Genomic DNA, 101,639 nt, shown 5'->3' with positions numbered 1-101,639 from the left:
CCGGTGGCGGCGGCATCCCGACGATGTACGACGCCCACGGCAAGCTGCAGGGCGTCGAAGCGGTGATCGACAAGGACCTGTGTTCGGCGCTGCTGGCCGAACAGCTGGAGAGCGACCTGCTGGTGATCGCCACCGACGTCAACGCCGCGTTCATCGACTACGGCAAGCCAACCCAGAAAGCCATCGCCCAGGCCCACCCGGACGAAATGGACAGGCTCGGCTTCGCCGCCGGCTCCATGGGACCCAAGGTCCAGGCAGCCTGCGAATTTGCCCGCAACACCGGCAAGGTCGCGGTGATCGGCGCACTGGCGGACATCGATGCCATCGTCCAGGGCACTGCGGGCACGCGTATCAGCACGGCCACTCCCGGCATTACCTATCGATAATCAGAACTGCAGGGGCAGGGTCAGGCCTGCCCCTCCTCCCGAACCCTGAAAGGAGAGCACCATGGCCCACTTTGAACCCGGTCGTCTGCATATCGAACGACACGCACTGAACAAGGACGATGTCAGCTACGACCTGTGCCTGGATTATGAGGTCACCACCGATCCCAAGGAAGGCAAAGGGATGCAATTCACGATGCACGGCAGCATTCAGGGCAAGGATATGAAGGAAACGTTTTTCCTGAGCAAGGAGCAGGCATACAACTTCGCCAGCAACGTGACCAAGATTGCGGAGAAACATGGAATTCCCAAGGCTTACAGCAGCATCGGTTCGCAACACAAACATTACGATCTGATGTTCGAGGATGTGCGGGTGCAGTTGAACATGAAGTCCGGAGACCCCGTCAACCCTGAACATTTTGAATGACTCACCGAGCGTAAATGGCACGCACCTGCACGCTCACACGATTGTGCCGGTTGGCAGGAGCGCTGTTGTTACGTGACCTTGATTCACATCCCAGGTACTCAAGGAAAGCAGCCATGACACCGATTCGCACCCTGGCTTTAATTGCTGCACTGCTGTCAACGACCAGTCTGGCGGTCCGTGCCGCTGATATACCGCTGGGCAGCAATGCCATGGAAGGCCATATCGTTTCGCGCGTACTCGCCGTTGATCCGGCGCTCTATCAAGTCACCATCGAAGGCCGCAACAAAGAACCGGTGCCCATCCAGCTCTCCGACCAAGCCAAGAACCTGCACAATCTGAGAGTCGGTGACAACGTCGAGATTCACGTGATTCGCTCAGTCGCTTATGTATTGGATACGAACGTTGGCGGGGAGCCAGGAGTATCCAATGAAGCCATGGCCATCCGCACCACCAAGGACAATCCCAATCCCGGCGGTGAAGCTTTCCGTCAAGTCAGAGTCACGTCCAAGATCACTCGCATTGATTTGAAAGAACATGAAGTGACTTTGCTACCTCCGGAGGGACAAGTCATCGTATTGAAAGTGGAGGATCCAAAGCTTCAGGAACGGATGAAGAAACTGCAGGAGGGTCAGACGATCGATGCCATTTATACCGAGGTATTGAAAGTCAAAACCTCACGCTAGGCTCTGTACGAAAAGTCTCGAGATGAAGATCAGGCAAGGCGAAAACAGCCGAGCAAGCGCGGTGTACCGGAGTACATGAGCATTGCGAGGCAGTTTTCAACGCGGCATGAACGAGTATCAAGTCTTTTCGTACAGAGCCTAGGGAACCCCCGACTTAACCACTGGCTGGCCTGGGCGGACATGGCGTCGCGCTTGCAAGCCGGCCAACAGACCAACAGACCAACAGACCAACAGACACCATCGCAATGCTCGCGAGATTCAGGCATCAGAGATGTGGATGGCGATGAGTGCCTGTCAGCTTTTGCAGGCCACCTGGGCAGGCGCGGCAGACGTCAACTTGGAGGGGATTACAATTGACGTGCCAGGCACAGGGGTGAGCTCGAAAACTCCCAGCAGGCAAATAAGTGCTTGCCGACCATCCTTGTCTGGCCTCATGTCCACTCCTGCAAAAACTTCGTAGTCTTTCCCGGGTTCCAGTTTGTACACGAGTGCCTGGTCAGCGCAGGCCCAATAAGTGCTGCCAGAACCAGCAACGGTCGCGCCCTGGGTTGCAATCTGAAATGGCAAGTCTGTCCTGACGCGATATTCGGTGACAACCTCCTTGTATGCGCCTTGGGCTCTGCGGATCGAGGGGATGTATTGGACAAGAGGGGGCATCACCCTTTTCGGCATGCCAATGCTCACCGACTTCAGGGGGTACTGCGGATAGTTGATGCTCGCCGTACCGTCCTCCCCGAAACGTCCGGCTTCAGCCATCTTATGCCGGGTGGCAGGCGCACAACTGCCCATGATGCTATCGCCATACACACTGGAGTTCGTGATGACGCGAACATGCGCCACCCCCTCTGATTGGACAGGCTCTTCGTACGGAACCGAAGGTATCCCAGAGCAACCGGCAAGCGCTGCAGAAAAAATAGTTACGAAAGTGATAACCCGCATGACCATGTCCTTATGTACTCGATAGCTCAAAAAAAAACCGACACTATGATCGGTTTTCTGTGCACGCCCACACACGCAGGAGTGACAGGGCGGCGAATACTGGGACATGACGAAATGATATTCAAGCCCTTCTGAAGGCTTCTTTATGCCGCATCGTTTTCCATTACTCAGCCAACTGCGAGCAGATTACAAAAGGGGGACCGGATCTGTTGATAAAGCGGATCATGGCACACAGAACAGCCCGATCAGCATAGGGTGCCGTCTACATGATTGCGGATAAAAATTGCGAGGGAGGAAACAAACAAGGGTTTGCATCAGCTTTCGCTCGCAAACCCTTGATTTTAGATGGTGCCCGAAGCCGGAATCGAACCGGCACGCCCTTACGAGCGGGGGATTTTAAGTCCCATGCGTCTACCAGTTTCGCCATTCGGGCGGTAGCGCGGTCAAGCTTCCTGAAGCGGTCAAGATCATGGATCTGACAGGTCGAAGCCGGTACAGCAGAGGGGACGAAATATATACATCCCTCCCCTATGAAGCAAGGTAGCCCATGTTCTTTCGAAACAAAAAACTGCATTGCCACATAAAGAAAAAAGCTCTGTAAATCATAGATCTACAGAGCTTTTTAATAGTGGAGGCCGAAGTCGGAATCGAACCGGCGTAGGTGGATTTGCAATCCACTGCATAACCATTTTGCTATTCGGCCTCAGGACGCTTGATGCCAGTGAAACCATCAACCGCTTTTAAACCTGATGAGGAGCGGATCAATCTAATTGAGCGCTATCTCCTTGAAAACATTGAGTTTTTTTAGCCCTCAATGCGTTCGATGGGCGCAATTATGTACTCATTTGCCGAAGCTGACAACCCCTTGATTTCAAAAAAAAATCAGCCGGCACGCGGGTCCCTGCTCCGTTTCATCGGTTCGACAATCTTACTCGGGCCGCCTGTCCCGCCGCCTCATCGGAAACCCCTGACGTCGATGGAACGACCGACCGCCCCGCCGGTTCATTCCTTATGTTGCCCTCGGACTTTGTAAGGAAAACCATCATGACTGAACGTCCACCACTGGTTGCGAGCCGGGCTGCGGTGCCGAGTCCGTCGCACCCCAATCTCGGAACACCGGAGCGTGCATTATCACTCCTGGCCGGCACGCTGCTGATTGCCAACGGGCTGCGTGAAGGCGGGCTCAAAGGTTGGCCACAGGTACTGCTGGGGGCCTGCGCGACCTGGCGTGCCTATTCGGGTACCTGCCGGGTCAAGCAGGCGCTTACCCATACCCCGTTCGAACAGGCCTTCGAGCAGGATCGGGGCTGGGACGGGAGCAAAGTGATCTCCCGCAGCATCACGGTCGGCAAGCCGCGGGAAGAGGTCTTTGAGTTCTGTCGCAACCCCGCCAACCTGGGCGCCTTGGTGCCCTGGATCGATGAGATCGAACAGACCGGCGAACACACCTACCGCTGGGTGGCGCGCGGGCCGATGGACAAGACCCTGCACTGCGACCTCGAGCAGCACGAACCCAAGGAAGGCCGCAAGCTGCACTGGATCGCCGGGCCGGACACGCGCTTCAAGCACGACATCCAGATGCACTTCAGCGATGCGCCGACGGGCCGGGGCACGCAGATCAAGGTGATCGTCGCCTGCAAGACTTCCCTCGGCAGTGCGGGTTATGCATTGGCCAGTGCCATTTCGAAATTCTCCGACAAGGCCCTGCTCCATCTGCTTCGCAGCATCAAGCAGCAACTGGAAACGGGCGAAGTGACCACCAACCGGATGCGGGCCGAGGGCACGAAGGACTTCCTGTTCATTCACCCGGCCACGACCGCGACTTCAACACCGGGCCATGCCCCGTCCAACGGAGGAACAGTCTGATGCGCGCACTCACCTGGCAAGGACCCAACAAGCTACAAGTCGACACCGTCGATGATCCGTCCATCCTCAACCCTCGCGATGCTATCGTGCGGGTGAAGCTGTCCTCAGTCTGCGGTTCGGACCTGCACCTATTGGGCGGCTACGTACCCACCATGCAAGCTGGCGACATCATCGGTCACGAATTCATGGGCGAGGTGGTGGAAACCGGTTCGGCCGTCACGCAGTTCAAGAAAGGTGACCGTGTTGTCACCGTGTCGATCCTCGGCTGCGGCCAGTGCGAGCATTGCCAGCGCGCGGACTTTTCCTGCTGCGACAACTCCAATCCCAACCCCACCGCGACGGACATTGCCTACGGCCAACCGGCCTGCGGCATCATCGGCTACAGCCACGCCTTCGGCGGCTTCGCGGGCAGTCACGCCACTTATATCCGCGTGCCATTCGCCGACGTGAACCTGTTCACCATTCCCGAAGGCGTGACAGACGAACAAGCGGTTTTTGTCTCCGATGCAGTGCCCACCGGTTTCTTCGCCGCTGATAACGCCAACATCCAGCGCGGCGACACGGTTGCGGTCTGGGGTTGTGGTGGGGTCGGGTTGATGGCGATTGCCAGCGCGTACCTGTTGGGCGCCGAACGGGTGATCGCCATCGACCGCTTTACCGACCGCTTGCGTCTGGCCGAGGAAAAGGCCGGTGCCATCGCGCTCAATTACGAAACCACCGACGTGCATGCCGCCCTGCTGGAGCTGACCGGGGGCCGCGGCCCGGATCGCTGCATCGACTGCGTGGGCATGGAGGCCCACGGCACCGAGGTCGATTACTACTACGACAAGACCAAACAGATGATGCGCCTGCACACCGAGCGCGGAACGGTGTTGCGCCAGTCCATCCGCGCTTGTCGCAAAGGGGGCACCGTCTCGGTGGTCGGGGTGTATGGCGGTCTCCTGGACAAGTTCCCCATGGGAGCGATCGTCAACAAGTCCCTGACCCTGCGCTCGGGCCAGCAACCGGGGCAACGTTATGTGCCGAGGCTGTTCGAATATATTCAGAAAGGCGAACTGGACCCTTCCTATCTGCTGACCCACCCCATGGGGCTGGAGCAGTCGGTGCAGGGTTATGAGATGTTCAAGGACAAGCGCGAGCAGTGCCTGCGGGCGGTATTCCGACCGGAATAACCAGCGCGGTCAAGGGGGCCTGCCTGCCAGGCTCCCGACGCCCGTCTGCGTGAGTCCGTCGTATTTTTTTCTTGCCAGGATCGACGCACTGTCGGATAAGACACAGCCTCAGCCGTCTCAGAGTCCGTCCATGCCCCGCGTCGGTGTCCTCCAGGGTTCGAACATCCGCCTGCTGGTTTACCTGCTGTTCGCCATCCAGTTGGTGTCCATGGGTGCCATAGAGATGAGTGGCCCCTTCTGGCCGGTTCATCTGCGCCAGTTGACCGACAACGACGCGCTCTTCAGCTTCGCCAGTACCGCGGTGTACGTCGGCCCGATGCTGGGCATCATCCTGACCAGCGCCTTTTGGGGGCGGATCGGTGATCGCCATGGGCACAAGCTTATGATGATCCGCGCCTTGGCCGGTTTGTCCCTGACGCAGCTGGGGCTGGCACTGAGCAGCGATATCTGGGTCATCCTGGTGCTGCGCTTCCTGCAGGGCGCATTCGCCGGCTACATCGCCCCGGCCCAGGCCTGCGGGGTCAGTATCGAAGCCTCCTCAGAGGTGATTACCGAGCAGATGCTGCGCAGCGTCTACCGGGTCGAGGCAAGGATCGAACAGTGTTCCAGGGGGGAGCGGCACGTGATTGTCGACAGCGTGGCCTGAACCGCCAGGCCTGGGCGCTCAGGCAGTCGCGGCCCAAGGCCATTGCAGGTAACATACCGGCCTTTCCCGCCGCCTCTGCGACCTGCCGAATAAGCCCACTCCATGCCTTTTGAACTCAGCGTTGACCTCACCACCCTCGCTATCCTTGCCCTTGTCGCGTTCATCGCAGGCTTCATTGATGCCATCGCCGGTGGCGGTGGCCTGTTGACCACCCCCGCCCTGCTGACCGCCGGCCTGCCCCCTCACCTGGTGCTGGGGACCAACAAACTCAGTTCGACGTTCGGCTCCGCCACGGCCAGCTTCACCTTCTACAAGCGCAAGCTGTTCCACCCCAGGCAATGGACCCATGCCCTGGTCGGTACGTTGGTCGGCGCCCTGACCGGCGCCATCGTCGCCCACTACCTGCCCGCCGAGTGGCTGAACAAGATGCTGCCGGTGATCGTGTTCGCCTGTGGCCTGTATCTGTTGTTCGGGGGCACGCCCAAGGCGCCGCTGGACAGCGACGCGCCGATCAGGAAGACCTGGCAATCGCCCCAGGGTTTCACCCTGGGCTTCTACGACGGCGTGGCGGGCCCTGGCACGGGGGCGTTCTGGACCGTCAGCAGCCTGCTGCTCTACCCCATCGACCTGGTCAAGGCCAGCGGCGTGGCACGCAGCATGAACTTCGTCAGCAACATCGCGGCGCTGGCGGTGTTCATCTTCTCCGGGCAAGTGGACTGGGTCATCGGCCTGAGCATGGGCCTGTCGGTGATGATCGGCGCATTCTTCGGTGCCCGCACCGCCATCAGCGGCGGCGCGAAGTTCATCCGGCCGGTGTTCATCACCGTGGTCCTGGGCCTTACCGTGCGCCTAGCCTGGCAGCACTGGTTCAGCGTGGCCTAGACGGCGCGCCACATAGAGGTCGATCAGGTAGCGGGCGATCGAACGCGAAGCCGGCAACGGCGGCAGGTCGTGGACGCTGAACCACTGGGCGTCCTCGATTTCTTCTTCCTGGCGCACGATGTCGCCGCTGGCATATTCGGCATGGAAACCCAGCATCATCGAATGAGGGAACGGCCAGCACTGGCTGCCCACATACTGGATGTTCTTCACTTCGATGCCGACTTCCTCGCGCACTTCGCGGACCAGGCAATCCTCGGCCGATTCGCCCGGCTCGGCAAACCCCGCCAGGGTGCTGTAGATACCGGTGACGAAACGTGGCGAACGGGCCAGCAAGACCTCGTCGCCACGGGTAATCAGCACGATCATGCTGGGTGAAAGCCGCGGATAGTGGCGCAGGTCGCATACATCGCAATACATCGCCCGCTCCAGCGCAATCTGCCCCATGCGCTTGCCGCAACTGCCACAGAAACGATGCTCCCTGGCCCAGGTGCCGATCTGCGCCGCATACCCGAGCACCTTGTACAGCGTGTGATCGTCCTCGAGCATGAAGGCCCGCAGGCCTTTCCAGTTGCAGCCAGGGACGTCCAGGGAACTGTGGAGCTCCAGCAGATAGACCGGCTCGCCGTCCAGGTGGCCGATGCCGTGCTCGGCAAGGATCGACAGGTCCTGGCGCTTGAGCCACTGGCGGGGAAACAGCGGGCCGTTATCGTCGAACAGGAAGCCTTCCGGGCTGCGGGCCACGGCCCAGCCGCCCGCCAGATCGGTATCGAGTACTGCGGTGGTCCAGCGTGGAATCATGATGATCAATCCAGAAATTCGGGTTTCTGTTTGCTCATATGGGCGGCCATGGCCACGCGCAGGTCGGTCGATTGCAACATGGCGGCGTTCCAGGTGGCGACGTACTCCAACCCGTCGTCGATGCGGTGGTCGCGCATGTAGCCAATCATTTCCTTGGTGCCGGTCACGGCAATCGGCGACTTGGCGGCGATGTCCCGGGCAATGCCCATGACCCCGTCGAGCAGGCTGGCGGTATCGGTATAGACACGATTGACCAGGCCGATACTGCGCGCTTCATCGGCACCGAACGTACGCCCCGTATAAGCGAGTTCACGCAGCATGCCGTCCCCGATGATCCGGGGCAAGCGTTGCAATGTGCCAACATCGGCTGCCATGCCGATATCGATCTCCTTGATGGAGAACTGGGCATCCTCGGCGGCATAGCGCATGTCGCAGGCGGAGATCAGGTCGATGGCCCCACCCAGGCAGTAACCCTGGACAGCGGCGAGCACCGGCTTGCGGCAGTTGTCCACCGCATTGAACGAGGCTTGCAGTTGCAGGATCTTGCGCCGCAGCAGGCGCGCGTTGCGGCCCACGTCCTTGCCCAGTTCATTGGCCACGCCGGCCAGCATCATCAGGTCGATGCCCGAGGAAAAATGCTTGCCGGCCCCGCTCAATACCACCACTCGCACCTCGTCGGTGTCGTCGATCCACTGGAAGATCTCGATAATCTCGCTCCAGAACGCCGCGTTCATCGCATTGATCTTGTCCGGGCGATTGATCTGCACATGGGCGATGTTGTCTGCAAGTTCGACGTTGAACGCTTGGTATTGCGACATGGCAGTGATCCTTTACCGGCTGGGAAGAGGCCTGAACTATAACAAGCCCTCACGACAGGTCGTAGACAGTGCATCGGCCAAAAGCCGGACCTGGCTGGCACCCGGGACAGGCGCTACCCTGTCCCCAGTCGAAACACCCCCTGTGGCGAGGGGATTGATCCCCGCTGGGGCGCGAAGCCTCCCTTTTGCATCCTGCCTGGCGTACCGCAGTGTCGATAGTCAGGGCTGCTACGCAGCCCAACGGGGATAGATCCCCTCGTCACAGGGACCGGCTTCGTTCTGGCTTATTCATCCGGCCCTGGCTGCCCGTCCCAGCCACCGCCCAGCGCCGCGATCAGTTGCACGCTGGCGATCAGCCGGCTCTGTTGCAGGCTCAACACGCTGCGTTCATTGCTCAGGGCGGTGGCCTGGACCGTGACCACGTCGAGATAGGCGATCAACCCGGCCTTGTACTGGTTCTGGGTCAGGCGCAAGGATTCGCGCGCGGCGTCCAGGGCTTCCTGGCGCACACGGGCCTCGTCTTCAAGCACCTTGAGCTGGATCATGTAGTTTTCCACCTCACGAAACCCGTCCAGCACGGTCTGGCGGTAGGTGGCGACGGTCTGGTCATAGGCGGCGACGGTGCGGTCGACTTCCGCCGAGCGCTGGCCGCCATCGAACAGCGTCATCGCCAGTTGCGGCCCCACCGACCAGAAGCGATTCGGTACGCTGATCCAGTTGTCGTAGGTACTGCTGCTATAGCCGCCGCTCAGGCTCAGGGTCAGGTCCGGGTAGTAGGCCGCCTTGGCTACGCCGATGTCGGCGTTGGCGGCCATCACCGAGCGCTCCGCCGAAGCGATGTCCGGCCGTCGCTCGAGCAGTTGCGACGGCAGCGCCACGGGGATCTGCGGCAATGTGGGGATGTCCCGGGTTTCGGCCAGGTTGAACTCGGCGGGCGGCAGGCCGATCAGCACGGCAATGGCATTTTCGAACTGGGCGCGCTGCCAGATCAGGTCGATCAGGTCTGCCTGGGTGGTCTTGAGCTGGTTCTGGGCCTGGGCCACCGCGTCCCTGCCTGACACGCCGGCACGGTACTGGTTCTCGGTCATTTTCAGCGAACGCTGGTAGTTTTCCAGCGTGGCCTGCAACAGGCGTTTCTGCTCATCGATCACCCGCAGTTGCAGGTAGTTCTGCACCAGCTCCGACTGCTGGCTCAGGCGCATGGCGGCCAGGTCGGCATAACTGGCCTGGGCACTGGCTTCGTTGGCCTCCAGGGTGCGTCGCAGCTTGCCCCAGACATCTGCCTCCCAGCTGACGCCGGCCTGGGCGCTGTAGGTATCGCGGATACCGCTGGCCGAACTGCTCAGGCTCGAATTGCTGCTGCCGGTCCCCTGGCTGGAGCGGTTCTTGCCAACGGTCAGGTCCACTGTCGGGAAGAAGGCGCCACGGGCACTGCGCGCCAGGGCCTGGGCCTGGCGGTACTGGGCTTCGGCCTGGGCGACGGTCTGGTTGGAGGTGTTGAGCTTTTCCACCAGGCCATTGAGTTGCGTGTCACCGTACAGCTGCCACCAGGCGCCACGGGCCAACGCATCGCTGGGGTTGGCCTGGCGCCAGCCCTGGGCTTGCTTGTACTGCGCCGGCTGCGCCGTCGATGGGCGCTGGTAGTCCGGGCCGATGGCGCAGGCGCTGAGCATCGCCACGCACAGCGCCAGGCTCAGGACCCGCGAACCCCGGGCGGTCGCCAAGGGCGCGACAAGATTGAAAAACGAGCGATCGGTCATAGCGCAGTTTCCAGAGCAGCATCGGTACGCACGCCGCGCCAGCGATTGAAACGATGGCGCAACTTGTCGAGATAAAGGTAAACCACCGGTGTGGTGTAGAGGGTCAGGACCTGGCTGAAGACCAGCCCGCCGATGATCGTCAGGCCCAGGGGCTGGCGCATTTCCGAGCCTTCCGCGCCGCCCAGCAGCAACGGCAAGGCGCCTAGGATCGCCGCAAGCGTGGTCATCAGGATCGGCCGCAAACGCAGCAGGCAGGCACTGCGGATCGACTCCTCGGGTGTCTGACCGCCCCGTTCGAGCTGCAACGCCAGGTCGATCATCAGGATCGCGTTCTTCTTCACCACGCCGATCAGCAGGAACAGCCCCAGCAGCGATATCAGGCTGAATTCCTGGCCCAGCACGTAGATCGACAGCAATGCGCCGACCCCGGCCGAAGGCAGGGTGGACAGGATCGTCAACGGATGGATATAGCTTTCGTACAACACTCCCAGCACCAGGTACACCGCCAGCAGCGCCCCGAGGATCATGAGAGGCTGGCCCTTCTGGGTGGCCGCGAAGGCATCGGCGGTACCGGCCATCTTGGCGATCACATCCTCCGGCATGCCGAGCCTGGCGATGGCCCGTTCGATGGCCGCCGTGCCCTGCTCCACCGTCACGCCTTCGGCCATGTCGAAGGAAATGCCCTCGGACGCGAACTGGCCTTCGTGGCTGACCCGGTCGTCCTCCAGGCTGTTTTCATAATGGGCAATGGTCGACAGGGGGACCCGCGCGCCGTCGGCGGTGATCACCTGGACCTGTTCGAGGGTGTTCGGATCCTGGGCGTACTTGGGATTGACCTCCATCACCACCTGGTACTGGTTCAGGCTGTCGTAGATGGTGGAAATCTGCCGCTGGCTGTAGGCATTGTTCAACACCGTGGTGACCATGGCCATGTCGATACCCAGGCGCTTGGCCTGGTCACGGTCCACCACCAGCGTCACCTGCTGGGCACCGCCGCCGTCCCGGGCGTCGATGGCGGTCAGCTCGGGCAAGGCCCGGAATGCCGCCACGACCTTGGGATACCACTCCCGCAGGGAGGCCAGGTCGGCGCTTTGCAGGATATAGGAGTATTGCGACGTGGTCTGCTCGCGGCCGCCTCCGAACTGCAGGTCCTGGTCGGCCATCAGCATCAGCTGGGCACCGGGGACCTTGGGCATTTCCTTGCGCAGGCGCTCGATGACTTTCTGCGCGGAGATCTCGCGCTCCTTGATCGGCTTGAGGCGCACCAGCATGAAGGCGTTATTGGTGCCGTTGTTGCCACCGATGAAACCGGCCACGCTCTGCACCGCGTCGTCCTTGAGCACGGCGCGGCGGAAGATTTCCATCTTCGGCTGCATCACGCTGAACGACAGCCCGTCGTCGCCGCGCACGAAACCGATCAACTGGCCGGTGTCCTGCTGCGGCATGAAGGTCTTGGGCACCACCACGTACAGGGCGATGTTCACACCAATGGTCACCAACAGGCTCAGCAGCGTCAGGCGGCGGTGGCGCAGCACCCAGTCGAGGCTGGAGGCGTAGCCGCGAACCATCCGCTCGTTGAGACGCCGGCTCGCGCGTTGCAGGCGATTTTCCTGCCCTGGTACGTGGGGCTTGAGCCAACGGGAACAGAGCATCGGCGTGAGGGTCAGGGACACCAGCAACGAGACCAGGATGGACGCCGCCAGAGTGATGGAAAACTCCCGGAACAGGCTCTCGACGATGCCGCCCATGAACAGGATCGACAGGAACACCGCCACCAGGGAGGCGTTCATCGACAACAGGGTGAAGCCCACTTCCCGGGCGCCCAGGTAGGCCGCCTTCATCGGCGGCACGCCTTCGTCGATGTGCCGGGAAATGTTCTCCAGCACGACGATGGCGTCGTCCACCACCAGTCCGGTGGCGAGGATCAGCGCCATCAGCGACAGGTTGTTCAGCGAAAAGCCGTAGAGGTACATCACCGCGAACGTCCCCACCAGTGACACCGGCACCGCCAGGGTCGGGATCAGCGAAGCGCGCAGGTTGCCGAGGAACAGGAACACCACCAGCACCACCAGGGCCACGGCGATCAGCAGGGTCATTTCCGCTTCATGCAGGGTAGCCTTGATCACCGGCGAGCGATCCATGGCCAGGTCCAGCTTGACGCTGGCCGGCAGCACGGCCTGCAAGGCCGGCAGCTGCGCCTTGATCTCGTTGACCGTCTCGATGATGTTGGCCCCCGCCTGGCGATTGATCACCAGCAGCACGGCGGCATCGTCATTGAAGAAACCGCTGTTGTAGCGGTCCTCGACACCGTCGGTGACTTTCGCCACATCCTTGAGCCGAAGCACCGAGCCGTCCTGGTAGCGGATGATCAGGGTTTCGTAGTCCTTGGCCTTTTCCAGCTGGTCATTGGCCTGGACCTGCCACATGCGCTGGTCATCCTCAACCGAACCCTTGGGCCGGCGCACGTTGCTGTCGGCGATGGCGCTGCGCACGTCGTCCAACGCAACGCCGTACTGGTTGAGCAACTGCGGCTCCAGTTCGATCCGCACCGCCGGCAGGGAACTGCCGCCGATCTGCACCTCGCCGACCCCCGACACCTGGGACAGGCTCTGGGACAGGATGGTGGAAGCCAGGTCGTAGAGCTGGCCTTTCTCCAGGACATCGGAGGTCAGCGACAGCACCATGATCGGCGCCTGGGACGGGTTGACCTTCTTGTAGGTGGGCATGCTGCGCATGCCGCTGGGCAACAGGTTGCGCGAAGCATTGATCGCCGCTTGCACCTCCCGGGCCGCGCCGTTGATATCGCGGTCCAGGTCGAACTGCAGGATCACGCGGGTGGAGCCCTGGCTCGAGCGGCTGCTCATGGTATTGACCCCGGCGATGGCGCCGAAGGACCGTTCGAGAGGCGTTGCCACCGTCGACGCCATGACCTCCGGGCTGGCCCCCGGCAAGTTGGCCTGGACCACGATCACCGGAAAGTCCATCTGCGGCAAGGGCGAAACCGGCAACAGGCCAAAGCACACGCCACCGAGCAGGGTGATCGCCAGGCTCAGGAGCATGGTCGCGACGGGGCGGCGGATGAAGGGGCCGGAGAGGTTCATCGACCGCCGCTCCGGGCTGCAGATGAAGGAATGCAGGAAATGACCGGGCTTTCATGGCGAGGGGACTCATCCCCGCTTGAGTGCCAAGCGCTCACAAAAGGGGCCGCTACGCAGTCCAGCGGGGATGAATCGCCTTGCCGCAGAAAACGCGCTTGCCCCAGGTTCTCCGGCGCAGGCTCCAACCGCAAGCTCCCGAGCGTCATACCCGCACCTCTTTCCCTTCCGGCCTGGCAAACCGGCGGCCCAGGCGATCGAAATACAGGTAGATCACTGGCGTGGTGAACAACGTCAAGACCTGGCTCACCAGCAGCCCACCGACCATCACCAGGCCCAGGGGCTGGCGCAATTCCGCGCCGGAGCCGGTGGCGAGCATCAGCGGCACTGCGCCGAACAGGGCCGCCAGGGTGGTCATCAGGATCGGCCGGAAGCGCAGCAACGCGGCCTGGTAGATGGCCGTCTGCGGGTCCATGCCCTGGTTGCGCTCCGCGTCGAGGGCGAAGTCGATCATCATGATCGCGTTCTTCTTGACGATACCGATCAGCAGGATGATGCCGATGATCGCGATCATGCCCAGGTCGTTGCCGCTTAGGATCAACGCCAGCAAGGCGCCAATGGCCGCCGAGGGCAAGGTGGAGAGGATCGTGATCGGGTGGATGTAGCTCTCGTACAGCACGCCCAGCACGATGTACATGGTCACCACCGCCGCCAGGATCAGCAGCAAGGTGCTCGACAGCGATGCCTGGAATGCCTGGGCGGCACCCTGGAACTGGGTCTGCACGCCCACCGGCATGCCGATCTCCCGCTGGACCTTTTCGATCACCTCCACCGCATGGCCCAGGGCCACGTCCGGAGCCAGGTTGAACGACATCATCACCGCCGGGAACTGGCCGATATGGGCAATCGCCAGCTGCGCCTGACGCTCTTCGACCCGGGCCAGGCTCGACAACCGCACCTGCCCGCCTTCGGTGGTCTTGACGTAGATCTGGTCCAGGGCCTTGGGCCCGATCCGCTCCCCGGCCTGGGCCTGCAGCACCACGCGATACTGGCTGGCCTGGGTGTAGATGGTGGAAATCTGCCGCTGGCCGAAAGCGTCGTACAGCGCATCGGTGATGTTCGCCACCGACACGCCCAGGCGCGAGGCGGCGTCACGGTCGATCACCAGATAGACCTGCAGGCCCTTGTCCTGCAGGTCGCTGGCGACGTCGGTCAGTTCCGGCTGGCGGGCCAGCGCCTCGGTGAGGCGGGCGCTCCAGAGGGTGAGCAACTCGGCATCCGGCGACGACAGGCTGAACTGGTACTGGGTCCGACTGACCCGGTCCTCGATGGTCAGGTCCTGTACCGGCTGCATGAACAGGCGGATCCCCACCAGGCGGTCCAGTTGCGGCTGCAAGCGGGCAATGACCTGCGTAGCGCTGTCATCACGCTCCTTGTGGGGCTTGAGGTTGATCAGCAGACGCCCGCTGTTGAGCGTGGCGTTGTCACCGTCCACGCCGATATAGGAAGACAGGCTCTGCACCGCCGGGTCGGCCAGGATCACCTTGGCCAGTTGCTGCTGGCGCTCGCTCATGGCGGCGAAGGAAATCGACTGGGGCGCTTCGGAAATGCCCTGGATCACACCCGTGTCCTGCACCGGGAAAAAGCCCTTGGGCACCGCCAGGTACAACACCACCGTGAGCACGAGGCTGCCCACCGCCACCAGCAGGGTCAGCGGCTGGTGCTTGAGCACCCATTGCAGCTTGCGGCCATAGGCGGCGATCAGCCAGTCGATCCAGGCGCCACTGGCGCGGTAGAACCGGCCCTGTTCCTCTTCCTTCGGCTCACGCTTGAGCAAGCGCGCGCACATCATCGGCGTCAGCGTCAGGGACACCACCAGGGAAATCAGGATCGCCACCGCCAGGGTGATGGCGAATTCGCGAAACAACCGTCCGACCACGTCCGCCATGAACAGCAGGGGGATCAGCACGGCGATCAGCGACAGCGTCAGGGACACCAGGGTGAAGCCAATCTGCCTCGCCCCCTTGAGCGCCGCCTGCAATGGGCTGTCGCCCTCCTCGATGTAACGGGCGACGTTCTCCAGCATGACGATGGCGTCGTCCACCACGAAACCGGTGGCGATGGTCAGGGCCATCAGGGTCAGGTTGTTGATGGAAAAGCCGGCCAGGTACATCACCCCGAAGGTCCCGATCAGCGACAGCGGCACGGCCACCGAGGGAATGATAGTGGCGCTGAAACGACGCAGGAACAGGAACGTCACCATGACCACCAGGGCGATGGCGATCAGCAGTTCATGTTGCACATCCTTGACCGAGGCACGGATGGTCTGGGTACGATCGGTCAGCACCGTGACGTCCAGGCCGGCCGGCAGGTTGTCGGTGATACTTGGCAACAGGGCCTTGATCCGGTCCACCACCTCGATCACGTTGGCCCCCGGCTGGCGCTGGATGTTCAGCAGCACGGCCTGGTTCTCGTTGGCCCAGGCGGCAAGGCGTTCGTTCTCGGCGCCGTCGACGATCTGTGCCACGTCCTTGAGCCGCAATGGCGCACCATTGGCATAGGCCAGGATCAGTTCGGCATAGTCCTTGGGCGAGGTCAGCTGGTCGTTGGCGTCAAGCATCGAGACCCGGGTCGGGCCGTCGAAGTTGCCCTTGGGCTGGTTGACGTTGGAGGCCCCGATCAGTGTGCGCACATCCGCCAGGTTCAGGCCGTTGGCCGCCAGGGCCTGGGGGTTGACCTTGATCCGCACGGCCTGGCGCTGGCCGCCGGCGATGGTCACCATACCGACCCCGCTGATCTGGGCGATCTTCTGCGCCATGCGCGTATCCACCAGGTCATTGAGCTTGGGCAGCAGCATGGTCCTGGAGGTGATCGCCAGGGTCAGCACCGGGGTATCGGCGGGGTTGACCTTGTTGTACACCGGGGGCGCCGGCAGATCGTCGGGCAGCAGGTTGGTCGCCGCGTTGATCGCCGCCTGCACCTGCTGTTCGGCGACATCCATGTTGGTCTCGAGATTGAACCGCAGGGTAATCACCGAAGCCCCACCGGAGCTGGTGGAGGCCATCTGGGTCAGGCCCGGCATCTGGCCGAACTGCCGCTCCAGGGGAGCGGTCACCGCACTGGTCATCACATCGGGGCTCGCGCCCGGGTACAAGGTCATCACCCGGATGGTGGGATAGTCGACCTGGGGCAATGCCGACACCGGCAGCAGCCGATAGGCGATCAGGCCGGCCAGGACAATGGCCAGCATGCTCAGGGTGGTCGCCACCGGGCGAAGGATGAACAGCCGCGAGAGATTCATGCGCCGCCCTTTTTCGCCTTGTCGACCACGGCCGGTTCACTCGGACCCGCCGCGGTCTTGCCCTGCAGGTGCTCGGTCGGCGTGGTGGGCACGTCCTGGCTGTCATTGACCACCTCCACTTCGCTGCCCTCCTTCAAGCGGTCGGTGCCTTCGAGCACGACACGCTCGCCGGCCGCCAGGCCTTCGGTGACCACGGTGTTGCTGCCGTCGCTGGGGCCGATCTTCAACGTTTTGATGGTGACCTTCCTGTCGCCATCCAGGGCATAGACGAAGGTGCCATTGGTGCCGAACTGGATCGCGGCGGTGGGTGCCAGGACGACGCCCTTGAGGGTGTCGGCCAGCAGGCGGACGTTGACGAACTGGTTGGGGAACAGCGACTGGTCGCGGTTATCGTAGCGGGCCTTGAATTTCAGGGTTCCGGTGGTGGTGTCGATCTGGTTGTCCAGGCTTTGCAGCACACCGCTGGCCTGGAGTTTCACATCGCCGCGGTCCCAGGCCTCGACAGGCAGTTTCGCGCCGCTGCGGTAACGGGCGAGCACGGTGTCCAGATTGCTTTCCGGCAGGGTGAAGACAACGCTGATGGGTTGGGTCTGGGTAATGACCGCCAGGGCCGTGGTGTCGTTGGCCGCCACCAGGTTGCCGATATCCAGCTGCCGCAGGCCGACCCGTCCGGAAATCGGTGCACGGATCCTGGTGAATTCGAGGTTGAGCTTGGCATCATTGACCGCCGCCTGGTTGGTCTTGACGGTGCCCTGGTACTGGCCCACCAGCGCGGCGGCGGTATCCAGGGTCTGCTTGGCGATGCTGTCCTCGGCATACAGCCCGCGATAGCGCTCAAGATCGACCTGGGCGTTCTTCAGTTGTGCCTGGTTCTGCAACAGCGTGCCTTCAGCCTGGAGCAAGGCGTTCTGGTAGGGACGCGGATCGATTTCGGCCAGCAGGTCCCCGGCCTTGACCATCTGCCCTTCTTCGAAGGCGATCTTGACCAGCTCACCGCTCACCCGGCTGCGCACGTTGATGGTATTGAGGGCCGTGACAGTGCCCAGCGCCTTGTAGTACAGCGCAAAGTCCCCGGTGACTGCCGGCGCCACCCGGACCGGCACCGGCCCCGTGGCCCCACCGAAGCCAGGTCGCATGCTGCCCGAACGCCCTGTGTGCCCCTGTGCGGCTTTCTGCCCTGCCCCTTGCTTGGGATCCGTGCCGGCGGGCCAGAATTTCCAGGCCACCACCGCGACGACCAAGACGATGAACAGGCTCAACAGCCAGCGGCGGGAGTTACGAGAAACGGAGGATTGCATGGAGTGATCAACCATTGGGCGCGTGGGCATCTTTTACGAGAGGCTGAACGATAAGCACTGGCGGGAATTTAGCAAAGCGCCTTTACCGGCAATTTACCTTGGGCTTACGTAGCGTGATGACAGGCTAAGCGCTTGAAGTACAAATGAAAACGGCCTGGACTTGGCCAGGCCGTCAACAAATGTAATAAATCCCTTATTTCAGGACAGCCAGCGCAGCGTCGTAGTTTGGCTCTTCAGCGATTTCCTTGACCAGTTCGCTGTGCAGCACGTTGTCCTCTTCGTCCAGCACCACCACGGCGCGAGCGGTCAGGCCTTTCAGCGGACCATCGGCAATGGCCACGCCGTAGTTCTGGATGAACTCGGCGCCGCGCAGGGTGGACAGGTTCTGCACATTCTCCAGGCCTTCGGCACCGCAGAAGCGCGCCTGTGCGAACGGCAGGTCGGCGGAAATACAAAGCACGACGGTGTTATCCAGTGCGTTGGCCTGGGCATTGAACTTGCGCACGGAGGTGGCGCAGGTCGGGGTGTCGACGCTTGGGAAAATGTTCAGTACTTTGCGCTTGCCCGCGAAGTCCTTCAGGGACACGTCGGACAGATTGCCGGCCACCAGGGAAAAGGCTGGCGCCTTGCTACCGGCTTGTGGCAATTGGCCGTTGACCTGGACCGGGTTGCCTTTGAGGGTGACTTGAGCCATGGGCGAATTCCTTCTGACAGGTTTGAAAAATGGTGAGGCAGGAGTTAACCACGAAATGCTCGCCCGACCTATGGCTGGACATGAAAAGTCATGGTGTTCATGACCGCGCAATCCTGTGGGGGCGAGCCTGCCCGCCCCCACGAAAGGACGCTACCGGGCCTTGAGCTTGAGGAACGACTGATGCAGGTCCGAAGCCCAGCCATCCATGACACCTTTGACATCATCGGGTTTCATCACCTGGGACTCGTTGGACAACGGCTTGCCTGTCCCCTTGCGCACCACCTGGGCCACCACGGCATTGCTGGCGCCATCGAGGAAGACCGCTTCGGTGCCCAGGGTGGTTTCCTGGTCGCGGATGCCACTGGCGGTGCTGACAGCCGCCGCCACCAGCGCAATCGGCACCACCTCATACGGTTTCAGCCCTTCGGTCTTGCTGCTGACGGCGGTGATCGCCGCGCGCATCACCAGCACACCCGGCCCCGGCGCCTTGGCCAGCGGCAACGTTTTTCCCGCTTCACGCTGGAGGGCCTGATCGTAATAACCGGTGATGCCGGACAAGGTGGCCTGGGGAATCTTCACCGTCGGTTGCGGCTTGGGGTACAGCTGGGTCGGCTCGATGTAGATGCTGGTGTACTTGTCCAGGTCGACCTTCGGATCGACCCAGCGCATCACCTCGGCACCGGACGGTGACTTGTCTTCCTTGAGCCGGCTGTAGTCGCCCAGGAACCCGGAATACTCGTCCGGCTGAGTGATCTTGCTCGAACACCCAGCCAGGGCGAGCGAGGCGATGCAGATGGTGCCAATCACTGATGCGAGCTTCATGCTGTCACTCCTGTCAGCCACACGAGACGGGGCCGGGAACTACAGGTATAGCCAATGGGCACATTTTTGCCGCAAATATCCAGAAGCCCTGTGGCAAGTCAGGCGCGATCTCGAGGAATCAGGCTCTGTAATTGCTGCGCAAGAAAATCAGCTTCGAACACGAAGGTATCCGGGTCTTTCAACCCATTGGTCTTGCGCCACTGCCATTCCCCGGAGGCCAGCGAATGCACCAGCGAAATGCTTCCGTACCGCGCCGCCGTCAGTCCCATGACCGCCAGCGAGATTTGTCCACCGCTACCCATTGCATCCGGGACGAACTCCACCGCCTTGCCCGTGATGGACACCGTGAGCTTTTCGGTCCTGAAGGTGGATGTTTCCACCGGGACGCCCGGCCCGTGGGCCACGTGGGCTTCCCGGCTCAGCGCCAGGAGACCGGGCGCCATCACCGGTGCCAGCCATTGCTCGATTTGCCCATACAACGCTTCGATCTGCTCGGCCCACACCGCCGCCTGAGCCTGGTGCTGCTGTTTCTTGTGCGCCTCACTGTCTGCGTAGCGACGAAGCGTCTCGCCCAGTTGCTGTACACCGTCCATGCGCTGTTCCTCGATCAAGGGCTTGCTGCGAACCGGGATGATGACAGGTTCGGGAGGCTGGCGTATGCAAAACCCACCGGCATGGCAGGAGAGCTACGTCTCGCCTGCTGGAAATGGCCCGAGGCACGGCGCCGGGCCCACGGCCGATCCCGGAACCATGACACCTGGCACAAAGATGAGCGCAACAGTTGATGTTGCGCTGGCATCCGTCCATCAACGAATAGAGACTCCAGGCAGGCCTGCCCTGTCGGTACAGGCCACAGCCTGAGGATTGACGAATGCGCACCATCGGCCTGATTGGCGGCATGAGCTGGGAGTCCAGCGCCGAATACTATCGCCTCATCAACCAGCAGGTACGAGACCGGCTCGGGCCGCTGCGCTCGGCCCAACTGTTGATGCACAGCGTCGACTTCGGCCCGGTGGAACAGGCCCAGCATGCGGGGCGCTGGGAGGATGCCGCCGCGATTCTCGTGGATGCGGCGCGACGCCTCGAGGCCGGGGGCGCCGAATGCGTGGTGCTGTGTACCAACACCATGCACAAGGTGGCGGCGCAGATCCAGTCGGCGGTTTCGATTCCGTTCCTGCACATTGCCGACCCCACCGGCCAGGCCGCCCTCGAAGCGGGGGCCGTCACGGTCGGCCTGCTGGGCACGGCATTCACCATGGAACAGGAGTTCCTCAAGGAGCGCCTGAGCGCCCAAGGCTTGAACGTAGTGATACCCGCCCCCGAGGAACGCCAGGCAGTGCATCGCATCATCTATGACGAACTGTGCGTCGGCGTGATCGATCCGGCATCGCGCCAGGTCTACCAGCGGGTCATCGAGTCCCTGGCCGAGTGCGGCGCCCAGGCGATCATCCTGGGCTGCACGGAAATCGGCCTGCTGATCAAACCCGAACACAGCCCCCTGCCGCTGCTCGACACCACCCACCTGCACGCCCGTGCGGCGGTGGCGTTCGCATTGGAGGACTGATCGCCAGCGGATTGCCCATCATCTCCTGGGCGCGGGCGGGCCCGCGAAGAGGCGGCACCGCTGGCATCGTCAGCAACACCATCACCGCCAGGAGTGGCGATCACGCCTGGAACCAATCCCTGCGCTCGTACAGCGCGTGTTGAATCATCTCCACCAGCATGCGCACTTCCGGGGTCTGCCGGGCCTGGGTGCCGACGGCCATCCACAGGTGGCGCTGCATCGGCACGTCGAACAACCCCGGCAAGGCCACCAGGCCACGGTCGAAGTGGCTCATATACTGCGGCAACAGGCCGATGCAGGCACTGCAGCGAATCATTTCCAGCATCAGCTCATAGGACTGCACCTGCACCACGCCGGCCCGACGCTGTTCCAGGAGAGTGTTCCACGGGGCGAAGCTGTCCGGCTGCCGGTCCGCCTGCCACTGCACCAGCATGTAGTCGTTCAGGTCGCCCAGGCAGCCCGGCCGGGTTGCCGGCCGCGAATATCGCTTGGCGATGTGAGGCAGGTAGTCCAGCCGCGCCAGATGCTCGGGCGGCAGCGTGGGAAAGCTCGGCCCGGACACTGAACCGAGTGGGTCGCTCAGCCACAACACCAGGTCGGCACTGACGGCTTGCAGCGCCAGTTCACTGTCCAGGGTGATGATTTGCAACCGCGCACTGGCATTGCGGCGCAACAACGCAATCAGGTCACGCCCCAGGATGTCATGCAGGATCGACTCGGCCACCGCCAGGCGCACCAATGGCTGGTCCAGCAAGGGTGGCGAGCTTTCATCGGCCAGGGCCTTCAGCCGGGACTGCAACTGGCGCCCCTCCCGGCTGAGGGTCAGGGCGCTGCCCTGGAAGTTGAACAGGGAGCGCTGCAGGCGTGCCTCGAGCTGCATCAGTTGCTTGCGCAGCCAGGTCGCCTTGACATTGAGGCTGCGAGCCGCCTGCATGAAACAGCCACAACGGGCGCTCACCAGGAAGCACTGGGCCACCTGGGGGTCGATGTCGCCGGCCAGGGCCAGCCAGGGTTCGGGCGCGCGCAGCGGTGCGCGATAAGCGGTGATGGCCTGCGGTCCTGCGGGCTCGATGAAGGTCATGGGTGACTCCCTGTCGGTCTACGAATACGTTGAACTGCGCTGGCGTTCCCGATACAGCGCAGCGCCCTGTGGCGAGCGGATCGATCCCTCGCCACAAAAGTGTTCACATCACAAAGATGCTCAGACCCATGGTGGGCCGAGGTTAACGCACCTCCTCCAGCACCTTGCTCAATTGCGCGCCGTCGATGCTCAGGGTCGCGGTATCGAGCATGCCATCCAGGTAGGCCTTGGCGATCTGTTCCTGGCGTTGCGCGCGCAGCGCCTGGGTCAGTTGCCCGCGAACTTCGTCCAGGGTGGCTTCCCTGGCCGGCTGCTGTTCGGTCAGTTTGATGACGTGATACCCCGCCGCGCTCTGCACCGGATCCGAAACCGCCCCCACCTTCAACCGCGCCACCGCCTCGCGCACTTGCGGCAGCAGTTGCTGCAAGGGCTGCATACCGCTGTCCCCGCCTCGCTCGGCAGTGGCACGATCCTGGGAAAAGCGGTTCGCCAGCGCGGCAAACTCCGCCGGCGACGCCTGGGCCTTTCTGCTCAGTTCGATGGCTTGCCGACGCACCGCTTCGAAGGTCTGCGGCTCGGTCGCCGCCAGGAAGATCTGGCTCACCCGATACAGCGCCGGCATCGTCCAGTTGGCTTTGCCCGCATCGTAGGCCTGTTTCAACTCTTCTTCACTGGGATAGCCGGCCGGCACCTGGCTGACCGATTGCAGGTAATCGCGAAACACGATCTGCTCGGTGGCCGCCCGGGTCTGGCGCTCCACGTCCGGACGATGTCGCCAACCCTGGGCATCGGCCTGCTCCAGCACGGCCTTTTCCGCCAGCCGCGCCCGAATCCAACTCTCCAGCGCGGCCCGGTTACCGCGCATCTGCTCGCGGACCTGCGGTGTCAGGGCGGCCAGCAGCGCCTTGAGCTCGTCGGGGCTGACCTGCTGATTGCCCAAGCGCGCCAGGCTCGGCCCGTCGGCGGGCATGACGCTGGCGTCCTGCACCGCCGCCACCGGATCGTTGCCCGGTCGAAGGCCTTGCACCACGGCCACCGCAACCAGGGCCACCGCTGCAAAAAGAACCGCGAAGATCGTTTTTCTCACGATGCGCTGGCCTCCTCCACCGATGCCTCGGCCGAAGCCTGCAGGCGCGCCGCGTTCTGGCTGTACTCGCGCAGGTAGACGATGAACTCCTGCAACAGACGGTCCCACAGTTCCAGGTGGCTGCGCAGGTGATCGCCGCTGACGCCGGCGGCGACCACCACGTCCATCTCCATCACCAGGAACTCGCCCTGCACCGACAGCCGGGCAAAGCGCCGCGAGGCATTCCACAGCTCGGCCAGCCCGGCCGGCAGCTCGCCCTGGACCCGCAAGGCGCAGCTGAACGTGAAGTCCAGGTACTGCCCCGCAGTGGGCGTCGGATTGCCGAAGCGTACCGCGAAGCCGATACCCTGGCTGGCGCTGAGCAGCTGCACGATGCCGTTCTGCTCCGTTTCGTTGACCCGGTAACCGGCGCTTTGCAACAGCTCGGTCAGCGATGTCGGGGAAACGTGTTCAATCAATGAAGTCATGCTCGGTCCATCCTTGCTTTCAATGAGTAATCGAGGCCTGGGGGGCGTCGAAACGGTTCTTGTAGAGATCGTCGCCAAACCCTTGGGCCAGCTCTTCGAAGCGTACCCGGGCCTTGGCCGCGAACGGCTGGCGAATCTTCATGACATCGGTGACGTCGATGGTTTCATAGGCGTGCAGCAACGACTGGGCGACTTCGTACATCTGCTGATTCTTGACCGAACATTGCTGCACTTGTGTGTCACGTTCGGCCAGACGGGCCTCCAGGCGGGCGCGCTCGGCCTCCTTGCCACGGGCCAGGGTCAGCAGCTCGTCGTAGGCTTTCTTGAATTTGCCGATCTGCTCATTGCTGGCGGCCACCTGGGCCTGGGCCTGGCTCTGCAGGCTTTCCTGGCGCCCGGCCAGTTGTTCGTTCAAGGCCTGGGCCTTGTTCAGTTGCGCGGTCAATTGCTTGACCTGCGCCTGGGCCTCCCTGGCCTGGCCTTCGGCCGCCTGTCGGGCCGCACTGGCCTGGGCCTGCTCGCTTTGCAGGGCTTGCAACTGGGCCGTGGTGCTGCGCAATTGCGCCCGCAGGCGTTCCTCCAGGCCCTCGCCGTGGGCACCGCTGTTCAATAGCAGGCCCAGCACCAGCAACGCGGCTGGGCATGAACCCATGGCTCGCCTTTTCATGAAGCCTCCCTGCGCTTAGAAGCGCGTGTTGATTTCAAGCTGCAGAACGTCGATATCGTAGGGCGCGCCATACACCGCCTCGGCACTCAACCAACGGCCGGTGGCGAAGACGTTGCTGGCCAGGCCGTAGTTGCCACCGAGGAAGTAGCCTTTGGCGTTGGTGCCGCCCAAATGGAACGACGAGTCGTTGAAACCGTCCGGCAAGGCATCCGGCTGGATGTACTTGTAACCGGCGAACAGGTTCCAGTCGCCCTCGCGCTTGAGCTCCAGGGCGCTGCCCAGGGTGAACTGGAGCATCCAGGCGTTGGCGCCGCTTTCCAGTTCGCCACTCTCGTCCAGGTTGTTGGCGAACTGGCCTTCGGAACGCTTGCGCATCTCGCCTTCGTCGTAGCCCAGGTTGTGCACGTAGTTGGCCTGGCTGCGCAGTTTCAAGTCCTCGGGCAGGTCGGCATCCCAGACCAGGTTCAGGTCCAGCAGGTTGAACTCCGACGCCAGGCCGACGTATTGCGGCTGGGGCGTGGTGGACGGGTTGAGCGGGTTGGGCGTGATGTCGCGCAGCAGGAACACCGTGTTGCCCTTCTGCATGAAAGCCACGCGAGAACCGTCGCTGTCGCACCCGGGGTCACCGGCCCACGGCTGGCACGGCGAGGAGCGCTTGCCCTCGATGTCGTCGAAGCGGTAATAGGCCAGCGCACCCTTGACCCGGTTGCTGTCGTTGATCGCCCAGTTCGCCCCCAGTTGCGCACCGTAGAGCCACTTGTTGTCGCTCTCCTCCTTGTCCGTGCCATTGCTGGTGCTGGTGTCATTGGTGTATTCCACCGGGAACGCGCCGACGGTGCCGAACAGGCCCCAGTCCCGATTGAGCTTGCGATTGAAGATCGCCGCCACCCCATCGAAATTCAGATCGCCGGAATACAGCATGTCGGTGGAGAAGAACGGATTCGCAATCCGCCCCCCGGTCAGGGTCAGTTCATCCGATGCCTTCCAGGTCAGGTAGCCCTGGTCGAGCCAGATGTCTTTCTTGCCGAAGCCACCACCCAGGGTCTGGGTGGTGGACACCGGGTTATTGTCCGAACCGGTACCGATGCGGATGCCGGCGGTCCATTGCGGCGCAATCACCGCCTTCATCCCCAGGCGCGCCCGCAGGCGGAACAGGTTTTCCCGATCCTCGCGGGTGTTGAGCAAGGGCGGCAGGCTGGAGCTGCTGTTGGGGTTGACGTCGTACGGTCCCTTGTCATTGAGCCGGGCGAAGTCGACGATCTCGTTGCTGTTGTTGCCCGAGTAGTAGCGCGACTCGTCACGCAGGCGAATGTCGCCATCGAAGCTGATGCGTGACACCCAGTCCGGGAACGTGTTGGGCTGGGCCCAGTTCTCCTGCTTGGCGGTGGCCATGACTTCAGCCTTCACCTGATCGCGGATCTGCTCGCGAACGATGTTCGGCACGTATTGCACCCGTACGTCCCCGGGCGCCCCCACCGGTGCCGCAGCCACCGCCGTGGCGGCCTGGCGGGCCTGCACGGCTTCGCGCTCGGCCTGGGCGATCAGCCCATCGGCCTGGTCCTGCTTGAGTACCCCCTGCTGCACCAGCAGGCGGATCAGATTGATCGTGGCGTTTTCCGAGGGCGCCGCAGCGGCGACCGCCTGCCCGGCCAGACCCAGGACTACCAGGCCGACCCTCCACGACAATCGATTCACATTGGAAATCATCTGCACACAACTCCTGTTGGCAAACTTTCAAGCATTCGGTTAACCCGGACGCCGCCCTTGCAAGGACAGGCGCACGGGCAATGTCAGGGAAGCCGGTGGCCGCTCGCTCAGATGAGGTGAGGCGCGCAGGGCCGAAATCACTTGTTCATCCACTTGCCGATTGCCGCTGGACTTGACCAGCTCGACCCGTGTGATCTCGCCGACGGCACTCAGCCAGACGTCAGCCTGTAGGGAAAACGCCAGGCTGCGCAGCTGCGGGTTCTCCCGCAGCAGGCGCTGGAAGGTGAAGGCCAGGAACTGGCTGTAGGTACCGTTGCCCAGGCGCCCGCCTCCAGCACCGGCCATGCCACCTCCCTTGCCGGCGCCGATATTGAAAGCGTCGTTGCCGGACTGGGCCTCGCCGTCCATCTGCATCGGGTTCGCCAGGTCGTCCACCGGCGAAGGCGGGGCCTGCTCTTCAGGCTTGACCTCCTCCGGCTCCGGGGTGGGCTCGGGCTCCACCACCTTTTCCTCCACCTGTGGCTCCGGTTCCTTGGGCTTCTCCGGCGGTGGGGGTGGAGGTGGGGGCGGCAGCGCAATGATGGTCGGGACCTTCGGCGCCTCGCGCCGCACGCCGCTCATGTCGTTGGCCCACTGCCACAGCAGCCAGGCCGCCAGGGCGCCCAGCGCCAGGCCCGCCGCCCACTTGAGCAGGCGCCAGGGCGAGGTCTTCACCGGGGGCGGATCGATGGGGAGTCTGGCGGTCATGGTCAGCCCTGGCTCGGTTTGCCGGTCACCAGACCGACCTGGGACAGTTCCAGGCGCCGCAACAGATCCAGCACCTCGATGACCTTCTGGTACTGCACTGTGGCGTCACCACGCACGATGATCGGAAAATCGGGGCTCTGGGCCTTCTCGATGCGCAGGCGTTCCTCCAGTTCCGCCAGGGTCACCGGGTAGGCATCGAGGAACACCTGGCCGCCATCGTTCACCGAGATCGCCTTGGTCTTGGCTTCCGACAGAGACACCGAGGCACTGGCCTTGGGCAGGTTGATCTGGATGCCCGACACCTGGGCCGTGGCCGTGAGGATGAACATCACCAGCACCACCATGAGCACGTCCACCAGGGGCGTGATGTTGATGCTGTCCACCGCGGCGTCATCGTCGTCATCGTGCGAAGCATTTACGCTAGCCATCGCGATTCCCTCAGGCCGGTACGGACGTTTGGTTTGGGTGGTGGTGATCCCGGCGATGGGCCGCTTCGCCGGACTGCCCTTCCCCGTGCATCTCCGCCAGGCGCGTGATGAATTCATCGACGAACACCCGCATGTCGGCACTGACTTCTTTATTGCGGGTGATCAGGCGGTTGTAGCCAAACAGCGCGGGGATCGCGACGAACAGGCCCATGGCGGTGGCAAGCAGTGCCGCGGCCATGCCCGGGGCGATGGCATTGATATTCACATCACCGGCCATGGCCGTGCCGAGGAACACCACCATGATCCCCAGCACGGTGCCGAGCAGGCCGATGTAGGGGCCGCCGGCGATGGCGTTGGACAGGGTCGAGAGTTTCGAACCCAGCGCCTGGTTCTCGCGGGTACGCACGCCATCCATGGAACAGCGGATCGCTTCGATGGTGGCCGCCGACACCGACGAGGTATCGGCGCCCTGTTCGCGGCGGGTGCGGATTTCCTTCACCGCCACCAGGTACAGGCGCCACAGGGAGGAATGTTGCAGGCGCTGGGCGAGCTCCTGGTCATCGGCGAACATCTCCAGGCGCGTGCCAACCCGGGCGAACTGCTCGCGAAAGGCCGTGTTGGCCGCGCTGAGGCGACTGACCATGCGGTTCTTGCGGATCATGATGATCCACGACTGGAACATCATCAGCACCAGCACCCCGATGATCACCCAGGCGTCCAGGGGCACGGCGTTGAGCAAAAAGCCCAGGCTGCCGAAACCGAAGCCGGATTGCTCCTCATCCACGCCATAGGCCACCAGCTTAGACTCGGCGCCCTGGGCATTGGCATCGGCCAGCAGCAAGGGTGCGGCACGGGCGACCTTGGACAGGCGGACCTCATCCATGGCGCCGCTCAAAGGCGCCAGGGCACCGGCGGCAACATCGGCCCCCAGGGCGATGGGCGAATTGAACACCGGCATCGGCGCCGCCAGGCTCGCGGTCTCACGGCCGTTGACGTACAGCACGATCCGATCCCCGGACGCGGTCACTGCCAGGTGCTGCCACTGCCCTGGGTTCAGTGGCTGGGTGGAGACAGCGCGCAGGCCATCGACCGCCACGAACGGTACCCCTTGGTTCACCCCGATCAGGAGGTTGGCAGCCGCTTCGCGCCGGGCCAGGACCACCTGTTCGCCGCTGGCCTGGTCCTGGCGCAACCAGGTGCTGAAGGTGAACGCCGCGCCAGCGTTGTGTTGCAGTGACGGGCTGGCCGGCAACAGCAGCGGCTGGCCGTTGAATTGCAGCGCCCGGCCGATCACGCCATCGATGCTGGTACCCACCGCGCCCTGGGCATTGTTGCCATAGGCCGTGGTGTCCCGGGGCGGCACGCCGGTGGCGCCGTCGAAGTGATACAGCGCGGTGTAGTCCGGGTCGAAGGTCAACTGGCCGCTGCCGGTGGCCGCTGCCTTCTGGTTGCCGTAGTACATCCACAGGTCCTGGCGCTGGCCGCCCTCCACGCTCGGCACATCGACCCAGATCAGCGCCATGCCCATCAACGGGTCGAAGCTCTCGATCTGGTGGTTGAGCACGGTCTTGTCGTCGGCACTGACGAAGCGCAGGTCCGAACCGTCTTCCTTGACGCCGTCGAAGGTGAAATTGCCGGTGTGCAGCCGCACCAGCAGCGCGGTGCGCCCCAAGGCCTGGGCGATGGCCGCGCCCTGGGGCGTGGTGTCCACCGAAATCTGTTTGCGGTAGTGCCAATCGTCCTGCCACCAGGCGTTGGCCGTCGCCGGAAGCACCAGCCCCAGGCAGATCAGCAGGGATAACAGTATGCGTTGCATGGACATGACTCCTGGGTTCAAAACGTCGCTTGCAGGTTGAAGTGCAGGCGTGATTCCTGTTTCGTGGTGTTCGGTCCGTCGAGCAGCGCAAAGCCCCAGTCGAGGCTGCCGGACAGCCATTTGCTCAAGCTCGCCCGGGTGCCCAGGCCGACGCTGGCCAGGCTGTAGTCGGCCTCCTGGTCGGGCAGTTCGTCGCGCAGGTACAACTGCGCCCCCTCGGCGAAGGCGTAGAAGCGCCATTCCTGGACATAGCTGCCAAGGAACTTCGCCATGGACGGGGTACGCAACTCCTGGGACAGCAGGTAGCCGTCATCCCCGGTGCGCTCGGCGGCCAGGTAACCGCGTACCGACGTGGCGCCTCCGGCGGAGAACTGCTCGTTGGAAACCAGCGGCCCGGAGGCCAGCTGGAAAGCGGCCTTGGAGGCGCTCTGCCAATCGCCGGCGAAGGTGAAGGTGTAGTTGCCGTCGCCCTTGAGCACCGCGAAGCTGGGACTGGCTCGATAGCGCTTGTAATCGAAGTCTTCGTCGGAACTGCCGTAGCCCAGCAGGCTGCGTGTGCCCGCCACCAGGCTCAGGCCAAGACCCAACTGGCTGCTTTCGGTGTAGCGAAGCCCGTTGTAGGCGAAGGTGAATGGCGCGTATTTGAGCGGTGCCTTGTCGCTGGCGCCCCCCAGGCTCAACTCCTCGTCGAAATCCTTGAAATCCACTGCGATGGAAAAGGTATTGGCCCAGGCCGCGCTGGACGGCAGGCTGTAGATCGCCGAGACCCCGTAGGAATGCCCCTTGCCCAGCACGTTGCTGCCGCCGACGGTGGCCACGTTGCTGTCGGATTGGTAGCCGGAGAACTGCACGCTCCAGCGCTCGTCCAACGGCGCGGTGTAGGACCCCGACCAGACCTTGGCGTTGTCGGTGTCCTGGGGCGCGGTGAAGAAAGTCAGCGAAACGCTGTGGCCCAGCTGCCAGAGGTTGTTGTAGCCCAGGCTGGCGACTGTCCGCAGTTTTTCGGTGTCGGCGCTGTAGTCGTTGTTCAGGCCAAGGCTGGCCTGCCAGGGATCCTGGTCCTCCACCTGCAGATCCACATCCATGGTGCCGGGCCGCTGGCCTTCGCGGACCAGGGGCATCACCTGGCGCCCCGGGGTCTTGTTCAACTGCGCCAGCTGTGCCTGGACCCTGGCGAAATCCGGCACTTCACCTTCCTTGAGAGCCGGGACGTCTTCGCGGATTTCCACCGGGGAGTAGTGCCTGGCCCCCACCACCCGCACCCGGCCGACCTTGGTCTCGCTGACTTGCAGGTAGACGATGCCGTCTTCCACTTTCTGCTCCGGCAGTTCGACGAACACCGACTGATAGCCGCGGGCCTGATACACCTTCTGCAGGGCCTCCCGGGCGCCTTCGATATCGCTCAAGGTCTTTTGCGGACCGAGAAACGGGTACACCGCTTCCTCGATGGACCGGGCATCGAGCACCGTGTTGCCGCGCACGAAATACTCGTTCACGTCCACCAGGCGGGCCGGCGCCGCCTCAGCCTGGGATCCTTCCTGCGCGGCGAAGGCCGATGGCCCGCCGACGGCCAGCAACAGCCAGCCCCACAGCGCCGGCCGTGACTTGAAGAAATGCTCCACACCACCCCCTGAATTCAAAGTACCGCTCAATTGCTGGCTGTCGATGTCGTGGCGTGCCGGGCCAGCCAGGTGTGCAGCAACGCGAAGTTCAAGGAGAACTCCGGCATTTGCAGCAAGGCGCCACAGAACACTTCACCGATGATTTTCTGGATGAGCCGCACCGCTCGCGCATCGTCCAGCAGCGTGGCGAGGTCCTTGCTCAAGACGTTGAAGTTCCAGACCTTCTGGTTCAGGTCCAGGCCGACGAACCAGCGGAACAGCAGGTTGTAATTGAGTTGCTCGTAGAGTTGCCGCTCGCTGGGCACCGAATAGAGCAGTTGCAGCAAGAGAATGTGCATGGCGGTCTGGGGTGCGATCCGCATCCCGGCATCGGCGTTGAGGCCTTGCAGTACGTCACGATGCTCGTCCAGCAGATCGTCGATCTGTGGTCGCAGCAGGACCAGCGAATGGCCCTGCGGGATGTAGCTGGACACTTCCTTGAGTGCGCCCTGCCAGTCATCCTGGGAAACGATCCAGACCCACGGCGCGCCATAGCGATACACCGAGACCGGTTGCTTGCGCGCCGCCTCGACGATCTTCGACAGCCGCTGGTCGAGCTCCTGCATGCCCACTTTCGAATAACGTTCCATAGTTCCCATCGCCTCGCTCCCGGCTTCGCGCCCCGGCTCCGAAAGGCCTCGAAGGCCCTCTCGAACACGTCACACAGGCATGACGGGAATGGCGATGTGCTACCGAACTTTTGTCATGAAAGCTTCATGTCGTTTTTTCGATCCCGGAAAATCCCGGGCGGGACGGATCGGGGCAAGCAAGCGGGCCTGTCGGCGATGACGGCAACACACCCGATATGGATACCGGGAGGATGTCTCCCTCTTCGGAGGTAGGCCTGCCGAGGCATAGGCCGAAGAGGCTACCGGCCCTACCATGGCGGTACGCGGAGGTACGCCATGTTGACCCACCCTTCCATCGTCCTACTGTTGCGCCGTCATCACCTGTTCAGCCAGCTGCCGGAGCGTGTCTTCGAGGAGGTGTGCGGCCTGGCGGTGCTCAAGCGCCTGGCCTGCAACAGCACGCTCATGCACCAGGGCGACCCGGCCAAGCGGTTTTTCCTGCTGGTCAGCGGCCAGGTCAAGCTGTTCCGGGTCACCGGCGAAGGCCAGGAAAACCTGGTGGAGATCATCCAGCCAGGCCAGACCTTCGCCGAAGCCCTGCTGTTCAGCCAGGCCCGCTGCTACCCGGTGAGCGCGTCGGCGCTCAAGGACAGTGTGCTGGTGAGTATCGAGGGCACCCATTACCGCAAGGCCCTGGAAGACCAGCCCAAGGTCTGCCTGGCGATCCTGGCGAGCATGAGCGTGCACCTGCATCAGCGCCTCAGGGACATCGACAACCTGACCCTGGCCAGCGCCAGCCGGCGGGTCATCAATTTCCTCTTGCAGGAACGCGACCCACGCGATGGTCGTCTGGTGCTCCAGGTATCCAAGCGTCTGGTGGCCTCCAAGCTGGGGATCCAGCCGGAGACCTTTTCGCGCATTCTTCATCGCCTGGTGGACGCCGGGCTGATCGCCATGGAGCGACGCAACATTCGAATCCTGGCCGAGGAAGCGCTGGCGGATTACCAGCAATAGCTGCGAATCCTCTACGCAAGGCATCCCCTCCCCCTGTGGCGAGAGGATTTATCCCCACTGGGGGCGCAGCGCCCCCCTCAACCGCCTGATACACCGCAGGCTCAGGCTTTGGGGCTGCTTCGCAGCCCAGCGGGGATAAATCCTCTCGCCGCAGGGGGTGTATGGGCCTTTTACTCGCCGCTCGGCCCATCGATATCATCAACACCAATCATCGGTATCAACCGTTCGAACAGCGCATCGCCCTCTTCTTGCGAGCACTCGACCCCGAAACGCTTGCGCCAGCCCAACTGACTCAGGATCACGTGCACATCCGCTTCCAGGTCGTGCTGCTGCAAGCACGCCTGGACGCATTGCAACGGGCAGCCATCCAAGGCAATGATCCGCCGCCCCGAGCGAGCCTTGTTGACTAGCGGCACCACATGCCCGCCGACCCCGACGATGCAGGACATCTCGGCCAGACCAGCGCGGTCCAGGCGCAGGGCCACGTTGTTTGCCAGTTGCGCAACGTTGGAGCAACCGGAGCAGGAATACACCAGGGGCAACGCGCTCGAAGGCTTCATTAAACGGTCGCCAAGCCCTTGCCCGCCCGCTCCAGATTGCGCCACAACCACGGCGGCAATACCTCCGGATCGAGGCTGTCGATCAGGTTCTTCACTGCCAGCCCCAGTTCGGTGTCACCCTCGATCACCAGTCGCCGGCGGAAGAACAGGGTGTCGGGGTCTTCCTGGCGGCTGGCCAGCAACAGGAACTCGCGCCAGTTGCCGCTGATGGTGACCTGGGCTTGCGCCCGCTCGGCGATGCACAACCCATCGCGACCCAAGGTCAGGTACCAGCACAACTTCAGGTCGGGAATCCGCAGGCACAACCAGCGCCCCCGCAGCACATCGAACCCGCCGTCGCGCAGCGGCTCGGCCAGGCAGCGATTGAGGGCCTGCTGCAATGCCAGGCGCTGCACCACGAAGGGAACCCTGCCCATCAGCGGCAGCAGTCGGTCGGCACCCTTGAGCAACCACTTCTTCGGATTCAGCACAGTCCCGCCTCCTCTACTTTCAACATGCCGGCCTGGCCGTGCCAGTAACCGTTGCAGCCTTCCACGAACAGCGGCGGCGCCTCGCCCTGGCGAACCCTGTCGAAGGCCCGGACCACGTCGGCCATGCCCTGGGCCCGTGGACTCAGGCGCAGCACATCCGCGCCACAGGCCATCAGTGCGTTGTAATCGGCCAACAGGTTGGTGGGCTCCCCAGACATCGTCTGGATGCCATTGAGGGTGAACAGCGACTGCCCCTCCTGGCTGCTCAGGGCCAGGCCGTCGGGATAGTTGATGCAGCAGAACTGGCAGTCGTCCTTGGGCCGGTTTTCCGCTCTCGCGGTGAAGCAGCGGGCCGAATAGGCCAAGGGCAGATGCCCATAGGAAAAGATCTCGACCTCAGGCAGCTCACGGTCCAGTTCCCGCACTTGCTCCAGCACATCGGCGATCAGCGCGGCAGAGCACTCCACCGGGGGTACCCAACGGAGCATGCCGCTGTCGAGCAGTTGCGCCAGGGCGTGACCGTTGTACAGGTTCAGCGCCGGGCCGCCCACGAACGGCAGCTTGCGCTCGGCCAGAAACTGCACCGCCCCCATGTCGTTGGCTTCCACCAGCAGTTGGCCGTTGTCGCACAGCCGACGCAAGGTGGAAAGCTCCGACGCCGCCTCGATCAGTGTCAGGCTCGACAACACGATCTGCGCCTGGCTGCATCCCTGCAGCTCACGGCCCAGGCCCAGCCATTGATCCAGGGAGAAGGCCCGGCGTTTCGAACAGACGGTTTCCCCCAGGTAGATCACATCCAGCGGCAACGCCGACATCTCGGCATAGAAGTTTCCAAGTTGCGTTTTGTCCCAGTAGAACAGGACCGGTCCCAGGCTGAGTTTCATCGGGCCTCCCTCATTGCCATGATCGGTGGTAGGCGCCCAGGGTGGTCTGGCTGCCTTCCGACAAGCCTGCCAGCACCTGGCGCCATTCTTCACGAACCCTGAACCGTTGCGGCGCGCTTTGGTGTGCATCCAGCGCGGCGCGCCAGACCCGAGTCACCTGTTCGACGTAGGCCGGGCTGCGCTGGCGACCTTCGATCTTCACGGCTTCGACGCCGACCGCCGCCAGTTCCGGCAGCAAGTCCAGGGTATCCAGGCTGGTGGGCTCTTCCAGGGCGTGGAAGCGCTTGCCCCCCACCAGGAAACGGCCCTTGCACAGGGTCGGATAGCCGGCCGGTTCCTCAGGGGTGTAGCGGTCGATCAGGACTTCACTCAGGCGAGCGCTCAAGCCTTGGGCATCTTCGCTCCAGCGCACCGCCTTGGCGGGCGAGCAGACGCCGCACAGGTTCGGCGATTCGCCGGTGATGTAGGAGGACAGATGGCAGCGACCCTCGGCCATGATGCACAGGCTGCCGAAACCGAAGACCTCGATGGGCACCGGGCTGCTCGCCGCCACCTGCCGCACCTGGGCCAGGGACAGCACCCGCGGCAGCACGGCACGGCGAATGTCATAGCGCTGGGCGTAGAAAGCCAGGGCCGCGGCGTGAGTCGCCGAACCCTGTACGGACAGGTGCAGCGCCAACTGTGGATGGCGCGCGCTGGCGTAGCCCAGCACGCCGGGGTCGGCCGCGATCAGGGCGTCCACACCGAAATCGGCGGCCCGATCCACCGCCCGCTGCCAGCGCTCCCACCCCTTGGGCTGAGGGTAGGTATTGACCGCCACGTACAGCTTGCGCTGGTGCTGGCGGATATGCGCGACAGCGGCATCGAATTGCTTGTCGTCCATGTTCAGCCCGGCGAAATGCCGGGCGTTGGTGTCATCGCGAAAGCCGACATAGACGGAATCGGCGCCTTGGCGCACCGCCGCTTTGAGGGCAGGCAGGTTACCTGCCGGGCAAACCAGTTGCATGGGGCATCCTCATGGAAGAACTGACAGCGTCGCCCAGTCTAGCCAGCCCCCGGACGAGCACCTTGACGGCAATCAATTGCCGTCAATGCATCAGCGCGGCGAACGGCAGGTACATCACCCGGTCGTGCTGATGCACCAGGGCATCGCGTTCCACCACCGCCAGTCCGTCGGCCCAGCAGGCGGCGGCGAGCATGGCCGAGCCCTGCTGCGGATGCAGCACCACGCTCAGGTGGCCGTTGGCGTCAGGGACCAGCCTGGCGCGCAGGTATTGCCGGCGCCTGTTGCGATGCTGCCAGTCAAAACCGGCTGGCAACTGCAACGGGACGGGCAGCACCTCGGCCAGGCCCTGGGCCCGGAACAGGAATGGACGCACCACGATCAACGCCGTCACCAGTGCCGCCGACGGATTGCCCGGCAACCCGATCCAGGGCTTGCCCATCACGTCGCCGAACGCCAGGGGCTTGCCCGGCTGGATCGCCAGGCGCCAGAGGTCGATGTTGCCCAGGGCTTCGATAGCTTGCTTGAGGTGGTCCTCCTCGCCCACCGACACCCCTCCCGAAGTCAGCAGCAGGTCACATTCGCCAGCGGCCAGGCCCAGGGCCTGCCGGCTGGCCTGCAACCGATCAGGCATCACGCCAAAATCATGCACCTCGACACCCCAGCCTCTCAGCAGCGCCGCGAGGCTGTGGCGGTTGCTGTTGTAGATCTGGCCGGGCGCCAATGCCTCCCCCGGCTCTCGCAACTCGTCGCCGCTGCTGAGCAGGCCCACCCGCAAGGGGCGATAGGCCTGCACATGAGCGATCCCGGCGCCGGCCAGCAGCCCCAGTTCCTGGGCACGCAGGCGCGTGCCGGCGGTGAACAGGCGTTCGCCCTGGCGCAGCTCTTCGCCCTCCTTGCGAACGTGATCGCCGCGCCTGACCGAGGGCAACCAGACGCGCGCCTCCTCGACCCGACAGCTTTCCTGGGGCACCACCGTGTCAGCGCCGGGCGGCAGCGGCGCACCGGTGAAAATCCGCACCGCCTGCCCTTCCCTCAATGGCATTCCCGGCTCATCGCCGGCGGCGATTCGCCCGGCCAGCGCCAGATAGCCACCGCCATCGGGCAAGTCAGCGGCCCTCAGGGCGTAGCCGTCCATGGCGCTGTTGTCCCAGGCCGGCAGGTTCATGGGGCAGATGACGTCGCGGGCCAGCACCCGGCCCAACGCCTGGCCCAGGGCAACCTGTTGCATGGCCGGTGGCGGCGGGGCCTGGTCGAGCAGATGACGGATCGCCTCGTCCACTGGCACCAGCACGCCGCTGTCACAGGCGTGGGCGCATCCCCCGCCGCTCACGAGCGTGTCTCGCAAGCCGTCGGGGCACTCCCTTCCTGGGGCTTGAGGTGAGGCGTGAAATTGCAGGGGCCGGTGCGGCTGTCCAACTGCCCCACCAGGATCTGTTCCCAGCCGGTCCGACAGGCGCCCGGCGAGCCAGGCAGGCAGCACACCAGCACACCGTTGCTCATGCCGGCCAACGCCCGGGACTGCAGGCTGGACATGCCGATCTGCGCCAGCGACACCTGGCGAAACAGCTCACCGAAGCCGTCCACCAACCTGTCCAGCAAGGGCAGTACCGCTTGGGGCGTGTTGTCCCTTGGCGTGAAACCGGTGCCGCCTGTCATCAGCACCACTTGCACATCAGGCGCGGCGATCCATTGCGAGACACGGGCACGGATCTGGTAGATGTCGTCCTTCACCAGCCCTCGGTCGACCAGCACGTGCCCTGCCGCGTGCAGCAGATCGACGAGGGTCTGGCCGGACGTATCGGTGTCGAGGCTGCGGGTATCGCTGATGGTCAGCACCGCGATGTTCAAGGGTTGAAAGTGGCGTTGCGTCAGATGGGCCATTGGGATCAGCCGTCCTTTGAGAAAAGATGGCCCAGCCTGAACTGCAATCCTCGCCGGGCCTATTCCTCGTTGGAGGTACCTCCCCCGGCACTCAGGGTGCGAGGCGGCTGCGTTGCCAGATGCCCGCTCGCAGACGGTAATCGAGACGATCATGCAAACGGTCTGCGCGGCCCTGCCAGAACTCCAGTCGCTCGGGGCACAGGCAGTAGCCACCCCAGTGCTCGGGACGCGGCACCGGTTGGTCCGAAAAACGCTCTCGGACTTGTGCCAGCGAGGCCTCCAGCGCAAAGCGCCCCTCCAATGGAGCGCTTTGCGGCGACGCCCAGGCGCCGATGCGACTGGCCATGGGGCGGGAGTGGAAATATTCGTCCGACAGCACCGGGTCGAGCCTGTGGACCTGCCCTTCGACGCGTACCTGCCGCTCCAGGCCCGGCCAGAAGAAGGTCATGGCGGCCCAGGGGTTGACCGCCAGGTCCCGCCCCTTGGCGCTGTCATAGTTGCCGAAGAACACAAAGCCATCCTTGTCGAAGCCCTTGAGCAACAGCACCCGGGCATGGGGCCGCCCCTGCGGGTCGACCGTTGCCAGGATCATGCTGTTGGCTTCCACCGGCGGGCTTTCGGTGTCGCGGGCCTGTTGTATCCAGCGTTCGAACAGGGCCAGCGGCTCGTCCGGTGCCTGGGCTTCGTCGAGGCCATCGCGGGTGTATTGGCGGCGCATATCGGCCAGGGATAGGGGCATGGCAATGAGTTCCACTCTGGATTTGGCCCAGTGTGGATTTTGTGGCCTGGGGAAGCCTTGATCGTTGTCAATGCCGGCGCGCGGTCTACCTGCTCGCGTTGAATGCAACGATCCCGGTGAACGCTATTTGAGTCCCAACCGCCGCGCCAGTTTGTGCAGGTTGCTGGGATCGACCTCCAGCAACCGCGCCGCGCCGGCCCAGTTCTGCCCGCAGCGCTCCAGGGCCTTGAGAATCGCCTGCCGCTGGCAAGCGTCGACGGTTTCATTCAAGGGCAGCAACGGTGCGTCGTCCGTCTGCGCGGGCGAATCCGGCCGGGCTTGCGCGGGGCCGACGCTGGCGCTGACATCCAGGTCCAGCACCTGGGGTTCCAGGGTCATGATCAGGCTGCGGTTGGCGCCCCGGCTCAGTTCCTTCAATGCCGCGCGGCTGATCACGTGTTCCAGCTCACGCACGTTGCCAGGCCAGGTATACGCCAGCAGCGCCTGCTCGGCGGCCGGTGACAGGCGCAGGCCGCGCAGGCCCAGCCGTGTGCGGTTCAGTTCGAGGAAGTGCCCGGCCAGCATCAACACGTCGTGGCCGCGCTCGCGCAGGGGCGGGATCGGTACCGGGTAGACCGAAAGCCGGTGGTACAGATCGGCGCGAAACAGCCCGTCGCGGATGCTGTCGGGCAGATGCCGGTTGGTGGCGGCGATGATGCGCACATCGACGTGCAGCGGCTTGTCGGCGCCCAGGCGCTGGATCTCGCCGTTCTGCAAGGTGCGCAGCAATTTGGCCTGTACGCTCAACGGCAGCTCACCCACCTCATCGAGGAACAGCGTGCCGCCATTGGCCGCGTCGAAGCGGCCGGCACGATCGGTCGTGGCGCCGGAGAACGCGCCCTTGACGTGGCCGAACAGCTCGCTCTCCGCCAGGGACTCCGGCAGCGCCGCGCAGTTGACCTGCACCAGCGGCTTGCGGCCGCGCCGGGACAGTCGGTGCAGACGTCGGGCGAACAGCTCCTTGCCCACCCCAGTCTCTCCCAGCAACAGCACCGGCAGTTCGGAATCGGCCAGCACGTCCAGCTCGTTGAGCAACTGCAGCAGCCCTTCGCTGCGGCCGATGATTTCGCCCTCTTCGGCCGGCAGGCGCAGGTCCGAGGGGTCGCTGCGCGAAGCCCGCAGGCTGCGGTTCTCCTGTTCGAGCCGGGTGACCCGTACCGCCGCTTCGATTTGCAGGGTGCACCGCTTGAGCTCCTCCCGGGCCCGGCTGTCGAAGGTGCCGGCGTGCAGTGCATCCAGGGTGATCGCACCCCAGAGGCGCCCTTCCACGTACAGGCTCACACCCATGCAATCGTGCACCGGCAACGGCTCGCCCACATGATGATCGAGCAGGCCGTCATAAGGATCCGGCAAGCGACTGTCGGGTTCGAACCAGGTGGGCTCGCGCGACGCCATGATGGCCGCCAACCGAGGATGCTGGGCAATCACGAATCGGCGGCCCAGCGCCTCATGGACCAGGCCCACGGTCGCTACGGGCCGGAGGCTGTCGTCGTCCAGGCGCAACAGCGCCACGGCACCGCTGTTGAAATATTCGCGCAGGGTCTGCACCAGACGCTGCAACCGCACGGCATTGGGCAGCTCGACGATCAGGTCGGCGGCCAGGCTTTCACGCAGCATGGTAATGAGTACCCTCCAGGGTTCGTTTGACCCCTTGCAAACAGGGTGATAATCACCCCCTGTAAAAATTTTCCTTTGCCTTTCAGTAACTTGAATCTGGCACACGGACTGCAACGTCCGGTCATCTGTCCCTCCCGGGATTCAACCCAAGGAAACATGATGAACCTCGACCTGCTGGAACGAAGCCTTGGCCAACTGGCCTGTGACATTCCCGGTGCCACCCGCACCTTTCACCATTACAACCTCGACTTCTGCTGCGGCGGACAGAAGACCTTGCGCGAAGCGGCCCTGGTCAAGGGCCTGAACCCGCTCCTGATCGCCGACGCCCTCAGCACGCTGCAGGCCGCCGGGGAGCCGGGCCATGATTGGCGCGACGAACCCCAGGAGCGCCTGATCGCCCACATCCTGGAACGCTATCATGCCCGCCACCGCGAACAGTTGCCGGAACTGATCCGCCTGGCTCGCCGTGTGGAACAGGTGCATGGCGCCCGCGCCACGTGCCCCAACGGCCTGGCCGACCACCTGCAGGACCTGTATCAGGAACTCGAAGGCCACATGCTCAAGGAGGAACAGGTGCTGTTCCCGATGCTGCAAGGCGGACTCGGTGATCGGGCCTCGGCGCCGATCCAGGTGCTGCGCTACGAACACGACCAGCACGGCGAAGCCCTGGAAATCATGCTGGACCTCACCGACCAGATCACCCCGCCAGCCGATGCCTGCAATACCTGGCGCGCCCTGTACCGCGGGCTCGTGGAGCTGCGGGACGACCTGATGCAGCACATTCACCTGGAGAACAACGTGCTGTTCGTCAATGCGATGCAGCCGACTCGCTGACCCTCAAACAGCGCATTGCCCCCTGTGCAAGCGAGCTCCAGCAGGGGGTTGATGTCGTTCAACCTGTTCGGCCCCTCCTGGATCCAGTGTTGGCCTTCACCTCCCTGCTCAAAACTGCCAATAGAACATCGCCTTGGCCAACACCACGATCAACACCATGTGTGCCAGGATACTGCGCCGCAGCCAGCAGCCTCGCGACGGGCTCAGCCGACCACGGGTCAACCAGTAGGCCAGCAACAGATAGTGTCCGATGATGCTCGAAGCCAACAGGATCTTCAGGCTCAGCAGCAGGCCGAAGCTGTTGCTCAAGGGCTGGCTCAATGCGCCACGATGCTGCCAGGCCAGGCCGATACCGGCGCCATACAGCAACAGCACCACACCATGCAGCACATGGCGCGAGCGTCGGGCGATGGCCTGCTCGGCAGCCTCCCGTGCACCTTCGGCCAGAGGCCGGCGGGCCGCGTGCCAGATGCACACCTCGAAAAACAAGGTGCCGATGAAGGCGATGGCCGCCAACAGATGCGTGACCAGCAAGACCCCATACATCATCGTTCGCCTCCGTCCGCAGGACTCATCCCGGATGCCCGTCCACCCGGGCCTGCAACAGCATCGGACCGTAGCGCCAGGCATAGAGCCCGAACGCCAGCGTCCAGCAGAGTCCCGCCAGCCAAAGGGCGGCCAACGGAAACACCATCACCAGCAACACGCGGCTCAGGCCGGCGAGGTTGAGCAGGATGAACGCCAGGGTCATGCCCGACGGCGGCTCGAGCGGTCGCCCGGTATGGCCCAGGCTGACCCGTGCGATCATCGCCAGGATCAACCCGGCCATGGCGCCGATGCTCAGGCTGTGCACCGCCAGGCTCGGATTCAGCGGCACGCCGAAATGCCAGAGCGCCATGCCCAGGCAAGCCAGCACCAGCCAGGCATAGGCCAGGTGCAGCGACCACAGCAGCGGGACCCGCCACAGGTCCCGATCATGCCAACGCACCAGACGAATTCCGTGCCCGACCGCCAGCCCGGCGAACAGCAGGCCACACACGGGGTTGACGGTCAGCGCCGTGCCGAACGCGTACAGCAGCGCCACCCATGCCGACCCCGCCAGCAGCAGCCAGTCGAGCCACGGCCAGGGGGCAACGCCCTCTACCCGGCCGAGGCCTCGCTGGGTGAAGAACGGAATGACTCGCCCGCCGATCAGCCCCATCATCGCCGCCACCAGCCACAGGCCAGTGAGCACGCTCTGGCGCTGCAGAGCGTCGTCATGCCGGGCCAGGCCATAGATGGATAACCCATCGGCCGCGGCCAGCAACAGCAACACCAGCACGACCGGGTAATTGCGCTTCTGCCGCACGCGCCACAGCATGATGCCCATCAAGGCCGCCACCGCCACGGCGAATCCCAGCTCCAACACCAGCAGCAACGGCCAGGGTGCCGCGCCCAGCCAGGCCAGACGCGCCCCCAGCCAAACCATCGCCAGGGCCGCCAGGCGCCTGCCGCTGAGCCCCGGCGTCCCCGTCCAGGTCTGTACCGCCGTCAGCAGGAACCCGGCGATGATCGCCAGGCCGAAGCCGAACAGCAGCTCATGACGGTGCCAGGCCAACCAGCCGCCCGCCGGCTGCCAGGCCGACAGGTGCCCTGTGAACACCGACAGCCACAACGGTATCGCCACAAGGGCGAGCACGCAGCCGGCCAGGAAAAACGGCCGGAACGCCAGGCGCCACAACGGCAGGATGGCCATGGCCTTGCGACGGTCGAGCACTTGCATACACCACTCCTTTGCCTCATCTGGCTCGCCAGGGAGGTACGACAAATCAGGGTTCGAATGATCGGCTATCGCCGCAGACCGGCCTTGTCTCAGATCAAGCCAGCCCGTCGGCGACGCTGCGCCTTCGACCCTCACTTGCAAGGGGCTTGCCGGACACGACCACGCTCCCCAGGCCCTGCCCAGGCGGACCCGGCGCAACCCTGCGGGAGCGGGGCTGGCCGGGGCTGCGAGGCGTGTCGGACACGGAACCGACAGCCACGCGGCGATGGAAAGCCTGTCCATCGTCCGAAAAAACTGTAGCAGGAAAGGTAGTTATTACCCGTTCAGGGTTGTTTTTACCCTGATGCATCAGGGTAATTTTTACCCTCATCGACGACAAAGCCCCAGGGAACCACGCTCGGCCCCCTGGCCCGCCTCTTGCTCAGGGACGGCATAGTCTTCTGCCCTGGGGTGCCCCATGAAACATGTCGCTTTGCCGCTTGCCTGGTTCGTCGTGCTGTCCTGCATCGTGGCCCTGGCCAGCGGTCTGTCCCTGAGCCTGCTCTGACCCGAACCTTCATTTTCCATCACAAGGATCCACGCCATGGTGCTCCACCGTGTCCATCACCAGATCTTGCGCAGCCATCATCTGTTCGAGCCCCTGAACGAAGAACAGCTCGACGAATTGATGAGTACCAGTCAACTGCTGAACATCGACAAGGGTGATCCGCTGTTCCGCCAGGGCGAACCGGCGCAGGCGTTCTACTTCGTGATTGCCGGGGCGGTGAAGATCTACCGGCTCACCCCCGACGGCCAGGAGAAAGTCTTCGAGGTCATCGGCGAACGCCAGACCTTCGCCGAGGCCATGATGCTGATGGACACCCCCAACTATGTCGCCTCCGCCGATGCGGTCGGCCCGACCCAGCTGTATCGCCTGTCCAATGCCACCTATATGCGCCTGCTGCAAAGCAACAGCCGGCTGACCTTCGCCCTGCTCGGCAAGCTGTGCGTGCGCCTGCATCAACGGGTCAACGAAATCGAGACCCTGTCGCTGAAGAACGCCACCCACCGCGTGGTTCGCTACCTGCTGACGCAGCTGGTACGCCTGCAAACCGTGGACAGCCAGTTCGAGTTGCCGATGGCCAAGCAGTTGATCGCCGGCCACCTGTCCATCCAGCCGGAAACGTTTTCGCGAATCATCCGGCGCTTGATCGATGAAAAGATCATCACCCAGGACGGTCGCCAGATCGCAATCCTCGATCGCCTGCGCCTGGAGCAATTCGAATGAGCCCACGCCCCATCTGCCTGTATTGCCAACAGGCCAACCCTGCCAGTGAAACCCAATGCCGCCAGTGCGGCATGCCCCTGCCGGCCGAGGCGGCACTGGCTGGGGCACGGCGGGTGCGCCGTTTCACCTGGTTCTGCGTAGGGCTGGCGGTATTGTGCGTGGCGATGTTCTTCTGGTTGCCTCGCGACATCGCCTGACACCTCAATCCTGGGTCAATTGCCGGTACAGCTGCGGAAGGCGTAGCGGCAGTTGCTCGGGCTGGCGAATCAAGGTGTAGCCGTTGGCCCCGAACATGTACGGCAGATAATCCCCCGCCTCGCGATCGATGGTGATGCAGAACGGCGTCACCCCCTGGCGGCGGGCTTCCAGCACGGCCTGGCGAGTATCCTCCACACCGTAGCGGCCCTCATACAGGTCCAGGTCATTGGGCTTGCCGTCACTGAGCAGCAGCAACAGCCTGCGACGCCGCTTGCAGCCTGCCAGGCGTTGCGTGGCCTGCCGGATAGCGGCGCCCATGCGCGTGTAATAACCGGGCTTGAGGCCCTGGATACGGCCGCGGGCCTGGTCATCGTAGTGCTGGTGGAATGTCTTGAGCTCATACATCCGCACCTGCTGGCGACGCAGGGATGAAAAGCCGTACAAGGCAAAGTCGTCCCCCAGCACCGACAGCGTTTCGGCGAACAGCAGCAGGCTGTCGCGGATCACATCGATCACCCGGTGCTCATCGTTGAGATGGGCATCGGTGGACATCGACAGGTCGGCCAGCAGCAGGCAGGCCAGGTCGCGGCGGGTCTGGCGTTGCTCCATGAACAGGCCACGCTCGCTGCACGGTCCTTGCCGGCGCTCGACGTGAAAATCCAGCCAGGCCTGCAGATCCAGTTCCGAACCCTGGGTTTGCTGGCGCAACCACTGCCGGTCGTTGCGCAGATGCTCGAACTGGCGGCGCAACCGCTGGGCCGGGGAACGCAGACGTGCTGGCAACGGTTGGGGTTCGCAGTCGCGAGGAGCAAACGTCTGCAAGCTGACGAAATCATCCTGGAGGCGCTGTTTGCGGTAGTCCCATTCCGGCAACAGGATGCCTTCGCCCAGCGGCATGTCATCCGCGTCGGCTGGCGGCAGGTCCAGATGCAGTTTCAAGCCACCGCCCTTGCGCAACCGCGTGCGCGACAGGGTCAGTTGATCGAGGTCTTCGGCCACCCGGGCGGCGTGCGGATCCTCGCTGTCGTCCGACCAGCGATCCAGGTCCACGTGCTCGGTCCAACTGAACAGGTTTTCCAGGCGCACGATGAGCAGGCCGCCGTCACGACTGGTTTCGTCGATGCGTTCGGCGCGCTTGCGTCCACCCTGCTGTTCACCCGGCGGTGTCGCCAGGTACTGATCGGACTCTTCGAGATCGGCGCCTTGGGGATTGGCCAGATGCCGGGGCGGATATAACCAGAGCGGAAGCGGCCAGGCTGCCCGTTCGCTGCGCGGGAAATGCTCGACACTGCCGGGCTCGCGCAGGGCCTGGCACAACGCGCGCTCCAGGGCCGCTTCAGCCGGGTCGAGTGTGGCCGGATCGGGGCGCAGCGCCAAGTGCGTTTCCACCAACCGCCGGTAGCGAGGACGCAGCACCGGGTAGCGCTGCAATACCGCCTGGGTCCAGCGCTGGTTGTCCCGCCCCCAGTGCCTCATCGGCCCCGACTGCGCGGCCAGCAACGCGAGCCAGCGATACAGCTCTTCGTTCAGGCCGACATCGGGAAACGCCGCCAGGCTCGCCGGCAGACGCAGGTTATTGCCGTCGCAGCAAGCCAGGGGTACTCGCTTGCAGGTGCCGGCGATCTGCTGCAACAGGTTGCGACGTAGCAGCAGATCACGGTCGCTGACCGCCTCCACACCCAACTGGCGAGAACCGCCCGTGGCGTGAAACAGCACTTGAAGGGCGCGTAGTCGCGCATTCAATTCCACCCGTGCTTCGGGAAAATCCACACTGGCGCGACGGGTGATGAAACGGTGCCAGACACTGCCGACCCATTCTTCCAGCTCCAGGGTGAATGCCATGGTTATTCTCCTCTTAAGCCGAACCCATTGTGGCGAGGGGATTCATCCCGCTGGGGCGTGAATCGGCCCCTGCATACGGTCTGATACACCGCAGTAGCAGACCTTTTGGAGCTGCTTCGCAGCCCAGCGGGGATGAATCCCCTTGCCACAAATGGGTCCGGACTAACCACTGTGGTGACTCACGAAGGCACCACCGCCGCCGGTGCACGCAGCGCCGCACGCCCCCGTTGACGGAAGCTGAACAGGTAGCAGAGCAACCCGAGCAGGAACCCGACCCCACTGACCAGGCGCGCCCAGAACAGCGGCTTGAGCTGATCCATGGTGGCCATGAACGGCAAGGCACTGCCATCCACCGCCCAGCGCTGCAGCCATACCTGGACGACACCGGCAGCGGTGAGGAACAAGGTGATCATTACCATCGACAGGGTCATCAGCCAGAAGCCCCAGACCTCCAGTCGCTGGGAACGCTCGTCCGCCGCTTCGCCCAGTCCGCGCAGGCGCGGCATGGCATAGCTGATCAGTGTCATGACGATCATCGCGTAGGCACCGTAGAACGCCAGGTGACCATGGGCCGCGGTCAGTTGCGAGCCGTGGGTGTAGTAGTTCACCGGTGCCAGGGTGTGCAGGAAACCCCAGACGCCCGCCCCGAAGAAGGCAGTGACCGTGGTGCCCTTGGCCCACAGCGTCGCCGCACGGTTCGGGTGTTGCCGCCGACGGTTCTTCACCATGCTGAAGGCGAAGACCACCATTGCCAGGAACGGCAGCGGCTCCATGGCCGAGAAGATCGAGCCGACCCACAGCCAGACCTCGGGCGCGCCGATCCAGAAGAAGTGGTGGCCGGTGCCGATGATCCCGGTGATCAGCGCCATGGCGATGATCACATAGAGCCATTTCTCCACCACCTCCCGGTCCACGCCGGTGACCTTGATCAGCACGAAGGCCAGCATCGAGCCCATGATCAGCTCCCACACGCCTTCCACCCAAAGATGCACCACCCACCACCAGTAATACTTGTCGCGGGCCAGGTTTTCCGGGTTGTAGAAGGAGAACAGGAAGAACACCGCCAGGCCGATCAGGCCTGTCATCATCACCATGCTGACCGTGGTCTTGCGGCCCTTGAGCAGTGTCATGCCGATGTTGTAGAGAAAGCCCAGGCACACCACCACGATACCCATCTTGGTGATGGTCGGCTGCTCCAGGAACTCCCGCCCCATGGTGGGCAGCAGGTCGTTGCCGGTGACTTTCGCCAGTGTCGCGTAGGGTACCGAGAGGTAACCCAGGATGGTCATCACGCCCGCGGCGGCGAACACCCAGAACAACAGCAGCGCCAGTTTCGGGCTGTGCAACTCGCGATCGGCCTCCTCCGGCACCAGGTAGTAAGCCGCGCCCATGAAGCCGAACAGCAGCCACACGATCAGCAGGTTGGTGTGGACCATGCGGGCCACGTTGAAGGGGATCAGCGGGAACAGGAAGTCGCCGACCACGTATTGCAGGCCCATGATCAAACCGAACAGCACCTGTCCCAGGAACAGCATCAGGGCAAACACGAAGTAGGGTTTGGCGACGGCTTGCGAGGCGAATTTCAGATGCGGATTAGCCATGCTCATCTCTCAGCCCTCCTTGTTTGGCGGCCAGCCATTGGTGTTGATTTTCGAGCTCCACTTGAGGAATTCGCCGAGGTCGTCGACTTCCTGCTCGCTCAGGTTGAACTGCGGCATGGCCCGGCGCCCAGGGGCTCCCAAGGGCTGCATTTTCATCCAGGCCTGGAGGAACGGCTTGAAGGCTTCCTCGCCACCGCGCCGGTTGATCACATTGCCCAGCTCCGGCGCGAAATAAGCGCCCTCGCCCAGCAGCGTGTGGCAACCGATGCAGTTGTTGCGCTCCCAGACGCCCTTGCCGCGAATCACCGACTCGCTCAGTTGGGCCTGGTTGCTACGGTCTGGAAAGGTCTGTTCGGTGTGGTAGGTCAGGGCCAGGAATATCAGGAAGAAGAAGATGCTCCCCCCGAAATAAATATTCCTGGCCATGCCTTTGGTGAAGGTATCTGACATGGTCACTTCCTCATTGCTTGGCGTGTTCATTCTAGGAAGCGAGGGCTCTGAAACCGCTTGATGGCAATCAAGAATCTCCGATGGTTTTGGTGGGTTGTTCCGCCACCGCCCAAAAGGCAGGTGAGCTTTTATGGCAGGGGTTGTTTTGTGGCGAGGGATTCTGTGTTCACAGGTTCAGGCGGGTGTGATGACGATCCCTATTACACTCGCCAACAGCACCGCCCAGCTCAGCACCAACCAACGCCACAACCGCGGCGCATGGCGCAGTTCCATGAAGCCGTCGGCGATCAACCAGGCCTTGCCCACCGCGACCGCCAGGATGGCGATGGACACCAGCCCGGTGGCGGCGACCTGGCCCAGGGCGACAGTACCGATGCTCAGCACGACCAGCATCGACCAGCAGGCGATCAGGACACGGGAAGCCGGCACGAGCACCTCCGCTCAATCGAGCACGTAGACAACCGGAAACAGCACCACCCAAACCAGGTCCACCATGTGCCAATACAGCACACCGGACTCCAACCCGCTGCAACGCTGCGAATCATGGCGACGCCGCCGGCAGCGCTCGGCCAGCCAGCCGAGGATCACCATGCCCAGCAGCACATGCAGGAAATGGAACGCCGTGAGGATCCAGTACAACGTGAAAAACGTGTTGCGCTCCAGGCCCAGGCCGCTAGCCGAAAGATGGGCATATTCGGTGAGTTTGATCCCCACGTAGCCCGACGCGAACAGCAACGCCAGCCACAGCGACACCGCGCCCCGCCGTGGCCGATCCTGCCGAACCTGTTCCTGGGCCAGTGCGGCGAACAGTCCGGCGGTGAGCAGGCTGAGGGTCATGGCCAGGCCGGTGGAGCGATCCAGCAGTTGCCGGCCTTCGCTGAACATTTGCGGATGCAACGCCTGGGCGACGGTGAAGGCCAGGATCAGCAGTGCGAACACCGACAATTCGGCGAGGATGAAAAACCACATCGCCAGGTCACCCGGCAAACGCCGGGCCACCGCCACGGGCTCAACCGAAGTGGACATCGACCACTTCCATCAACGCCGCGACGGTCTGCGGATCGTCGCTCAACGGCTCGGCCAGGCACGCCAGGCAGGCCTGGCGCGGCTCCATCCCGGCGCCGATCATCCGCGCCGCGAATATCAACAGGCGGGTCGATGCCACTTCTTCCAGGTCATGCTGGTCGAGCCGGCGCAACGCCTGTCCCAACCGCACCACCTGGGCCGCCAGGGCCGGGTCCACCGCGGCCTCGCGAGCCACGATGCGCTCCTCGTCCGGCACCGCAGGATAACCGAAGCGCATCGCCACGAAACGCTGGCGCGTGCTGGGTTTCATGCCCTTGAGCAGGTTCTGGTAACCCGGGTTGTAAGACACCACCAGCATGAACGACGGCGGCGCCTGGAGCACCTCGCCGGTGCGCTCCAGATACAGCTGGCGGCGATCGTCGGCCAGCGGATGCAAAACGACCGCCGTGTCCTGGCGCGCCTCCACCACTTCGTCCAGGTAGCAGATGCCGCCCTCGCGCACCGCGCGGGTCAATGGTCCGTCCTGCCACCAGGTGCCCTGGGCGCCGATCAGGTGGCGGCCCACCAGGTCGGCGGCACTCAGGTCGTCGTGGCACGCCACCGTGTACAGCGGCAGTTTGAGGCGGTGGGCCATGTGCTGGACAAAACGGGTCTTGCCGCAACCCGTGGGCCCCTTGATCAGCACCGGCATGCCATGGCGCCAGGCCTGCTCGAACAGCGCAGGTTCGTTGTCCTGGGGTTGATAGAAAGGCTCGTCCGGTTGGTGGAGCGTGTGGCTCGGGTTCATGGCAAGGCCTGCTGGAACAATACGATTACCGGCCACGCTACGGGCCCCTGCGACAACCTGGCAAGGAGCTCGGCGGGCAAACTTGATCGACGTCAAGCGAGTAATCACAGGCCAGGGAATAGCCTTGCATCGCACCCGGAACCTGCGCGCCGAACATCCATTACAGCGCAGCGCGGGTCATGCCTGAGGAGAAATGGAATGCTGATCAGCCACAAAAAATCGTGGGTCCTGAGGGTCACGGCGCTGTGTACCGCGCTGGTGGCGTCCCACGCCTTCGCCGACCAATCCGCCGCCCCCGACCAGCCTCGCCTGGTCAAGACCGAAGGCGCACCGGACCTGAGCCAGGCCGACTTCGACGCGGCCAAGGAAATCTATTTCCAGCGCTGCGCCGGCTGCCACGGTGTCCTGCGCAAAGGCGCCACCGGCAAGCCGCTGACACCGGACATCACCCAGTCGCGCGGCCAGGCCTATCTGGAAGCGCTGATCACCTACGGCTCGGCCGCCGGCATGCCGAACTGGGGCACCTCCAACGCCCTGACCAAGGACCAGATCACGGTCATGGCCAAGTTTATCCAGCACACCCCGCCGACACCCCCTGAATGGGGCATGGCCGAGACGCTCAAGACCTGGAAAGTGCTGGTCAAGCCTGAGGATCGGCCCACCCGGCAACTCAACTCCCTGAACCTGCAGAACCTGTTCTCGGTGACCCTGCGCGACGATGGCAAGATCGCCCTGATCGACGGGGACAGCAAGCAGATCGTCAAGCTGATCGACACCGGCTATGCGGTGCACATTTCTCGCATCTCCGCTTCGGGACGCTACCTGCTGGTGATCGGCCGGGACGCCAAGATCGACATGATCGACCTGTGGCCGAAGGAGCCGACCAAGGTCGCCGAAATCAAGGTGGGCATCGAGGCCCGCTCGGTGGAAACCTCCAAGTTCAAGGGCTATGAAGACAAGTACGCCATAGCCGGTTCGTACTGGCCGCCGCAGTTCACCATCATGGACGGCGAGACCCTGGAGCCCAGGCAGATCGTCTCGACCCGGGGCATGACGGTCGATACCCAGCAATACCATCCCGAGCCCCGGGTCGCGGCCATCATCGCGTCTCACGAATGGCCGGAGTTCATCGTCAATGTCAAGGAAACCGGCAAGGTGATGCTGGTCAACTACCAGGACATCAAGAACCTCACCATCACCAGCATCGACGCCGCGCCATTCCTCCATGACGGCGGTTGGGACAGCAGCCACCGCTACTTCATGACGGCCGCCAACAACTCCAACAAGGTCGCGGTGATCGATTCCAAGGAGCGCAAGCTCACCGCCCTGGTGGACGTGGGCAAGACCCCGCACCCGGGTCGTGGCGCCAACTTCGACCACCCGCTCTACGGCCCCGTCTGGGCCACCAGCCACCTGGGCGACGCCGGGGTCTCGCTGATCGGCACCGACCCGCTCAAGCATCCGCAATATGCCTGGAAGCAGGTCGGCTCGCTCCAGGGCCAGGGCGGCGGTTCGTTGTTCATCAAGACCCATCCCCAGTCCCGTCACCTGTACGTCGACACCACCCTGAGCCCCGACGCCAAGCTCAGCCAGTCGGTGGCGGTGTTCGACATCGACAAGCTCGACGCCGGCTACAAGGTGCTGCCGATCGCCGAATACGCCGGAATCAGGAAAGGCGCGCTGCGAGTGGTGCAACCGGAATACAACAAGGCCGGCGATGAGGTCTGGTTCTCGGTCTGGAGTGGTCAGGAAGACGAGTCGGCGCTGGTGGTGATCGACGACAAGACCCTCAAGGTCAAGAACGTGATCAAGGACAAGCGCCTGATCACCCCGACCGGAAAATTCAACGTCTACAACACCCAACACGACATCTATTGAGCCCCATCAATAAGAGGAAAAACCATGAAGCCTATTCTGATTGCGTTGGCCTTGACTGCCGCCTACAGCCTGCCGGCGTCGGCGCAAGACGGCCCGACGCTGTTCAAGAGCAAGCCCTGCGCCGCCTGCCACTCCATCGACACCAAGGTGGTGGGCCCGGCGCTCAAGGAGGTGGCGGCGAAGAATGCCGGCGTCGCCGGGGCACAGGAGGTACTGGCCAAGCACATCAAGGAAGGGACCCAGGGAAACTGGGGCCCGATGCCAATGCCGGCCAACCCCGTGACCGAAGAGGAAGCCAAGATCCTCGCGGCGTGGGTCTTGACTCTTAAATAACGCTCAAGGAGTCCATCCCTGTGGCGAGGGATTTATCCCCTCGTCACAGGAGCGCGCACGATTTCAATTCAGGAGGCGTCATGGAACGACACAGCACTGCAATCTCGATGACCACCCTCCTCTTCGCTTTCTCTTCCTGCGTGCTGGCCGCTCCCGACCACCAGCGCCAGGCTCAATTGCAACGCCTGCTGGACCAGGACTGTGGCGCCTGCCACGGCCTGTACCTGACCGGCGGCCTCGGCCCTCCCCTGACCCATGAAGCCCTGGCCGGTAAATCCCGCGACAGCCTCATCGCCACCGTCACCTTCGGCCGCCCCGGCAGCGCCATGCCCGGTTGGGCGGCACTGCTCGCTCCCGACGATATCCGCTGGCTGGTGGACCGGCTCCTTCAAGGAAAACCCGCCTCATGATCCGTTCTCTCCTGTCCTTCACGGCCATCGCCATGCTGCTGTCGGCTTGCGCCCAGACGCCGCTGCGCGGCACAGGTGACCTGGGGGTGGTGGTGGAGCGCGCCACCGGCAGCCTGCAGATCATCGAGAGCGACACCCATACCGCCCTCGCTCGTGTCGAAGGGCTGGGCGATCTGTCACATGCCTCGGTGGTGTTTTCCCGGGACCAGCGTTATGCCTACGTGTTCGGCCGCGATGGCGGCTTGAGCAAGGTCGACCTGCTCAGCGCACGTATCGATCGCCGCATCATCCAGGGCGGTAACAGCATCGGCGGGGCGATCAGCCAGGACGGCAAGCTGATCGCCGTCTCCAACTACGAGCCCGGGGGCGTCAAGGTGTTCGATGCCCGGACCCTGGAGCAGGTCGCCGACATTCCCGCCACACCGCTGCCTGACAGGCAGAAGCGCTCCCGGGTGGTGGGCCTGGTGGATGCACCGGGGCAACGCTTCGTCTTCAGCCTGTTCGACACCGGGGAAATCTGGAGCGCCGATTTCAGCCAGGGCCCAACGCCACGAATCGAACGTTTCACAGGCATCGGCCAGCAACCCTATGACGCGCTGATCACCCCGGACGGTCGCTATTACATGGCCGGACTGTTCGGCGAGGACGGCATGGCCCAACTCGACCTGTGGCACCCCGAACGCGGCGTGAAACGTGTACTCGGACACTACGGGCGCGGCCAGGCCAGGCTCCCGGTGTACAAGATGCCTCATCTGGAAGGTTGGGCCATGGCCGACCGACACGCCTTCGTGCCCGCCGTCGGTCATCACCAGGTGCTGGTGATGGACGCTCGGCGCTGGCAGCCGGTCGATGCCATCGCCGTGGCCGGCCAGCCGGTGTTTGTCACGGCACGCCCGGATGGCCGGCAGCTGTGGGTCAACTTCGCCTACCCGGATAACGACCGCGTCCAGGTCATCGACACCCAGACCCACGCCATCGTCGCCGACCTGAAGCCGGGACCTGCGGTGCTGCACATGGAATTCACCGCGAGGGGCGACCAGATGTGGTTGTCTGTCCGGGACGGCGGCGAGGTGCAGGTGTGGGATCCGTACCGGCTCGAGCGACTGGCCACCCTGCCCGCCCAGAGCCCCAGCGGGATTTTCTTCAGCAGCCGCGCCCACAAGCCGGGGTACTGAGCATGAACACCGCCTCGCTCTCCCGTCGCCTGATCGACCGTTTTCAGCATGGCATGCCGTTGTGCCCGCAGCCTTACCAGGCCATGGCCGAGGCCTTGGGTTGTACGCAAGCCCAGGTGCTCGACTGCCTGCAACACCTGCAACTGGCCGGCACCCTGTCGAGGATCGGCCCGGTGTTCGAGCACACCCGGGCCGGCGCCAGCACCCTGGCAGCCCTGGCGGTGCCCGTGGACCGCCTGCATCAGGTGGCGGCCCGCGTCAGCCATTACCCGGAGGTCAATCACAACTACGCCCGGGAACACCGCTACAACCTGTGGTTCGTGCTCACCGGCCCCGACCGCGCCCACCTGGACAACATTCTCCTGGAGCTGGAAAGGGACACCGGCCTCACGCCGTTGGACCTGCCCATGCTGACCGCCTACCGCATCGACCTGGGCTTCGCCCTGGAGGCTGCTGATGAATAACGCGTTGAGCGAACGACAATCCCTGGCCCTGCGCCGTCTCCTGGAAACGGGACTGCCCCTGACCCCGCGCCCTTTCCAGGCGCTGGCCGGGCAGATCGAAGCCCGCGAAGAACAGGTCCTCGAACAGATGCGGCAATGGCATCAAGAGGGGTTGTTCCGGCGGGTCGGCCTGGTGGTCAACCATCGTGCCCTGGGCTTCGCCGCCAACGCCATGCTGGTACTGGACGTACCGGATGCCCTGGTGGACGAAGTGGGTCGCCGCCTTGGCCAGGCCCCGGGAATCAGCCTCTGCTACCAGCGTCCGCGACGCCTGCCCCAGTGGCAATACAACCTGTTCTGCATGATCCATGGACGCCAGCGTGACCGCGTACAGGCACAGGTCAAGGCCCTGCTCGAACAGCACCTGCTGGACGACCTGCCCCATGAATTGCTGTTCAGCTCCCATCTGTTCAAGCAGTGCGGCGGGCGATACGCCCCTCCTGCCGGAGCGCGTCTCGATGGATGACCTGGATCGACGCCTGATCAACCGCCTGCAACTGGGCCTGCCGCTGGTACGTCAGCCCTGGCAGGCATTGGCCCATGAACTGGGTAGCAGCAGTACCGAACTGCTCGACCGATTGCATGAGCTGCTCAATGACGGCGTGCTCACCCGTTTCGGCCCGATGTTCGACATCGATCGACTGGGCGGGGCGTTCACCCTGGCCGCCCTGGCGGTGCCCGAGCCGCGCTTCGACACCATCGCCGAGCTGCTCAACGGCATGCCCGAGGTGGCCCACAACTACCGTCGCGAGCACGCCTGGAACATGTGGTTCGTACTCGCCTGCTCCAGCGAACAGGCGATCACCGACACCCTGCTGCGCATCGAGCGCCTGACAGGCCTGGTACCGCTGAACCTGCCCAAGGAGGAGACATACCATGTCGGCCTGTATTTCCCCGTGTGATTCGTTGCTGTCCACGCCGCCTGCGGCGCAAGCGACTTCGGTACGGCGGTTGGTGGAACTGACCCAGGCCGGCCTGCCGCTGGTGGACGACCCCTGGGGGTGGCTGGCCGAACAGCTGGGGCTGAGCGTGGAAGCGACCCTCGACCTGCTCAAGTGCCTGCAGGCCGAAGGCGCCATCCGTCGCATCGCCGCCGTTCCCAATCACTACCGCCTGGGCTACCGCCACAACGGCATGACGGTCTGGGACGTGGCCGATGCCGACGTCCCGCGCCTCGGTGCCCTGTTGGGCGCGCAGCCCTTCGTCAGCCACTGCTACCGCCGTCCGCGCCAGCCCGGCTGGCGCTACAACCTGTTCGCCATGGTGCATGGCCGCAGCCGCGAAGAGATCGACCGCTACCGCGAACATTTGCGGTATCTGCTGGGCGAGGCCTGCGCCGCCGACGACATGCTGGTGAGCAGCCGCATCCTGAAAAAAACCGGCCTGCGCCTGCCTTCCCCCTAGGCGTTGTATGAAAGAGTGCCTGCGCGACGAAGGAGCGCTTTATGTTGAGGATCAGCCATTATCTGCGGGCCCTGGCCGGGCAATGCCCTGCCCCGCGCACCTCGCCACCGGGCAGCGTCCGGCCACCGGTGGTGATCTGGAACCTGCTGCGGCGTTGCAACCTGACCTGCAAGCATTGCTACGCCACCTCCGCCGACAGCGTGTTTCGCGACGAGCTGGATACCGCCGCGGCCCTCAAGGTCATCGATGACCTGCATGACGCCGGGGTCCGCGTGCTGATTCTTTCCGGTGGCGAACCCCTGCTGCGCGAAGACCTGTTCCAGCTCAGCCGGCATGCCCGGGATCGGGGATTGTTTCTCGCGCTGTCCACCAACGGCACCCTGATCACTGCGGACAACATCGAGCGAATTGGCGCGGCGCAGTTCGATTACGTCGGCATCAGCATCGATGGCCTGGAAGCGACCCACGATGAATTCCGCCAGCTCAAGGGCAGCTTCGCCCGCTCCATGGCGGCCATCCGGCTCTGCCGCGAGCAAGGTATCCGAGTGGGACTGCGGACCACCCTCACCCGGCAGAACCACCCACAGCTTCCCCAACTGCTGGGCTTGATGAGGGAATACGACGTACAGAAGTTCTACCTGTCACACCTCAACTACAGCGGCCGGGGCAAGCGCAGCCGCACGCTCGATGCCCACCAACAGATGAGCCGCGAGGCCATGGCATTGATCTTCGAACAGGCCTGGGACGACATCGAACAGGGCCGCGACAGCGATTTCGTCAGCGGCAACAACGACGCCGATGCGATCCTGCTGCTGCAATGGGTCGCCCGACGCCTGCCCCGGCATGCCGACGCACTGGAGCAGATGCTGCGAGCCTGGGGCGGCAATGCCTCGGGCTGCGGCATCGCCAATATCGACAATACCGGCGAGGTTCATCCCGATACCTACTGGTGGCAGCACTCGGTGGGCAACGTGCGCCGTACGCCGTTTCGCACCCTCTGGTACGAGCGCCCCGACCCCCTTCTGCTGAAACTGCGCGAGCACCCACGGACCGTGGGCGGCCGCTGCGGCCACTGCCGCTGGCTGGCCATCTGCAACGGCAATACGCGCACCCGGGCCTGGGCCGAGGGTGACCTGTGGGGCCAGGACCCCGGGTGTCATCTGCTGGACGAAGAAATCGGCCTGCAGGCGATTGCCAATGTCTCCCTGTCCCCCGCGCGCTGAGCCAATGGCGAATCTGCTACCGAACCAAGGAAATCCCATGCCTGCCCCCATCGTTTTGCCCGCTGCCCTGCAATCGCCCTTCAGACCGGGGGAAGTCGCCCTGGTCGGCGCCGGCCCCGGTGACCCCGGCCTGCTGACGCTGCGTGCCTGGAGCCTGTTGCAGCAGGCCGACGCAGTGGTCTACGACCGCTTGATCAGCCCGCAGCTGCTGGGCCTGGTTCCGCTGACATGCGCCCGGCACTACGTTGGCAAAGCCGCCGGTTGCCACAGCCTGCCCCAGGCACAGATCAACACGCTGCTGGCCGACCTGGCCGGACAGGGACAGCGGGTGGTCCGGCTCAAGGGCGGCGATCCATTCATCTTCGGGCGCGGCGCCGAAGAACTGGAATACCTGCTGGCCCGCGGCATCGATTGCCAGGTGGTACCGGGGATCACCGCCGCTGCCGGTTGCAGCGCCTACGCCGGCATTCCCCTGACCCACCGCGACCTGGTGAATTCCTGCCGCTTCATCACTGGCCACCTGCAACGCGAAGGTGATCTTGAGCTGCCCTGGCAGAGCCTGGCGGACGACAGCCAGACCCTGGTGTTCTACATGGGCTTGTCGAACCTGGGCACCATCGCCACGCGGCTGATGGCGGCAGGCCTGGCGGCCGACACCCCGGCGGCCTTGATCAGCAACGGCACACGCCCCGACCAGCGAGTGCATCGCGGCACCCTCGCGCATTTGCCGGACATGGCCGCGCAGTGTTGCGAGGGCCTGCCGACCCTGACGGTGATCGGTCGGGTGGTCGGCTTGTTCGCCCACCAGCCGCTGCAGCATCCGGCGTGCCTGCATCCTGTGCAATCCCTGTTCCCGGTCTCGAAGGTGGCGCCATGATCCGCTGGTGGCTGGCCCCCCTGCTGTGGGTGGGCACGGCCCATGGCAGCGATGCCAACGTCCCGGACCTGGAACTGGCCGAGCGCACCTACCAGCAGTACTGCCAGCAGTGCCATGGGGTCAATCGCATCGGCGGTGCCGGGCCTGCGCTGTTACCCCAGAGCCTGGGCCGGATCAAACCCGCCGAGATTCGCCAGGTCATCGAAAAGGGCCGGCCGGCCAGCCAGATGGCAGGGTTCGGTACAGTACTGGACGCCGCCCGGATCGATGGCCTGACCCATTACCTGCAGCGGCCGCCCGCCGTCGAGCCAAGCTGGAGCGAGGACGACATCCGCCACAGCCACCGCCTGCTGGCGGATGTCGCCAGCCTGCCCGACAAGCCCCAGCACCAGGCCGACCCGCTGAACCTGTTCGTGGTGGTGGAAGCCGGTGACCACCATGTCGATATCGTCGATGGGGACCGCTTCGAAGTGCTGGCCCGCTTCGCCTCGCATTTCGCGGTGCATGGCGGGCCGAAGTTCTCGCCCGATGGGCGCTTCGTCTACCTGGCGTCCCGGGACGGCTGGGTCAGCCTGTACGACCTGCACAATCTCAAGCTGATCGCCGAGGTGCGGGTCGGTCTCAATACCCGCAACCTGGCGGTCAGCAAGGACGGGCGCTGGGTGCTGGTGGGCAACTACCTGCCCGGCAGCCTTGCCGTGCTGGATGCCCGGGACCTGTCATTGGTCAAGACCATCGAGACCGTCGACAGCCGTGGCCAGGCTTCCCGGGTCAGCGCGGTCTATACCGCTCCGCCGCGAGACAGCTTCATCGTTGCCCTGAAGGATGCGAAGGAAGTCTGGGAATTGCCCACCGGCCCGAATCCGGACTTCGTGCCGCGGCGCATCGAGGTCCAGGACCACCTCGACGACTTCTCTTTCTCCCCCGACTATCGCCAGTTGCTCGCCACTTCACGCAAGGCCCAGGGGGGACAGGTGGTCGACCTCGACAATGGCCGGGTCGTGACCGACATTGCCTTGCCGGGCATGCCGCACCTGGGTTCGGGAACCTATTGGCAACGCGATGGGCACTGGGTGTTCGCCACGCCCAACATCAGCAAGGGGCTGGTCTCGGTCATCGATTTGAGCACCTGGAAAGTCATCAAGCAGATCCCCACCCTGGGGCCGGGATTCTTCCTGCGCAGCCACGCCAGTTCCCGCTACGCCTGGACCGACGTGTTCTTCGCCCCGGGCAACGATGCCATCCACCTGATCGACAAGCAGACCCTGGAAATCGCCCATACCCTGCGCCCCATGCCCGGCAAGACCGCCGCCCATGTCGAATTCACCCGCGACGGCCGCTACCTGCTGCTGAGCATCTGGGACACCGATGGCGCGCTGATCGTCTATGACAGCCAGACACTGCAGGAAATCAAGCGCCTGCCCATGAACAAGCCTTCGGGCAAGTACAACGTCGGCAACAAGATCGAATTCGCCGAGGGCACGTCCCACTGAAACACACCACCCCGCAGCGCGAGCCTTCCCCGGGGTGGTCATTTGCATCATTGCCGATACGGATCCCTCGTGCGCTTACCTGCCCACGATGGCGACAGCTCAGCCGACACGAAGGGCTCGGTCAATGGCTCATGGAAGACATGGCCGAGGCCTGCCCGAGCAGCTCCTGGTCGATGTCTTCCAGGCGCAGGACACGGCCGCCAGTCTCACTGGCGAGTTTCCGGGCTGCCTGGGCATCTGAGAAGGAGGCCAGCACCACGCCCATGGCGCCCTTGAGGCCGGTGCCGACGACGAACCAGGCGGTACGCGCATCGATCAGGTGGGCATCGTCCGGGGCATCCCAATGGCCGCGGCCCATGTCGTGGACGTACAGCTTGACGTCGGCCCGTTGGTTCTCCGGCTGCAGCCACCAGCCGAGCATCTCCGCCGGCGAGCAGAATTTCTTCACGCCGCCCGCCCCCACCGCCGCCCCCTTGGGCCCGGGGAAGTCAGTGATGACCATGCCGCACACATGGCACTCGTCACCGGGGTGAAACGCCAGGGTCGCCTCGCTGGACGATGGCGCCGCAGCCTTTTCACACCCCGCCAGCGCCAGGCACACCACTATCCCGGCCAGGAGGCGGCTCGCCTTGTAGGACACCTTGTTCATCGTTGCATGCTCCATTCATCAATCACAATTCAAGGGCACCGGCGCTCGAACAGCCGATAGGCCAACCCTAACGGCACCGCCATCCACACCCCGAGGCAAAGCCAGAGCACCGGCCCCGACACCGGCAAGTCGCTGCCCAGGGTCATGACCGACGCACCGCTGGAGACGCCGTCGAACCCCGACAGGTTGATCAGCCGGTACACATCGGTAGGGTTGAACAGCAACAGCCAGGGCAGCAGGTCCGGGCTGAAGCGGCCCTCACTCAGTACCAGCAGCGCCAGCAGTACCAGGTCGAACACCAGCACGAAGAAAAACCACACCCCCAGCGCGAGGCCGGCGGCGGTGGACTTTTGCGTCGAAAGACTGCTCAGCACATAGGCCAATCCCAAGAAGACCCAGCCCAGCAGCGAACTCGACAGCATGAAACGGCCAAAGGCCCAGAGCAGCAGGCCCAGCTCGACGTCGTCGACCAGCAAGGCGATGGCGAGCGTTGCGCAACCGAAGCCGATCAGCGTCGCCAGGCTCAGGATCAGGCCATGGCCGACAAACTTGCCCAGCAGCAACTGTCCACGGCTCAGCGGGTAGGTCAGCAACAGCAGCAAGGTCCCGCTCTCGTCCTCGCCGACGATGGCGTCATAGGCCAGCAGCAAGGCGATCAAGGGCATCAGGAAGGTCGCCAGGCTGGCCAGGCTGGCCACGGTGGCCGGTACCGAGGTGAAGCCCAACTGGCCGGACGCCGCGGCGCCCAACCAGGCGATGCCGATCGCCAGCACGGCGAACAACAGACTGATCGCCAGCAGCCAGCGGTTACGCAGGCCATCGCTGAACTCCTTGCGGGCCATGTTCCAGATCGGGTTCATGGACGCACCTCCCCGGCTGCCGCGCCGCTCATGTAATGGCGGTACAAGTCCTCGAGGGACGGCGGCTTGATCTCGACATCCGTCGGGTTGTGTTGCGCCAGCAACTGACGCAGCAACGCCAGCTTGCTGCCGTCGGGCGCGGCCACCTGCAAGCCTTCGGCTCCCCAGCCCTGGGTGACATGCCCCTCGCTGCGCCAATGCTGTTGCAACTGGCTGGCACGGGCCAGGCCCGAAGCCCGGATCAGGGTCGGCAGCCGTGCCTCCTCCCGCAGCCGCGCCAGGCTGCCCAGGGCCAGCAGGCGCCCTCGGGTCAGGATCGCCGCGCGATTGATATGCGTCTCGACGCCGGGCAGGACGTGGGAACAGAGGATGATGCTGGTGCCCTGCCAGCGCAGGCGATCGAGCAACTGGTAGAGGTCCTGGGTCGCGATGGGGTCCAGGCCCACGGTCGGCTCGTCCAGCAGCAACAGCCGCGGTCGGCCGAGCAAGGCCTGGGCCAGGCCGAGGCGTTGCCGCATGCCTTTGGAGTAGGTCCGCACCTTGCGCCGCGAGGCCTGGCTCAGCCCCACCTCCTCCAGCAGGCGCTCGACCTGCCCTGGCGCGGCGCCCTTGAGCCGGGCGAAATGGCGCAAGGTTTCCAGGCCGCTCAACTGCGGGTAGAACATCACGTTCTCCGGCAGATAACCGAGCATCTGTCGCACGCTGGGATCGCTCGGTGCCCGGCCGAATACCCGCACCTGTCCTTCACTGGCCCGCAGCAGGCCCAGGACCAGTTTCATGGTGGTGGTCTTGCCCGCGCCGTTATGGCCGAACAGACCAAGCACCTCGCCCTGGGCCAGGTCCAGGTCCAATCCATGCAATACGGTGGCGTCGCCATAACGCTGGCTGACGCCCTCGATCTCGACGACGTTCAAGGCGCGTCCTCCGAAGCAGTGTTGCGTTGCGGGGCGAAGACCGGTGCCGCCATCAACGGATGGCTGTCCGTCACCCCAGGGGATTTCATTACCGGGAAGGCTCGCTGCACCCAGCGCAACAGCTCGACGCCCGGACTGTTCATCAACAGCCGTACCTGGGGGTAGCGCCACAACAGGCGATCGACGTTGTCGTTGGGCTCATAGGCCACGTCGCCCAGGCCGTCGCCATTGCGATCCCAGCCAAGGTAGTCGCTCCAGTAATTGCCGCGTCCGTCCGCCGACCACTCCTGCAAGCGCGTGGCGACGTACTTGACCTGACGGCGATTGCCGGCAAAGACATTGCCGGCGATGCGGTTGTCTTCCGAGCCGGCGGTAAGGTGTATGCCCAGGGCGCTGCGCTCGAAGTGATTGCCTTCGATACGGTTGAACAATGAGTTGTAGATGAACAGCCCCTTGCCCTCGGCGCCGGTGATCATGGTGTCGCCGGTGGAGCCGTCGCGTACGTCGGTGACGAAGTTGTCCCGCAGGGTCGAATAGGTGATGTAGTTCATCAGGATCCCGTAGTTCTGGTCCTGCTCGGAACGGTTGCCGATGACCGTCAGCTTGCGACTTTGCATCAGGGCATACCCGGTGCGGGTACGCCGGGTGGTATTGCCCAGCAGGCGGTTATCGTTGGCGAACATGTAATGCACACCGTAGCGCAGGTCCTCCAGGGTATTGCCCTGGAGCAGGTTGTCGCTGGAGGTATCGATGTAGATGCCGTCGCGGGCCTGCCGCACCTGGTTGCCAATGACCCGGGCGCCCTGCACGGCATACAGATGGATGCCATTGCCTCGGTCCTGGGAACGCAGGCTCGGATCGCCCTGGATGACGTTGTCGATCAGGCTGACGTCCCGCGCGCCATCGACCCAGATGCCGAAACCCTGGCCCTGCATGCGGCTCAAGCGCACCACGGCCCCCCTGGCGACCGGCTGGACGAACACGGCGGCGTTCATGGCGGTCAGGTCATGGCCCCAATCCAGGAACGTACAGCCCTGGACCTGGACGTCCGGGGCCCGGATGATCAGCCCGTTGCCCTCCCCCTGCCCCTGGAATACCGCCCCCGGCGCACAAGTGAGGGTCATCGGCTGATCAATGCTGAACGAGCCGGTGTATTGCCCGGCAGGCAGGCGCCATTGGCGCTCGCCCTCGGCCTGCAAGGGCAGATTCGTGATGGGTTGCGGCGCGGCGAGCGCGCCGCCAGACAGCAGGCAGAGCACCAGCGCAATGACCGGTTGGCGAGCATGGCCCGCGGGTGGCCGCGTGTTCCAGGTCATTGCACCTGTCTCCTTTCGATGGGCCGACTCAGGCCTTTTCCACCAGCATGCGTCCGACCATCTCCATGTGCAGGGCGTGGCAGAACCAGCTGCAGTAGTACCAGTGCAGGCCAGGCTTGTCGGCGATGAAGGTGATGGACGAAGTCTGTTGCGGGCTGATCTCCATGCTCGCGCCGTGGTTGGTCATGACAAAGCCGTGGGAGACGTCCTCGATCTGGTCGATGTTGGTGATCGTCACGGTCACCTCGTTGCCTTGCTTGACGGTGAACTCCGTCACGCCATAGGCCGGTGCCATGGAGGTCATGTAGACCCGCACCTTGTTGCCGTCACGGATGACCTTGTTATCGGTCTCCAGGTTGATCCCGTCTTTCTTGGCCAGCGCCACGGTGTCGGCGAAGAACGGGTCATTGCGGTTCCAGATCTTCTGGGTCTTGATCTGGTCGCGCCGGGCGAGGATGCAGTCATGGGGCTCGGCGAAGGTGGGGCCATCGTGCACCAGCTTCATTTCCTCCCCGGAAATGTCGATCAACTGGTCATTCTCGGGGTGCAGCGGACCGGTGGGCAGGAAACGGTCCTTGGAGAACTTGCACAGCACCACCAGCCATTTGCCGTCGGCATCGCTGGATTCGGTCAAGGACGCATGGTTATGGCCAGGCTGGTACTGCACATCCAGCTTCTGCTTGATGTAGTTGACCTGCTCGCCCTTGTAGGCGCGGATGGCCTCATCCATGTTCCATTTCACCACCTGGCTGTCGATGAACAAGGTGGTATAGGCGTTGCCGCGTCCGTCGAAGGTGGTGTGCAGTGGCCCCAGGCCCAGTTCCGGCTCGGCGACGATCACGTCGCGAGGATCCTTGAGGCGGTCGGCGAACAGATCGTCCAGGCGGTCGATGGCAATCATCGAGACCGTGGGCGATAGCTTGCCGTTGGCGATGAAGTATTTGCCGTCGGGGGAAGTATTGCAGCCGTGGGGATTCTTCGGCACCGGGATGTAGCGGGTGAATTCGCAATCCTTGCCATTGACCCGGCGCCCATCGACCACCGGCACCTTGGAACCGTCCAGGGTCATGAACCTGCCGGCCTTGATCGCCGCCTCGATACGCGGGATGTTGTACACCACCACCCAGTCGCGCTCGTTGCGCATCATGCCGCCCAGGTCATAGGCCTTCTCGGAGTTGTAGCAGGTGCTCGCGGCATATTTGCCGGTGTAGTCGGCATCGGTGTTGTCCAGGTTGCCGTCGACGATCACCTGGAACGCCATTTCCATCTTCTCGGCGTCGATGGCGTTGAACATCGTGAAACTGTTCTTGTCCTGCAAGTCGAAGGTATGGCCGTCATTGGGGTGCGGAATCACGAACTCGCCGTTGGCGAACACGTACTTGGTGTACGGCACCTTCTGCAGGCGCAGGCCATGGATGGCTTGCACGTTGGGCACCGTAAGCATCTTGTCGCACTTCATGATGTCCAGGCGGATACGCGCCACCCGGGAGTTGGCCTTGTCGTTGATGAACAGGTATTTGCCGTCGTATTTGCCGTTCGTCATGGAGATGTGCGGGTGGTGGCAATCGCCGTTCTGGAACCTGGCGCTGTCCCCCAGCACGCGCTTGCTTTCGTTGGTCAGCCCCCACCCGGTGGCCGAGTCGACGTTGAAGACCGGGATACGCATCAGTTCGCGCATCGACGGCACCCCCAGCACCCTCACCTCGCCCTGGTGGCCGCCGCTCCAGAACCCGTAGTACTCGTCCAGCTCGCCGGGGGCCACATGGATCCTGGACTTGGCCTCCTTGGCCGCAGCGGCCCAGGATTCACGGGTGAATGTCCCCGCGCCCAGCGCCGTTGCGCCGGCCAGTACCGCTCCGGTGACGGCGCCGGTACCCAGGAAACTGCGGCGGCTGACGCCCCGGGGCTCTTGCGCCACGTCAGGATTGTCGGTTTTCTTATCGCTCATGCTGTGTGCTCCGTGAAGAATGAAATGGTCAGGGGAACAGGCCATCGGGGTGCCTCAGGGCGCCTGCACCACGGGAATCAGCTGCGGATCGGCCGCGCTCGCCTTGCCACGCTTCTTGCGCTTGTTGATCAGCGGCGGGCATTTGTTTTCGTTGTGCCAGGTCATCTGGCAGTCGAGGCAGTAATGGCATTCGTTGGCGTTGATCCGGCCGTCGGGATGAATCGCCTGGATCTCGCATTCCTTGGCGCACAGTTGGCAGGGATTGCCGCACTCCTTGCGGCGCTTGAGCCAGTCGAACAGACGCAGGCGGGTCGGCATGGCCAGGGCGGCCCCCAGCGGACAGATGTAGCGGCAATAGACCTTGCGGGTAAAAAGGTTGATCAACAGCCAGCCTGCGGCATAGGCCACGAACCACCATTGGCGGTCGAACCTGAGGGTGACGGCGGTCTTGAAGGGTTCGACCTCCGCCAGGCGTTCGGCGGTCGCCATGGACTCCAGCGAAACGCCGAACAGCACCAGCAGGATGATGTACTTGATGGCCCACAACCGTTCATGCACGGCGAAAGGCAGCTCGTACTGGGGCACCCTGAACCGGCGCGCCAGCTCGTTGATCAGTTCCTGCAGCGCGCCGAACGGACACAGCCAGCCACAGAACACCCCGCGCCCCCACAGCAGGAGGCTGGCCGCGGTGAACACCCACAGGATGAAGATCAGCGGATCGGTGAGGAACAGCTCCCAGCGGAAACCTTCGAACAATGCATGAACGAAGGTCAGCACATTGACCACTGACAATTGCGCCAAGGCATAGCCGCCGAGAAATACCACGGTAAAGACCAGGTAACCCCGACGAACCCAATGCAAAAGCCTGGGCCGGCGGGCCAGCGGGTCCTGGAAGAACAGGATGATCGTAAGCACCAGCAAGGCCACCGCCAGCACGACGATTTCCACGCTCTTGCGGTACCAGAGGGTCAGCCACAGGGGGCGGCTGGCTTCTTCGGCCGCTGCCAGTTGCGCGGCCGTGGGCAAGGGCCTTTCCAGGTACGCCTCGGGCAATCGATAGGCCAGCTCGAAACTGCTGAAGAGTCCACTGACCGGCCCGGTCTGGCGGCGCACCAGCAGCTCCAGGCTCCAGGGCGAACCGGGATCGAAACGGTGGGAGGCACGGACGATAAAGATCGCCATTTCATCGAACTCGGGCATGCCCTCGGCAGCCACATCATCCAGGCGCTGGAAGTCCATGTCGCGAAAACTGATGGTGTCGCCGAACTGGCGCAACAGCACCCGATCGAAGATCCCACCGCGCACATAACCCGAGCCCTTGAAGGAATACCGTCCGCTGCCCATCACGGCAATGGCCTGCTCGCCAGGCTTGAGCTCACTCATCAGCGCGCGGTACTGCGCCTCGCCCAGCAGGTTGCGGCCGATGGTGGGCGGGTTCAGGTGAGTGACGTACAGATCGATGAAGGTGTCGCCCGCCTGCTCGGCACTGGCGGCTTCGACCTTTTCGGCGGCGGTCCCCTTGAAGGAAGCGTCGACCTGGTCGCGGGTCAGGTGCAGCCGACGCACCGCTCCATTGCCGGCCAGGGTCTTCCAGTCGGCGGGCTCGTAGACGTCCTCGCGCACTCGCGCCGGCGCCACGGCCAGGCCTGCATCGCCCTTGACCAGGCCCAGGGACACCGCGACGTCATGGGCGGCACGCATGATGACTTCGTTGACCACCATCGCCGTCACGGTGGCTCCGGCAATGGCGTCCACCGTCACCGCATCCGGGTCGCTGGAATGCCCTACCACGACCCGCTGATTGACCTTGACACCGCTGTAGCGGGCACTGAATCCGTGGAGTTTCTCCTCGGCGATACCGATCAGCAGGATCGGCTCATGGTGCTCCAGCACATAGGCATCCAGGATCACACCGGCGGGGTCGAGAATCACCTGCACGTTGATCGGCTTGCCCGAGTAGGCGGGAATGTCCACCACATCCAGGCTCTGGAACACATAGCCCGATACCTTGCCGGCCGTCGAGAGCGTGCGCACCTTGAAGGGCCCCTGGGGCTCGGACACCGAATCGGTCCGGCCCAGGACATGGTGGATACGCTGTCGCTGGATTTCGCCGTAATCCCTGGCCTGGGCGAAGCCCGCGCACAGGGCCAGCAGAATGAAGAATGCGTTGAGCCAGAAGCGGATGAGGTGCGAGAACGCAAAGGAACGGGTCATGAACGCCAGGGCTTGAGACAGGATCGTGGCGATCATGGTAGGAGCCGCTCTATCCGGCGCCCTTGATTGAAATCAACTTGAAAAAAATTGCCTGGCGGGCATCACGGGGCGAGAGGCTGGTACCTCTCGCCCCGACGCAGACGTTCAGTCCTGCGCAAGACTGTAGGAGTAGATGCCTTGATCGTTATTGTCGTACCAGTTGCCCTTGGCCCAGATCACACGATCCTGCGTCGGTTGGAAACCCAGGATGCCCAGGTAGCCGCCGATGGCGAGACGCTGCCAGGAACGGCCCCAGTCCCGGGAATAGAACACCCCATCGGCGCAAATGCTCGCATCCGACCACCAATAGAGCCAGCGCGGTGGCCGGTGCTCGCTGGTGACATTGACCAGCAGGCTGTTCTGCCCCAGATAGAAATGCCCCTCGCGCAGCCGGCTCTGCGACGCCAGGGGGGCGAACACGCTGGGCAGCTCGCCCAGGGGACGCCAGGCCAGCGTCGCGGTATCCAGCTCGGCGATCACGTGTCGTCCGGATTCCTCCTGGTCCACCAGGCCGGCCACCCGCCCGTCGGCGTTCTGAGCCAAGGCCGCGATGAACAGCTTGTCGTCGCGCTGGGTATCCACGACCTGCCATTGACCGGTGCTGCGCTGCAATCGAGCCCGTGTCGTGACGTTGAAGGCGATGTGGGCGCCCTCGCCGTCGGGGTTGCTGCCCCAGAAGCGTTGGGAAACCCAGATGAACGCGCGTTGCGGGTCCAGCTGGATCACATGGGTGCGGATGTCGCCATAGGTGCCGGCATCGGTATGCCACTGCAAGACATCCGGACGCTTGACCCGAACATATTCGCTGGTGACCAGCAGCGATTCGGCCGCCATGACCGGCGTACTGTGGTCGCCGCGATCGGCGGAATAGTAGACACCGGTTGAAATGGCGCCTGGCGCATCTTCGCCACTCTCGTTGTCGACGCCGCTGGGGGTGCCCCAGGCCCAGACTTCATCCGTGCCATGGAAGTACGGCTTCAGGTTCCAGGCCACTTGATCGGCCTTGGGAAACCAGCCCTGCTCCAGCCAGGTCCAGCGCTTGCCCTGATCGTCGCTGCGAAAGACCACGGTCTGGCCGACGCTGTCGCCGGATCCGGCCTCCGGCCGGTCGAGGCCGGTGAGCAGCAAGACGCTGGCGCCATCGGGACTGGCAACCAGGCAGGCGGCGGCGCTTACGTGGGCGACCAACTGGAATTGTCCCTGGGCGTCCAGGCGCGAAATGAAAGAGGTCTCTTTTTCCCTGCCGGAAAGCAGGTAGGCGAAGGCACCGGAGCCCACCGGCTCAGGCTCGTCATTGGACTTGCCGCGCACCAGCGCATCGAGGTCCACCACATCGGCGGAGGCCTCGACCTGCCCGGCATCCCCGTTCAGACGGGCGACCAGCCAGGTGCCCTGGGGGGTCGCCACCACGCCTGTGCAGTACTGGGAGGCGGCCCGGTGCCGGGTATCCGCTACGGCGCCCAGCTGTTGCTGGCCGGGGCTGGCGCCGCCCCACTCCAGCTTGGCGCTGGTGATCATCCACATGTACCACAGGCCAGCGCCGACAATCAGCGCGACAAAGAGCGTAGTGAAGAATTTCGATCGAGGCATGAAGGATCCATATCCATGGGGAAACTGAGAAGCTTTTCTCATCTCTTTCATCCGGAGTAAATTCTTATTGCACTAAAACGACTGGAGCCGGTCGCATCGTTCATCTGTGAGCCGGGTTGCATTCATTCGGCGCAGCAGTTTCGTCGAGCAGCGCCGACGCGTTAAGGTGCGCACATCACGACAAGGACCCCTCATGCCCCCACGCTCCGGCCCAGCGCACGCCTTTTCATCGCCATCCACCGGTTTCGTCCGGGTGCGTGGCGCCCGCGAACACAACCTCCAGAATGTCGACGTCGATATCCCCCGCGATGCCCTGGTGGTCTTTACCGGCGTGTCGGGGTCAGGCAAGTCGTCGTTGGCCTTTTCCACGCTCTACGCCGAAGCCCAGCGTCGCTATTTCGAGTCCGTCGCGCCCTACGCGCGGCGCCTGATCGACCAGGTGGGCGTGCCCGACGTGGACAGCATCGACGGCCTGCCGCCGGCGGTGGCCTTGCAGCAACAACGGGGCAGCCCCAGCGCGCGCTCTTCGGTGGGCAGTGTCACCACCCTGTCGAGCCTGATCCGCATGCTCTACTCCCGGGCCGGCAGCTATCCGGCCGATCAGCCCATGCTCTACGCCGAGGATTTTTCCCCCAACACGCCCCAGGGTGCCTGTGCGCAATGCCATGGCTTGGGGCGGGTCTATGAAGTGACCGAAGACTCCATGGTGCCGGACCCCTCGCTGACCATCCGCGAGCGGGCCGTGGCCGCCTGGCCCATGGCCTGGCAAGGCCAGAACCTGCGGGACATCCTGGTTACCCTGGGCTACGACGTCGACGTTCCCTGGCGTGACCTGCCCCAGGAACAGCGCGACTGGATACTCTTCACGGAAGAAACCCCCACCGTCCCGGTGTACGCCGGATTGACGCCTGCCCAGACCCGTGCCGCCCTCAAGCGCAAGCTCGAACCCAGCTACCAGGGTACGTTCAGCGGCGCCCGACGTTACCTGCTGCATACCTTCATGCACTCCCAGAGCGCTCAGATGCGCAAGCGCGTGGCGCAATACATGCGCGCCAGCCATTGTCCCGTGTGCGAAGGCAAGCGTCTCAAGCGCCAGGCGCTGGGCGTGACATTCGCCGGCCTGGACATCGCCGAGCTGTCGCACCTGCCGTTGCTGGAGCTGGCCGAGGTGTTCAGGCGCGTCACCGCACCCGATTATCTGGAGCAGGCCGAAGAACCGGGCGAAGTCCTCACCCACCGGCAAACCCGCGAGGCGCGCGAGCAACGCGCCGCCCGAGGTGACAATCCGCACTCAGGAGGGCCGGATGCGCGCCACACGCCCAACCTGTCCCTGGAAAAGCGCCTGGCCGCCCAACGCATCGCTGCCGAACTGCTGGAGCGCATCGGCACCCTGATCGACCTTGGCCTGGGTTACCTGGCCCTGGAGCGCAGCACCCCGACGCTCTCTTCCGGCGAGCTGCAGCGCTTGCGCCTGGCGACCCAACTCAACTCTCAGCTGTTCGGGGTCATCTACGTGCTGGACGAACCGTCAGCCGGCCTGCATCCGGCCGACAGCGAAGCCCTGTTCGACGCGCTGCAGCGGCTCAAGGCCGCCGGCAACTCGGTATTCGTGGTCGAACACGACCTGGGGACCATGCGTCGCGCCGACTGGCTCGTCGATGTCGGGCCGGATGCCGGCGAACAAGGCGGCCGGATCCTCTACAGCGGCCCGCCCGCCGGCCTTCGCCAGGTGCCGCAATCACGCACCCGCACTTACCTCTTCGCCGAGCGGTCCCAGGCTGCGCACGCCCCGCGGACACCCAGCGACTGGCTGCGCCTGGAAGGCATCACCCGCAATAACCTCGACAACCTGAGCGCGGCCTTCCCCCTCGGCTGTTTCACCGCCGTGACCGGCATCTCCGGTTCGGGCAAATCCAGCCTCGTCAGCCAGGCGTTGCTGGACCTGGTCGGCGCTCACCTGGGCCAACCCGGCCAGGACGCCGAGCCCGACGAACGAAGCCTGGAAGACGAACCCGAGCAAACCAGTGGCGGGCATGTCAGTGCGGGCCTCGATGCGATCAAGCGCCTGGTCCGGGTGGACCAGAAGCCCATCGGCCGCACGCCGCGCTCCAACCTCGCCACCTACACCGGCCTGTTCGATCACGTGCGCAAATTGTTCGCCGGGACCGAACAGGCCCGTGAACTGGGGTTCGACGCCGGACGGTTCTCCTTCAATGTGGCCAAGGGACGCTGCGAAACCTGCGAAGGGGAAGGCTACGTCAGTGTCGAACTGCTGTTCATGCCCAGCGTGTACGCCCCCTGCCCGACCTGCCACGGTGCCCGCTACAACCGGCAGACGCTGGCGGTACGCTGGCAAGGCCTGGACATCGCGCAGGTCCTGCAACTGACCGTCAATCAGGCGCTCGAAGTCTTTTCCGGACAGGCGTCGGCACGGCGCTCGCTGCAAGTGCTGCAGGATATCGGACTGGGTTATCTGCGCCTGGGCCAACCCGCCACCGAACTGTCCGGCGGCGAGGCGCAACGCATCAAGCTGGCGACAGAGCTGCAGCGAAAGGCCCGAGGGGCCACCCTGTATGTGCTGGATGAACCCACCAACGGGCTGCACCCACAGGACGTGGACAGGTTGCTGGTGCAGTTGAATCGCCTGGTGGATGACGGCCATAGCGTGGTCGTGGTGGAACATGACATGCGGGTCGTGGCCCAGAGCGACTGGGTCATCGACATCGGTCCGGGCGCCGGAACCCAGGGCGGGCAAGTCGTGGTGTGCGGAGCGCCGGCCGAGGTGGCCCAATGTCCGGAAAGTCGTACGGCGCCATTCCTCAAGAGCGCGTTAGCGGCTGAATATTAAAGCTTTTTTAATCTGGCTGGCCGTCCCGGGAAACCTGTCTATACTGTCTTTCAGTTAATCGTTTCAGTACGAGTAGTTTAACGACGGCCTCACTTGCTGATGGATGTGAGGCTGTACAGGCCAGGAGGCAAATGATGTCGGCCCCATGTTCAAGAAAAACATTCCATAGGGTTACAGAACAGCAGCATCTTCCCCAGCAGCGCCCCGTGAATCACGGCGAAGCCTCGCCCAGTCCACCTCCCTCCACATTACCGTTGCCGATAGCAGGCAGATCCTGTTGTTGATGTCGGCCCCGCAGCATCCTTGCAACTTCCATTTGGCGACTCTAAAGGTATAGCGCCTGGCTGCGTCAAGTCTTACATCAGTTTTCGAGCTCGTTCATTATGCTCAAGCCTATTTCAAGCCATCTTTTCAATCTGATCCAAGAGGTGGAAAACAACATCTCGGGCGCCAGCGAAGAAGAGTACACCGCAGTACTGGGCTGGATTTTTTCCAAACTGGGGATCGATAAATTCGCTTATGTCCATGTGGAACCGACACCGTTCAACAGCTCCAAGATCTCGATCCATAGCAACTACCCAGCCGAATGGGTTGAAACCTATCGCAAGAACGCCCTTTATAAGACCGATCCGGTCATGATCAATACCGCCGTCACGGCGACGCCCTTCTTCTGGAATGAAATTCCCGAGGAGATCGATAACCCGGAAATCTTCGACCAGTCTGCGTCCTACGGCATCAAGCAGGGATTCACCGTACCGATCCATGAGCCCGGACGGGCATTCGGCTCACTTCACTTGTCTTCCGAAGAGAACGATCCGGACTTCCCCATCATCGTCCGATCCAATCTATTCATCATCAAGGCGCTCAGTATAATCGCCAACCAATATCGCCCCATGGAAGCCCCCATGGAAAGCAACTTGAAGCTGTCCCCTCGGGAGATCGAGTTCTTGCGCTGGCTTTCATTAGGCAAGAACTACAAGGAAATAGGTCTGATCATGAGCATCACCGAGCGAACGGTGAAGTTTCATGCCAAGCAGATGACCGAGAAGATGGATTGTGTCAACGTCAAGCAAGCCATGATCAAGGCAGTTCAACTCAACCTCGTTTAAATCCCGCCCCTATCCTGCCCTAACCTGGCGGCGGCCTTTTGCCAAGTCCGACGCCAGCGCCTGGTCATAATCCATTCAGGCGAATCCCACCTGCGATGCGATATTGAAGAGCATGCCACAGGCGAACAAACCGATAACCAATGAGATAGCCCGACTCAAGAACTTGCCGGAAACGATGGCATGCAGTTTCCTTCCACAGAACGCTCCAATGGCTATCCAGGTCAGCCCGACCGGAAAGATAATGGCCGTGAACAATGACATGAAAGACAAGTAGTGGCTCACGGACAGGAATGTTCCCGCCGGCGCAACGAAAGACACAAAGAACAAGCCCTTGGGGTTGGTCAACGTTGCCACGAAGAGATCCGGCACACTGATGCCCGCCGAAGTACCAGGTAAATGATCCTTTACCGAAAACCACAACTTCAGGGAGATATAGAACAGGAAACAGACAGCGAAGATCTTGGTGGCAATGACCACCCAGGAATGATCCGTGATCAGAAGATCGATAAACACTCCCCACATCGTCATCTGAACAATATAAGCCAGCCATTCCGCTACAACGAACCTCATGGAGCGGGCGTTCAAGCCCCTGTTGATGCCAGTTTGCAACAACAGAGAGTTCGTCGGTCCAGGAACCAACAGGACTGTCATCAACGAAAGCGCGATATAAGACATAAGGTCATCCATGCCAGGGAGCCAGAATGGCTCATTTTCTTCGGGTTCGGACAGGCCCGATCATACAAATCAATATTTTGGTTGTATGACATCAGACCAATTTTCCAGCATAGAGCAATTACACTAGATTTGCCCACTGCCGCCCTGAAACTTTCAAACGTATGACTTATCAGCGTGAGCTTTTACCCATTTGTTGTCTCCCAAACTACGCTCCCATAGCCTTATTACCTTTTTATTGCAGGCCAACCCAGGCACTGTTGGAGCGTCAATTTTCCGGCCCACATACTATCAGCGACTTAGCCAATCCGTCGCGTAATCGTCAAGAAATCCTCCTCGCCAATGCCGTTCATGTTGAGTTGGCGGACTAAAGTCAAGACCCTTCGCATGCTACTCCCTCCCTGTACTTTCTTGGACTAACGACGATACTAATTCGCGCAGCGACTCAGTTTGTCCCGGAATACTGCCACATCACCAATCTGGCAACTAATTAGACTATCCACTCTATAAATCCACGCACTGTACTTTAGGACAGTTGAAATGCCCTAGTGCAAAGTTAACAGTAGCTCCACCCACAACCACGAAACCTCATTCATGAACTACGCCCCGGCCACCTTTCGTTTTTTCGGTATATCTACTCGTATCGCAAGCTACTCGAGTATTCCGAGCAAAACCCTGGGACAAATACTGGCCATTCGCAAGTCTGCCTTTATCGACAGAAAGAAGTGGGATATAGAAAGCTATCGAGGCAGCAATTACGAATGGGATGAATACGATGACGCTGATGCAGTTTACATATATTCAATCCAGCACCAGCAGGTCACCGGTTGTGTTCGACTTCGCCCTTCCAGCAAACCGACACTCATGACCGGCCCCTTGAGTTTCATTCTTCCAACCCAAAAGTCCGGACGTCGCTCAACATATTTATGGGAAGCCACCCGCTTTGCACTTTTCGCTGACAGATCCATTACCTGCGAATTGACCCAGGCCAGTGTGGACATTCGCACCGCGGCACTCTTCCTGACCATGCTGAAGTTTGCCCAACATCAAGATATCGAAGCCTATGAAGTTGTCGTCGACACTTCGATGGCGAAAATTCTCAAGCGTTCCGGATGGAATATCGAACGACACAACACGGCACTGGGCTCGAAGGGCGAGACGATCATCTACGGCACGTTGCCATGTTCCATCGAAACTTATGAGGGAGTTCTCAGAAAAAACACCATTGCCGAAGCGAGCGTTTACGACCCTTTCCTTATGACGAACCGTTCGTCAGACACACTCCATAAATCCATTGATATCGGCCAAATGCGCCGTGGCCGAAACATTCCAGCAAAAATACACATGCACACTGAGCTGCATCTATAAAATCAAACTTCTGGTATGAAATTGGAGAAAGGATGAACCTGCAAAGACTATTTCCGCATGTTGGCAAAGTCATTGCCAGTACCGGCAGCCGCCACTTCCCTCGCATGTTGCACGACCTGATACTCACGGAAATCCCGGTCGACGCAACACATATTACCGAGCAAAGGATAGGCACAAGTAATATCGCTGAACACAGCACTTCAAGCATTGGTTTCGTCGGCATGGACAATACCTGTGTCGACACTGTAGTGGACACCCATACAAGCAAGCCTTTTTTCCTCGCCGACGATATCCTCTTCGAAGACGCGCCCGCACAGAAGGTCCCCAATTTTTCCCGATGTCTGCTCAAGCGTGAACTCTCGGGCAAGGCACCCGGCCACAACACAACGACCCAACTGCATCTGACCACACGGAAAAATGGCCACCGTTATGTCCTGTCCGTGTATCGGTCACCTTTTTCCAAGGGCTTTACCGCCCAGGAACATGCCCTTCTGAAAGACTTTTCCTGCCTGTTGATGCCCATGGTAGAAGAGCATGTTGCCGCCCTGGTGCCATCGGAACCTCATCGGCAGGACACCAACCTGTCGCTGGACGGCCCGGAGAACGGTGGGATGGAAGCGTTGCGCCAGCGATTCGCCGATCGACTGCAACTGTCCGGCTTGAGCCTGTCGTCGCGTGAAACCGAAGTGTGCGTGGGTCTGCTGGCGGGACGCACGGCGCCCGAACTTGCCGAGCAACTCAACCTCAAGGTCAATACCGTCGAAAGCTATCTGAAGCGTGCAGCCATCAAGATGGGCATTGGTGGTCGTCGCTCCCTCATTCGCTGGATGCACTCGATGGACGCTACGCCATCGGGCACTGAATGGAACGGCGCTCCGCCCATTCGCCAGGCCGTCTGAACCTCTCCCCCCAATGTCTGCCCGGTCATCATCGGGTACGTTGGGGGATGATTCAGCTTTTCGCTTCCTCTTCGACCCTGCCTGCCGACGCCAGTCCAGGCGTATGCCGCCTGAACCATTGCAGCAGATCGTCGACGTACGTGAAGATCACCGGCACCACCAGCAGACTCAGCAACGTTGAAGTCAACAGCCCCCCCATGACCACCACGGCCATCGGCTGCCTGAAACTCGGGTCTTCGCCCATGCCCATCGCGGTGGGCAACATCCCGGCGCCCATGGCAATGGTGGTCATCAGGATGGGCCGTGCGCGCTTGTGGCAGGCGTCCACCAGGGCGTCATAGCGATCCAGGCCGTGATCACGCCGAGCCATGATGGCGTATTCCACCAGCAGAATGGAGTTCTTGGTCACGATCCCCATCAACATCAATAACCCGATGACCGAGGGCAGGGAAAAGCTGAAATTGCATATCAGCAAGGCCAGCAGCGCGCCGCCCAGGGAGAGCGGCAAAGCCGAGAGGATGGTGGCCGGCTGCAGGAAATCATGGAACAGCAGCACCAGGACCGCGTAGATACAGAACACACCGATGGCCATGGCCAGGCTGAAGCTTGCGAATAGCTCCGTCATCAGTTGCAGTTCACCCTGCTCCACCGGCTTGATCTCTGGAGGCAGATTGCGCATGGCCGGCAACTGGCTTGCCTCGGCCATGACCTCGCCCAGGTTGCGGCCGTTGAGTTCGATCGACAAGGTGATGTTGCGCAGCCGATCCAGCCGGGTGATCTGGGCCGGTCCACTGCCCAGGCTGAGTTCCCCGAGCGAGGACAGCGCCACCTGGCCGTCCCGTCCAGTCACCCGCAACTGATCGATGCTTCGCAAGTCATCGCGCAACAGCGAATCCATGCGCACGCGCACGTCCACCTGACGCTGGGACAGGTTGATCTTGCCCAACTGCGAGGAGTATTCACCGTAGGTCGCCATGCGCAAGGTATCGGCGATGTCCTGGCTGGTGACGCCCAGCTCCGCGGCCCGGGCAAAATTGGGACGCATCTGGATTTCCGGTCGCTGCAGGGCACTGCTGGAGGTGACGTTGCCGATCCCGTGCAGGCCGCGCAGCTGCGGCTCCAGGGCATTGGCAGTGCGTTCCAGCAGATCGCCGTCGTCGCTGGCCAAGACGATGTTGAGTTTCTCGCCGCTGCCATCCCCGCCGACGTTGATACGCACGCCGGCCAGCGTACGCAGGGCCTGGCGCATCTGCGCCTCGACTTCAACCTGCTTGAGCTCGCGCTGGTCCCGTGCCACCAGATCCACCGTCAGGACCGCATCGCCGGCACCAGTGATGCCGGCAGGCCCGGCGCCCGAGTTGCTGGCGGTGCCCACCGAGACGAATACATGTTTGACGTCCGGCATGTCCTGCAGCCTTTCGCTGGCCTGCAAAGCCATCTCGGTGGTCTGCTCCAGCGTTGTTCCCGGTGGCATTTCCAACGTGATACTGCTGCGACCCGCGTCCTGGGACGGCAGGAAACTGGTCGGCAGCAACGGAACCAGGGCCAGGGCGCCGATGAAGAAAAGACTGGCCAGCAACATCGTGGTCTTGCGACGGTCCAGGCTGGCATGGATCCAGCCCAGATAGCGGGTCATCAAGGGGCCATCGTGCTCGGCGTCGGCTTTCGCCTTGAGAAAGTACGCCGCCATCATTGGTGTCAGCACCCGGGCCACCAGCAAGGAAAACAGCAGCGCCACCGAAGCCGTCACCCCGAACTGGCGGAACAGCTTGCCTGCCACGCCGCCCATGAAGGCCGTGGGCAGGAAGACCGCAACCAGAGTGGCCGTCGTGGCGAGCACCGCCAGGCCGATTTCGTCCGCCGCCTCGGTGGCCGCCTGAAGCGGCGTCTTGCCCATGCGCAGGTGTCGCGCAATGTTCTCGATTTCAACGATGGCATCGTCCACCAGCACGCCGATGACCAGCGCCAGCGCCAGCAAGGAGACCGAGTTGAGCGTGAACCCGGCCAGGTACATCACGCCGAAGGTAGGAATGATCGACAACGGCAGCGCCGTAGCGACGATCAGGGTGGCGCGCCAGTCCCGCAGAAACCACCAGACCACCAGCACCGCCAGCAACATGCCCTCGTACAGCAGGTTCATCGAGTCATGGTAATTGGCAAGCACCGCCTTGACCGTGTCACTGGCTTCAACGATCCGCACATTGGTGTGTTTCTCCACGAAACCGGCCATGGACTTGCGTACGTCATTGGCCACGCCGACATCGGAGAAGCCCAGTGACCGGGTCACCTGGAAACCGATGACCGGCTTGCCGTCGCGAAAGGCCCGGCTGCTGCGCTCGGCATGGGTGTCGCGAATATCCGCCAGCTGATTCAACGCCAGCAGGCGGCCATCCCCGCTGGGAATATCGATGGCTCCCAGGGCGGCCGGGTCGTCGATGGCCCCCAGGGTCCGTACGGCTTGCTGGCCACTGCCCAGGTTGCCCTGGCCACCGGAGTTGTCCTTCTGCATCGCCCTCAGTTGCGCAGCGACATCCGCGACGCGAATGCCCAGGCCTGCCATCAACGCCGGGTCGAGATTGACCTGCACTTCCCGGTCCACCCCGCCGATCCGAGACACCAGCGCGACGCCGGGTACCGACAACAGCTGTTTGCTCAGCTCGTTATCGACAAACCATGACAGCGCCTCTTCATCCAGCGCATCGGACTCGATGACGTAGGTGAGCAGCGGCGAGGCGCTGGTGGTCAGCCGGGAAACCGAGGGCGTATCCAGACTGGCCGGCAACTGCGGCATGGCGCTGTCCACCGCGTTGCGCACTTCGTTGAGCGCCTCGTTGCCATCCTTGTCGATGTCGAAACTGATGCTGATGCTGACCGCGCCGTCGGTGATCACTGTCGTCACATGCTTGAGCAGGCGCAGGGACGTGAGCTTGTCCTCGATCTTGCGTGCCACCTCCGTTTCCAGTTGCTCGGGGGCTGCGCCCTCCAGCGATGCGTTGACCATCACCACCGGCAGGTCCATGTCGGGGAAATCCTGGATGGCGAGCTTGCCGAACCCCAGCAGGCCCAGGACCGTCAGCAGGATGAACAGCATGACGGCCGGGACCGGATAGCGGATCGACAGGGCAGAAACGTTCATGGCTGGGCAACCTGGGATTGTACGAGGCTCACGCTCGCGCCATCGTTGAGGAAAGCGCCGCCGGCGCGCACGATACGGGCCGGCTCATCCAGGCCGCCGAGGATCTCCACGGCCTGCTGCAGGCGCCTGCCCACCGTTACCGGTCGCTGGACGACACGCATGTCATCGTTGAGGGTGAACACATAGGAGCGGCCGTCACGCAGGATCACCGCGGTATCCGGTACCGTGAGGGCCTCGCGGGCCGCCAGTTCGATCTGGCCGCTGGCGTACATGCCGGCCTGGGCGGGGCTGTCGGTGGGCAGGGATACGTAGACCAGCGCCCGGCTGGTCTTGGTGTTGAGGGTGGGCGACACCAGCCGCACCCGTCCTTCCAGGCTCTGCCCGCCCGGCAAGGTCAGGCGGGCCACCTGCCCGGGCTGTACCTGGGCCAACTGACGGGCGTCCAGCTCGGCCTGCCACTCGATACGGCCGTCGCGCACCAGGCGAAACAGCTCGTCGCCGGCCGCCACCACCTTGCCGAGCAATGCCGTGCGGGCGGAAACGATGCCGTCGTCCACCGCCACGATCCGCGTCTGCCGCAAGCGGATCCGGGTACTTTGCAATTCAGCCCTGGCGCCGGCCAGGTCGGCTTCGGCAAGGGCCACCTTGATCCGATACTCTTCGCGCTGCTGCTCCGACAGGGCCCCGCCCTGGCCGACGACCCTGGCCCGGCGATCGTTGGACCGGGCCTGCTCCAGATTCGCCACGGCCTGGGCGACCAGCGCTGTCTGCTTGCGCTCTTCGGCCAGTACCGCATCGCAGGCCAGCGTTGCCAGCAACTGGCCTTTCTTCACCCGGCTGCCCACGTCGGCTTCGAGGCTGGCGATGCGCAGGTTGCCGGTCTCGGCATTGATGACCGCTTCCTGCCAGGGAGCCAGGGCTCCATTGGCGAACAGCAGCTGCGGCCAGACTTGCCGCCGCGCCTGGACGACTTCCACGCTCAGGCTGCTGACGGTGGGGGCGGCCACGGCCGGCTCGGCACCACGGCGCAGGGTCATGAATATCGCCACGACCGTAAGCACGGCAACGGCCAGCAGAATCTTGCCCGATATCGTCCTCACGCTCCCCCTCCGTTCGTTGCCGGGTGTCGCGCAAGCGGTTGACCGACTTGCCATCCGCCTCCCAGGGCCTTGTACAGGGCGATCCAGTAGCGGACCTGGTCCTGCTGCAAGGTGATCAATTCGATTTCCGCCGTCAGTGCCTGGCGGCGCGCGGTTTCACGGTCCAGCAGGCTCACGCTGCCTGCCTGCCAATTACGGTCGATGGCTTGGAACGACTCGCGGAAACCGGCAGTGGAACGCTCGACATCCGACTCCCGCCGCCGCGCCGCATCCAGGCGCACCAGGGCCTGTTCGACTTCCATGACGCTGGTGCGCAATGTCTGGCGATAGACCGCCAGGGCTGCGTCATAAGAGGCCCGCGCCCCTTCCACCGCCGCGCGGCGCTTGCCGCCGTCGAACAGGGGTACAGACAGCACCGGCCCCAGCGACCAGGATCGGTTGTGCTGGCCCACGGTATCGCCGACCGAAAACGTACCGGACAGGCTCAGGCTCGGCAGCCGGTCGGCCTGGGCCACGCCGATCTCGGCGTTCGCCGCCGCCAGTTCCCGTTCGCTGGAAGCCAGGTCCGGACGCTGGCGCAGCAGATCGGCGGGAATCTGCCGAACGTTGAGTTCGGCCGGCTGGGGCAGTTGCGCCGGGGTCTTGCCGAGCACGTCGTCGAGCCGTTCTTCATCTCCGCCGGTCAAGGCCACCAGGCTCTTGAGCAACACCTGGCACTCGCTCTGCTGCCGGACCAGAGTGGCCGCGCTGCTGGCGGCGCTGGCGTCGGCCAGCGCCGCGTCGGCGGAGGAAGTGAAGCCGGCCTCGAACGACTGGCGAGTGATGCGCGCCGTGTCCTGTTGCGACTGGGCCTGGTCCCGGTAGGCCAGCACCAGCTTCTGGCAGCCGCGGTACTGCACGTAGTAATCGCCTACCTGGGCCGCGAGGGACACCCGTGCGTCGTGCCAGTCATCCACCCGCGCCTCGACACGCGACTGCGCCGCTTCGTTGTTACGCCGCAGTTTGCCGAACAGATCGAGCTCCCAGGCGGCGTCCAGCTCGGCGGAGGAGCCCGAGCCGCCCAGGCGTGTGGGACCGGTCCGCTGTGCGCCACGACCGCCGGAAAGACGGCCATCGACCCTGGGCAAGGCATCGGCCGCATCGCTGTCCGCCGTGGCTCGGGCCAGGGCGATGTTGGCCCACGCCTGGTCCATGGACGGACTGTCGGCTTCGGCCAGGCGCAACAGCTCGGCCAGGGCCGGATCGTCGAATTGCTGCCACCAGTCAGCCAGGGCCGCCACGGAGGCGCCATGGGGAAGCGGTGCCTGCCATCGGTCGGCGACCGGGACGTCCGGCACTCGGTAATCAGGCCCCAGTACGCAGCCGTTCAGGGCCATCGCGCACAAGGTCACCAGCAGTCTTTTTCCTGGAGGCTTGAAGGCATGCATAGGGCTCTCTACGGGACCTGACAATGGGAGCGAGCAGCCAGGCATCCGGCACCGGCGCGGCTCGGGAGACGGCAGATTGTTGAGGGTGGGTGGTTGAAATTCATGTGCGAGGCATTTAACCCCGGCCTGGATTCTGTGTCTGGCGTGGGAAACGGGGACAGGTGCCGGCAAGAAAATTCGCGGTAAGCGCACAGGCCTGTTGAAATGCCCGGGACCTGCCAGACAAGGGCGGCATCTGCCGTCGGGCCAGCCATATCGGGCTGGCCCGACAGTGGGTCAGGCAAGCACGGATCCCACGGATCAGGCCCCTTGGCTGGCTCGTATTCCCCCTGCCCGGTTCCCGTTCCATGGCCAATGGATGATCGAATATGGAAGCACTCAGTTATCTGGAAAACGTCGAGTCGAACGCAAGGACCTATGCGCAGACTTTCCAACGGCTCTTTGTCAGCGGCAAGGGGATGCGCATCAGGGACGCCAGCGGCCAGGAGTACCTGGACTGCCTGTCGAACGCCGGCACCCTGGCCCTGGGGCATAACCCGCCCGAAGTCCGAGATGCCGTGATGGCGTTTCTCGGCAGCGATCATCTGCAGCAGGCCCTCGACCTGGCGACCCCGGCCAAGCACGCCTTCGTGCAGGAACTGTTTTCGATGCTGCCGGCAAAAATGCGCGAGGCCAGCAAGATCCTGTTCTGCGGCCCCAGCGGCTCGGATGCCGTCGAGGCCGCCATCAAGCTGGCCCGCCATTACACCCGTCGCTCGCCATTGATGGCGTTCCACGGCGGCTATCACGGGATGACCGCCGGGGCGTTATCGGCAATGGGCAAGCTGTCGCCCAAGAGTGGCGACGGTCTCATCGCACAGGGCACCCATTTCCTGCCGTTCCCCTATCGGTTCCGCTGCCCGTTCGGCACCGCCGGCGAGCACACCGATCAGTTGTCCATCGACTATATCCGCACCGTCCTGTCGGATCCCGAAGGCGGCGTCGCCAAGCCGGCGGCGGTCATCGTCGAAGTCGTGCAGGGGGAAGGCGGCTGCATCCCCGCCTCCGCCCAATGGCTGCGGGCATTGCGGGAAATCACCCTGGAGCAGGACATCCTGCTGATCGTCGATGAAGTCCAGACCGGCCTGGGCCGGACCGGCACCACCTTCGCCATCGAGCATGCGGGCATCGTGCCCGACATCCTGGTGCTGTCGAAGGCCATCGGAGGGGGCTACCCCCTGGCGGTCGTCGTGTATGCCGAGCATCTGGATACCTGGGGCCCCGGCATGCACGCCGGTACGTTCCGTGGCAATCAGGTGGCCATGGTCGCCGGTGTCGCCACCATGCAGCAGATCCGGCGGGACAATCTGGTGGCCAATGCCGCGCGGATGGGTGAGTTGTTGCAGAGCGGCCTGCGGGACATCGCCCGGCGGTTCGCCTGCATGGGCGACATCCGCGGTCGCGGCCTGATGATCGGCGTGGAGATCACCCGGCCAGCGGCCAACCAGCGTGCCGGACAGGCTGACGGTGCCCTCGCCCACGCCATCAAGCTCAACTGTTTCGACAATGGGCTGATGATGGAAACCGGAGGACGCCATGGCGCGGTGCTCAGGTTCCTGCCCCCCCTGACCATCACCGAAGCCGAGGTCGGCATGGTGCTGGATCGCTTCGAACAGGCCCTCGCAAAGACCCACGAAACCCGTCCGCACCTGGCACGCGAAGCGGTATGACCCCCACCGGAACCGGGCCTGGCGGCTCGGTTCCGGAGGTCCTCTGGCGTCAGCGGTGCTTCACCTGGACTGATCCGAAGCCTTCGTCGACAAGCCCGCATAGTGGCCCCGGGAAACGCCCAAGGCTGTCATCCCCCTGACGTCCTCAGGAGGATCGTTGCTCGCAAGACCGCACACACCGCACGCGCCACAGAGTCTCAGTCCCGCGCCAGGGCGTTGATGGGATCCAGGCGTGCGGCATTGCGGGCGGGTACGAAGCCGAACACGATGCCGATGAAGGTCGAGCACACCACTGCGGTAATGATCGATCCCATGGAGAACACCATCTGCCACTCCTTGACGAAGATCGAGAAGACGTAGCCGATGCCGAACGACAGGGCGATACCGATCGTGCCTCCCAGGAGGCACACCATCACCGCCTCCACCAGGAACTGCTGGCGGATATCGGACTGCCGTGCCCCCACCGCCATGCGGATACCGATCTCGCGGGTACGCTCGGTCACCGAAACCAGCATGATGTTCATCACCCCGATACCACCCACCACCAGGGAAATGACCGCGATCAGCGAGAGCAGCAGCGCCAGCGACTGGCTGGTCTTCTGCACGGTCTGCAGCACACTGTCGAGGTTGTAGGTGAAGAAGTCCTTGATGCCATGGCGTTGTTCCAGGAGCTTGACGACATTGTCCTCCACCAGCTTGCTCGGTTGTCCGTCCTTGATCCTTACCGTGATGCTGTCCAGGAAACGCTGTCCCAGCAATCGTCCGGCCGCCGTTTCATAGGGCATCCAGACGTTCAGGTTCTTGTTGGTGTTGAACACGCTCTTGCGATCTTCGGTCACGCCGATGACGGTGCATGGCAGATTGTCGATCAGGATCACCTTGCCCAGGGGATCGACGTGGGGGCCGAACAACCTCTGGCGGGTGTTATGGTCGATCACCACTACCTGCGACTGCCGGCGCGCATCGTCTTCACTGAACTTCACCCCCGAGCCGATCTTGATGCCGCGCACCTGGAAGTAACTGGAACTCACGCCGTTGACGGTGGCATTGACGTCGATGTTCTGATATCGCAGCAACAGGTTGCGCCCCAGGTTGGGGGTGGCGCTGTCGATGTAATACTGATCGCTCAAAGCCGTGACGTCGGACAGCACCAGGGTCTCGATGGCGGTCGAGCGGCTGTCTCCCCAGTCCGAACCCGGCATGATTTCGATGGTATTGCTGCCAATGGCCTCGATGTCCTTGAGCACGTACTGCTTGACCCCTTCGCCGATGGCGACGATCGAGACCACCGACGTGATGCCGATGATGATCCCCAGCATGGTCAACAGCGTGCGCATCCGATGGGAGATCAACGCCACCCAGGCCATGTTGAACGCCTCGCTGAACAAGCCGAAGCTGGCCAGCAGGCGATTCGACGGCTTGACCCTGGCCGGGCGCGCTTCCTGGGGGGGCTGGTCTTCCAGCGTGCGTTGCGGATTGGGCCGGTCGCTGACGATTTCGCCATCGCGTATCTCGATGATGCGCTGGGCATGGGCGGCCACCTTGTCGTCGTGGGTGACGATGATGACCGTGTGCCCCGCCGCGTTGAGCTCCAGCAGGATCTTCATCACCTCCTTGCCACTGGCGGTATCCAGTGCCCCGGTGGGCTCGTCGGCCAGGATGATCTCGCCGCCATTCATCAGGGCCCGGGCGATACTCACCCGCTGCTGCTGACCACCCGATAGCTGGCTGGGCCGGTTGGCCAGGTGCCCTTGCAAGCCCAGGCGCCCCAGCAGTTCCCCTGCCCGGCTATGCCGTTGCGACTCCGCGGCGCCGGCATAGATGGCCGGCATTTCGACGTTGTGCAACGCGCTCAGGTGCGGCAGCAAGTGATAGCGCTGGAAAATGAAGCCGAAGTGGTCGCGTCGCAGCACCGCCAGTTCATGGTCGTTCATCGAACCGGTTTCGCGCCCATCCACCTTGTAGCTGCCGGAACTCGGATGATCGAGGCAGCCGAGCACATTCATCAGGGTGGACTTGCCGGAGCCGGACGCCCCCGTGATCGCCACGATTTCCCCGGCGTTGATCGTCAGGTTGATATCCTTGAGCGCGATGAAAGCCTTTTCCCCGGCCTGGAAGCTGCGGGTGATCCCTTTGAGTTCCAACAGTGGTTGCGTCATGGTCAGGCCCCCGCCACGGCCGGGGCAGGCTCGCCGATGACCACCTTGTCGCCTTCGGCCAGCCCGTCCTTGATTTCCGCCCGGACGTTATTGTTGATGCCCGTCTGGACGTTACGCGGCTGGGCCTTGCCCTCGGCATCCAGCACCCGGACCACGTAGCTGCCGTCCTGGTTCTTCGCACCCAGGGCGGCGACCGGTACCGTCAGCACGGCCTTGGCCTTGTCCAGCACGATACGGACCTGGGCCGTCATGGAGATGCGCAGGCGATGGTCGGGGTTCGGCACGTCGAACAGGCTGTTGTAGAACACTGCGGTGTTCTGCTTGGGCGTGCCGGCGGTCTGGGTCTCGAGGAAGTTCTGCGGGGCCGGCTCGGTGCCTCGCAGGGTGGCGTAGTAACGTTTTTCCGCTTCCCCCAGGATGGTGAAATACACCTCCTGGCCCGGCTTGATATGGATGACGTCGGCTTCGGAGACCTGGGCCTTGACGGTCATGGTGTCCAGGTCGGCCAGCTTGAGAAGCACGGGTGCCAGTTGCTCGGCGATCACGGTCTGGCCTTCCTGGGTCACGATGCCCACGACGTAACCGTCGATGGGGGCCACGATGTGGGTGTAGGCCAGGTTGACCCGCGCCGTCTCCACCTGGATCCTGGCGTCTTTTATCTGGGCATCGAGGGACAGCAGATTGGCCGCCTCCACCCGGTAGTTGGACTCGGCGGTCTCGTATTCCTGCTTGGAAATCGCATCGTCCGGCTGCAGCACCTTATAACGCTCGTAGGTGGCCTTGGCATCCTTGAGCTGGGCCGCGGTGGCCTGCCGCCGCGCCATCAGGTTTTCTTCGTTGACCTGGGCCTGGCGCAGCGCGTTCTGGGCGATCAACGGGTCGATTTCCGCCAGCCACTGGCCTTTCTTGACCTTGTCGCCCAACTTGACCTTGAGCGACTTCAACTGGCCCGACACCTGGGCGCCGACGTCTACCTGCTTGACGCCCTGCAGCGTTCCGGTGGCCAGGACCGCGTTCTCGATGTCCGTGCGCTCGACCGTGGCGGTCAGGTACTCCGGCGGCTTGCCCGGCGACTGCGCGCTGTAGAAAACCAGGCCGGTCACCACGACCAGGACAAGCACGATAGCGATTTTGCGAAACTTCGACTTTTCCATAAATAACTCTATGTGCGTTGGGTTCGGGCCCGGCCAGTACGGCACCGGGCTTGAGGTAAGCGCCCCAGGGGCGCACGGCTAGACAAGATCACGGGTGACCTCCTCGTCGGGCTCGGGCAGGCTGTCGTGCCACCAGGCAGCCAGGTTGTGGACATGAGGCGCCTTGAGAATCGTGAAATGGTTGCCCGGCCCGTACCAGATGCTCAGGTCGGGGACATGCTTGCGCCATCCTTCGATCATCTGCTGTTGTTCGCGCTGGTTGCCGGCTGTATCCAGGGTCGGATCGTTCGCCAGTACCAGCCGCACCGGGCCGGTGTATTGGTGTTGCGGTTGATAGACCGTGCGCAGGGCCGTCCCGAAGGCTCGCGCCGGACCGCGCATCGCGTCCACCGCCGAGCGCTGCGGCAACATGCCGGCGCGGACCATGCCGGCATGCAGCAGGCGCATCTGTGCCGCATCGTCCTGGGCACCGAACACCGTGGCATCGATACCGAGGGATTTGCCCGAGGCCAGTTGCATCGCCTCGATCAGTCGGTTCAACACGCCCGTCCCGGTGTAAGGCCGGCCCACCACGCCATTGCCCCCCGGTGATTCGCTGTCGATCAGGGTCAGCGAAGCCACCTTGCGGCCACGGGCATGCAAGCGGGCCGCCATCTCGAACACGACCCAGCCACCGAAGGAATGCCCGAGCAGATGCACCGGCCCTTCGGGTTGCACGTTGTCGATCGCTTCGAGGTAGGCCCGCGCCGCGGTTTCCACCAGGCCGAAAGGCTCCGTGGTGCCGTCCAGTCCACGAGGTTGCAAGCCATGGATCGGCCAGTCCGGACCAAAGGCGTCGGTCAGGCCGATGAAGCCGGTGACGCTGTCCCCGGCGCCAGGCACGCAGAAGATCGGCGCCCGATCGGCGCGCCCGCCCTGGATCGTCAACAGCGGCTGGAACGTGCGCTTGGGCGAAGGCATCGGACGTGAAGCGACACCCTGCAGCGCATCGCTGATGGCCTGGCCCAGTACCTGCACATGTGGCGCTTGCATCATGGTCTGGTGATTGCCGGCAACCCTGATGCAGTGCAGTTGCGTCTTGGGCAGCACCGCGTCCCAACCCAGGTAGCCGGAATGCTCGGGAGCATCGTCCTTGCGCTCCTCGGCCACCAGCAGGTGCACCGGTACCGAAATCGGATACACCATGTAATGGGCCAGCGCATGACCGTGGGCCACCTCGCGATCGAGGTACTGCCAGAGTTGGGCCGCGTCATAGACGGCCAGCTCCGGGGGCAGTACGCCCAGCTCGCGGCAATGCTGCACCAGGGCTTCGAACTCGAACCGGTCCAGGCACCCTTGCAGGTCGGCCAGTTTGTCCAGGATCGACGCGAGCCCTTGCGCTTCGGGCTCGCAGGCTCTCCAGAACACGTCGCAGCGGTCCAGCAGGTGAAGCTTGTGGGCTTCGTCCAGGGCCCAGCGTTCGCGTCCCTGGTCCACCAGGCGCGGCAGGTAGCTGTCGATCAGGCCGACGAACTCGACCTCCTCGTCCAGGCCGATGAGCTGGATGGCGGTCTCGTAGGCCAGGACCCCGCCGAACGACCAACCGGCCAGGCGATAAGGTCCCTTGGGTTGCAGCGAACGGATGATGCCCACCAACCGCGAAGCCATGCACTCCATCGTCTGCAGCTGCGGCTCGCCCCACTCTACGGCCGGCAGACCATAGACCGGAATGTCCTCGTCGATGTACTTGCCCAGTGCCGGGAAATACAGATCCAGGCCGCTGAACTCGTGCACCAGGAACAACGGATTCTGCTGGCCACTGGTGCGCACCGGCACGACCGACTCCTGCACCTGGACATCGGCGGTGTGGGACCGGAGCAACGTCGCCAACGCTGCCACATTGTCGTGCTGGAACAGCTCCGCCAGGGACACCGTCAATCCGGCCTGGACCAGCAGCCCCACCAGTCGGATCGCCAGCAACGAATGCCCGCCCAGCTCGAAGAAACTGTCCCGCCGCCCTACCTGCTCCAGCCCCAGTACTTCGGCCCACAGGCCGGCCAGCGTGGCTTCCAGCTCGTCCTCTGGCGGCTCGTAACCGCGCTCGCCGTAGGCGTGGGCCTCCGGTACCGGCAACGCACCGACATTGATCTTGCCGTTCAGTGTCAGCGGCAGCGCCATCAACCGCACATAGGCCGCCGGAACCATGAACTCCGGCAGACAGGCGTGCAGGTGTTCGCGCAATGCTTGCGCATCGATGATGTCGCTGTCCGCCTGCCCGGTGTAGTAGGCGATCAGGCGCTTGTCGCCAGGGTTGTCCTCGCGGGCCACCACCAACGCCTCGCGCACCCCGGGATACTCATGCAAGCGGGCCTCGATCTCACCCAGTTCGATACGGAACCCACGGATCTTCACCTGCCCGTCATTGCGGCCCAGGTATTCGATCGTACCGTCGGGCAACCAGCAGCCCAGGTCGCCGCTGCGGTACAGGCGCGCACCGGCCTGGTCGCTGAACGGATCGGCGATGAAGCGCTCGTCGGTCAGGTCCTTGCGATTCAGGTAGCCCAGCGCTACCCCGTCGCCGCCGATATGGATCTCTCCCGCCACGCCGATGGGCACCGGCTGGCCTGCCGCGTCGAGGATATAGACCCGGGTGTTGGCGATGGGCCGCCCGATGGGAATGCTCGTCGCGCCGTGAGGCAAGCGGGTGACCGTGTGGGCCGTGGCGAACGTGGTGGTCTCGGTGGGTCCATAGCAGTTCATCATCTGCAGCGTCGGCGCCCGGTCCAGCAGGCGCCGGAACGACGCCGGATCGGCGCGCTCGCCACCGCACATCAGGATGCGCAGGCCCGCCAGTGCGTCCGGGATCAGCATCAGGTACTGGTTGAACAAGGCGGTGGTCAGGAACAGCACCGACACCTTCGCCTCTGCCAGCGCCCGGGCAAACCCGGGTGGATCGAGCAGCGTATCGTGATCGATGATCACCACGCGGCCACCGTTGAGCAACGCTCCCCAGACTTCCATCGTGCTGGCGTCGAACGCCGGGTTCGAGACGAAGGCCAGCCGATCCTGCGGGCCGAAATCCGCATAACCGTTGTTGATCGACAGCCGACCGATGGCCAGGTGCGGCACGATCACCCCCTTGGGATGGCCGGTGGAGCCCGAGGTGTACATGATGTAGGCCGGGGTATCGCTCGCCTGGGCAGGGATTGGGCAGGCGGATGTGCCCTGGGCCAAGTGCAACGTGTCCAGGTGCAACGTATCCAGGTCCACCCGTCGCAGCGCTTGCGGCACTGCCCTGTCGTGGGTGGTCAGTACCAGTGCCGCCTCGCTGTCCTGGAGGATGAAGCGCTGGCGCTCTTCGGGCGCGTGATGGTCCAGCGGTACGTAGACGGCGGCGCACTTGAGGATGGCCAGTTCGCTGATGACCAGGTCGAAGGAACGGCCCAGCAGCACCGCTACTCGCGCCTGGGGTTTCACCCCTTGCGCCAGCAGGTACTGCGCCAGGCGACTGGCGCGGGCATCCAGTTCCCGATAGGTCATTTGCCGGTCGCCATGCTGGAGGGCAACCGCCTCGGGCCGTATAGCCGCCTGGGCTTCGAACAAGGCTTGTACCGTCTGTTGGCGCGGATAGACCGTGTCGGTCGCGTTGAATGCCAGCAGCAGTTGCTGGCGCTCGGCCTGCGGCAATATCCCCAGCTCTCGCAGCGGCGTCTGTGGCGCATGCTCCAGGGCGTCCACCAGGCTTTCCAGTGCTGTATGCATGTAGCCGCACACGCGTTTCGCGCCGATCCGCGCGGTCACCGTGGCGCTCAGCACGAAGCCCTCGCCCAGGTCGTCGACGTTGAGCGACAGCGGGTAGTTGCTCCACTCCTCGCCACCGAGTCCTTCGATGCCGAGCCAGGCCGCCTGGGTCTCCTGGCTGACCTGGGACGCGCTGTGCCGGTAGTTCAACAGTGCACTGAACAATGGCGCAGGCGTGGCGACGCCGCTGCAACGCTGGGCCAAGGCCAGGGAGGCATGTTCATGCCCCAGCAACGCGGTCAGGCGTGCATGGGTGGCCTGTACCCCGGCCCGTGCGCCGAGGGTGCCGACGTCGACCCGTAGCGGCAAGGTGTTGATGAACAGCCCCAACGCCCGGTCGGCCCCTTCGCCACCCTGCATCCGGCCCATCAGCACTGTTCCGAATACCACATCCTCACGAACGCTGACGCCGGCCAGCACCCGCGCCCATGCCAGGTGATGCAGGCTTGCCGCGCTCACCCCGAGCTGGCGTGCCTGGGCCCGCAGCCGTCGGCTCAAGTCCTCGTCCACCGGCCACTGAGCCTGCTCGACGTCACGGTTGTCGCCGCGCACGTCCTGCAGGCCGAACGGAAGGGTCGGCTCCCGGACATCCTTGAGCATGTCACTGAAGAACGCCTCATGCTCGGCCTGGGTGACACCCAGTCGCGCCTGCGCCACATAGTTGCGGTACGGCACCGCCTCGCCCAGTCGGGCTTGCTGCCCCAGCAGGAAGGCTTGCATGTCGTGCTGGATTACCTCCAGCGCGGTATGGTCGAGGGCAATGTGATGGAACAGCAGCAGCGCCACCCAGCGTTCCTGTCCGGCGTCATAGGCACAGGCCAGCCGCATCAGCGGAGCCTGGCGCACGTCGAGCCGGTAATGCCGTGGATCGAAGCGCTCGCGCAATTGCGTGGCGACGTCACGCCCGGGCTCGACCACGCACTCTTCCACCACCAGCCCTGCCTGGCGCAGGACCACCTGCACCGGCTCGCCCAAGCCCTCCCAGAGCACGGCGGTGCGCAGGATGTCGTGGCGATCGATCACGCCTTGCAGGGCACCGGCGAAGGCATCCAGGCGACCGCGGTCGGCAAGGTTGAACAGGGCCTGTTGCAGGTAGAGATCACCCTGTTGCGATGCCAGATGGTGATACAGGATGCCTTCCTGCAGCGGGGCCAGGGCATAGATGTCCTGGACGTTTGCGACGCCTCCCGGCAGCCCGGCGACGATCCGCTCGATCTGCGCCTGGCTCAGGTCGGCCAGTGGCAGCATGTCCGGCGTGATCGCGGTGCAGCCCGGCACGATGCCATTGGCCGGTACCGCCCGTTCCGTCGTTCGTCCCACGGCAGCCGCCAACGCGGCCAGCGTCGGCTGGCCGAACAGCACCCGGACATCGGCCGACAGGCCGGCCTGGCGCATGCGCTCCACCAGCGTGACCGCCAGCAAGGAATGACCGCCCAGCTCGAAGAAATGGTCGTGACGCCCTACCCGCTCGACGTCGAGCAGATCGGCCCAGAGCTCGGCCAGCAGTGTCTCCACCGCGCCCTGGGGCGCTTCGTATTCACGGCTGATCAGCGCAGCCAGGTCCGGTGCCGGCAAGGCCTTGCGATCGAGCTTGCCATTGGGCGTCAACGGCAGAGCCTCGAGCCAGACATAGGCCGCCGGGACCATGTATTCCGGCAGCTGTGCCTGCAATCCGCTGCGCAAGGCTTCGATCCCCACCGTGTCATCGCCGGCGTGGGTGGTGAAATAGGCCACCAGGCGTTTGGTTCCCGGCACATCTTCCCGGGCCAGTACCACGGCCTCCTTGAGGCCTGGATGTTGCGCAAGCCGCGCTTCGATCTCGCCCAGTTCGATGCGGAAGCCGCGGATCTTAACCTGGTCGTCGTTACGCCCCAGGTAGTCGATGTTGCCGTCCGCCAGGTAGCGGCCCAGGTCGCCGGTGCGGTACATCCGCGCATTCGGCACGGTGCTGAACGGGTCGTCGAGGAAACGCTCGGCGATGAGTTCCGGCCGATGCAGGTAACCGCGTGCCACCTGCACACCGCCGATGTAGATCTCCCCAGCCACCCCCATGGGCACCGGCTGACGATGGGCGTCCAGCAGGTAGATGCGGGTGTTGGCGATCGGCTTGCCGATGGGGGTGCTGTCGGGGGTATCGACGCCCGAGCAGTCCCAGGCCGTGACGTCCACGGCGGCTTCGGTGGGGCCGTACAGGTTGTGCAACGCCACCTGCGGCAGTTGCGCCTTGAAACGCCGCACCAGATGCCCCGGCAAGGCTTCGCCGCTGCACATCACTTGCCGCAGCCCGTCGCAGCCGTGGGCGGCGCCATGGGCCAGGAACACGTCCAGCATCGACGGTACGAAGTGCAGCGTGCTGATGCCCTGGGCCTGGATCACCTCGCACAGGTAGGCTGGGTCGCGATGCCCGCCAGGACGGGCCATCACCAGCCGGGCGCCGGTGAACAGCGGCCAGAAGAACTCCCACACCGATACGTCGAAGCTGAACGGGGTCTTCTGCAGCACCGCATCGGCAGCCGTCAACGGATAAGCGTCCTGCATCCACAGCAGGCGGTTGACCACCGCCCCATGTTCGTTCATCACGCCTTTGGGCAGGCCGGTGGAACCGGAGGTGTAGATGACATAGGCCAGATGGTCGCAGCGCAGCTCCTCGACCCTTGGATTAGCCGTCGACTGGGTCGAGAACGCGGCATCGTCCAGCAACAACGTCCGGGCATCGGTGGCGGGCAGGCGTGCCTGCAAGGCCCCCTGGGTCAGCACCACGCTCGGCGCGCAGTTGTCCAGCATGTAGGCCAGGCGATCGAGCGGATAATCCGGATCGAGCGGCACATAAGCAGCACCGGACTTGAGAATGCCCAGCAGGCCGGCCACCATTTCCAGGCTGCGCTCGGCGCAGATCGCCACCCGATCGTCCGGGCGGATGCCCAGGGCGATCAGGCGATGGGCAACCTGGTTGGCGCGGTGGTTCAGTTGCTGGTAGCTCCATTGCTCGTCGTCAGTCACCACGGCGATGGCGTCCGGGCTGGCCTCGGCACGGGTTTCGAACAGACCGTGGAGGGTCTGGTCGCGTGGGTAGTCGACGGTCGTGGCGTTGAGGGTTTCCAGCACATGCCGGCGCTCCTGCTCCGCCAACAGCGGGATTTTCGCCACGACAGCCTGCTCGTCGGCGACCATGGCCCGCAGCATGCATTCGAGGTAACCCAGGTAGCGCTCCATCGTGGCCTGGTCGAACAGCGCCGTGGCGTATTCCAGCGAACCGAACAGGCGGCCCTCGATCAAGGCCATGTCCAGCAGCACATCGAACTTGGCGGTGCGACTGCTCACCCCCAGTGCCTGCAGCGACATGTCCGGCAGCTCCATCCCGGCGGTTTCGGTGTTCTGCCACGACAGCATGGCCTGGAACACCGGGCTGTGGGACAGGCTGCGCAGCGGCCGCACCACCTCCACCACCTGCTCGAATGGCAAGTCCTGGTGGGCCTGGGCTCCCAGGGTCTGGGCCTTGACGTGTTGCAGCAGCGCCTGGACCGTCCGATCGGCCGACACATCGACCCGCACCGCCAGGGTATTGACGAACAGGCCGATCAGGTCTTCCACCTGCGCCTGCAGGCGGTTGGCCGTCGGGGTCCCGATGACCACATCGTCCTGCCCGGACATTCTCGCCAGCACCGCGGCCCAGGCCGCCATCACTGTCATGAACAGCGTGGTGCCCTGCCGTTGGCTCAATGCCTTGAGCGCTGCGGTCAGGGTTTCATCCAGGACGAGCCCCACCGCATTGCCGCAATGGTCCTGCTGCGCCGGCCGCGGCCGGTCGGTGGGCAGCGTCAGCAATGCCGGCGCTCCGGCCAGGGCTTGCTGCCAATAGTGCTCCTGCCTGTCCAGGACCTCGCCGGTGAGCCAGCGCCGTTGCCAGAAGGCGTAATCGGCGTACTGGACCGGCAGGGCCGGCAGCGGGTCGTCCTGCCCCTGGCTGAACGCCGCGTACAAAACGCCCAGCTCCCGGGTCAGGACATCGGCGGACCAGCCGTCCGAGACGATATGGTGCAAGGTCACCAGCAACACATGGTCCTGCTCGTCCATGCGTACCAGGCGGCCACGGGCAAGCGGACCTTGGCTCAGATCGAAGGCCTGGCGAGCCTCTTCCCCGGCCAGGCGCGACAAGGTCGCTTCGGCGTCGGGGTCATCTGTCAGGTCGTGCAGCGCCAGGGCAAAGCCGCAATTCGCCGGGGCGATGCGTTGCGCCACGTCCTCGCCCTGCATCTGGACAAAAGTGGTGCGCAAGGCTTCGTGCCGGGCCACGATACGATCCAGGGCACGGGTGAGCGCCCGGGTATCCAGCGTCCCCCGCAGGCGCAGGCCGGTGGGGATGTGATACGCCGCGCTGCCCGCGTCCAACTGCGCCAGGAACCACAGGCGCTGCTGGGCGAACGACAACGGCAGCGCCTGCTCGCGGGATACCGGCAGGATGTCCGGCCGCGTGCTGCGTGTCGCCCGGGACAGGACCTGGGCCAGCGCGCTCAGTTGCGGTTGGGCAAAGACATCGCTCAGGTTCAGCTCCACGTCCAGCTGTTCGCGCACCTGGGCAATCAGGCGCATCACCAGCAACGAATGCCCGCCCAATTCGAAGAAATGATCGTGACGCCCCACCGCTTCGACGTTGAGCAAGTCCTGCCAGATCTGCGCCAAGGCGACTTCCGTAGCGCCTTGGGGCGCTTCATGGGTACGGCTGGCATAGGCCTCGGCATCCGGGGCCGGCAAGGCCTGGCGGTCGAGCTTGCGGTTCGGTGTGAGCGGCAGCGCGGCCAGGCTGACAAACGCACCCGGCATCATGTAGTCGGTCAGCAACGTCGACAGTTCGGCACGCAAGGCGGCCGCGCTCAGGGTCACGCCGGCCCGGGGCACGACGTAGGCCACCAGGCGCTTGTCCCCCGGCTGGTCTTCGCGCACGATCACCGCGGCTTCCTTGACCCCGGCACACTGGCCCAACCGGGTTTCGATCTCGCCCAGTTCAATACGGAAACCCCGCACCTTGACCTGGAAATCGTTGCGCCCCAGATACTCGATACGCCCGTCAGGACGATAACGGGCCAGGTCGCCGGTCTTGTACATGCGGGCATCGGGCTGATCGCTGAACGGATCGACAAGGAAACGTTCGGCATTGATGGCATCAAGGTTCAAATAGCCGCGCGCCACGCCATCGCCACCGATATAGATCTCCCCCGCGACCCCGAACGGCACTGGCTGCCGGTGCCCGTCGAGCAGGTAGATGCGGGTGTTGGCCATCGGTGTGCCGATGGTGGCGTTGCCGGCCACGGCGCTGGCGTCGTAGCGCATGTAGGCGGCGGTACAGGACACGGTGGCTTCGGTGGGGCCATAGGTGTTGATCAGTTGCGTGTGGGCCGGACGCACCGCGTCCCACATCTGCAGTTTCTGCATCGACAGGGCGTCGCCGGTGACGTTGACCAGCCGCACCTCGCGCAGATGATCCCGGGCCTGGGCCGGCGTGTTGTGCCATTCGGCCGCCAGGGTGTGCCAGTGCGCCGCGGTCAGGTGCAGGAAGGTCGGCCGGATGTCGCCGTCCTGCTGCAGTTCGGCGCTGCCGAACAGCTTGCGGGTCGGCGCCAGGGTGGCGCCGGCCACCAGCGCCGGGAAAATTTCCTCTACCGACAGGTCGAAGTTCAAGGTGTTCTGTTGCAATACCGTATCGGCCGGCGTCAGGCCGAACAGCCGGACCGCGTCCACGCAATAGTTGACCAGCCCGCGATGCTCGATCATCACCCCTTTGGGCGTGCCGGTCGAACCCGAGGTGTAGATCACATAGGCCAGGTGACGCGAGCCCAATGACGCGACCACCGGGTTGTCGTCACGCCCTGCGGCGATGCCCTGGCTCGTGCGTTCGGCGTGGTCGAGCAGCAACACCGGCGCCGACAGCGGCGGCAAGCGGTCCTGCAGTCGGCGCTGGGTCAGCAGCGCCACCGGGGCACTGTCGCCCAGCATGTAGGCCAGTCGCTCGGCCGGATACGCCGGGTCGAGGGGGACGTAGCCACCACCGGCCTTGAGAATCCCCAGCAGGCCTACCAGCATTTCGGCGCTGCGCTCGACACAGATCGCCACCCGGTCGTCGGGGCGGATACCCAGCCCGATCAGGTGATGGGCCACCTGGTTGGCCTGACGGTTCAGTTCGGCATAGCTCAAGCGCTCCCCTTCGAACACCACCGCGATGGCATCCGGCCTGGCCACAACCTGAGCCTCGAACAGTTGATGGATCACCTGCGTGCGTGGGTACGGCGCCTGGTTGGCGTTGAGGCCCACCAGCAGATGCTCGCGCTCGGCGTCATCCACCAGCGCGATCCGGTCGACCAGAGTCTGCTCGTTCGCCACCATGGCTCGCAGCACACGCTCGAAGTACCCGATGTAGCGCTGCACCGTGCGCGCATCGAACAGGGCCGTGGCGTATTCGAGAGTGCCGAAGACCTGGCCCTGCAGCTCGCCCAGTTCCAGGGACAGGTCGAACTTGGCAACCGTGTTCGCTACCCCCAGCCCTTCGAGCTTCAGGTCGCCGAGCACCAGCTCGGTGCTGTCCAGGGTCTGCCACGACAGCATGGCCTGGAACAGCGGACTATGGGCCAGGCTGCGCACCGGCTTGAGCAGTTCCACCACCTGTTCGAATGGCAGGTCCTGGTGCGCCTGGGCCCCGAGGGCCTGGGCCTTGACCCGGGCCAGCAGGGTTTCGACAGTGGGCGACCCGGACACATCGACACGCACGGCCAGTGTATTGACGAAGAAACCGATCAGCCCTTCGACCTCCGAGCGCGTGCGGTTGGCGGCCGGCGAACCGATCACCACCTCGTCCTGCCCCGAAAGACGGCCCAGCAACGCCGCCCAGGCGGCCATCAGCGTCATGTACAGGGTCACACCGTGGCGCTGGCTCAGTGCCTTGAGGTCGGCGGTCAGGCCGGCATCGAACGCCACCGGCAGCGCCGCCCCGGCGTAATCCTGCCGGGCCGGGCGTGGTCGATCCGTCGGCAGCATCAGCAGCGCCGGTGCATCGGCCAGGGTTCGCTGCCAGTAGCCGCACTGGGCCTGCAACACCTCGCCGCTCAACCAGCGGCGTTGCCACACGGCGTAGTCGGCGTACTGCATCGTCAGCGCCGGCAGCGGATCGTCCAGGCCATGGCGGAACGCTTCGTAGAGCGCCGCCAGTTCCTTGATCAACACGCCGATGGACCAGGCGTCCGAAACGATGTGGTGCATGGTCACCAACAGCACATGATCGTCATCACCGAGACGGATCAAACGCCCCCGGATCAACGGCCCCTGCTCCAGGTCGAAAGCGTCGGCGGCTTCCTGCGCCGCCAGGACTTGCAGCTCGGCTTCGACATCGGCGTGACCGGACAAGTCCTGCCGCAACAGGGCGAATCCTGTATCGGCCGGTGCGATGCACTGCAAGGCCTCTTCCCCCCGGGTACGCACGAAGGTGGTCCGCAGCGCTTCGTGACGGGCCACGATGCGATCCAGCGCCCGCTGCAAGGCGACACCGTCCAGGCTCCCGCGCAGGCGCAGCCCGGCGGGCATGTGATAGGCCGAGCTGGCCCCTTCCATCTGCGCCAGGAACCACAGGCGCTGCTGGGCGAACGATAGGGGCAGGTCTTCATCGCGGGCCACCCGGACGATTTCCGGCAAGGTGCTGCGTCCGGCCTGGGCCACTGCCTGCGCCAACGCCTTGAGCTGTGGATGAGCGAACAGTTGCGCCAGGCCCAGTTCCACGCCCAGGCGCAGGCGCACCTGGGAAATCAACTGCATCGCCAGCAATGAATGCCCGCCCAGGTCGAAGAAATGATCGTGGCGGCCGACCTGATCCACGCCCAGCAGCGCTTGCCAGATCTGCGCCAGGGTGGTTTCGACGTCGCCTTGAGGGGCTTCATAGCCACGGGTAATGACCGATTCGAGGTCTGGCGCCGGCAAGGCCTTGCGGTCCAGCTTGCCATTGGGGGTCAACGGCAAGGCGTCCAGGCGCACGTAGGCCACGGGCACCATGTAGTCCGGCAGTTGCCCTTGCAGATGGCTGCGCAGGGCCTCGATGTCCACGGTCCGGGACTCGGTGAAATAGGCCACCAGGCGCTTGTCGCCCGGGACATCTTCGCGAGCTTGTACCACGGCTTCTTTTACGGCCTCGTGCCCGGCGAGCCGTGCTTCGATCTCGCCCAGTTCGATGCGGAAACCACGGATCTTCACCTGATCGTCGTTACGACCCAGGTATTCGATATTGCCGTCCGGCAGGTAGCGACCCAGGTCGCCGGTCTTGTACATCCGGGCATTGGTTTCGCTGCTGAACGGGTCCTTCAGGAAGCGTTCGGCAGTCAGGTCATCACGATTGAGGTAACCGCGCGCCACACCGGCACCGCCGATATAGATCTCTCCCGGTACGCCCAACGGCACCGGTTGGCGGTGTTCATCCAGCAGATAGAACTGGGTGTTGGCCACCGGTTTACCGATATGCGCGGCGAAACCCTCTTCGCGGGACATCGATACCCAGCTTGAATAAGTGGTGGTTTCCGATGGGCCATAGAGGTTGCACAGGCGCTTGACGGAAGTCTGCTCGAACAGCGCTTCCACCAGGCTGCGCTTGAGGGCTTCGCCCGCCACGTTGACGGTTTCGACCCCCTCGCCCAAGCCACCGGATTCCAGCAGTGCCTTGAGGGCCGACGGTACGGTGTTGATCAAGGTGATGTCGTGCTCGCCCTGTTGCAGTTCCAGCACATTGGTGACCACGTCGATGCTGCCACCGCAGGTCAACGGCGCGAAGCACTCGTAGACCGCCAGGTCGAAGTTCAGCGAAGTGGAGAACAGCGTCTTTGACAGGGTTTGCGCGTCGAAGGAACGCTGCGCCCAGGTCAGGAAGTTCACCGTGTTGCGGTGCTCGATCATCACGCCCTTGGGCAGACCGGTGGAGCCGGAGGTGTAGATCACATAGGCCAGGTGCGACGAGGTCAGTTCCGGAACCTGGGGATTGGGAGCCGCCTCATCCTGCCAGGTGCCCTTGTCGAGGTCGATCAACGGCACCCTCGTCTCGCCCAGCAAGCGGCGCGTGGCCCCTTGCACCAGGATCGCCGCCGGTGTGCTGTCCTCCAGCATGTAGGCGATCCGTTCCGTCGGATAAGCCGGATCCAGCGGTACGTAACCGCCTCCTGCCTTGAGGATCGCCAACAGGCCCACCACCATGTCGAGGCCGCGCTCGACGCAGATCGCGACTCGGGAGTCGGGCTGCACCCCCTGCTTGCGCAGGTGATGGGCCAGACGATTGGCGAGCCCGTTGAGCTCACGGTAGTTGAGACGCTGCTGGCCATGGCGCACCGCCAGGGCATCCGGCGTGCGCCGTACCTGCTCTTCGAACAATCCATGGATCGTCTGCTGCGCAGGATATTCAGCCGCGGTGGCATTGAAGGTCACCAGCAGTCGCTCGCGTTCGTCGACCGGCACGATGGGCACGTCACGCAATGCCGAGTCGGGGGCCTGTTCCAGGGCGCTCACCAGTCCTTCCAGCGCGGTGTGCATGTAGTCGCAGACACGTCGGGCGCCCACCTGGGCCACCGCCTGGGCCGTGAGCATGAAGCCCTCGCCCAGGTCATCCACCGACAGCATCAATGGATAATTGGTCCGCTCTTCCATGCTCAGGGTCTGGATGCCATGCCAGGCCGCGATGGCCGGCTCGGACGGCGTTTCAGCCGCGCTGTGCCGGTAGTTCAGCAAGGCGCTGAACAGCGGCAGCGAGGCCGGGACGCCACTGCAGCGCTGGGCCAGGGACAAGGACGCATGCTCATGGCCCAACAGGGCCGATAGCCGTGCGTGAGTCGCCTTGACCCCGGCACGCACGCCCTGGGCGCCCACGCTGATGCGCAACGGCAAGGTATTGATGAACATGCCCAGGGCGCGGTCGGCCCCTTCGCCGCCCTGCATCCGGCCCATCAGGACGGTACCGAACACCACCTCTTCGCGGCCCGAGACACGCCCCACCACCTGGGCCCAGGCCAGGTGGACCAGGCTCGCCGCGCTCACACCGAGCTGACGGGCCTGGGTCCGCAGGCGCCGGGCCAGCGCCGCTTCCACGTGCTGCTGCCCTTCTTCGATGCCACTGCCATCGCCCTGCACATCCTGCAGGCCGAACGGCAGCGTCGGCTCGTCGATGTCCCCCAGCATGTCATGGAAGAACGCTTCGTGTTGCTCGCGACTCACACCCAGACGGGCCTGTGCCACGTGATTGCGATACGGCACGGCCGCCGCCAGTTGCTCCGACTGGCCCAGCAGGCTGGCCTGCATTTCGTGCACCACCACCTCAAGGGCGGTGTGGTCCAGGGCCATGTGGTGGAACAGCAGCATGCCCACCCAGCGCTGGTTCGCCAGGTCCTGGGCATAGGCCACTCGCATCAACGGCGCCTGAGCGATGTCGAGACGGTAATGCCGAGGGTCGAAACGCGCCTGCAACTGCTGCACGACGTCGCCCGAAGCCGGGTCCACCTCGACCTCTTCGAGGGCCAGGGTAGCGTGTCGCCAGACCACTTGCACCGGGGCCGGCAGGCCTTGCCAGAGCACGCTGGTACGCAGGATATCGTTGCGCGACACCACGCTTTGCAAGGCATGGGCAAAGGCTTGCAAGCGCTCGCGGTTGTCGAAGCCGAACATCACCTGCAACACGTAGGGATCGCCCTGCTCCGCGGCCAGGTGATGGTAAAGAATGCCTTCCTGCAACGGCGCCAGGGCGTAGATGTCCTGCACGTTGGCCACGCCTCCCGGCACCGTCGCCACGATGCGGTCGATGGCCTCCTGGTCCAGGTCGGCCAGGGGCAGCATGTCCGGGGTGATGCGGGTGCAATTCTGCGCAATCAGGTTGGCCGGCACCACGATCTGCCGAGCATCGCTCACGGCAGCAGCCAGGGCCGCCAGGGTCGGTTGGCCGAACAGCACGCGCACATCGGCCACCAGTTCAATCTGGCGCATGCGCTCGATCAGTTTCACCGCCAGCAGGGAGTGGCCCCCCAGTTCGAAGAAATGGTCGTGACGCCCCACTTGTTCGACCTTGAGCAGGTCCTGCCAGATCCGGGCGATGGCGATCTCCACTTCACCTTGCGGGGCCTCGTATTCGCGACTGATCAGGGCCGAGCGATCCGGCGCCGGCAACGCCTTGCGGTCGAGCTTGCCATTGGTGGTCAACGGGAAGGCATCGAGCATCACGAAGGCGCCTGGCACCATGTAGTCCGCCAAGGAGCCCAGCAGTGCGGCGCGCAACCCGACTGCCGTGGGCGACTCGCCTTCTTCGGCGATCACATAGGCCACCAGGCGCTTGTCCCCCGGTTCGTCCTCGCGCGCGATGACCACCGCTTCGCGGACGCCTTGGCACGCGGCCAGCCTGGCCTCGATCTCCCCCAGTTCGATGCGGAAGCCACGGATCTTCACCTGGTCGTCGTTGCGGCCCAGGTATTCGATGCTGCCGTCGGCCAGCCGGCGTCCCAGGTCGCCGGTGCGGTACATCCGCGCGTTCGGTTCGGCACTGAACGGGTTGTCCAGGAAACGTTCGGCGGTCAGTTCGTCGCGGTTCAGGTAGCCCCGGCTGACGCCCGCGCCGCCCACGTACATTTCCCCCACCACGCCCACCGGCACTGGCTCGCCCTGGGTGTCGAGCACATACAACTGCAGGTCGGGGATACGTCCGCCAATCGGGCTGACGCCCACCAGTTCGGCATCCGCCGCACATAGCGCGCGGTAAGTCACGTGCACGGTGGTTTCGGTGATGCCGTACATGTTCACCAGTTGCGTGCCGGCGTTGATCTCCCGGGCATACCACGGTTTGAGGATGCCGGTTTCCAAGGCTTCGCCGCCGAAGATCACCTGGCGCAGGCTGTGCCTGAGCTCGCTTTCGCCCTGGGCCGCGATCAGTTGGCGGAAGGCACTCGGCGTCTGGTTCAGTACCGTGACGCCCTCCTCGCACAGCAGCGTGTAGCAATCCTGCGGCGAACGGCTTACCAGTTGCGGTACCACCAGCAGGCGGCCGCCGTGGGTCAGCGCGCCCCAGATTTCCCAGACCGAGAAGTCGAAGGCGAAGGAATGG

Annotated in this window: 77 protein-coding genes, 2 tRNA genes and 2 pseudogenes; 29 read left to right on the top strand and 52 right to left on the bottom strand. The window is 63.9% G+C overall.

Going from position 1 to position 101,639, the window contains the following annotated elements:
* The 3 genes from BLP99_RS23895 to BLP99_RS23885 form a co-directional block, all read left to right on the top strand.
* Positions 1 to 386: amino acid kinase family protein (locus BLP99_RS23895; RefSeq protein WP_441295931.1), on the top strand; the 386-nt coding region annotated here is incomplete at its 5' end.
* 61 nt (positions 387 to 447) lie between these two features.
* Positions 448 to 810, top strand: coding sequence for a DUF5064 family protein (locus tag BLP99_RS23890; protein WP_072398751.1), 363 nt, complete (start codon positions 448 to 450; stop codon positions 808 to 810).
* A 113-nt stretch (positions 811 to 923) separates the two neighbouring features.
* A complete protein-coding gene (locus BLP99_RS23885) occupies positions 924 to 1,493 on the top strand; it encodes a hypothetical protein (protein ID WP_072398752.1) in 570 nt (189 codons plus the stop codon).
* Between the two features lie 294 nt (positions 1,494 to 1,787).
* Here the strand turns inward: BLP99_RS23885 and BLP99_RS23880 are convergent, their stop codons facing one another.
* The 3 genes from BLP99_RS23880 to BLP99_RS23870 form a co-directional block, all read right to left on the bottom strand.
* Positions 1,788 to 2,432: a hypothetical protein gene (locus BLP99_RS23880; protein ID WP_072432070.1), complete on the bottom strand. Its 645-nt coding sequence runs from the start codon at positions 2,430 to 2,432 to the stop codon at positions 1,788 to 1,790.
* Positions 2,433 to 2,778: 346 nt separating this feature from the next.
* Positions 2,779 to 2,865: transfer RNA gene (locus BLP99_RS23875), tRNA-Leu, on the bottom strand.
* Positions 2,866 to 3,061: 196 nt separating this feature from the next.
* Positions 3,062 to 3,135 (bottom strand) — tRNA-Cys (locus BLP99_RS23870).
* A gap of 341 nt (positions 3,136 to 3,476) precedes the next feature.
* On the opposite strand from BLP99_RS23870, the gene BLP99_RS23865 reads away from it, so the two are divergent.
* The 5 genes and pseudogenes from BLP99_RS23865 (at position 3,477) to BLP99_RS23850 (ending at position 6,998) form a co-directional block, all read left to right on the top strand.
* A complete protein-coding gene (locus BLP99_RS23865; RefSeq protein WP_072398754.1) occupies positions 3,477 to 4,298 on the top strand; it encodes an SRPBCC family protein in 822 nt (273 codons plus the stop codon).
* The gene (locus BLP99_RS23860; RefSeq protein ID WP_072398755.1) at positions 4,298 to 5,470 is read left to right on the top strand and encodes a zinc-dependent alcohol dehydrogenase; all 1,173 of its coding nucleotides are present in this window, start codon (positions 4,298 to 4,300) and stop codon (positions 5,468 to 5,470) included. Before BLP99_RS23865 ends, BLP99_RS23860 begins: the two co-directional genes overlap by 1 nt.
* Before the next feature lie 130 nt (positions 5,471 to 5,600).
* A pseudogene (locus BLP99_RS23855) lies at positions 5,601 to 6,011 on the top strand (MFS transporter); the annotation flags it as partial.
* A pseudogene (locus tag BLP99_RS26535) lies at positions 6,006 to 6,116 on the top strand (ABC transporter ATP-binding protein); the annotation flags it as partial. The pseudogenes BLP99_RS23855 and BLP99_RS26535, both read left to right, overlap by 6 nt.
* A gap of 102 nt (positions 6,117 to 6,218) precedes the next feature.
* The gene (locus BLP99_RS23850) at positions 6,219 to 6,998 is read left to right on the top strand and encodes a TSUP family transporter (RefSeq protein WP_072398756.1); all 780 of its coding nucleotides are present in this window, start codon (positions 6,219 to 6,221) and stop codon (positions 6,996 to 6,998) included.
* Here the strand turns inward: BLP99_RS23850 and nudC are convergent.
* From nudC to BLP99_RS23805, 9 genes are all read right to left on the bottom strand, one after another.
* Entirely contained in the window at positions 6,966 to 7,796 is an 831-nt protein-coding gene (gene nudC / locus BLP99_RS23845) for an NAD(+) diphosphatase (RefSeq protein WP_072398757.1), read from the bottom strand. The two genes, BLP99_RS23850 and nudC, sit on opposite strands and share 33 nt — an antisense overlap.
* 5 nt (positions 7,797 to 7,801) lie before the next feature.
* Positions 7,802 to 8,614 carry a crotonase/enoyl-CoA hydratase family protein gene (locus BLP99_RS23840; protein ID WP_072398758.1) on the bottom strand — a complete coding sequence of 271 codons (813 nt, stop codon included), beginning with the start codon at positions 8,612 to 8,614 and terminating at the stop codon, positions 7,802 to 7,804.
* A gap of 284 nt (positions 8,615 to 8,898) precedes the next feature.
* On the bottom strand, positions 8,899 to 10,374 hold the full coding sequence (locus BLP99_RS23835; RefSeq protein WP_072398759.1) for an efflux transporter outer membrane subunit: 1,476 nt from the start codon (positions 10,372 to 10,374) through the stop codon (positions 8,899 to 8,901).
* The gene (locus tag BLP99_RS23830; protein WP_092181922.1) at positions 10,371 to 13,475 is read right to left on the bottom strand and encodes an efflux RND transporter permease subunit; all 3,105 of its coding nucleotides are present in this window, start codon (positions 13,473 to 13,475) and stop codon (positions 10,371 to 10,373) included. Before BLP99_RS23830 ends, BLP99_RS23835 begins: the two co-directional genes overlap by 4 nt.
* Before the next feature lie 199 nt (positions 13,476 to 13,674).
* The gene (locus BLP99_RS23825) at positions 13,675 to 16,770 is read right to left on the bottom strand and encodes an MdtB/MuxB family multidrug efflux RND transporter permease subunit (RefSeq protein WP_072398761.1); all 3,096 of its coding nucleotides are present in this window, start codon (positions 16,768 to 16,770) and stop codon (positions 13,675 to 13,677) included.
* Entirely contained in the window at positions 16,767 to 18,083 is a 1,317-nt protein-coding gene (locus BLP99_RS23820; RefSeq protein WP_072398762.1) for an MdtA/MuxA family multidrug efflux RND transporter periplasmic adaptor subunit, read from the bottom strand. The genes BLP99_RS23825 and BLP99_RS23820 overlap by 4 nt, the downstream gene beginning before the upstream one ends.
* 178 nt (positions 18,084 to 18,261) lie before the next feature.
* Positions 18,262 to 18,762 carry a thiol peroxidase gene (gene tpx / locus BLP99_RS23815; protein ID WP_072398763.1) on the bottom strand — a complete coding sequence of 167 codons (501 nt, stop codon included), beginning with the start codon at positions 18,760 to 18,762 and terminating at the stop codon, positions 18,262 to 18,264.
* Between the two features lie 150 nt (positions 18,763 to 18,912).
* Positions 18,913 to 19,584 carry a DUF3313 domain-containing protein gene (locus BLP99_RS23810; RefSeq protein WP_072398764.1) on the bottom strand — a complete coding sequence of 224 codons (672 nt, stop codon included), beginning with the start codon at positions 19,582 to 19,584 and terminating at the stop codon, positions 18,913 to 18,915.
* 98 nt (positions 19,585 to 19,682) lie between these two features.
* Positions 19,683 to 20,177, bottom strand: coding sequence for a hypothetical protein (locus BLP99_RS23805; protein ID WP_092181919.1), 495 nt, complete (start codon positions 20,175 to 20,177; stop codon positions 19,683 to 19,685).
* A gap of 278 nt (positions 20,178 to 20,455) precedes the next feature.
* On the opposite strand from BLP99_RS23805, the gene BLP99_RS23800 reads away from it, so the two are divergent.
* Positions 20,456 to 21,148, top strand: coding sequence for an aspartate/glutamate racemase family protein (locus BLP99_RS23800; RefSeq protein WP_092181916.1), 693 nt, complete (start codon positions 20,456 to 20,458; stop codon positions 21,146 to 21,148).
* Between the two features lie 100 nt (positions 21,149 to 21,248).
* Here the strand turns inward: BLP99_RS23800 and BLP99_RS23795 are convergent, their stop codons facing one another.
* The 10 genes from BLP99_RS23795 to BLP99_RS26955 all read right to left on the bottom strand — a co-directional run bounded on the left by BLP99_RS23795 (position 21,249) and on the right by BLP99_RS26955 (position 31,399).
* Entirely contained in the window at positions 21,249 to 22,229 is a 981-nt protein-coding gene (locus BLP99_RS23795; protein ID WP_092181913.1) for a LysR family transcriptional regulator, read from the bottom strand.
* Between the two features lie 142 nt (positions 22,230 to 22,371).
* Complete coding sequence (locus tag BLP99_RS23790; protein ID WP_076406928.1) at positions 22,372 to 23,316, bottom strand: peptidylprolyl isomerase; 945 nt, start codon at positions 23,314 to 23,316, stop codon at positions 22,372 to 22,374.
* Positions 23,313 to 23,783 (bottom strand): YbjN domain-containing protein, encoded by a 471-nt coding sequence (locus BLP99_RS23785; RefSeq protein ID WP_072398769.1) that lies wholly within the window; start codon positions 23,781 to 23,783, stop codon positions 23,313 to 23,315. The genes BLP99_RS23790 and BLP99_RS23785 overlap by 4 nt, the downstream gene beginning before the upstream one ends.
* 19 nt (positions 23,784 to 23,802) lie before the next feature.
* Positions 23,803 to 24,450 carry a DNA repair protein gene (locus BLP99_RS23780; protein WP_072398770.1) on the bottom strand — a complete coding sequence of 216 codons (648 nt, stop codon included), beginning with the start codon at positions 24,448 to 24,450 and terminating at the stop codon, positions 23,803 to 23,805.
* Between the two features lie 15 nt (positions 24,451 to 24,465).
* Positions 24,466 to 26,157, bottom strand: a complete 1,692-nt coding sequence (locus BLP99_RS23775) for a putative porin (protein WP_072398771.1) — start codon at positions 26,155 to 26,157, stop codon at positions 24,466 to 24,468.
* 39 nt (positions 26,158 to 26,196) lie between these two features.
* Positions 26,197 to 26,904, bottom strand: coding sequence for a TonB C-terminal domain-containing protein (locus BLP99_RS23770; protein WP_072398772.1), 708 nt, complete (start codon positions 26,902 to 26,904; stop codon positions 26,197 to 26,199).
* 2 nt (positions 26,905 to 26,906) lie between these two features.
* The gene (locus BLP99_RS23765; protein WP_072398773.1) at positions 26,907 to 27,332 is read right to left on the bottom strand and encodes an ExbD/TolR family protein; all 426 of its coding nucleotides are present in this window, start codon (positions 27,330 to 27,332) and stop codon (positions 26,907 to 26,909) included.
* 10 nt (positions 27,333 to 27,342) lie between these two features.
* Complete coding sequence (locus tag BLP99_RS23760; protein WP_072398774.1) at positions 27,343 to 29,148, bottom strand: DUF2341 domain-containing protein; 1,806 nt, start codon at positions 29,146 to 29,148, stop codon at positions 27,343 to 27,345.
* A gap of 17 nt (positions 29,149 to 29,165) precedes the next feature.
* Positions 29,166 to 30,770: a ShlB/FhaC/HecB family hemolysin secretion/activation protein gene (locus tag BLP99_RS23755; protein WP_092181910.1), complete on the bottom strand. Its 1,605-nt coding sequence runs from the start codon at positions 30,768 to 30,770 to the stop codon at positions 29,166 to 29,168.
* Positions 30,771 to 30,796: 26 nt separating this feature from the next.
* Positions 30,797 to 31,399, bottom strand: a complete 603-nt coding sequence (locus BLP99_RS26955; protein WP_072398776.1) for a transposase — start codon at positions 31,397 to 31,399, stop codon at positions 30,797 to 30,799.
* A gap of 315 nt (positions 31,400 to 31,714) precedes the next feature.
* On the opposite strand from BLP99_RS26955, the gene BLP99_RS23745 reads away from it, so the two are divergent.
* Positions 31,715 to 32,392 carry a Crp/Fnr family transcriptional regulator gene (locus BLP99_RS23745; protein ID WP_072432082.1) on the top strand — a complete coding sequence of 226 codons (678 nt, stop codon included), beginning with the start codon at positions 31,715 to 31,717 and terminating at the stop codon, positions 32,390 to 32,392.
* Positions 32,393 to 32,562: 170 nt separating this feature from the next.
* Here the strand turns inward: BLP99_RS23745 and BLP99_RS23740 are convergent, their stop codons facing one another.
* The 8 genes from BLP99_RS23740 to norR all read right to left on the bottom strand — a co-directional run bounded on the left by BLP99_RS23740 (position 32,563) and on the right by norR (position 39,588).
* A complete protein-coding gene (locus BLP99_RS23740; protein ID WP_072432083.1) occupies positions 32,563 to 32,952 on the bottom strand; it encodes a putative zinc-binding protein in 390 nt (129 codons plus the stop codon).
* The gene (gene ubiT, locus BLP99_RS23735) at positions 32,952 to 33,422 is read right to left on the bottom strand and encodes a ubiquinone anaerobic biosynthesis accessory factor UbiT (protein WP_072398779.1); all 471 of its coding nucleotides are present in this window, start codon (positions 33,420 to 33,422) and stop codon (positions 32,952 to 32,954) included. Before ubiT ends, BLP99_RS23740 begins: the two co-directional genes overlap by 1 nt.
* Complete coding sequence (locus tag BLP99_RS23730) at positions 33,416 to 34,306, bottom strand: U32 family peptidase (RefSeq protein ID WP_072398780.1); 891 nt, start codon at positions 34,304 to 34,306, stop codon at positions 33,416 to 33,418. The genes ubiT and BLP99_RS23730 overlap by 7 nt, the downstream gene beginning before the upstream one ends.
* Positions 34,307 to 34,316: 10 nt before the next feature.
* Entirely contained in the window at positions 34,317 to 35,312 is a 996-nt protein-coding gene (ubiU, locus tag BLP99_RS23725) for a ubiquinone anaerobic biosynthesis protein UbiU (RefSeq protein ID WP_092181907.1), read from the bottom strand.
* An 82-nt stretch (positions 35,313 to 35,394) separates the two neighbouring features.
* On the bottom strand, positions 35,395 to 36,657 hold the full coding sequence (locus BLP99_RS23720) for a molybdopterin molybdotransferase MoeA (RefSeq protein WP_231991067.1): 1,263 nt from the start codon (positions 36,655 to 36,657) through the stop codon (positions 35,395 to 35,397).
* On the bottom strand, positions 36,639 to 37,193 hold the full coding sequence (moaB, locus tag BLP99_RS23715) for a molybdenum cofactor biosynthesis protein B (RefSeq protein WP_072398783.1): 555 nt from the start codon (positions 37,191 to 37,193) through the stop codon (positions 36,639 to 36,641). Before moaB ends, BLP99_RS23720 begins: the two co-directional genes overlap by 19 nt.
* A 91-nt stretch (positions 37,194 to 37,284) precedes the next feature.
* Entirely contained in the window at positions 37,285 to 37,932 is a 648-nt protein-coding gene (gene pdxH, locus BLP99_RS23710) for a pyridoxamine 5'-phosphate oxidase (RefSeq protein ID WP_072398784.1), read from the bottom strand.
* A gap of 123 nt (positions 37,933 to 38,055) precedes the next feature.
* Entirely contained in the window at positions 38,056 to 39,588 is a 1,533-nt protein-coding gene (gene norR / locus BLP99_RS23705; RefSeq protein WP_092181904.1) for a nitric oxide reductase transcriptional regulator NorR, read from the bottom strand.
* Between the two features lie 159 nt (positions 39,589 to 39,747).
* Here norR and ytfE point away from each other — a divergent pair, with 159 nt between their 5' ends.
* Complete coding sequence (gene ytfE, locus BLP99_RS23700) at positions 39,748 to 40,422, top strand: iron-sulfur cluster repair protein YtfE (RefSeq protein ID WP_072432085.1); 675 nt, start codon at positions 39,748 to 39,750, stop codon at positions 40,420 to 40,422.
* A gap of 108 nt (positions 40,423 to 40,530) precedes the next feature.
* Here the strand turns inward: ytfE and BLP99_RS23695 are convergent, their stop codons facing one another.
* Both BLP99_RS23695 and BLP99_RS23690 read right to left on the bottom strand, forming a co-directional pair.
* Positions 40,531 to 40,971 carry a hypothetical protein gene (locus BLP99_RS23695; protein WP_072432086.1) on the bottom strand — a complete coding sequence of 147 codons (441 nt, stop codon included), beginning with the start codon at positions 40,969 to 40,971 and terminating at the stop codon, positions 40,531 to 40,533.
* Between the two features lie 22 nt (positions 40,972 to 40,993).
* Entirely contained in the window at positions 40,994 to 42,184 is a 1,191-nt protein-coding gene (locus BLP99_RS23690; RefSeq protein ID WP_092181901.1) for an NnrS family protein, read from the bottom strand.
* A gap of 583 nt (positions 42,185 to 42,767) precedes the next feature.
* Here BLP99_RS23690 and BLP99_RS23685 point away from each other — a divergent pair.
* Both BLP99_RS23685 and BLP99_RS23680 read left to right on the top strand, forming a co-directional pair.
* Positions 42,768 to 43,451 carry a Crp/Fnr family transcriptional regulator gene (locus BLP99_RS23685; protein ID WP_072398789.1) on the top strand — a complete coding sequence of 228 codons (684 nt, stop codon included), beginning with the start codon at positions 42,768 to 42,770 and terminating at the stop codon, positions 43,449 to 43,451.
* A complete protein-coding gene (locus BLP99_RS23680; RefSeq protein ID WP_072398790.1) occupies positions 43,448 to 43,648 on the top strand; it encodes a protein DnrP in 201 nt (66 codons plus the stop codon). Before BLP99_RS23685 ends, BLP99_RS23680 begins: the two co-directional genes overlap by 4 nt.
* Positions 43,649 to 43,652: 4 nt before the next feature.
* Here BLP99_RS23680 and BLP99_RS23675 read toward each other — a convergent pair whose 3' ends face one another.
* The 6 genes from BLP99_RS23675 to BLP99_RS23650 all read right to left on the bottom strand — a co-directional run bounded on the left by BLP99_RS23675 (position 43,653) and on the right by BLP99_RS23650 (position 49,355).
* The gene (locus BLP99_RS23675; RefSeq protein WP_072398791.1) at positions 43,653 to 45,491 is read right to left on the bottom strand and encodes a nitric oxide reductase activation protein NorD; all 1,839 of its coding nucleotides are present in this window, start codon (positions 45,489 to 45,491) and stop codon (positions 43,653 to 43,655) included.
* A gap of 179 nt (positions 45,492 to 45,670) precedes the next feature.
* Positions 45,671 to 47,098, bottom strand: coding sequence for a cbb3-type cytochrome c oxidase subunit I (locus tag BLP99_RS23670; protein ID WP_072398792.1), 1,428 nt, complete (start codon positions 47,096 to 47,098; stop codon positions 45,671 to 45,673).
* Positions 47,099 to 47,101: 3 nt separating this feature from the next.
* Positions 47,102 to 47,542 (bottom strand): c-type cytochrome, encoded by a 441-nt coding sequence (locus BLP99_RS23665; protein ID WP_072398793.1) that lies wholly within the window; start codon positions 47,540 to 47,542, stop codon positions 47,102 to 47,104.
* A 174-nt stretch (positions 47,543 to 47,716) separates the two neighbouring features.
* Positions 47,717 to 47,971, bottom strand: coding sequence for a cytochrome C oxidase subunit IV family protein (locus BLP99_RS23660; protein WP_072398822.1), 255 nt, complete (start codon positions 47,969 to 47,971; stop codon positions 47,717 to 47,719).
* Between the two features lie 12 nt (positions 47,972 to 47,983).
* Positions 47,984 to 48,568, bottom strand: coding sequence for a cytochrome c oxidase subunit 3 family protein (locus tag BLP99_RS23655; protein WP_072398794.1), 585 nt, complete (start codon positions 48,566 to 48,568; stop codon positions 47,984 to 47,986).
* Entirely contained in the window at positions 48,552 to 49,355 is an 804-nt protein-coding gene (locus BLP99_RS23650; protein ID WP_072398795.1) for a CbbQ/NirQ/NorQ/GpvN family protein, read from the bottom strand. The genes BLP99_RS23655 and BLP99_RS23650 overlap by 17 nt, the downstream gene beginning before the upstream one ends.
* A 198-nt stretch (positions 49,356 to 49,553) precedes the next feature.
* Between BLP99_RS23650 and BLP99_RS23645 the strand changes: the two genes are divergently transcribed.
* From BLP99_RS23645 to BLP99_RS23595, 11 genes are all read left to right on the top strand, one after another.
* Complete coding sequence (locus BLP99_RS23645) at positions 49,554 to 51,233, top strand: cytochrome D1 domain-containing protein (RefSeq protein ID WP_072432088.1); 1,680 nt, start codon at positions 49,554 to 49,556, stop codon at positions 51,231 to 51,233.
* A 24-nt stretch (positions 51,234 to 51,257) separates the two neighbouring features.
* A complete protein-coding gene (locus BLP99_RS23640) occupies positions 51,258 to 51,566 on the top strand; it encodes a c-type cytochrome (RefSeq protein ID WP_072398797.1) in 309 nt (102 codons plus the stop codon).
* A 107-nt stretch (positions 51,567 to 51,673) separates the two neighbouring features.
* Positions 51,674 to 51,976: a c-type cytochrome gene (locus tag BLP99_RS23635; protein WP_256327891.1), complete on the top strand. Its 303-nt coding sequence runs from the start codon at positions 51,674 to 51,676 to the stop codon at positions 51,974 to 51,976.
* Complete coding sequence (locus BLP99_RS23630) at positions 51,973 to 53,151, top strand: cytochrome D1 domain-containing protein (protein ID WP_072398799.1); 1,179 nt, start codon at positions 51,973 to 51,975, stop codon at positions 53,149 to 53,151. Before BLP99_RS23635 ends, BLP99_RS23630 begins: the two co-directional genes overlap by 4 nt.
* A gap of 2 nt (positions 53,152 to 53,153) precedes the next feature.
* Complete coding sequence (locus BLP99_RS23625) at positions 53,154 to 53,615, top strand: Lrp/AsnC family transcriptional regulator (protein ID WP_072398800.1); 462 nt, start codon at positions 53,154 to 53,156, stop codon at positions 53,613 to 53,615.
* A complete protein-coding gene (ahbB, locus tag BLP99_RS23620) occupies positions 53,608 to 54,120 on the top strand; it encodes a siroheme decarboxylase subunit beta (RefSeq protein ID WP_072398801.1) in 513 nt (170 codons plus the stop codon). The genes BLP99_RS23625 and ahbB (BLP99_RS23620) overlap by 8 nt, the downstream gene beginning before the upstream one ends.
* Complete coding sequence (locus BLP99_RS23615) at positions 54,113 to 54,556, top strand: Lrp/AsnC family transcriptional regulator (RefSeq protein WP_072398802.1); 444 nt, start codon at positions 54,113 to 54,115, stop codon at positions 54,554 to 54,556. The genes ahbB (BLP99_RS23620) and BLP99_RS23615 overlap by 8 nt, the downstream gene beginning before the upstream one ends.
* On the top strand, positions 54,531 to 55,058 hold the full coding sequence (gene ahbB, locus BLP99_RS23610) for a siroheme decarboxylase subunit beta (protein ID WP_072398803.1): 528 nt from the start codon (positions 54,531 to 54,533) through the stop codon (positions 55,056 to 55,058). Before BLP99_RS23615 ends, ahbB (BLP99_RS23610) begins: the two co-directional genes overlap by 26 nt.
* A 41-nt stretch (positions 55,059 to 55,099) precedes the next feature.
* Positions 55,100 to 56,281, top strand: a complete 1,182-nt coding sequence (nirJ, locus tag BLP99_RS23605) for a heme d1 biosynthesis radical SAM protein NirJ (protein WP_076406922.1) — start codon at positions 55,100 to 55,102, stop codon at positions 56,279 to 56,281.
* A 37-nt stretch (positions 56,282 to 56,318) separates the two neighbouring features.
* Complete coding sequence (cobA, locus tag BLP99_RS23600) at positions 56,319 to 57,158, top strand: uroporphyrinogen-III C-methyltransferase (RefSeq protein ID WP_072398805.1); 840 nt, start codon at positions 56,319 to 56,321, stop codon at positions 57,156 to 57,158.
* Complete coding sequence (locus BLP99_RS23595) at positions 57,155 to 58,651, top strand: nitrite reductase (RefSeq protein ID WP_092181895.1); 1,497 nt, start codon at positions 57,155 to 57,157, stop codon at positions 58,649 to 58,651. The genes cobA and BLP99_RS23595 overlap by 4 nt, the downstream gene beginning before the upstream one ends.
* A 121-nt stretch (positions 58,652 to 58,772) precedes the next feature.
* Here the strand turns inward: BLP99_RS23595 and BLP99_RS23590 are convergent, their stop codons facing one another.
* The 7 genes from BLP99_RS23590 to BLP99_RS23560 form a co-directional block, all read right to left on the bottom strand.
* Positions 58,773 to 59,300 carry a nitrous oxide reductase accessory protein NosL gene (locus BLP99_RS23590; RefSeq protein WP_072398807.1) on the bottom strand — a complete coding sequence of 176 codons (528 nt, stop codon included), beginning with the start codon at positions 59,298 to 59,300 and terminating at the stop codon, positions 58,773 to 58,775.
* A 29-nt stretch (positions 59,301 to 59,329) separates the two neighbouring features.
* A complete protein-coding gene (locus BLP99_RS23585; protein WP_072398808.1) occupies positions 59,330 to 60,160 on the bottom strand; it encodes an ABC transporter permease in 831 nt (276 codons plus the stop codon).
* On the bottom strand, positions 60,157 to 61,074 hold the full coding sequence (locus tag BLP99_RS23580) for an ABC transporter ATP-binding protein (protein WP_072398809.1): 918 nt from the start codon (positions 61,072 to 61,074) through the stop codon (positions 60,157 to 60,159). The genes BLP99_RS23585 and BLP99_RS23580 overlap by 4 nt, the downstream gene beginning before the upstream one ends.
* On the bottom strand, positions 61,071 to 62,390 hold the full coding sequence (locus BLP99_RS23575; protein WP_072398810.1) for a nitrous oxide reductase family maturation protein NosD: 1,320 nt from the start codon (positions 62,388 to 62,390) through the stop codon (positions 61,071 to 61,073). The genes BLP99_RS23580 and BLP99_RS23575 overlap by 4 nt, the downstream gene beginning before the upstream one ends.
* Before the next feature lie 28 nt (positions 62,391 to 62,418).
* The gene (gene nosZ / locus BLP99_RS23570; protein WP_072432094.1) at positions 62,419 to 64,338 is read right to left on the bottom strand and encodes a TAT-dependent nitrous-oxide reductase; all 1,920 of its coding nucleotides are present in this window, start codon (positions 64,336 to 64,338) and stop codon (positions 62,419 to 62,421) included.
* Positions 64,339 to 64,392: 54 nt separating this feature from the next.
* Positions 64,393 to 66,552: a transcriptional regulator NosR gene (gene nosR / locus BLP99_RS23565; protein WP_072459478.1), complete on the bottom strand. Its 2,160-nt coding sequence runs from the start codon at positions 66,550 to 66,552 to the stop codon at positions 64,393 to 64,395.
* 144 nt (positions 66,553 to 66,696) lie between these two features.
* Positions 66,697 to 68,181, bottom strand: coding sequence for a hypothetical protein (locus tag BLP99_RS23560; RefSeq protein WP_076406919.1), 1,485 nt, complete (start codon positions 68,179 to 68,181; stop codon positions 66,697 to 66,699).
* 193 nt (positions 68,182 to 68,374) lie between these two features.
* On the opposite strand from BLP99_RS23560, the gene BLP99_RS23555 reads away from it, so the two are divergent.
* Together BLP99_RS23555 and BLP99_RS23550 are read left to right on the top strand one after the other, a co-directional pair.
* Positions 68,375 to 71,029, top strand: coding sequence for an excinuclease ABC subunit UvrA (locus BLP99_RS23555; protein ID WP_092181892.1), 2,655 nt, complete (start codon positions 68,375 to 68,377; stop codon positions 71,027 to 71,029).
* A gap of 383 nt (positions 71,030 to 71,412) precedes the next feature.
* Positions 71,413 to 72,138, top strand: coding sequence for a helix-turn-helix transcriptional regulator (locus BLP99_RS23550; RefSeq protein ID WP_072432097.1), 726 nt, complete (start codon positions 71,413 to 71,415; stop codon positions 72,136 to 72,138).
* Positions 72,139 to 72,213: 75 nt separating this feature from the next.
* Here the strand turns inward: BLP99_RS23550 and BLP99_RS23545 are convergent, their stop codons facing one another.
* Positions 72,214 to 72,813 (bottom strand): LysE family translocator, encoded by a 600-nt coding sequence (locus tag BLP99_RS23545; RefSeq protein WP_072398824.1) that lies wholly within the window; start codon positions 72,811 to 72,813, stop codon positions 72,214 to 72,216.
* Positions 72,814 to 73,404: 591 nt separating this feature from the next.
* Here BLP99_RS23545 and BLP99_RS23540 point away from each other — a divergent pair.
* Together BLP99_RS23540 and BLP99_RS23535 are read left to right on the top strand one after the other, a co-directional pair.
* Positions 73,405 to 74,178: an acyl-homoserine-lactone synthase gene (locus tag BLP99_RS23540; RefSeq protein WP_072398815.1), complete on the top strand. Its 774-nt coding sequence runs from the start codon at positions 73,405 to 73,407 to the stop codon at positions 74,176 to 74,178.
* Between the two features lie 32 nt (positions 74,179 to 74,210).
* Positions 74,211 to 75,077: a helix-turn-helix transcriptional regulator gene (locus tag BLP99_RS23535; protein WP_072398816.1), complete on the top strand. Its 867-nt coding sequence runs from the start codon at positions 74,211 to 74,213 to the stop codon at positions 75,075 to 75,077.
* Between the two features lie 52 nt (positions 75,078 to 75,129).
* Here BLP99_RS23535 and BLP99_RS23530 read toward each other — a convergent pair whose 3' ends face one another.
* Genes BLP99_RS23530 through BLP99_RS23520 form a run of 3 tightly spaced genes read right to left on the bottom strand, consistent with a single transcriptional unit; the run spans position 75,130 to position 80,740 of the window.
* Complete coding sequence (locus tag BLP99_RS23530; protein ID WP_072432099.1) at positions 75,130 to 78,213, bottom strand: efflux RND transporter permease subunit; 3,084 nt, start codon at positions 78,211 to 78,213, stop codon at positions 75,130 to 75,132.
* Complete coding sequence (locus BLP99_RS23525; protein ID WP_371128618.1) at positions 78,210 to 79,313, bottom strand: efflux RND transporter periplasmic adaptor subunit; 1,104 nt, start codon at positions 79,311 to 79,313, stop codon at positions 78,210 to 78,212. The genes BLP99_RS23530 and BLP99_RS23525 overlap by 4 nt, the downstream gene beginning before the upstream one ends.
* A complete protein-coding gene (locus BLP99_RS23520) occupies positions 79,310 to 80,740 on the bottom strand; it encodes an efflux transporter outer membrane subunit (RefSeq protein ID WP_072398818.1) in 1,431 nt (476 codons plus the stop codon). The genes BLP99_RS23525 and BLP99_RS23520 overlap by 4 nt, the downstream gene beginning before the upstream one ends.
* A 368-nt stretch (positions 80,741 to 81,108) precedes the next feature.
* On the opposite strand from BLP99_RS23520, the gene BLP99_RS23515 reads away from it, so the two are divergent.
* Positions 81,109 to 82,449, top strand: a complete 1,341-nt coding sequence (locus BLP99_RS23515; RefSeq protein WP_072432100.1) for a diaminobutyrate--2-oxoglutarate transaminase family protein — start codon at positions 81,109 to 81,111, stop codon at positions 82,447 to 82,449.
* Between the two features lie 197 nt (positions 82,450 to 82,646).
* Here BLP99_RS23515 and BLP99_RS23510 read toward each other — a convergent pair whose 3' ends face one another.
* From BLP99_RS23510 to BLP99_RS23500, 3 genes are all read right to left on the bottom strand, one after another.
* Positions 82,647 to 84,608, bottom strand: a complete 1,962-nt coding sequence (locus BLP99_RS23510; RefSeq protein WP_072398820.1) for a MacB family efflux pump subunit — start codon at positions 84,606 to 84,608, stop codon at positions 82,647 to 82,649.
* A gap of 2 nt (positions 84,609 to 84,610) precedes the next feature.
* On the bottom strand, positions 84,611 to 85,762 hold the full coding sequence (macA, locus tag BLP99_RS23505; protein WP_072398821.1) for a macrolide transporter subunit MacA: 1,152 nt from the start codon (positions 85,760 to 85,762) through the stop codon (positions 84,611 to 84,613).
* 78 nt (positions 85,763 to 85,840) lie between these two features.
* The coding region (locus BLP99_RS23500) for a non-ribosomal peptide synthetase (RefSeq protein WP_143007975.1) at positions 85,841 to 101,639 on the bottom strand (15,799 nt) is incomplete at its 5' end.

This window comes from Pseudomonas sp. NFACC32-1, assembly GCF_900101215.1.
Lineage (GTDB): Bacteria > Pseudomonadota > Gammaproteobacteria > Pseudomonadales > Pseudomonadaceae > Aquipseudomonas.
Note: the sequence above shows the minus strand (reverse complement) of the source record. Positions and strands in the feature narration are given on the sequence as shown.

Coding starts and splice junctions, on each gene's coding strand:
- BLP99_RS23730 (WP_072398780.1), bottom strand. CDS start 34,306: ATGAAACTCAGCCTGGGACCGGTCCTGTTCTACTGGGACAAAACGCAA.
- BLP99_RS23575 (WP_072398810.1), bottom strand. CDS start 62,390: ATGACCTGGAACACGCGGCCACCCGCGGGCCATGCTCGCCAACCGGTC.
- cobA (WP_072398805.1), top strand. CDS start 56,319: ATGCCTGCCCCCATCGTTTTGCCCGCTGCCCTGCAATCGCCCTTCAGA.
- tpx (WP_072398763.1), bottom strand. CDS start 18,762: ATGGCTCAAGTCACCCTCAAAGGCAACCCGGTCCAGGTCAACGGCCAA.
- BLP99_RS23560 (WP_076406919.1), bottom strand. CDS start 68,181: ATGCCTCGATCGAAATTCTTCACTACGCTCTTTGTCGCGCTGATTGTC.
- nudC (WP_072398757.1), bottom strand. CDS start 7,796: ATGATTCCACGCTGGACCACCGCAGTACTCGATACCGATCTGGCGGGC.
- ubiU (WP_092181907.1), bottom strand. CDS start 35,312: ATGCAACTGGTTTGCCCGGCAGGTAACCTGCCTGCCCTCAAAGCGGCG.
- moaB (WP_072398783.1), bottom strand. CDS start 37,193: ATGGCCCATCTGACGCAACGCCACTTTCAACCCTTGAACATCGCGGTG.
- nosR (WP_072459478.1), bottom strand. CDS start 66,552: ATGACCCGTTCCTTTGCGTTCTCGCACCTCATCCGCTTCTGGCTCAAC.
- BLP99_RS23820 (WP_072398762.1), bottom strand. CDS start 18,083: ATGGTTGATCACTCCATGCAATCCTCCGTTTCTCGTAACTCCCGCCGC.
- BLP99_RS23675 (WP_072398791.1), bottom strand. CDS start 45,491: ATGGCATTCACCCTGGAGCTGGAAGAATGGGTCGGCAGTGTCTGGCAC.
- ytfE (WP_072432085.1), top strand. CDS start 39,748: ATGAACCTCGACCTGCTGGAACGAAGCCTTGGCCAACTGGCCTGTGAC.
- BLP99_RS23655 (WP_072398794.1), bottom strand. CDS start 48,568: ATGTCCACTTCGGTTGAGCCCGTGGCGGTGGCCCGGCGTTTGCCGGGT.
- BLP99_RS23770 (WP_072398772.1), bottom strand. CDS start 26,904: ATGACCGCCAGACTCCCCATCGATCCGCCCCCGGTGAAGACCTCGCCC.
- BLP99_RS23810 (WP_072398764.1), bottom strand. CDS start 19,584: ATGAAGCTCGCATCAGTGATTGGCACCATCTGCATCGCCTCGCTCGCC.
- BLP99_RS23865 (WP_072398754.1), top strand. CDS start 3,477: ATGACTGAACGTCCACCACTGGTTGCGAGCCGGGCTGCGGTGCCGAGT.
- ahbB (WP_072398803.1), top strand. CDS start 54,531: ATGTCGGCCTGTATTTCCCCGTGTGATTCGTTGCTGTCCACGCCGCCT.
- BLP99_RS23740 (WP_072432083.1), bottom strand. CDS start 32,952: ATGAAGCCTTCGAGCGCGTTGCCCCTGGTGTATTCCTGCTCCGGTTGC.
- BLP99_RS23880 (WP_072432070.1), bottom strand. CDS start 2,432: ATGCGGGTTATCACTTTCGTAACTATTTTTTCTGCAGCGCTTGCCGGT.
- BLP99_RS23545 (WP_072398824.1), bottom strand. CDS start 72,813: ATGTCTTATATCGCGCTTTCGTTGATGACAGTCCTGTTGGTTCCTGGA.
- BLP99_RS23510 (WP_072398820.1), bottom strand. CDS start 84,608: ATGACGCAACCACTGTTGGAACTCAAAGGGATCACCCGCAGCTTCCAG.
- ahbB (WP_072398801.1), top strand. CDS start 53,608: ATGAATAACGCGTTGAGCGAACGACAATCCCTGGCCCTGCGCCGTCTC.
- BLP99_RS23520 (WP_072398818.1), bottom strand. CDS start 80,740: ATGCATGCCTTCAAGCCTCCAGGAAAAAGACTGCTGGTGACCTTGTGC.
- BLP99_RS23785 (WP_072398769.1), bottom strand. CDS start 23,783: ATGACTTCATTGATTGAACACGTTTCCCCGACATCGCTGACCGAGCTG.
- BLP99_RS26955 (WP_072398776.1), bottom strand. CDS start 31,399: ATGGAACGTTATTCGAAAGTGGGCATGCAGGAGCTCGACCAGCGGCTG.
- BLP99_RS23825 (WP_072398761.1), bottom strand. CDS start 16,770: ATGAATCTCTCGCGGCTGTTCATCCTTCGCCCGGTGGCGACCACCCTG.
- BLP99_RS23760 (WP_072398774.1), bottom strand. CDS start 29,148: ATGCAACGCATACTGTTATCCCTGCTGATCTGCCTGGGGCTGGTGCTT.
- BLP99_RS23650 (WP_072398795.1), bottom strand. CDS start 49,355: ATGAACCCGAGCCACACGCTCCACCAACCGGACGAGCCTTTCTATCAA.
- BLP99_RS23540 (WP_072398815.1), top strand. CDS start 73,405: ATGAACTACGCCCCGGCCACCTTTCGTTTTTTCGGTATATCTACTCGT.
- BLP99_RS23550 (WP_072432097.1), top strand. CDS start 71,413: ATGCTCAAGCCTATTTCAAGCCATCTTTTCAATCTGATCCAAGAGGTG.
- BLP99_RS23670 (WP_072398792.1), bottom strand. CDS start 47,098: ATGAGCATGGCTAATCCGCATCTGAAATTCGCCTCGCAAGCCGTCGCC.
- BLP99_RS23645 (WP_072432088.1), top strand. CDS start 49,554: ATGCTGATCAGCCACAAAAAATCGTGGGTCCTGAGGGTCACGGCGCTG.
- BLP99_RS23860 (WP_072398755.1), top strand. CDS start 4,298: ATGCGCGCACTCACCTGGCAAGGACCCAACAAGCTACAAGTCGACACC.
- nirJ (WP_076406922.1), top strand. CDS start 55,100: ATGTTGAGGATCAGCCATTATCTGCGGGCCCTGGCCGGGCAATGCCCT.
- norR (WP_092181904.1), bottom strand. CDS start 39,588: ATGCTGCGTGAAAGCCTGGCCGCCGACCTGATCGTCGAGCTGCCCAAT.
- BLP99_RS23590 (WP_072398807.1), bottom strand. CDS start 59,300: ATGAACAAGGTGTCCTACAAGGCGAGCCGCCTCCTGGCCGGGATAGTG.
- macA (WP_072398821.1), bottom strand. CDS start 85,762: ATGGAAAAGTCGAAGTTTCGCAAAATCGCTATCGTGCTTGTCCTGGTC.
- BLP99_RS23630 (WP_072398799.1), top strand. CDS start 51,973: ATGATCCGTTCTCTCCTGTCCTTCACGGCCATCGCCATGCTGCTGTCG.
- BLP99_RS23530 (WP_072432099.1), bottom strand. CDS start 78,213: ATGAACGTTTCTGCCCTGTCGATCCGCTATCCGGTCCCGGCCGTCATG.
- BLP99_RS23690 (WP_092181901.1), bottom strand. CDS start 42,184: ATGCAAGTGCTCGACCGTCGCAAGGCCATGGCCATCCTGCCGTTGTGG.
- BLP99_RS23535 (WP_072398816.1), top strand. CDS start 74,211: ATGAACCTGCAAAGACTATTTCCGCATGTTGGCAAAGTCATTGCCAGT.
- BLP99_RS23685 (WP_072398789.1), top strand. CDS start 42,768: ATGGTGCTCCACCGTGTCCATCACCAGATCTTGCGCAGCCATCATCTG.
- BLP99_RS23885 (WP_072398752.1), top strand. CDS start 924: ATGACACCGATTCGCACCCTGGCTTTAATTGCTGCACTGCTGTCAACG.
- BLP99_RS23680 (WP_072398790.1), top strand. CDS start 43,448: ATGAGCCCACGCCCCATCTGCCTGTATTGCCAACAGGCCAACCCTGCC.
- BLP99_RS23780 (WP_072398770.1), bottom strand. CDS start 24,450: ATGAAAAGGCGAGCCATGGGTTCATGCCCAGCCGCGTTGCTGGTGCTG.
- BLP99_RS23595 (WP_092181895.1), top strand. CDS start 57,155: ATGATCCGCTGGTGGCTGGCCCCCCTGCTGTGGGTGGGCACGGCCCAT.
- BLP99_RS23775 (WP_072398771.1), bottom strand. CDS start 26,157: ATGATTTCCAATGTGAATCGATTGTCGTGGAGGGTCGGCCTGGTAGTC.
- BLP99_RS23635 (WP_256327891.1), top strand. CDS start 51,674: ATGACCACCCTCCTCTTCGCTTTCTCTTCCTGCGTGCTGGCCGCTCCC.
- BLP99_RS23555 (WP_092181892.1), top strand. CDS start 68,375: ATGCCCCCACGCTCCGGCCCAGCGCACGCCTTTTCATCGCCATCCACC.
- BLP99_RS23840 (WP_072398758.1), bottom strand. CDS start 8,614: ATGTCGCAATACCAAGCGTTCAACGTCGAACTTGCAGACAACATCGCC.
- BLP99_RS23665 (WP_072398793.1), bottom strand. CDS start 47,542: ATGTCAGATACCTTCACCAAAGGCATGGCCAGGAATATTTATTTCGGG.
- BLP99_RS23515 (WP_072432100.1), top strand. CDS start 81,109: ATGGAAGCACTCAGTTATCTGGAAAACGTCGAGTCGAACGCAAGGACC.
- BLP99_RS23765 (WP_072398773.1), bottom strand. CDS start 27,332: ATGGCTAGCGTAAATGCTTCGCACGATGACGACGATGACGCCGCGGTG.
- BLP99_RS23890 (WP_072398751.1), top strand. CDS start 448: ATGGCCCACTTTGAACCCGGTCGTCTGCATATCGAACGACACGCACTG.
- BLP99_RS23745 (WP_072432082.1), top strand. CDS start 31,715: ATGTTGACCCACCCTTCCATCGTCCTACTGTTGCGCCGTCATCACCTG.
- nosZ (WP_072432094.1), bottom strand. CDS start 64,338: ATGAGCGATAAGAAAACCGACAATCCTGACGTGGCGCAAGAGCCCCGG.
- BLP99_RS23835 (WP_072398759.1), bottom strand. CDS start 10,374: ATGACCGATCGCTCGTTTTTCAATCTTGTCGCGCCCTTGGCGACCGCC.
- BLP99_RS23585 (WP_072398808.1), bottom strand. CDS start 60,160: ATGAACCCGATCTGGAACATGGCCCGCAAGGAGTTCAGCGATGGCCTG.
- BLP99_RS23625 (WP_072398800.1), top strand. CDS start 53,154: ATGAACACCGCCTCGCTCTCCCGTCGCCTGATCGACCGTTTTCAGCAT.
- BLP99_RS23640 (WP_072398797.1), top strand. CDS start 51,258: ATGAAGCCTATTCTGATTGCGTTGGCCTTGACTGCCGCCTACAGCCTG.
- BLP99_RS23615 (WP_072398802.1), top strand. CDS start 54,113: ATGGATGACCTGGATCGACGCCTGATCAACCGCCTGCAACTGGGCCTG.
- BLP99_RS23695 (WP_072432086.1), bottom strand. CDS start 40,971: ATGATGTATGGGGTCTTGCTGGTCACGCATCTGTTGGCGGCCATCGCC.
- BLP99_RS23830 (WP_092181922.1), bottom strand. CDS start 13,475: ATGAACCTCTCCGGCCCCTTCATCCGCCGCCCCGTCGCGACCATGCTC.
- BLP99_RS23850 (WP_072398756.1), top strand. CDS start 6,219: ATGCCTTTTGAACTCAGCGTTGACCTCACCACCCTCGCTATCCTTGCC.
- BLP99_RS23795 (WP_092181913.1), bottom strand. CDS start 22,229: ATGACCTTCATCGAGCCCGCAGGACCGCAGGCCATCACCGCTTATCGC.
- pdxH (WP_072398784.1), bottom strand. CDS start 37,932: ATGCCCCTATCCCTGGCCGATATGCGCCGCCAATACACCCGCGATGGC.
- BLP99_RS23805 (WP_092181919.1), bottom strand. CDS start 20,177: ATGGACGGTGTACAGCAACTGGGCGAGACGCTTCGTCGCTACGCAGAC.
- BLP99_RS23800 (WP_092181916.1), top strand. CDS start 20,456: ATGCGCACCATCGGCCTGATTGGCGGCATGAGCTGGGAGTCCAGCGCC.